99 protein-coding genes, 24 tRNA genes and 1 pseudogene are annotated in these 111,137 nt (G+C 40.3%); 57 read left to right on the top strand and 67 right to left on the bottom strand.

Features of this window, described 5'->3' with window-relative positions; all coding sequences use genetic code 11:
* Positions 1-177 precede the first annotated feature (177 nt).
* A complete protein-coding gene (locus BV375_RS25845; protein ID WP_243714053.1) occupies positions 178-3,810 on the bottom strand; it encodes an NB-ARC domain-containing protein in 3,633 nt (1,210 codons plus the stop codon).
* A gap of 537 nt (positions 3,811-4,347) precedes the next feature.
* On the opposite strand from BV375_RS25845, the gene BV375_RS25840 reads away from it, so the two are divergent.
* The 10 genes from BV375_RS25840 to BV375_RS25795 all read left to right on the top strand — a co-directional run bounded on the left by BV375_RS25840 (position 4,348) and on the right by BV375_RS25795 (position 15,153).
* On the top strand, positions 4,348-5,631 hold the full coding sequence (locus BV375_RS25840; RefSeq protein WP_086765776.1) for a condensation domain-containing protein: 1,284 nt from the start codon (positions 4,348-4,350) through the stop codon (positions 5,629-5,631).
* 141 nt (positions 5,632-5,772) lie between these two features.
* Positions 5,773-7,422, top strand: coding sequence for a nuclear transport factor 2 family protein (locus BV375_RS25835; protein ID WP_086765774.1), 1,650 nt, complete (start codon positions 5,773-5,775; stop codon positions 7,420-7,422).
* A 583-nt stretch (positions 7,423-8,005) separates the two neighbouring features.
* Entirely contained in the window at positions 8,006-8,806 is an 801-nt protein-coding gene (locus BV375_RS25830) for an STM4013/SEN3800 family hydrolase (RefSeq protein WP_086765772.1), read from the top strand.
* Positions 8,727-10,190 (top strand): STM4012 family radical SAM protein, encoded by a 1,464-nt coding sequence (locus tag BV375_RS25825; protein ID WP_243714052.1) that lies wholly within the window; start codon positions 8,727-8,729, stop codon positions 10,188-10,190. The genes BV375_RS25830 and BV375_RS25825 overlap by 80 nt, the downstream gene beginning before the upstream one ends.
* Positions 10,191-10,219: 29 nt before the next feature.
* The gene (locus tag BV375_RS25820; RefSeq protein ID WP_086765770.1) at positions 10,220-11,326 is read left to right on the top strand and encodes an ankyrin repeat domain-containing protein; all 1,107 of its coding nucleotides are present in this window, start codon (positions 10,220-10,222) and stop codon (positions 11,324-11,326) included.
* 90 nt (positions 11,327-11,416) lie between these two features.
* Positions 11,417-12,295 (top strand): STM4011 family radical SAM protein, encoded by an 879-nt coding sequence (locus BV375_RS25815; protein ID WP_086765768.1) that lies wholly within the window; start codon positions 11,417-11,419, stop codon positions 12,293-12,295.
* Positions 12,285-12,830, top strand: coding sequence for an adenylyl-sulfate kinase (gene cysC, locus BV375_RS25810; protein WP_086765766.1), 546 nt, complete (start codon positions 12,285-12,287; stop codon positions 12,828-12,830). The genes BV375_RS25815 and cysC overlap by 11 nt, the downstream gene beginning before the upstream one ends.
* Before the next feature lie 248 nt (positions 12,831-13,078).
* A complete protein-coding gene (gene bchM, locus BV375_RS25805; protein WP_086765764.1) occupies positions 13,079-13,765 on the top strand; it encodes a magnesium protoporphyrin IX methyltransferase in 687 nt (228 codons plus the stop codon).
* A 446-nt stretch (positions 13,766-14,211) separates the two neighbouring features.
* Positions 14,212-14,703 carry a hypothetical protein gene (locus BV375_RS25800; RefSeq protein ID WP_086765762.1) on the top strand — a complete coding sequence of 164 codons (492 nt, stop codon included), beginning with the start codon at positions 14,212-14,214 and terminating at the stop codon, positions 14,701-14,703.
* Positions 14,704-14,772: 69 nt separating this feature from the next.
* The gene (locus BV375_RS25795) at positions 14,773-15,153 is read left to right on the top strand and encodes a DUF423 domain-containing protein (RefSeq protein WP_086765760.1); all 381 of its coding nucleotides are present in this window, start codon (positions 14,773-14,775) and stop codon (positions 15,151-15,153) included.
* Positions 15,154-15,189: 36 nt separating this feature from the next.
* On the opposite strand, the gene BV375_RS25790 is transcribed toward BV375_RS25795, so the two are convergent.
* From BV375_RS25790 to BV375_RS25780, 3 genes are read right to left on the bottom strand one after another with little or no spacing between them, the layout of a single operon-like run.
* Positions 15,190-15,942, bottom strand: a complete 753-nt coding sequence (locus BV375_RS25790; RefSeq protein ID WP_086765758.1) for a nucleotidyltransferase domain-containing protein — start codon at positions 15,940-15,942, stop codon at positions 15,190-15,192.
* A gap of 21 nt (positions 15,943-15,963) precedes the next feature.
* A complete protein-coding gene (locus BV375_RS25785; protein ID WP_086765756.1) occupies positions 15,964-16,542 on the bottom strand; it encodes a hypothetical protein in 579 nt (192 codons plus the stop codon).
* Positions 16,533-17,390: a DUF692 domain-containing protein gene (locus BV375_RS25780; protein WP_243714051.1), complete on the bottom strand. Its 858-nt coding sequence runs from the start codon at positions 17,388-17,390 to the stop codon at positions 16,533-16,535. The genes BV375_RS25785 and BV375_RS25780 overlap by 10 nt, the downstream gene beginning before the upstream one ends.
* A gap of 30 nt (positions 17,391-17,420) precedes the next feature.
* Here BV375_RS25780 and BV375_RS25775 point away from each other — a divergent pair, with 30 nt between their 5' ends.
* Together BV375_RS25775 and BV375_RS25770 are read left to right on the top strand one after the other, a co-directional pair.
* Positions 17,421-17,825 (top strand): hypothetical protein, encoded by a 405-nt coding sequence (locus BV375_RS25775; protein WP_086765752.1) that lies wholly within the window; start codon positions 17,421-17,423, stop codon positions 17,823-17,825.
* Between the two features lie 6 nt (positions 17,826-17,831).
* A complete protein-coding gene (locus BV375_RS25770; protein WP_086765750.1) occupies positions 17,832-18,257 on the top strand; it encodes an HNH endonuclease in 426 nt (141 codons plus the stop codon).
* Between the two features lie 15 nt (positions 18,258-18,272).
* On the opposite strand, the gene BV375_RS38845 is transcribed toward BV375_RS25770, so the two are convergent.
* The 3 genes from BV375_RS38845 to BV375_RS25760 all read right to left on the bottom strand — a co-directional run bounded on the left by BV375_RS38845 (position 18,273) and on the right by BV375_RS25760 (position 20,338).
* Positions 18,273-18,404 (bottom strand): hypothetical protein, encoded by a 132-nt coding sequence (locus BV375_RS38845; protein WP_279432965.1) that lies wholly within the window; start codon positions 18,402-18,404, stop codon positions 18,273-18,275.
* Between the two features lie 11 nt (positions 18,405-18,415).
* Positions 18,416-19,366 carry a TIGR04222 domain-containing membrane protein gene (locus tag BV375_RS25765; RefSeq protein WP_086765748.1) on the bottom strand — a complete coding sequence of 317 codons (951 nt, stop codon included), beginning with the start codon at positions 19,364-19,366 and terminating at the stop codon, positions 18,416-18,418.
* Between the two features lie 192 nt (positions 19,367-19,558).
* On the bottom strand, positions 19,559-20,338 hold the full coding sequence (locus BV375_RS25760; RefSeq protein WP_086765747.1) for an ion transporter: 780 nt from the start codon (positions 20,336-20,338) through the stop codon (positions 19,559-19,561).
* 91 nt (positions 20,339-20,429) lie between these two features.
* On the opposite strand from BV375_RS25760, the gene BV375_RS25755 reads away from it, so the two are divergent.
* Positions 20,430-20,855 (top strand): nucleoside deaminase, encoded by a 426-nt coding sequence (locus BV375_RS25755; RefSeq protein WP_086765744.1) that lies wholly within the window; start codon positions 20,430-20,432, stop codon positions 20,853-20,855.
* Positions 20,856-20,914: 59 nt separating this feature from the next.
* Here the strand turns inward: BV375_RS25755 and BV375_RS25750 are convergent, their stop codons facing one another.
* Together BV375_RS25750 and BV375_RS25745 are read right to left on the bottom strand one after the other, a co-directional pair.
* Positions 20,915-21,577 carry a response regulator transcription factor gene (locus BV375_RS25750; RefSeq protein ID WP_086765743.1) on the bottom strand — a complete coding sequence of 221 codons (663 nt, stop codon included), beginning with the start codon at positions 21,575-21,577 and terminating at the stop codon, positions 20,915-20,917.
* Entirely contained in the window at positions 21,574-22,782 is a 1,209-nt protein-coding gene (locus tag BV375_RS25745) for a sensor histidine kinase (RefSeq protein WP_086765741.1), read from the bottom strand. The genes BV375_RS25750 and BV375_RS25745 overlap by 4 nt, the downstream gene beginning before the upstream one ends.
* Before the next feature lie 338 nt (positions 22,783-23,120).
* Here BV375_RS25745 and BV375_RS25740 point away from each other — a divergent pair, with 338 nt between their 5' ends.
* From BV375_RS25740 to BV375_RS25720, 5 genes are all read left to right on the top strand, one after another.
* Positions 23,121-23,690, top strand: a complete 570-nt coding sequence (locus BV375_RS25740) for a hypothetical protein (RefSeq protein WP_086765739.1) — start codon at positions 23,121-23,123, stop codon at positions 23,688-23,690.
* 266 nt (positions 23,691-23,956) lie between these two features.
* On the top strand, positions 23,957-24,478 hold the full coding sequence (locus BV375_RS25735) for a Coq4 family protein (RefSeq protein ID WP_086765737.1): 522 nt from the start codon (positions 23,957-23,959) through the stop codon (positions 24,476-24,478).
* Between the two features lie 75 nt (positions 24,479-24,553).
* Positions 24,554-24,817 carry a regulatory protein SipA gene (sipA, locus tag BV375_RS25730; RefSeq protein WP_086765734.1) on the top strand — a complete coding sequence of 88 codons (264 nt, stop codon included), beginning with the start codon at positions 24,554-24,556 and terminating at the stop codon, positions 24,815-24,817.
* Positions 24,818-24,848: 31 nt separating this feature from the next.
* Positions 24,849-25,418, top strand: a complete 570-nt coding sequence (locus BV375_RS25725; RefSeq protein WP_086765732.1) for a peroxiredoxin — start codon at positions 24,849-24,851, stop codon at positions 25,416-25,418.
* A 362-nt stretch (positions 25,419-25,780) separates the two neighbouring features.
* Positions 25,781-26,371 (top strand): 2OG-Fe(II) oxygenase, encoded by a 591-nt coding sequence (locus BV375_RS25720; protein ID WP_086765730.1) that lies wholly within the window; start codon positions 25,781-25,783, stop codon positions 26,369-26,371.
* Between the two features lie 430 nt (positions 26,372-26,801).
* Here BV375_RS25720 and BV375_RS25715 read toward each other — a convergent pair whose 3' ends face one another.
* On the bottom strand, positions 26,802-29,252 hold the full coding sequence (locus BV375_RS25715; protein ID WP_086765728.1) for an ATP-dependent Clp protease ATP-binding subunit: 2,451 nt from the start codon (positions 29,250-29,252) through the stop codon (positions 26,802-26,804).
* A gap of 291 nt (positions 29,253-29,543) precedes the next feature.
* Between BV375_RS25715 and BV375_RS25710 the strand changes: the two genes are divergently transcribed.
* Complete coding sequence (locus BV375_RS25710; RefSeq protein ID WP_086765726.1) at positions 29,544-29,840, top strand: DUF3288 family protein; 297 nt, start codon at positions 29,544-29,546, stop codon at positions 29,838-29,840.
* A 221-nt stretch (positions 29,841-30,061) separates the two neighbouring features.
* Here BV375_RS25710 and BV375_RS25705 read toward each other — a convergent pair whose 3' ends face one another.
* Entirely contained in the window at positions 30,062-32,038 is a 1,977-nt protein-coding gene (locus tag BV375_RS25705; RefSeq protein ID WP_086765724.1) for a response regulator, read from the bottom strand.
* A 1,150-nt stretch (positions 32,039-33,188) separates the two neighbouring features.
* On the opposite strand from BV375_RS25705, the gene BV375_RS25700 reads away from it, so the two are divergent.
* Positions 33,189-34,277 carry a glycosyl transferase gene (locus BV375_RS25700; protein WP_208099189.1) on the top strand — a complete coding sequence of 363 codons (1,089 nt, stop codon included), beginning with the start codon at positions 33,189-33,191 and terminating at the stop codon, positions 34,275-34,277.
* Between the two features lie 90 nt (positions 34,278-34,367).
* Here the strand turns inward: BV375_RS25700 and BV375_RS25695 are convergent.
* Together BV375_RS25695 and BV375_RS25690 are read right to left on the bottom strand one after the other, a co-directional pair.
* Positions 34,368-35,317, bottom strand: a pseudogene (locus tag BV375_RS25695) (DUF4351 domain-containing protein).
* Positions 35,318-35,471: 154 nt separating this feature from the next.
* Complete coding sequence (locus BV375_RS25690; protein ID WP_086765722.1) at positions 35,472-36,092, bottom strand: pentapeptide repeat-containing protein; 621 nt, start codon at positions 36,090-36,092, stop codon at positions 35,472-35,474.
* A gap of 148 nt (positions 36,093-36,240) precedes the next feature.
* On the opposite strand from BV375_RS25690, the gene BV375_RS25685 reads away from it, so the two are divergent.
* The 4 genes from BV375_RS25685 to BV375_RS25670 all read left to right on the top strand — a co-directional run bounded on the left by BV375_RS25685 (position 36,241) and on the right by BV375_RS25670 (position 38,960).
* Positions 36,241-36,654 carry a secondary thiamine-phosphate synthase enzyme YjbQ gene (locus BV375_RS25685; protein WP_086765720.1) on the top strand — a complete coding sequence of 138 codons (414 nt, stop codon included), beginning with the start codon at positions 36,241-36,243 and terminating at the stop codon, positions 36,652-36,654.
* 106 nt (positions 36,655-36,760) lie between these two features.
* Positions 36,761-37,549, top strand: coding sequence for a Nif3-like dinuclear metal center hexameric protein (locus BV375_RS25680; protein ID WP_086765718.1), 789 nt, complete (start codon positions 36,761-36,763; stop codon positions 37,547-37,549).
* Between the two features lie 317 nt (positions 37,550-37,866).
* A complete protein-coding gene (locus BV375_RS25675) occupies positions 37,867-38,082 on the top strand; it encodes a hypothetical protein (RefSeq protein WP_086682673.1) in 216 nt (71 codons plus the stop codon).
* A gap of 566 nt (positions 38,083-38,648) precedes the next feature.
* Positions 38,649-38,960 carry a DUF6679 family protein gene (locus BV375_RS25670; RefSeq protein ID WP_086765716.1) on the top strand — a complete coding sequence of 104 codons (312 nt, stop codon included), beginning with the start codon at positions 38,649-38,651 and terminating at the stop codon, positions 38,958-38,960.
* Between the two features lie 91 nt (positions 38,961-39,051).
* Here the strand turns inward: BV375_RS25670 and BV375_RS25665 are convergent, their stop codons facing one another.
* Positions 39,052-40,719, bottom strand: a complete 1,668-nt coding sequence (locus BV375_RS25665; protein WP_086765714.1) for an MBL fold metallo-hydrolase — start codon at positions 40,717-40,719, stop codon at positions 39,052-39,054.
* 1,240 nt (positions 40,720-41,959) lie between these two features.
* Here BV375_RS25665 and BV375_RS25655 point away from each other — a divergent pair.
* The 4 genes from BV375_RS25655 (at position 41,960) to BV375_RS25640 (ending at position 47,057) form a co-directional block, all read left to right on the top strand.
* On the top strand, positions 41,960-44,347 hold the full coding sequence (locus BV375_RS25655; protein ID WP_086765712.1) for an MASE1 domain-containing protein: 2,388 nt from the start codon (positions 41,960-41,962) through the stop codon (positions 44,345-44,347).
* Positions 44,348-44,407: 60 nt separating this feature from the next.
* Positions 44,408-45,673, top strand: a complete 1,266-nt coding sequence (locus tag BV375_RS25650; protein ID WP_086765710.1) for a response regulator — start codon at positions 44,408-44,410, stop codon at positions 45,671-45,673.
* 250 nt (positions 45,674-45,923) lie between these two features.
* On the top strand, positions 45,924-46,523 hold the full coding sequence (locus BV375_RS25645; RefSeq protein ID WP_086765708.1) for a ParA family protein: 600 nt from the start codon (positions 45,924-45,926) through the stop codon (positions 46,521-46,523).
* Positions 46,524-46,775: 252 nt separating this feature from the next.
* Positions 46,776-47,057 carry a CopG family transcriptional regulator gene (locus BV375_RS25640; protein ID WP_086765778.1) on the top strand — a complete coding sequence of 94 codons (282 nt, stop codon included), beginning with the start codon at positions 46,776-46,778 and terminating at the stop codon, positions 47,055-47,057.
* A 39-nt stretch (positions 47,058-47,096) separates the two neighbouring features.
* Here BV375_RS25640 and BV375_RS25635 read toward each other — a convergent pair whose 3' ends face one another.
* Positions 47,097-47,777, bottom strand: a complete 681-nt coding sequence (locus BV375_RS25635; protein ID WP_086765706.1) for a GerMN domain-containing protein — start codon at positions 47,775-47,777, stop codon at positions 47,097-47,099.
* A 202-nt stretch (positions 47,778-47,979) separates the two neighbouring features.
* On the opposite strand from BV375_RS25635, the gene BV375_RS25630 reads away from it, so the two are divergent.
* The 3 genes from BV375_RS25630 to BV375_RS25620 all read left to right on the top strand — a co-directional run bounded on the left by BV375_RS25630 (position 47,980) and on the right by BV375_RS25620 (position 54,060).
* Positions 47,980-49,449: an integrase gene (locus BV375_RS25630; RefSeq protein WP_086765704.1), complete on the top strand. Its 1,470-nt coding sequence runs from the start codon at positions 47,980-47,982 to the stop codon at positions 49,447-49,449.
* Positions 49,450-49,565: 116 nt separating this feature from the next.
* Positions 49,566-53,351: a PAS domain S-box protein gene (locus tag BV375_RS25625; protein ID WP_086765702.1), complete on the top strand. Its 3,786-nt coding sequence runs from the start codon at positions 49,566-49,568 to the stop codon at positions 53,349-53,351.
* A 70-nt stretch (positions 53,352-53,421) separates the two neighbouring features.
* Entirely contained in the window at positions 53,422-54,060 is a 639-nt protein-coding gene (locus tag BV375_RS25620; RefSeq protein WP_086765699.1) for a Uma2 family endonuclease, read from the top strand.
* Between the two features lie 14 nt (positions 54,061-54,074).
* Here BV375_RS25620 and BV375_RS37180 read toward each other — a convergent pair whose 3' ends face one another.
* The 4 genes from BV375_RS37180 to BV375_RS25605 all read right to left on the bottom strand — a co-directional run bounded on the left by BV375_RS37180 (position 54,075) and on the right by BV375_RS25605 (position 56,162).
* Positions 54,075-54,251 (bottom strand): hypothetical protein, encoded by a 177-nt coding sequence (locus BV375_RS37180; RefSeq protein WP_166507528.1) that lies wholly within the window; start codon positions 54,249-54,251, stop codon positions 54,075-54,077.
* Between the two features lie 409 nt (positions 54,252-54,660).
* On the bottom strand, positions 54,661-54,990 hold the full coding sequence (locus BV375_RS37770) for a hypothetical protein (protein ID WP_086765697.1): 330 nt from the start codon (positions 54,988-54,990) through the stop codon (positions 54,661-54,663).
* 139 nt (positions 54,991-55,129) lie between these two features.
* Positions 55,130-55,771 carry a caspase family protein gene (locus BV375_RS25610; RefSeq protein WP_086765695.1) on the bottom strand — a complete coding sequence of 214 codons (642 nt, stop codon included), beginning with the start codon at positions 55,769-55,771 and terminating at the stop codon, positions 55,130-55,132.
* A 1-nt stretch (position 55,772) separates the two neighbouring features.
* A complete protein-coding gene (locus tag BV375_RS25605; RefSeq protein ID WP_086765694.1) occupies positions 55,773-56,162 on the bottom strand; it encodes a hypothetical protein in 390 nt (129 codons plus the stop codon).
* Between the two features lie 475 nt (positions 56,163-56,637).
* Here BV375_RS25605 and rsmA point away from each other — a divergent pair, with 475 nt between their 5' ends.
* The 3 genes from rsmA to BV375_RS25590 are packed head-to-tail and all read left to right on the top strand — an operon-like array spanning position 56,638 to position 58,770.
* Entirely contained in the window at positions 56,638-57,450 is an 813-nt protein-coding gene (gene rsmA / locus BV375_RS25600; protein WP_086765692.1) for a 16S rRNA (adenine(1518)-N(6)/adenine(1519)-N(6))-dimethyltransferase RsmA, read from the top strand.
* Positions 57,451-57,465: 15 nt separating this feature from the next.
* On the top strand, positions 57,466-58,419 hold the full coding sequence (ispE, locus tag BV375_RS25595; protein WP_086765691.1) for a 4-(cytidine 5'-diphospho)-2-C-methyl-D-erythritol kinase: 954 nt from the start codon (positions 57,466-57,468) through the stop codon (positions 58,417-58,419).
* Between the two features lie 24 nt (positions 58,420-58,443).
* The gene (locus BV375_RS25590) at positions 58,444-58,770 is read left to right on the top strand and encodes a DUF3082 domain-containing protein (RefSeq protein ID WP_086765689.1); all 327 of its coding nucleotides are present in this window, start codon (positions 58,444-58,446) and stop codon (positions 58,768-58,770) included.
* Positions 58,771-59,037: 267 nt separating this feature from the next.
* On the opposite strand, the gene BV375_RS25585 is transcribed toward BV375_RS25590, so the two are convergent.
* The 3 genes from BV375_RS25585 to BV375_RS25575 all read right to left on the bottom strand — a co-directional run bounded on the left by BV375_RS25585 (position 59,038) and on the right by BV375_RS25575 (position 60,271).
* The gene (locus BV375_RS25585) at positions 59,038-59,445 is read right to left on the bottom strand and encodes a hypothetical protein (RefSeq protein WP_086765688.1); all 408 of its coding nucleotides are present in this window, start codon (positions 59,443-59,445) and stop codon (positions 59,038-59,040) included.
* 41 nt (positions 59,446-59,486) lie between these two features.
* The gene (locus tag BV375_RS25580; RefSeq protein WP_086765686.1) at positions 59,487-59,837 is read right to left on the bottom strand and encodes a formylmethanofuran dehydrogenase subunit E family protein; all 351 of its coding nucleotides are present in this window, start codon (positions 59,835-59,837) and stop codon (positions 59,487-59,489) included.
* A 125-nt stretch (positions 59,838-59,962) separates the two neighbouring features.
* Positions 59,963-60,271 carry a metal-sensing transcriptional repressor gene (locus BV375_RS25575; protein WP_086765684.1) on the bottom strand — a complete coding sequence of 103 codons (309 nt, stop codon included), beginning with the start codon at positions 60,269-60,271 and terminating at the stop codon, positions 59,963-59,965.
* A 448-nt stretch (positions 60,272-60,719) separates the two neighbouring features.
* Here BV375_RS25575 and BV375_RS25565 point away from each other — a divergent pair, with 448 nt between their 5' ends.
* Positions 60,720-61,259, top strand: coding sequence for a DUF2267 domain-containing protein (locus tag BV375_RS25565; protein ID WP_086765683.1), 540 nt, complete (start codon positions 60,720-60,722; stop codon positions 61,257-61,259).
* Between the two features lie 287 nt (positions 61,260-61,546).
* Here the strand turns inward: BV375_RS25565 and BV375_RS25560 are convergent, their stop codons facing one another.
* A complete protein-coding gene (locus BV375_RS25560) occupies positions 61,547-61,744 on the bottom strand; it encodes a chlorophyll a/b-binding protein (RefSeq protein ID WP_086765681.1) in 198 nt (65 codons plus the stop codon).
* A gap of 781 nt (positions 61,745-62,525) precedes the next feature.
* Here BV375_RS25560 and BV375_RS25555 point away from each other — a divergent pair.
* From BV375_RS25555 to BV375_RS25540, 4 genes are all read left to right on the top strand, one after another.
* A complete protein-coding gene (locus tag BV375_RS25555; RefSeq protein ID WP_086765679.1) occupies positions 62,526-63,311 on the top strand; it encodes an RNA ligase family protein in 786 nt (261 codons plus the stop codon).
* Between the two features lie 71 nt (positions 63,312-63,382).
* Positions 63,383-64,519: an AAA family ATPase gene (locus BV375_RS25550; RefSeq protein WP_086765677.1), complete on the top strand. Its 1,137-nt coding sequence runs from the start codon at positions 63,383-63,385 to the stop codon at positions 64,517-64,519.
* A gap of 154 nt (positions 64,520-64,673) precedes the next feature.
* A complete protein-coding gene (locus BV375_RS25545; protein ID WP_086765675.1) occupies positions 64,674-67,700 on the top strand; it encodes a poly(A) polymerase in 3,027 nt (1,008 codons plus the stop codon).
* A complete protein-coding gene (locus tag BV375_RS25540) occupies positions 67,678-68,481 on the top strand; it encodes an isopentenyl phosphate kinase (protein WP_243714049.1) in 804 nt (267 codons plus the stop codon). The genes BV375_RS25545 and BV375_RS25540 overlap by 23 nt, the downstream gene beginning before the upstream one ends.
* Positions 68,482-68,613: 132 nt before the next feature.
* On the opposite strand, the gene BV375_RS25535 is transcribed toward BV375_RS25540, so the two are convergent.
* Positions 68,614-69,219 carry a protein-S-isoprenylcysteine O-methyltransferase gene (locus tag BV375_RS25535; protein ID WP_086765671.1) on the bottom strand — a complete coding sequence of 202 codons (606 nt, stop codon included), beginning with the start codon at positions 69,217-69,219 and terminating at the stop codon, positions 68,614-68,616.
* Positions 69,220-69,414: 195 nt separating this feature from the next.
* On the opposite strand from BV375_RS25535, the gene BV375_RS25530 reads away from it, so the two are divergent.
* Both BV375_RS25530 and BV375_RS25525 read left to right on the top strand, forming a co-directional pair.
* Positions 69,415-70,239 (top strand): ATP-grasp domain-containing protein, encoded by an 825-nt coding sequence (locus tag BV375_RS25530; protein WP_086765670.1) that lies wholly within the window; start codon positions 69,415-69,417, stop codon positions 70,237-70,239.
* 211 nt (positions 70,240-70,450) lie between these two features.
* Positions 70,451-71,206, top strand: a complete 756-nt coding sequence (locus tag BV375_RS25525) for an amino acid ABC transporter ATP-binding protein (protein ID WP_086765668.1) — start codon at positions 70,451-70,453, stop codon at positions 71,204-71,206.
* 29 nt (positions 71,207-71,235) lie between these two features.
* On the opposite strand, the gene BV375_RS25520 is transcribed toward BV375_RS25525, so the two are convergent.
* The gene (locus BV375_RS25520; protein WP_086765666.1) at positions 71,236-71,436 is read right to left on the bottom strand and encodes a hypothetical protein; all 201 of its coding nucleotides are present in this window, start codon (positions 71,434-71,436) and stop codon (positions 71,236-71,238) included.
* A gap of 452 nt (positions 71,437-71,888) precedes the next feature.
* Here BV375_RS25520 and BV375_RS25515 point away from each other — a divergent pair, with 452 nt between their 5' ends.
* Positions 71,889-73,115, top strand: coding sequence for a glycosyltransferase family 4 protein (locus tag BV375_RS25515; RefSeq protein ID WP_086765665.1), 1,227 nt, complete (start codon positions 71,889-71,891; stop codon positions 73,113-73,115).
* A gap of 23 nt (positions 73,116-73,138) precedes the next feature.
* On the opposite strand, the gene BV375_RS25510 is transcribed toward BV375_RS25515, so the two are convergent.
* The 5 genes from BV375_RS25510 to BV375_RS25495 form a co-directional block, all read right to left on the bottom strand.
* Positions 73,139-73,918: an MBL fold metallo-hydrolase gene (locus BV375_RS25510; RefSeq protein ID WP_086765663.1), complete on the bottom strand. Its 780-nt coding sequence runs from the start codon at positions 73,916-73,918 to the stop codon at positions 73,139-73,141.
* Positions 73,919-73,985: 67 nt separating this feature from the next.
* Positions 73,986-74,756, bottom strand: a complete 771-nt coding sequence (locus tag BV375_RS25505; RefSeq protein ID WP_086765661.1) for a hypothetical protein — start codon at positions 74,754-74,756, stop codon at positions 73,986-73,988.
* Between the two features lie 80 nt (positions 74,757-74,836).
* Complete coding sequence (locus BV375_RS36250) at positions 74,837-75,022, bottom strand: hypothetical protein (RefSeq protein WP_143842213.1); 186 nt, start codon at positions 75,020-75,022, stop codon at positions 74,837-74,839.
* Positions 75,023-75,690: 668 nt separating this feature from the next.
* Entirely contained in the window at positions 75,691-78,465 is a 2,775-nt protein-coding gene (locus tag BV375_RS25500) for a GAF domain-containing protein (protein ID WP_086765659.1), read from the bottom strand.
* A gap of 494 nt (positions 78,466-78,959) precedes the next feature.
* Positions 78,960-79,445 (bottom strand): NADAR domain-containing protein, encoded by a 486-nt coding sequence (locus tag BV375_RS25495; RefSeq protein ID WP_086765657.1) that lies wholly within the window; start codon positions 79,443-79,445, stop codon positions 78,960-78,962.
* Between the two features lie 180 nt (positions 79,446-79,625).
* Here BV375_RS25495 and BV375_RS25490 point away from each other — a divergent pair, with 180 nt between their 5' ends.
* The 9 genes from BV375_RS25490 (at position 79,626) to BV375_RS25450 (ending at position 86,934) form a co-directional block, all read left to right on the top strand.
* Positions 79,626-80,120: a DUF2243 domain-containing protein gene (locus BV375_RS25490; RefSeq protein WP_086765656.1), complete on the top strand. Its 495-nt coding sequence runs from the start codon at positions 79,626-79,628 to the stop codon at positions 80,118-80,120.
* 231 nt (positions 80,121-80,351) lie between these two features.
* Positions 80,352-80,960: a DUF4129 domain-containing protein gene (locus BV375_RS25485; RefSeq protein ID WP_086765654.1), complete on the top strand. Its 609-nt coding sequence runs from the start codon at positions 80,352-80,354 to the stop codon at positions 80,958-80,960.
* Positions 80,961-81,299: 339 nt separating this feature from the next.
* On the top strand, positions 81,300-81,617 hold the full coding sequence (locus tag BV375_RS25480; RefSeq protein WP_086765653.1) for a DUF1778 domain-containing protein: 318 nt from the start codon (positions 81,300-81,302) through the stop codon (positions 81,615-81,617).
* Positions 81,614-82,135, top strand: coding sequence for a GNAT family N-acetyltransferase (locus tag BV375_RS25475; protein WP_086765652.1), 522 nt, complete (start codon positions 81,614-81,616; stop codon positions 82,133-82,135). The genes BV375_RS25480 and BV375_RS25475 overlap by 4 nt, the downstream gene beginning before the upstream one ends.
* A 75-nt stretch (positions 82,136-82,210) precedes the next feature.
* Positions 82,211-83,302, top strand: coding sequence for a DUF4350 domain-containing protein (locus BV375_RS25470; protein ID WP_086765650.1), 1,092 nt, complete (start codon positions 82,211-82,213; stop codon positions 83,300-83,302).
* Positions 83,303-83,362: 60 nt separating this feature from the next.
* Complete coding sequence (locus BV375_RS25465) at positions 83,363-84,313, top strand: MoxR family ATPase (protein WP_086765649.1); 951 nt, start codon at positions 83,363-83,365, stop codon at positions 84,311-84,313.
* Positions 84,314-84,349: 36 nt separating this feature from the next.
* On the top strand, positions 84,350-85,027 hold the full coding sequence (locus BV375_RS25460) for a hypothetical protein (protein WP_086765647.1): 678 nt from the start codon (positions 84,350-84,352) through the stop codon (positions 85,025-85,027).
* Positions 85,028-85,142: 115 nt separating this feature from the next.
* Positions 85,143-85,565, top strand: a complete 423-nt coding sequence (locus tag BV375_RS25455; RefSeq protein ID WP_208099188.1) for a CPBP family glutamic-type intramembrane protease — start codon at positions 85,143-85,145, stop codon at positions 85,563-85,565.
* Positions 85,566-85,611: 46 nt separating this feature from the next.
* Positions 85,612-86,934 (top strand): DUF58 domain-containing protein, encoded by a 1,323-nt coding sequence (locus BV375_RS25450; protein ID WP_086765644.1) that lies wholly within the window; start codon positions 85,612-85,614, stop codon positions 86,932-86,934.
* On the opposite strand, the gene BV375_RS25445 is transcribed toward BV375_RS25450, so the two are convergent.
* Together BV375_RS25445 and BV375_RS25440 are read right to left on the bottom strand one after the other, a co-directional pair.
* Positions 86,912-87,778 carry a DUF4114 domain-containing protein gene (locus BV375_RS25445; RefSeq protein ID WP_086765642.1) on the bottom strand — a complete coding sequence of 289 codons (867 nt, stop codon included), beginning with the start codon at positions 87,776-87,778 and terminating at the stop codon, positions 86,912-86,914. The two genes, BV375_RS25450 and BV375_RS25445, sit on opposite strands and share 23 nt — an antisense overlap.
* A gap of 548 nt (positions 87,779-88,326) precedes the next feature.
* Positions 88,327-89,283 (bottom strand): stage II sporulation protein M, encoded by a 957-nt coding sequence (locus tag BV375_RS25440; protein WP_086765640.1) that lies wholly within the window; start codon positions 89,281-89,283, stop codon positions 88,327-88,329.
* A gap of 79 nt (positions 89,284-89,362) precedes the next feature.
* Between BV375_RS25440 and BV375_RS25435 the strand changes: the two genes are divergently transcribed.
* On the top strand, positions 89,363-90,217 hold the full coding sequence (locus BV375_RS25435; RefSeq protein WP_086765639.1) for a DUF975 domain-containing protein: 855 nt from the start codon (positions 89,363-89,365) through the stop codon (positions 90,215-90,217).
* Between the two features lie 158 nt (positions 90,218-90,375).
* Positions 90,376-91,155, top strand: coding sequence for an RDD family protein (locus BV375_RS25430; protein WP_086765637.1), 780 nt, complete (start codon positions 90,376-90,378; stop codon positions 91,153-91,155).
* 86 nt (positions 91,156-91,241) lie between these two features.
* Here the strand turns inward: BV375_RS25430 and BV375_RS25425 are convergent, their stop codons facing one another.
* The 27 genes from BV375_RS25425 to BV375_RS36245 all read right to left on the bottom strand — a co-directional run bounded on the left by BV375_RS25425 (position 91,242) and on the right by BV375_RS36245 (position 96,195).
* Positions 91,242-92,036: a DUF1868 domain-containing protein gene (locus BV375_RS25425; RefSeq protein ID WP_208099187.1), complete on the bottom strand. Its 795-nt coding sequence runs from the start codon at positions 92,034-92,036 to the stop codon at positions 91,242-91,244.
* A 235-nt stretch (positions 92,037-92,271) separates the two neighbouring features.
* A tRNA-OTHER gene (locus BV375_RS37175) sits at positions 92,272-92,354 on the bottom strand.
* A gap of 87 nt (positions 92,355-92,441) precedes the next feature.
* Positions 92,442-92,515, bottom strand: a tRNA-Ala gene (locus BV375_RS25420).
* A 3-nt stretch (positions 92,516-92,518) separates the two neighbouring features.
* Positions 92,519-92,593: transfer RNA gene (locus BV375_RS25415), tRNA-Arg, on the bottom strand.
* Between the two features lie 6 nt (positions 92,594-92,599).
* A tRNA-Val gene (locus tag BV375_RS25410) sits at positions 92,600-92,674 on the bottom strand.
* A 5-nt stretch (positions 92,675-92,679) separates the two neighbouring features.
* Positions 92,680-92,751 (bottom strand) — tRNA-Gly (locus BV375_RS37170).
* A gap of 22 nt (positions 92,752-92,773) precedes the next feature.
* Positions 92,774-92,844, bottom strand: a tRNA-Gly gene (locus BV375_RS25405).
* A gap of 4 nt (positions 92,845-92,848) precedes the next feature.
* Positions 92,849-92,922 (bottom strand) — tRNA-Thr (locus BV375_RS25400).
* Positions 92,923-92,988: 66 nt separating this feature from the next.
* Positions 92,989-93,062 (bottom strand) — tRNA-Leu (locus tag BV375_RS25395).
* Between the two features lie 6 nt (positions 93,063-93,068).
* Positions 93,069-93,143 (bottom strand) — tRNA-Lys (locus BV375_RS25390).
* A gap of 7 nt (positions 93,144-93,150) precedes the next feature.
* Positions 93,151-93,225: transfer RNA gene (locus BV375_RS25385), tRNA-Lys, on the bottom strand.
* Between the two features lie 4 nt (positions 93,226-93,229).
* Positions 93,230-93,310: transfer RNA gene (locus tag BV375_RS25380), tRNA-Leu, on the bottom strand.
* A gap of 253 nt (positions 93,311-93,563) precedes the next feature.
* Positions 93,564-93,637 (bottom strand) — tRNA-Leu (locus BV375_RS25375).
* A gap of 3 nt (positions 93,638-93,640) precedes the next feature.
* Positions 93,641-93,714: transfer RNA gene (locus BV375_RS25370), tRNA-Pro, on the bottom strand.
* Position 93,715: 1 nt separating this feature from the next.
* Positions 93,716-93,796: transfer RNA gene (locus BV375_RS25365), tRNA-Leu, on the bottom strand.
* 6 nt (positions 93,797-93,802) lie between these two features.
* A tRNA-Gln gene (locus tag BV375_RS25360) sits at positions 93,803-93,878 on the bottom strand.
* Positions 93,879-93,883: 5 nt separating this feature from the next.
* Positions 93,884-93,960, bottom strand: a tRNA-Gln gene (locus tag BV375_RS25355).
* A gap of 5 nt (positions 93,961-93,965) precedes the next feature.
* Positions 93,966-94,040: transfer RNA gene (locus BV375_RS25350), tRNA-Asn, on the bottom strand.
* A 113-nt stretch (positions 94,041-94,153) separates the two neighbouring features.
* Positions 94,154-94,227: transfer RNA gene (locus BV375_RS25345), tRNA-Arg, on the bottom strand.
* 117 nt (positions 94,228-94,344) lie between these two features.
* Positions 94,345-94,426: transfer RNA gene (locus tag BV375_RS25340), tRNA-Tyr, on the bottom strand.
* A 93-nt stretch (positions 94,427-94,519) separates the two neighbouring features.
* A tRNA-Glu gene (locus BV375_RS25335) sits at positions 94,520-94,593 on the bottom strand.
* A gap of 147 nt (positions 94,594-94,740) precedes the next feature.
* Positions 94,741-94,811, bottom strand: a tRNA-Trp gene (locus BV375_RS25330).
* Positions 94,812-94,813: 2 nt separating this feature from the next.
* Positions 94,814-94,938 (bottom strand) — tRNA-Ile (locus BV375_RS37165).
* A gap of 5 nt (positions 94,939-94,943) precedes the next feature.
* Positions 94,944-95,018: transfer RNA gene (locus tag BV375_RS25325), tRNA-Cys, on the bottom strand.
* 85 nt (positions 95,019-95,103) lie between these two features.
* Positions 95,104-95,179: transfer RNA gene (locus tag BV375_RS25320), tRNA-Asp, on the bottom strand.
* 203 nt (positions 95,180-95,382) lie between these two features.
* Entirely contained in the window at positions 95,383-95,919 is a 537-nt protein-coding gene (locus BV375_RS25315; protein ID WP_086765634.1) for an HNH endonuclease, read from the bottom strand.
* A gap of 78 nt (positions 95,920-95,997) precedes the next feature.
* Positions 95,998-96,195 (bottom strand): hypothetical protein, encoded by a 198-nt coding sequence (locus BV375_RS36245; RefSeq protein WP_143842211.1) that lies wholly within the window; start codon positions 96,193-96,195, stop codon positions 95,998-96,000.
* Positions 96,196-96,421: 226 nt separating this feature from the next.
* Between BV375_RS36245 and BV375_RS25310 the strand changes: the two genes are divergently transcribed.
* Positions 96,422-97,267 carry an MBL fold metallo-hydrolase gene (locus BV375_RS25310; protein ID WP_086765632.1) on the top strand — a complete coding sequence of 282 codons (846 nt, stop codon included), beginning with the start codon at positions 96,422-96,424 and terminating at the stop codon, positions 97,265-97,267.
* Between the two features lie 59 nt (positions 97,268-97,326).
* On the opposite strand, the gene BV375_RS25305 is transcribed toward BV375_RS25310, so the two are convergent.
* Positions 97,327-98,601 (bottom strand): CCA tRNA nucleotidyltransferase, encoded by a 1,275-nt coding sequence (locus BV375_RS25305; protein ID WP_086765631.1) that lies wholly within the window; start codon positions 98,599-98,601, stop codon positions 97,327-97,329.
* 86 nt (positions 98,602-98,687) lie between these two features.
* On the opposite strand from BV375_RS25305, the gene BV375_RS25300 reads away from it, so the two are divergent.
* Positions 98,688-98,936: a Ycf34 family protein gene (locus BV375_RS25300; RefSeq protein WP_086765629.1), complete on the top strand. Its 249-nt coding sequence runs from the start codon at positions 98,688-98,690 to the stop codon at positions 98,934-98,936.
* A gap of 186 nt (positions 98,937-99,122) precedes the next feature.
* Entirely contained in the window at positions 99,123-99,779 is a 657-nt protein-coding gene (gene tsaB, locus BV375_RS25295; protein ID WP_086765627.1) for a tRNA (adenosine(37)-N6)-threonylcarbamoyltransferase complex dimerization subunit type 1 TsaB, read from the top strand.
* Positions 99,780-100,492: 713 nt separating this feature from the next.
* On the opposite strand, the gene BV375_RS25290 is transcribed toward tsaB, so the two are convergent.
* The 7 genes from BV375_RS25290 to BV375_RS25265 all read right to left on the bottom strand — a co-directional run bounded on the left by BV375_RS25290 (position 100,493) and on the right by BV375_RS25265 (position 109,677).
* Positions 100,493-102,376: a CHASE2 domain-containing protein gene (locus tag BV375_RS25290; protein WP_086765625.1), complete on the bottom strand. Its 1,884-nt coding sequence runs from the start codon at positions 102,374-102,376 to the stop codon at positions 100,493-100,495.
* A 784-nt stretch (positions 102,377-103,160) separates the two neighbouring features.
* Positions 103,161-103,838: a response regulator transcription factor gene (locus tag BV375_RS25285; protein ID WP_086765624.1), complete on the bottom strand. Its 678-nt coding sequence runs from the start codon at positions 103,836-103,838 to the stop codon at positions 103,161-103,163.
* Between the two features lie 169 nt (positions 103,839-104,007).
* Positions 104,008-104,703, bottom strand: a complete 696-nt coding sequence (locus BV375_RS25280) for a hypothetical protein (RefSeq protein WP_243714048.1) — start codon at positions 104,701-104,703, stop codon at positions 104,008-104,010.
* A gap of 274 nt (positions 104,704-104,977) precedes the next feature.
* Complete coding sequence (locus BV375_RS25275) at positions 104,978-106,384, bottom strand: HlyD family efflux transporter periplasmic adaptor subunit (RefSeq protein ID WP_086765620.1); 1,407 nt, start codon at positions 106,382-106,384, stop codon at positions 104,978-104,980.
* Positions 106,385-106,410: 26 nt separating this feature from the next.
* Positions 106,411-108,561, bottom strand: coding sequence for a peptidase domain-containing ABC transporter (locus tag BV375_RS25270; RefSeq protein ID WP_086765618.1), 2,151 nt, complete (start codon positions 108,559-108,561; stop codon positions 106,411-106,413).
* A 208-nt stretch (positions 108,562-108,769) separates the two neighbouring features.
* Positions 108,770-109,090: a hypothetical protein gene (locus BV375_RS36240; protein WP_143842209.1), complete on the bottom strand. Its 321-nt coding sequence runs from the start codon at positions 109,088-109,090 to the stop codon at positions 108,770-108,772.
* Positions 109,091-109,338: 248 nt separating this feature from the next.
* Positions 109,339-109,677: a hypothetical protein gene (locus tag BV375_RS25265; RefSeq protein ID WP_086765616.1), complete on the bottom strand. Its 339-nt coding sequence runs from the start codon at positions 109,675-109,677 to the stop codon at positions 109,339-109,341.
* A 407-nt stretch (positions 109,678-110,084) separates the two neighbouring features.
* Here BV375_RS25265 and BV375_RS25260 point away from each other — a divergent pair.
* The coding region (locus BV375_RS25260) for a transposase (protein WP_086765614.1) at positions 110,085-111,137 on the top strand (1,053 nt) is incomplete at its 3' end.

Genomic DNA, 111,137 nt, shown 5'->3' with positions numbered 1-111,137 from the left:
TCTCATTAACTCAGCACTGCTGGGTCTTTTTGGATGGCTTAGTCTAAACTCCAGTCAAGGATGGAGACAGCAATAACTTCTCACCTGACCTACACTATCACAGACCGCGGATTTACAGCCGCCCTCAAAGTTAATAGAAATCATCTTTTGGAAAGCATTGGCTATTCATAGATAAGTCTATTGTTCAATCGCTCCTAAAGCTTTCAAAGTTGCTTTTTGGGCTTCGCTTAAACCTGTAACACTAGTAATATTCATCTCTTGGTAGGGTAGGTCAGCTTTGAGGGTTTTCAAACATTCACCCCTATTCCAATCCCAAATTTTAATAGTATCATCAGCGCTACCACTAGCAACGATTTGACCATTGGTATTGAAAGCAACACAACGGATCTGATTTGTGTGACCGTGTAAGGTTACAAGGCATTGACCCGAATTAACATTCCATAGTTTGATTGTGCGGTCAGTACTGCAACTGACAAGTGTTTGATTGTCTGGGCTAAACTTAACTTGAAAAACTTGATTGGTATGCTCTTGTAGAGTTTGCAAACATTGACCTGTACCAGCATCCCACAGTTTAATGGTATGGTCAGCACTGCTACTAGCCAAAGTTTGCCCATCAGGACTGAAAGCAACTGACCAGACCCAGTTAGTATGCCCTTGCAAAACTTTCAGACATTTACCATCATGGATATTCCACAGTCTGATAGTTTTATCAAAGCTGCTACTAGCAAGAGTTTGTCCATTGGGACTAAAGGCGGTTGACCATACGAAACTTGTATGTCCCTGCAAAGTATTAATGCATCTACCGTCATCAATACTCCATATTTTAATAGTTGTGTCAAAACTACCACTGGCAAGAATCTGTTCAACAGGGCTGAAAGCAACTCCTGACACCCAACTTGTATGCCCCTGTAACGTTTTGAGACATTCACGTGTATCTAAAGCCCAGATGCGAATGGTTTGATCGCAACTGCTACTAGCAAGGGTTTGTCCATCGAGACTAAAGGCAACAGATGTTACCCAACTGGTATGCCCCTGTAATGTTTTTAGACATTCACCTGTGTTGATATCCCAAAGCCTTAAAGAATTAGTACTGCCACTAGCAAGGATTTGTTCGTTAGGACTAAAAGCAACAGACCAAATCTGATTGGCATAGCCTTGAAATGTTCTTAAAGCTTGGTTACTTTGCAAATCCCACAGTTTCACAGTGCGATCTTCGCTACCACTCGCCAGGATTTGTCCGTTGGGGTGGAAGGCAACTGACCACACCATGCTGTTGTGTTCCTGCAAAATTTTCACACATTGGCCTGTGTCAGTCTCCCAGAGTCTGACAGTTGCATCTCCACTGCCACTCGCCAGGATTTGTCCGTTGGGGTGAAAGGCGACTGACCACACCATGCTGTCGTGTCCCTGTAAAGTTTTTATACATTGACCCGTATGAGTATCCCAGAACTTAACAGTTTGGTCGTGGCTACCAGTAGCAAGGATCTTACCATCAGAATGAAAGCTAACTGCCCATACCGGACTGGTATGCCCTTCTAAAACTCTCAAAACTTGACCTGTACTGACTTGCCAAAGTCTGATAGTTTGGTCATCACTAGCACTAGCAATTGTTTGGCCATCAGGGCTAAAGGCAACTGTGCGCACTTGATGGTTATGTCCGCAGAGAATTTTCAAACATTGGCCTGTATTGACATCCCATAACCTAACTGTTAAATCGGCACTACCACTAGCAACTATCTGACCATCGCGGCTAAAGGTAACTGACGATACCATCCCCGTATGTCCATGTAAAATCCTTAAGCTTTCACCTGTTTTTACATTCCACAGCCTAACGGTGCGGTCTTCACTGGCGCTAGCGATCGTCTTGCCATCAGGACTGAAGCTAACTGACCAAATCCAAGCTTGATGTTCTTTAAGAGTTAGAAGTGGTTGACCTATCTCTGCTGTCAGTCCCTTACTACCAAGAATTTGCCAGAGGTTAATTTTCCCCGTACCATCTCCGATCGCTAAAATTTCTCCATTCGGGCTAAAGGCTACAGTTGTAGCAACGCTAAAGGCTTGAGTAAAAGTAGATTTAGCTAGATCGGAACGGGCAAAGCTGACACGATGTAAATCTATTCCTTGAAGATCCGCGTGCCAAATTGTTAGATCGGAAAAATCAGAGTTTGTTAAGTCGATTTGCAAATAACGGCAAAGATTGATCAGATTTCCGCCACCATAACCAGATAGTCTGTTTTCTGGCTGTCGTAGTAACTCTGTAATTGCTTGAAGTTGTTGTTTGAGGATGAAAGTTGAGCTAAATACTCTCTTAAATAGTTCAGCAATCGGTTGTAAAATCAGTCGAACTTGACTTGAGCGCACGTAATCTTTGACTGTTGTCTTGATTAAGGCATGGCTGAGGAATAATGAGAGGTTTTTTGTAATTAATTCGTTAACACTCTGCTCAATCAATCGGTCAGTGACGTATTCCATGACCACAGGTTGCTGAGTGTACCTACCAGATTTCTTTTCTAGAAGCGATCGCCCATTTAAAGATTCCAAACCCTCCAAAATTCTGCTTTTGGGTATCGCCCCAACAATGTCTGCTTCTAATTCGGCGATCGTTGTCCACTCGCGATTAATGGCTAACCAGTACATAATGGTTTGCTCTAATGGCGATAGCCTCTCAAACTGTCGATCCAACAGACGCCGAATACCGTTAAAAATAATAGTGTCTTGTTTTTGAAATTCACCGATGTCACCATCAAATAATTCTTGAATTGAGGTGGCAACTATCTTGATGGCTAGAGGACTGTTACCGTAGCGATCGCACAATGTCTGTTTTTGTGCTTCATTCCCCACTAATCTCTTCGCCTGCAATAAGGACTGTGCTACTTCCGGCGAACCTTCCAATTTTAGCGATCGCACTGCTAGGTCTTCACCTTCTAAAGTAGCGATTTCGCTAGGCTTTTCTCGACTGGTCAATATTAGACAACTTTGGTGTTTAGTTTCTCCGACCAAGCGCAGCAGTTCGCTATATCCCTCATAACCTGAGCGATACTGTCCAGCTGGCTGTGCATCCAAAATCGTTTCCAGATTGTCTAAAATCACCAGACAACGCTGACTACGCAAGTATTGAATTAGTATTCCTATATCCGCTTTTGTTTCCTGTTGGTGGGATAAAAACGCTATTAAATCAGTTAACAGAGTTTCTAAAAGGGGTGCGTTACGCAGACTGCGCCAGATAATCAACTCGAACTCTGCTTGCAGAAGTTGAGCTAGCTTCACGCTACAAGCACTTTTACCAATTCCACCCATACCCAAAAGTGCAACCAATCGACATTTGTCTTGCACAATCCACTGTTTGAGAGTTGTAAGTTCACTTTGGCGACCATAGAAAAATGAAACATCAACCGCTTCCCCCCAATCTTGATGCGATTTAGGTAAGTCTTGAGTTTTTATTTCTGAATTTGCAGTCCCAGAGTTAGAATCATCACTTTTTCTCATGCGTTGTTGCGACTGCAATCTTCGCTCTAATGCTGCTTGCAAGTTATTTTTGCTGACTTCCTCCCCTAGTGCTTCTGATAGCACCTTCCAAAGCTTTGGCCCAACATCACGCCTGACATAACTTTCAGAATAACCAGAACTTTGGGCAATCTCTTCGTAAGTCTGCTTTTGCAGCGAACCGACAATAATTGACGTTTCGACATCATTTAGATATCTACCAAAACGCTCAAATAAAGCAGCATTTACAACAGAGACCTTGAGTTCCAGGCTCATCTTTTTACGTTTCACTCCTACTTGGTAATCATACCTGACTTTTCCAGACATTTTTAAACTTATGAGGAGAAAACTTCTGTTCTAGTAAATTTAAATATTAGAAGAAATGAGGTGTTATTAATGGTTCAGCATTATTTTATAAATTTTCTAATTTCAAAAAATATCTGACAATAACTGACTTTTTCCTCTTGCTAATTCCAGACAATTACTGCAATGACACTTACGAATAAACAAAATATATTTATAAGCATCAAGGCGAGCAATGCGTAATTAAAAGCAAGTTGGATTAACAAAACCCATGTTTTCAAATTTATGTACAATAGCGCAACTGCCTTTATACATTTAATCTCATATCAATTCTATGTGAGGTTGCACATTAAGGCCCTCAGGCTAGAAGCCTGAATCTCTAAACTAACAAAGCTGGCAACTCAGGCTAATAATATGCATTTTCATATCGAAATGGTATCAATCAAAGTAATTCGTAATGACAATTAGTGGTAGTTTCAAGCGACCACTAATTGCAGACCGCTAAATTGAACATTTTAATTACGAATTACTAATTACTAATTATATGGAGTTTATTTACTTATGCATCGCCCTCTAAGTACAGGAGAACATAGTTTTTGGTTGTATGACCAAGTGGCACCATTACATTTTGTCGTCAGTGCACAGATAACTGGAGAATTTAGCGTTACTCAATTAGAACAGGCACTTGTTAAGCTTCAGCAACGACATCCATTACTAAGAGTTTGTATTGTTAATGATGCATCTGGACAACCCTGGTTTAAAGAAGATGCAGCTAAAATTCCTTTGCGGGTTGTACAGCGCATGGGAGAGCAAGATTGGCAACGAGTAGTTGAACAAGAACTTTCTCAACCTTTTGATTGGAATCAAGCGCCTCTATTGCGGGTGGTACTTGTCCATTCTCCTGAGGTTTCAGAAATCATTGTTACCACTCAACACTCAATTGGTGATGGTTTATCGTCTGTTTACCTGCTGCGAGATATTTTGCAAGCTGTTGGTACACCCGATAGTGAAATGCAAATTCTACCCCTGCGTCCTGGTTATGAAGAGTTAATTCTGGAGAAGGCTGACAAAATACCTAATCTGCCAAGTCCAGAAAACAATAATAATGATGCGTCACCGTCTGCTGTTAACGATTCTAAGAGTATAAAAGCAGGCAGATTGCCCGAAGATCAAACTGTTCGCTTACTGGCTTGGTCGCTGTCGTCAGAAGAAACTGCTTTACTAATCTCTCGGTGTCGTCAAGAGCAAACTTCTGTTCATGCTGCTATTTGTGCGGCTTTTCTGTTGGCGGTTTCTCAAGATAGCGGTCAAAAGTACAATCTCAAGTGTCTATCGCCTATTGATATCCGTCGCCACCTCGCACCTTTGATTGTAGAGGATTGTGGCTATTATGCTTCGGTGGGAATGACGGCACATGACATTACCCCTGATTTAACATTGTGGGATATTGCGCGATCGCTCAAATCTCAACTTCATGAGCAAATGGCACTGGATAAAATAGCCCAAAAAGTTACTGCAAGCCAAGCTTTCTTAGCTACTAATCCTAGCCCTAGCCAAGTAAAGCAAGCCTTCGATGATGGCTACAGTCATGAGGTTTTGGTTTCTAATCTTGGGCGTTTAAATATTCCTCAACAGTTTGGCAATATCAAACTCCAGGCAATTTACGGGCCTGCTGTAGCAACATACATGAAAAATGAACGCTTCATAGGAGTTGCTACGGTAGGAAACCAAATGTTTTTCACCTGCACCTATTTAGAATCAGAAATTTTATCAGCAGAAGCTGTGCAACTTCAGCAAGCCGCAATGCAACAACTCAATCACTTTAGAGTGGCCATTATTAATTGATTAAAAGACTAAAGTGCTGATTGCGATCGCACCACGACCAAAAAGGCTAAATGACTTTCAACTTGTGTTTGTGGAAATTGCCTTTGCGGATCTGATCGTCAAAGTGGAACAAATTAATTTCAGGAAAGGATAGTTTTTCTAATGAACAGCAAGCATAATCAGCAAAATGGTAAGTCAGGATTAGGACATTACCTACAAGGTGTACAACACTTCGGTCTCACAGTTTATGATTTGCCAAAATCTCTAGAATTTTACCTTGAAGTTTTGGGAGGTAAAGTTGCTATGGGTGGAAATGGATTTTACGGTGAATCTCTGCACAATTTGCTTTTTCAAAAAGAAGAAGTTGAGGCTATTGAAAAAGGGATCGATCCAAAGTCTGTAGGAGTTGCCAACATCAGAGACGGTTTAGATATGGCTTTAGATGTCAGATTTATTTCTTTTGGCAACACAGTAGTTGAAATCATTCATTTCCGAGATGCTAAATTAACATTTGCTGCACCGAATGCTTTTGAAAAAATACCTTCTTCCGTTGGTTATACAAATGCACCGCACATTTCCTTCTATGTGAAAGATGATGTAGATATTGATGTCTTTGCCCAAGAATTAGAAGCAGAATGTCAAAGAAGGGGTTTGACTGAAGTAGTTGTTAACCGCATTATTCGGGCTAAATCGGCAGAAGAAATGAAAAAACTTACCCCCAAATTTGCTAAAACAGATTTTACTGACGATTTTGAGGGGTGGGCATTATTTTACTGCAAAGGGCCTAACGGCGAACAGTTGGAGTTCAATCAAGTTACTCGGCAAGCCAAAGAAAACTTTACTAGAGCAGAGACAGAATATAACCAAGCTAATGGGACAAATTACTGGTTTTTAAATTCCCAAAAGCTAGAATCAAATACTCAGAAAGTATATGGTACATATAGCGCTTCTGTTAATGCTTTATTGGAAACGAAAAATATTATTGAAAGCAAAAATCATCAGGAAGGAAACACAATGACACTAACATACTCACAGACATCCGTGAGTACAAAATCTGAAATTATCCGGCGGATGTTTCAAGCAGGCGAATCGATGAATGTGGAAAACTTCGTCAAGTTCTACACCGAAGATGCCCACTATCAATTCAGCAACTTCCCAGTTGCTTATGGCCCGCAAGGTATTAGAGAATCTTCTGTTGATTTTCTGGCAACCGTTGCCAAGGTTTATCACCACATTAATAATATGTGGGAAGTAGGAGACACAGTTATCTGTGAAATGGATGTTACTTACATTCGCCATGATGGTAAAGTGTTTACACTTCCTTGCTGCGACACAATTGTCTTCAAAGGCGAGAAAGTCCAGGAAGTACGAATTTATATGAATATCGATCCGGTATTCGTCTTTGATAACGATAAAGCCCAGTCTAAAGCTGGTGTCTCTGATGGTTCATTGACCAAAAAACTAGAGAAAATGTATGAAGCTTTGCACGCCGAAAATTGGGAGGAATTTGTAACATTCTTCACTCCCGATTTACTTTACAAAATTGGTGCAAATGACCCCGTAATTGGACCAGAAGCCTGTCGAGATTTGTTAACTCATATATATAAAACTCTCAAACTTACAACTCACAATACACGAGGAATTTGGGAGATTGGCAATACCATTATTTTAGAAATGGATGCTAATTATATTCATAAACTAGACAAACGATTCGTTCAAGTTCCTTGCGTCGATATCTATCGTTTTAATGGCGATAAGATTTACGAATGGCGAGTTTATCCAGATGCCTCTCAGACTGGTATCCGTATTTAAAATTGCTCTGATTTTGATATAGCAGCAGAAAATAAAATCACGAACATTGTCGAGAAATGCACTGATGGTTTTCCTTTGAATCTAACCTACTTACATGGGACAACTTCAAATCAATCTTATTGAAGTAGCATTATTAACAAAACATTTGTAACTTCTCTTGCAGTTTATTTACTGAATGCCTGTTACTGTTATAGCTACTTCGGTCTATCAAGGCAGATAGATGATTTTTGTAATGTTGTGATTTATTAGCACTCATTTTTCCTCGGGGAAATTTGAGTGCTTTTACTGTCTGTGCAAACGCCCAAGAAAAAAGAGGAAGTACGGTTGCTTAAGTAACTTTACTCTCACTAACATTTTACTACTGGTAGATGCTTTCTCAGCTTACTTTTGTGCCAGTCTAGTAAGGTGTATTATATCGCACTCTTAGCACATTGAATTGTTGATGGTGCGCTACTGTGTGTATATTCCGCATTTTTAGGAATTGTAATTAAGAATCAAAAGGTAAAGCGCTATGACAGGTAATAGGCAATAGATTTGTTTGCAAATAATTTAGGACTGCTATAGAACATACTTTTTCATTGCTATGTTTAACATAAATAATATCGTCGCCAACCACGACATCCTATTGATCACCCTAGACACTCTACGCTTTGATGTCGCCAAAAACTTACTTGCACAAGGACGTACTCCTAATTTAGAAAAAGTTCTACCAAAAACAGGTTGGGAAGAACGCCATTCTCCCGGAAATTTCACTTACGCCGCACATCATGCGTTTTTTGCAGGCTTTTTACCCACACCAATAACGCCAGGAATTCACCCTCGTCTTTTTGCATTAGGCTTTGAAGGAAGTACCACCACAACTGAGCAAACTTGTGTGTTAGATAGCTCAAATATTGTTAGTGGATTAGCTGCTAAGGGATATCATACAGTTTGTATTGGGGGAGTTGGTTTTTTTAACAAACGCAATCCTTTAGGTAATGTAATTCCTGCGATGTTTACTGAAAGTTACTGGAGTCCAGAGTTAGGTGTTACTAACTCCAAATCTACAGAAAATCAGGTAAATCTTGCGCGACATATTTTAGAAAAAACGCCAAAAAATCAACGTATATTTTTATTTATAAATATTTCTGCTTTGCATCAACCAAATTACTTCTATCTTTCTGGTGCAAAGGATAAAATCGATACTATTGAATCTCACGCCGCAGCTTTGGAATACGTTGATAGTCAATTAGCTAAACTCTGGGATGCTTTACGACAAAGACATTCTACCTTTTGCATCCTGTGTTCCGACCACGGGACAACCTATGGTGAAGATGGTTACACTGGACATCGACTTAGCCATCCGGTTGTTTGGACTGTTCCCTATGCTGAGTTTATTTTATGAAAACTTACGCAGAGGCGCAGAGTTACAAATTCTTTTAAATCCTATGCTGACAATCCTAAATATCAAATCTAAAATCGCTCAGTCTCCCTATCAAGCATATGTTTATTCTTACCCCCACAAAACAGCCTACCGTCTTTTAACCCCACCTGTATATCTTCCCGAACTTTGGGCGCAGCAAGATAGACAAGCGCTCTTTCTCTACATACACATACCGTTTTGTGAAATGCGTTGTGGTTTTTGCAATTTGTTTACCACAGTCAGCCACAATGAAGATTTTATCAGTCAATATGTCCGCACTGTACAGCGACAGGCACAACGAATGAAAGCGGTGTTGGGTAATGCATCATTTGCTAGGTTGGCTATTGGTGGCGGAACTCCTACCCAATTACCCATTCAGCACTTGGAAACTATTCTCGATATTGCTGAAAATACGATGGGTGCTAGATTACAGGAAATTCCTATTTCTGTAGAAGTTTCACCAGAAACTGCAACTGAGGAGAAATTAAAGCTGTTGCGATCGCACTCTGTTGATCGTGTTAGCATTGGTGTCCAAAGTTTTATCGAGTCGGAAGTCTTAGCCACCCAGCGCCGTCAATCTACTATTCAGGTTGAAGCAACTTTGACAAGGATAAAAGAGACTGGATTTCCGACTTTAAATATTGACCTGATTTACGGTTTACCTGGTCAAACTGTAGAAACTTGGTTGCAATCAATACACACTGCTTTACGCTTTCAACCAGAAGAAATTTATCTGTATCCATTGTATGTGCGACCGTTAACAGGTTTGGGACGCACAGATCAAGAATGGGACGATATTCGTTTAGCTTGTTACCGTCAAGGGCGATCGCTATTATTATCGCAAGGATATACTCAGGTTTCTATGCGGATGTTTCAACGGGTGGAACAGAAACAAGGTAGCAATCTTTCCCCCTCTCCTGTCTACTGCTGTCAAGCTGACGGGATGGTTGGTTTAGGTTGTGGCGCACGTTCTTACACCAATACTCTGCACTATTCCAACGAGTATGCGGTGGGAGCAAAGGGAATTAGTGAGATTTTACAAGCATATATTCAAACACCTGATGAGTTATTTGAATACGCGGATTATGGCTTTCAACTAGATCCAGAAGAACAACGCCGGCGGTATATTCTGTTATCTTTACTTTCTTATGAAGGATTAAATTTGCTTGGTTATCGTCAGCGATTTAATAGTGATGTTTACGCTGATTTTCCAGAATTTTCAGAACTGGTTGCTTTGAATTTAGCGATAAGAGATGAGGATATTTTGCAGTTAACTGAATTTGGTATTGAGCGTTCTGACACTATTGGCGCGTGGTTATTTTCTGAGAAAGTTCAGGAATTAATGCAGGATTATGAGTTGAAATAGTAGATTGTTAAATTACATACAAGTTTGCAATGTTTATTAGTGGAGAAGACTTGAGTGATAAATATTTATATTGGTGGTGTTACTTCGCTATTACTTGGTTAATTCTAGGTATGCTATTAGAGATTTTAACCGATACTCGTGGACGCATACACTACGCAGCAGAAAAAGGAGACATTGAAAAAGTTAGACAACTGTTAGATAAGGGTATAGATCCGAATTTTCGTAAAATGATTCATAGCCCCACACCAATTTATTATGCAGCGACACAAGGACACAGAGAAATCGTAGAAATTTTAATTAACTATGGTGCAGATGTTAATCTAGGGATTGAGGAAGACGATGCTTTTAATCCTCTATTAGCTGCAACAATTAACCAGCATCACGATGTTATAGAAAAACTAATAGAGCATGGCGCATCTGTAGGAATCCATTTAGCAGCTTTTTATGGAAATATAGATATAATCAGAGCTTACTTATCTCAAGGAGGTAATATTCATAAAAGATGTAATTCAGGTTTATCATTACTCCATTTAGCAGCACTTAATGGTCAACGAGAGACTGTAAAATTTTTAATTGAAAATAATGCAAATAATAATGCTCAAGATAGTAAAGGTGAAACTCCAGTACGTAAGGCTATTAGGAGAAATCACTATGCTGTAGTGGAATTTATGATTGATAGAGAAGATTTTATAAATGCTAACGAAAAAAGAGCTTTACTACATTATGCAGCATTTGATAACAGTACAGAAGTTGCAAAATTTTTGATAAAAAGAGGTGCAGATGTGAACGCGCAAATAAATACAGGAACTCCTTTACATCATGCTGCTGCAAACAATAGTAGAGAAGTTGCAGAGCTTTTGATATCAAATGGTGCAGAACTTAATATTTTAGATACTTTTATGGGACAAGCACCATTGCATAGAGCAATTGAATGGGGAAATTTAGAAATAGCAGAGCTGCTTATTATTAATGGAGCAAATATCAATGAAATATCTCGTTCAGGTGAGTCTCCTCTTCACATTGCATTAAGCAAATATAATAATTTTATTTTTAATCAGATACGTCGTAATTTTTATAAAGAAATTATTTGTATGCTGCAAAAATACGGAGCCATAGACTACAACTACGGAGATTGATTTTTATGCAGTGATCTCACAATTTATTGTTTTCATTAAAAATAAAAATGTAATGTTATTAGATTGACGCTTAAAAATTGATAAATTAATATGCACCTCACCATCCTTTATCGTGGTCCTTTAATTAGTTGCAACTACGGCTGTGAATATTGCCCCTTTGCTAAACGCCAACAAACAGCCGCAGAATTAGCAATAGATAAGCAATCTTTAGAACGGTTTTTCAATTGGATTTCCCAACATCACCAACATCAATTCTCAATTCTATTTACTCCTTGGGGAGAAGCCTTAATTCATTCTTCGTATCAGCAAGCGCTTGTAAAATTAACGCATCTACCCAATGTTAATAAAGCTGCAATTCAAACTAATCTCTCTTGTCAGCTAGATTGGGTAGAGGAATGTAATAAAGATAAATTGGCACTTTGGGCTACTTTTCATTCAGAATGGGTGTCACGCGATCGCTTTTTAGTAAAATGCCTCAATTTAGATAACAAAAATGTCAAATTTAGCGTTGGTGTTGTCGGTTTTACGAAGTTTAAAGCAGAAATAGCAGCTTTACGTCAGGAGTTACCAAACCACGTTTATTTATGGATTAATGCTGTGAAGGCAGAACTTCCGAATTTATCACCACAAGACAGAGAATTTTTTCAATCTATTGACCCATTATATGAATTAAATACTCAACATTACCCTAGCTTTGGGCGTTCCTGTCGTGCTGGAGATTCAATGATTTCTGTTGATGGTGACGGTACAATGCGCCGTTGTCATTTTATTAAAGAACCAATTGGTAATATTTATAATTCTGAGTGGGAATCCGCTTTATTTGACCAACCTTGTAGTAACCAAACTTGTCACTGTCATATTGGTTACGTTCATCTTGATTATTTAGAACTGGATAAGGTCTTTGGTTCGGGAATTTTAGAAAGAATTCCTGATAACTGGGTGAATCAAAATTTTAGCAATGCAATATAAATCTCAAGGTTTAACAATTTGGCTCACAGGTTTGAGTGGCGCGGGTAAAACTACTCTTGGTAAAGCAATAGTACAAAAATTGCAAAACCAAAATCAAAAGGTTAGTCTTTTGGATGGCGACAGTCTCCGCCAAACTTTATGCAAAGGATTAGGTTTTAGCAGCAGCGATAGAGAAGAAAATATTCGCAGAATTGGTTATCTTGCTGATAGTCTAACTCGTGAAGGTAAGATTGCGATTGTTTGTGTTATCTCTCCGTACCGAAATCAACGAGAAAAACTCAAACAACAAATCATTCCTTTTATGGAAGTATACGTTAACGCTCCTTTAGCAGTATGCGAACAAAGAGACGTTAAAGGTTTATATAAAAAAGTGCTTTCTGGAGAAATTATAAATTTTACAGGTATTGATGACCCTTATGAATATCCTCTCAATCCCGATGTTGAATGTAAAACGGATTGCGAAACTATTGATGAATGTGTCAACAAAATCCTGACTAAAGCTAGAAATTTAGGCTTTATTAACCTAAGTTGCTAGTACAGAGTGCTGACAGTTGCATAGTTGATACCAATTTATGATGCCGTGAGATAGTACTTTTGCTAGGGTTTCTCAGCTAGGTGACTGAATAGCTGCAATACTTGCCGTAACTCGTTTAGTGAAGAACAAGCGATCGCATTTTAGCTTTGGACTGAGACACATTAAGAAAAATCTGTAAAAACGAGCGTACTTTGTGGTTCCCATCAATGATAATTTTAAGCATTGGGAACCCTTAGAAATCAAACTTTATGAACGCAGCCGACGATAAAACGATTGTTCGTGAGTATTTTAATTCCACAGGGTTTGACCGATGGAAGCGGATTTACGGCGATGGTGAAGTTAACAAAGTCCAGCTAGACATCCGCAACGGACATCAACAAACTGTGGATACAGTCATCGGCTGGTTAAAAGCTGATAACAATTTAGCAACCTTGTCAATCTGCGATGCTGGGTGTGGTGTAGGTAGTCTCAGCATTCCTTTGGCGACAGAAGGTGCTAAAGTCTATGCCAGCGATATTTCCGAAAAAATGGTGACAGAAGGTAAGGAAAGAGCCTTACAAACCTTAGGAAACGCTGATAATCCCACTTTTGCAGTGCAAGATTTAGAATCTTTGAATGGTAGTTACCACACTGTGATTTGCCTGGATGTTCTGATTCACTACCCTCAAGAGAAGGCAGATGAGATGATTTCTCACCTGTGTTCGTTAGCACAGTCACGGCTAATTCTCAGTTTTGCACCTAAAACCTGCGCTTTAACTTTACTCAAGAAAATTGGCAGTTTCTTTCCTGGACCGAGTAAGACAACTCGCGCTTATCTGCACCGCGAAGCTGATGTCATGAAAATTCTCGAAACTAACGGTTTTGCCGTACAACGAAAAGCGATGACTAAGACTCGCTTCTATTTTTCCCGCCTGCTGGAAGCTACACGTATGTGACCAATAATTTCATTACCTACATTTTTGTAATCGTCAAAATATCGTGCTGACCGACATCCCTCTCAGAACTGAAGTTCCGGGCTAATAACCTAAGTCCACTCAAGTGGACTGAAATATGCAGCTGAGTCTACTGAAGTAGACTTTGGCTATTAGCCTTGGAATTCCATTCCGAGGTGGGTTAGCAGCGCAGCTGGGATTGATCGGATGTGGGTAATGACAAGCCTTTAAAAGGCAGGTTTTTTATAAAAGGGTGGTTATAACTCTCATAAGAACGCAAGAATAAGCTTTTTCTCCCTTGTCTTCCTTGTCTCCTCCATCTCCTTCATCCATCTCTACCAAACTTTTATACTTTCTTCACAAAATTATTGCTAGATTTTTGCAATTAACGAAACCTAAGCCAAAGTAAGGTTAGAATCGCAAACAAGGTTCAACTCTGAGATAGAACTATGAAGACTGCTGAAAAATTAGCCGCAGGCTGGCTACTCACACTCGGATTCATGTTTTTAACGCTATCAGTCTCAGCAGGAATTGAGAAACATAATATATTGAAACCCATCCAAACGCCAATAGAAGATGAAGAATCTGTACTAGATTTTCCAAATAAAGAGTATCTTTATCTTCTCGATGCTACTGCTAGACAAGGTCTAATTTTTGGCGTTCCTACTTTAATCTTAGGAGGATGGCTAAGTTTAGGATTGTATCGACAAAGTAAGCAAGAGAAAAAGGCGATAAATCAACAAATGAACGATCGCCTGCAATCGATTTTTTATCAAATGCTACAAGAAAATAAAGGGCGAATGACTCTTGTCGGTTTTGCAATTAAATCTGAACTACCTGCAATCACCGCCAGGCAATATTTAGATGAGAAAGCTAAAGAATTCAATGCCAATTTTAAAGTGAGTGAGGATGGCGCTATATCATATCATTTTGAGATTTAACTTAAATCTCAATTAGCGTTTCATACTTCATAACTCGCTAAATTTTACACCTATTTAAGGCTAGGTCTAATGACGCAGCTTTTTTTAAGCATAGCCGCTGTTTTAGGCGGTTTATCTGTTGCCGCTGGTGCCTTTGCTTCCCATGCTTTACGGGAGAAAATCACTGAGCGATCGCTGGAAATTTTTGAGACTGGCGCTCGTTATCAAATGTACCACGCTCTAGCTCTTTTGCTAGTAGCACTACTGCTTAGTCGCACCGAGTCGCCCCCATCTACCCTAATAGCAAGTGGTTGGCTGTTTATTATTGGTATTGCTATTTTCTCAGGAAGCTTGTATGCCCTTAGCTTAACTGGTGTTAAATCTTTGGGAGCAATTGCACCATTGGGAGGCGCAGCTTTTCTAGCTGGTTGGGGTGCTTTAGCCTTTGCCGCTTGGAGTTTAAAATTTTAAAAGACTTAGGAGTTAGAACTGAAGAGTTAGCTATTTCTAACTCCTAATTCTTAGGCGTAGCAGTAACTCATGTAAAGCCGCCTTCGCTACAGGTACTTCAGGTAGTCGACTGGCTACGTAGGAATCCTGTAAGCGATCGCGCAATCGCTGATATTCTTTTTGATGAAAAGCTATATCAACATCTGATAAATAAGAATGTTCCTCACCTGCTAACTTTTGGGAAATTAAATCAGGAATATATGGTAGATTGAACACTTCATTAAGCTTGATTAAATTAGCTTCGACTACCCCTGTTTGCATTAAATAAATCCCAGTTAATAGTACTCGATAAACATAAAGTAATGGCTTGGCTCGATGTAGCTGTTCTTTTTCAAAAAGTTTCCATTGTGTTGCCGCAAAGCCCAAATAATGGTAACTATGATGACGCGTAATACAATCTTTAGCAATAACTTTTAACTCTTCATACTCTGGTAAATTTTTTAATATTAAAGGTGAATACAATTGCTCTAAAACATAGCCATTCTTTTTGAGCAGTAGCAAAAAGAACTTTTTAATATCGTGAGTTACTAAATCGATTTCTACAGAATCACGAACTTCTGAGAGTTCAATAGTTTCTGACCCAGTATTTAAACCAACTACTTCTTCTATGGGTAAAATATGTACACCACGCAAGTCATAATCAGAATCAATTGACGGAAAGCCATACAAATGAGAACCACTAATACTGGCAAATAAAAGTGGGTAAGGTTGTTGCTGAATAATGGTGTTAATAGCAGCGGGAAGATCCATATTAAGCTAAATTTAAGCAATCTAAGAATCACAACTTTCAGCCCAAAAATATATTCTGACAAAATTGGTACGCGATCGCGGTGAAAAACGCCACCAAATTGCTAGAGTTAATTGGCGTGGAATGTTTTCTCCACTTCCTAGTTTGTCAACGGGATAACGAAACCAGCACACCCGCAAGCAGCGATGAGATTCATAAGCTAACAGCCAGGTTTTTTCGTAGCGTACCAGATTGCTTACCCAATCTGGCTCTATCTCCTCTTGTTGTATGAAACTAGAAAATGCGATCGCATCTTCTCGATGTTTCTTGATACCCTGTGGTAAATGGGTTTCTGCATATCGCCAAAATAAATCATTGAAATTTTTACCTAGCACTCGTGCAGTGCGTGGTAGTAGTTCGCGCACTTCTCCCAACCGCTTCCACTTGAGAGAATTCGCAAAAATATTTACCTGCTGTGCAGAGATTGCAGATAACTGCTGTATTTCAGCTTCACTTAATCCCAACTCTGCGCCAACAGTTTGCGGGTTAGCAAGGAAACGCTGTCTGAATTCACTATTGGTGTAAATTTGCGCTAAAACTTGCTGTGTTTGTGCTAATCCCATCTATGATGACTCCTGCCAATTTGTCTTGCTTGTTGCAGTTCTCGTAGCAATTCTGCAAATAATGGCAAGTTTTCATCTCTTTCTAAAACAATCCCCTTAACTGGAACCTTAGCTAACACTTCATCCATGAGTTGCCAAACCTCGACTGGGGTTGATTGGGAATGGCTGTCAATCAATACACCATCATGCCAATGTCCACCAACAAAATGCAACTGTACTACACGTTCTGTAGGTAATTGTTGAAGAAAGTCATGCACATCATAGCCGTGATTCACAGCGTTAGTATGCAGGTTCGTCACATCTAACAACAACCCACAATCAGCACGTTCTACTACTTCCGCCAAAAACTGAGCTTCTGTCATTTCTGCACCAGGAAGCGTCACCATGTAAGTGATATTTTCCAAAATTAATGGCACATCAATGTAGCGACGCACCTCGGCTATATTGCGACAAACAACTTCCACAGCTTCCTGGGTATAAGGTAGCGGTGATAAATGTCCGATATCAACTCCACCTGCTTTGGTAAAGCAAATATGTTCGCTCCACCAAGGGGGGTTAAGCCGTTTAATTAGCGCTGCTACTTTACTTAAATAATCTCTATCCAAACCTTCAGCACTACCTAATGACAGATTGATAGCATGGGGAATTATCGGGAAATGCGCCGCAAGTATTTCTAATTCCTGCTGTTTTTGCCAAGGTGCATCTAGATAATGTTCGCAAACAATTTCCAGAAAGTCTACTTGCTGACGGTTGAGAAACAAGTCGCTTTTAAATGGTTCGCGAAAACCTAACCCCACGCCTAAAGTCGGGAGATGGGATAATATCATGTCCGGTGCAAGACTTATCATTATAGTTATCAGCTCCTTCATATATTAACTATGCCAGCCGAAACTGTTACCCTTCAAATACCAGAGGTTATTTATCAGCGATTAGTAAATACAGCTCGTGCAACTCATCGATCCCTAGAAGATGTAATACTTCGCGTCTTACAAATAGGTAGTCCCCCTGCATGGGATGACATACCATCAGAGTTTCAAGCAGAAGTTGCCGCCTTGGATAAATTAGATGATGACAGCTTGTGGCAAATAGCTCGTGCAAACAAAACAACGAATGACATGGAGCGGTACAATCTATTGCTTGAGGGCAATTCTAACGGTATTCTGAGTGAGGAGGAACGTTTAGAATTAATGACACTCCGGCATGAAATGGATATTTTTATGTTGTGCAAAGCCCAGGCAACTGTGTTACTTCGCTGGCGAGGGCATAATGTACAAACTCGGTAATAAATAGTGTCTGCATATATTCCTGAAAGTTTAAAAAATCGAATTGTTTTAGCAGAGTCTTCACGGTGTTGTTATTGTTTAACAACTGAAGCTAACAGTGGTATACCAATGACGTATGACCATATTCTACCTGTTTCTAAAAATAGAGAAACAAGTTATGAAAATCTTTGTTTAGCTTGCCGTACATGTAACGAATTTAAAGGGGATACAACCCAAGCTACCGATCCATTATTAGGAGAAAGTACGCCTCTTTTTAATCCTCGTACACAAAAATGGTCTGAACATTTTGTATGGAGTCTTGACGGCACAAGGGTTGAAGGTTTAACTGCTATTGGTAGAGCCACAGTTGCACGTTTACGAATGAATAATCCAGTTATCATTGTTGCTCGTGGACGTTGGGTTATTAGCGGTTGGCATCCACCTAATTACTGATAAGTAGGCGAGCATCTAGAAGTGAGGTACTCGCATATCTACAACTATTTTAGCGATCGCCACCACTACCAATATTGCCACGGCAGCAATTAGCAACTTAATTTTTGGCGCTGCTGTTAGCGAACTGGGAATAGGTTGATTTGACATATTTTTTCTCACTAACCGCCACAACCACCGCCGCAGCCACCACAACCACCACCGCAAGAACTACCGCCACCGCAGGAACTCCCACTACTGCAAGAACTACAGCTAGAACTACTACAAGAACCATTTGACGAGCTGCTTTGCCTGCTACTAGTTCTAGAGTATGTTGGGGGAAAGAATACTTTGTAGTATGAATCGTAGGAAGTGCCAGCTAAAGCTTCAACGCCAAATAATGCTACAACCAAGTTGTATTCAAATGCAGAAGGGATGCTAAATTTTACCTTGGTTTTCGCCTCTGCAAAGGTTTGTTGGAGTTGTTGGAGATAAGCTTGACCTCGCAGACTTAAGCGCGATCGCTTGCTCGCAAACCATAAAATACCGATAATCGATAAGACACTCATAACTATTAAAAAACCTACGTTATGGCGTCCCTTTCCTAAAGCGACGAGCAGCTTATAACTCCCTAAGCTAAAAATAATTGTTGCCGCAATCAAGCCTACTTGAATATTCGATGTTTGCCATTTTTGAGCATATAGCAGTTGCTCGTTGTCTAACTCTTCTTCGTAAATATTGCAGTATGGTTCTACTTTCTCGGCTATTGAATTGATGGATTTTATAGCTGGGGTAGAGGAAAAACTAGAAAAAACTTGCTGTTCTAGAGGCTGTAACTCAGACAGATTATTGTGATTTTGCGCTTGGCTAATTAATTGTTCGGCGATTTGTAAATAACCTCTCTGAATTAAATTCAAAATCGCTACCTTTACCACTTCTACTGTTCCCGAACGCAAGTAAGCAATTTCGTAGGGATCTGGTTCGCTGGGAATTAAGGGTAAAGGTTGGTTTTTTGTGGGATCTTGTATGAGCCACCCACAAACTAACACTGTCAAGATAATGATACTGCCATACAACAGTAGAAAATCCGGCCCGTACATATCTGCAATTGGATTATGTAGCAAGGCATCCATAAAGTTTACTCCTGTTCAGCACACCACTTGCCTTTTTAAGGAATTCAAACTTAATAATTCCCCAAATTGAAATGAACAATGTATTACTACACCATGAGTTACAACGTTTACGGAAACTATTTGCATTACAGTTATACTACACGTACCACACTATGTAAAGCTCTACTCCAATGACAAATGACAAAGGACGAATTACTTAGATAACTTCGCGCCACACCTTTTACAAAATCCTGCATCTGCATCGTGAAAAGCTAAACCGCATCCAGAACAAATTATTTCTACTTGGTTAGCAGTTTTCACCAATCGTTTAATTAAATCACCTACTTGCCAAGGAATTAGTGCAATACCTGTCAAAATCATCAATACTGTTAGTCCACGACCTAATTCTGAAGCTGGTGTCACATCACCAAAACCCACAGTTGTCATTGTGACAATCGAGAAATACAATGCATCCAAAAAAGTAGTGAAAACTTGTGGATTTACAGGATGTTCAACTTGATAAATTAAGCCTGAGTAAACAAATATAATGGCAAATAATGTAAATAATATGCGGACAAATATAACTCCATCTTCACTGCTAACACTGCCAAAGAAAAATCTTTGATCGATAACTCTAATTAATTTTAAAATCCGAAACCATCGCAGCAATCGAATAAAGCTTAGATCTACTGCTCCCAAAAAAAATGGCAAAATTGCTATTAAATCAATAATTGAATATAAGCTGAGAAAATACTTAATTTTATTTTCCGCGCTCCATAGACGCATTATGTATTCAAATACAAAAATTATAAAAATAGCAGTATCTACAATATTTAATTGGAAACGGACAGAATCAGGAATATTATAAGTTTCTGCCACAAAAATGCCTGATGACAAAAAAACTAGTCCGGCAATAGTTAAATTAATCCCTTGACCTACTGGTGTATCTAGATCTGTTAAGTAGAATTCGGCTTTTTCTCTGCTAAGTAACATAATTGACACTAGCTTTTTTTCAGTAGTTCGCAGAAATAATAATCAAAATGAGATATTCTTAACAAGTATCTTTTTCAACTTCCTAACTATTATGAACCATGAAGATTTTATGCATCTAGCACTGACAGAGGCAAAAAAAGGTGATGCTCCTTATGGTGCAGTGATTGTGAAAGATAACGAAGTAGTTGCCGTAGGTCATAATACTGTAAGACGAGATAACGATCCATCTGCTCATGCAGAAATCAATGTTACTCGTAGTTTAACAGCTAAACTTAAAAATCCTTCTTTGGAAGGTTATAGTATCTATACAACTGGCGAACCTTGTCCAATGTGTGCAACCGCTTGTATTTGGACGGGTATATCAGAAATTGTATATGGTGCTTCAATTCAAGATTTGATTTCTGTCAATCAGTCACAAATTAATATATCTTGTGAAGAGGTAATCGCTAAGTCATTTAGAAATATCAAGGTGACTAAAGGCATTTTAAAAACAGAATGCCTGAAATTGTTTAAATAACCTTATTACTTAAATAAGAATAACTTACTTTGTCTTCTACCCTGCGTAGAATAAAAAAGTTAATCAGACTCAGTTAAATAAGACAAATATGTATTAGCAAAAATTGCTGCTTGTGTGCGATCGCGTAAATTCAAGCGATTCAACATATTGGTGACATGATTCTTCACTGTACCCTCAGAGATGTAAAGTTTTTGGGCAATTTCGCGGTTACTAGCACCTTGAGCAATTAAGCTTAAAACCTCTTTTTCTCTAGGAGTAAGTTCTGCCAAACTAGGCGGTATTGGTGGTGACTGGGTTGCTTCTAAACTAGGAAATTGAGCCAAAAGTTTTTTAACTATTCCTGGACCTAGTTGAGTATAACCTTTGTCAACGGCGCGAATAGCGAAAGCTAATTCTTCTGATGGTGTATCTTTTAGTAAATAACCCATTGCACCATTTTTGAGGGCTGCTTTCACATATTCATCATCGTCAAAAGTTGTTAATACTAAAACTTTAATGCCGCTAAAACGCTTATGAATTTCTCTCGTAGCTGCAACTCCATCCATAATAGGCATTCTAATATCCATCAATACTACATTTGGTTGTAATTGTGCAACCAAATTAATTGCCATCTCACCATTTTCTGCTTCTCCCACTACTTCTAAATCTGCTTCTAGTTCTAATAATGCTCTTAATCCTTGCCGGATTAAGTTTTGGTCATCTACGAGCAATACTTTTATCATTTATTCAACCTTATTTGGGGAATATCAACTGTAATTTTACAACCATAGCCAGGAGCACTTAGAATATTAAATACACCTCCGATCGCTAGAGTGCGATCGCGCATACTTTGCAATCCAAAACCAGTAGTATTTTGTTTAAAATCAAAGCCTTTACCGTTATCCTGAATGCTTAAACGTAAACTTCTAGGAGTTTTCTCTATTTCTATTCTAACTTCTGTTGCTTGCGCATATTTGGAAATATTTGTCAATGATTCTTGAATAATTCTATAAATAGCAATTTTAAGCTCATTGGGTAAAGATTCTTCTAAATTAATGATACAAATTGGTGAAAAACCATTTGCATGTTGAAAATCTTCTAATAATCCTTGAACCGCTTGTTCTAAAGATTGCTCTTGCAAAGGATGAGAACGCATAGTAGAAATAGATTGTCGGACATCTTGTAATGCTTTAGAACCTAATTCTTTGGCTCTAACTAAAAAACTCTGAGCTTTATTTGGATTAGATTGTGAAAGTTTTAAAGCAGTTTCTAATTGTAGATTTAAGGCTGTTAACGAATGTCCTAAAGAATCATGAATTTCGCGAGCAATGCGATTACGTTCTTCTAGGGTTGCTTGATTTTCAATTCGTAGAGCATATTGACGAAGTTTCTCATTAGCAATAGCTAGTTCTTCACGACTTTGACGTTCAGATAATACTGTATTCATCAACAGTAATACAAAAATTAAACTTAACCCAAATAAGAGAGCTAGGCTCAGGGTGAAGAATTGAAAACGCTCTTGTGCTTGTGGCGATATTGGAAAGTTATGCAACCTTTGCTGTAATGTTAGTAAAAATAAAATAAATGATATAAATGTAACTACCAAACGCCCAGGTAAATTAAAAATTAAGCAACTGCGAGTTACCAAAATTATGTAAATAAAAGGAAAAAGCCTAGAGGCCCTCCCACCAACAAAGCCAGTTATTAAAATTAATAAAACTTCACTAGCAGTATAAATTATTTTAGTGATTTTATTACCTGTGGGCAGGCGCAAGCCCATTAAGCCAAAAATAATCAAACTTGCAGTTGCAATTTCTGGAAACCGACTAGAAAATTTTGGTGAGGGATATGGCATGACAGCGCTTATAGTAGCGATCGCTAGTAATATCCACTCCAAATAAAGTAGAAATCGAAAAGGATGATTCTGAAATTGAATTGGACGTTTCATATTATTTAAATTTAAATGTATTAATGACTTTTATCATAAGGAGATTGGCATATATTAAAGGTAAGTATTCTTATTTATATTTCATGATAGTTTTAAATTAAATTGCGCGGATATACTTAGTTATGTGCAATGTATTTAAAGATAAATCTAAAAAATATCCACTATGTAAGCAGTTTTATAACTCTAGTTTAATTTACATTAAATGACTAGTATTATTGCTCACAAATAAATAATGACTAAAGTCATGGGTGTATTCATGACTTTCTCCTCATGTAGTTGGTAAAGATGACTTCTTATGATGGTGACATCCAACAAGGAAAAAACACACGAGGTTATCCATGAAAGTTAAAGCATTATCACTAGTAGCTGGAGCGATCGCCTTAACTTTAGCTGCTACCCCCTTTGCAGTCAAAGCGCAATCAGGCTTTTCTTCTCATAGACTAGTTGCACAAGCCACAAATGGACAAGTTCCCCATAACCGTAAAGGGCCTTGGGCAGAATTGGGATTAACAGATACACAAAAAAGCCAAATTCAAACAATTCAACGTGATACCCGCAACCAAATTGAACAGCTTATTCTACAAAGAGTCAACTTTACTCAAGAACAAAAAGATAAGTTAAATGAATTAAAGGCACAAAGAGGTCAATGGCAGCGAGGTCAGCGCCAAGCAGGCCAACAAAGAGGTCAGGGTTCCAAGAGAGGTTTTGCTGCACTAAATCTAACTGAAGAGCAAAAAAATCAACTTAAGCAAGTAATGCAGTCATCAGAAGTTAAGCAAATCAGGCAGTCTTCACAACAAAAGATTCAAGCATTATTAACTCCCGAACAACGGACAAAACTTCAGCAATTGCGTGAAAATGCACGTGCGCGCTGGCAACAACGCCGTAACCAAGGAACAACACCTTAAAACCCCGTATTGTTGAGCAGCTTTTGCTAAATAAATAAAGCCAAATTACCACTGTCTACCGCATTTTTATTACCTTTAATTATCGGAGAATTTATTAGCAATGAATTAACTACAAATCTTGACCTTATTATTCTATTAAATATAGAGTAATTAAACATTTATAAACCCGAAAATGACTGAGCAATTATGTTCAGTCATTTTTCATAACAATAGTAATTAATCCAAATTTAGATAGAGTTAATCTACGATATTTTAAACACAAGAGTATGATGCAATCCCCCACCACAGCTTCTAATCCTGTTCCTCGCTTGCAACAGCTGTTGGATTTACTTGATCGCCAAGCTGAAGTACACGGACTAGCTGTTCCTCAAATTGTCTACATAGAGAAATTGCGAGTGCTTCCTCTGGGGACTTTTGGTAGGACCTTGGCTGACTTCTTGGAGCAAAACAACCTCAAACCCTTCACTACAGGTCCTCGCCGCAAACAACTCCACGATGGGATTCACGTGATCACAGGTTATGGTACAGACTTTATAGGGGAAGCAGAAGTTCAGGCCTTCCTATTAGGAACTAAGTTTCAACTAATTAATCTGATGCTAGGGCTAGCACTGTTACGCATCATTTACAAAAACCAACCACAGCAGCTTAATTGGGACAGACTATGGCAAGCATACCAACGAGGTTACCACTCTCACTTAGATCCAGATACTTGGCAACCAGAATTACTTTGGCACTTACCTTTGGCTGATGTACAAGCTTTATGTGGTCTAGCCAACCGTCAGAATTAAAAAAATTGGGTAGCCCCTAGCAAAAGATCGGAGTTTTGAGTTATGAGTTAATTCAAAACTCTTTGTTTTATCAAAATGTCTAAAGAATTTACTATTGGTAGTAAAGTCCGGGTTGTAGCACTACCAGCTTACGTCAAAACTGCTGAACCCATGCCTATGCTCCGTCCCCCTGATGTGATTCACCTTGGTGAAGAAGGTACAGTGATAGACCGTCGTCCTGGTGGATATTGGGGTATTCGCTTTACCAAGGGAACTTTTCTTCTTGATAGCCAATACATCGAAAGCACAGATATCCCTCCCGAATCTGAACCAGAGCCAAATAGCAACGAAGAATTGTAAACTTGTGTAAAGTTATAATTCTTATCTGCACATGATTTCTCGTCGCACTTTTTTGAGCATATTATTCGCCAGCTATGTTGCTATTTTCAGTTGGCTAAACTTTACTTCTGTTGCTGATGCACTTGGTGGTAAACTCCCAGCAATTAATCAACCTGCACCAGAGTTTACTTTGCCAACCAACACAGGTAACGGTACAATCTCCCTTTCCCAATTGCGTGGTAAGTGGGTAGTGCTTTATTTTTACCCGAAAGACTTCACCTCTGGTTGCACGATAGAAGCGCGTCGTTTTCAGCAAGATTTGCCCAAATACATCGAAAAGAATACGCAAATTATTGGTGTCAGCGCGGATGATGTTGATTCTCACGCTGAATTTTGTGATTCAGAGGGGCTAAAATTCCCTCTGTTGGCAGATACCACTGGCGCAGTGAGTAAAGCTTACGGTTCTTGGATTGGTTACGTCTCTATGCGCCACAGTTTTGTCATCGATCCAGAGGGCATTTTGCGCGAGACTTTTGTTAAAGTCAATCCTAGTGTTCACAGCACAGAAGTACTGGCGCGACTTGAGGAGTTGCAAGGCAAAAACGAGGGGAGTAATGTGTAGTAAGAATTAATTGCAGTTGATGGCGATCGCAAATGCCTAAAATTAAGATTATTACTTAGGTATTTGCGTAGACGCGTACTGCTTCGCAGAACCCGCAGGCATCGCTAAATTATCAGGAAGAATCACAATGGTTAAATCAGCCCTAAAAATTCTAACCGTTGATGAATTTATTACTCAATACGGCGATTGCGATCGCTACGAACTAATTGATATTGTTCCTTACCAATAATTTTGGCTACGGCTAGAGAAGCTGATATGAAGTGACAAATAGTTGAAAACATTGCGATGACTATTGGCAGTATTGTGATTGAAACTATGAAAAATGATGTGCGTCATTACAAAAAATGCACTCATCTTCAACCATGACCAAGAAAAATTTGCTTGGCAACGAAATTTTCACGTTGGATAATATTCTCTCACCACAAGAATGCGCTGAGTATATTACTTTAACCGAAAACATTGGTTATACAGATGCTCCGATTAATACCATCCGAGGTTTTGAAAGACGTCCCGACATCCGCAATAATCAGCGTGTCATTTTAGATGACCAAGAACGAGCTTTTGATTTATGGCAGCGAATGTCAAATCTTATACCTAATACTATTGGGCAATGGCAAGCGTTGGGGCTGAATGAGCGTTTTCGTTTCTATCGCTACGACCCAGGTCAGAGGTTTGCGCTTCATCATGATGGTTCTTATCAGCGACCTAACGGCGAGGAAAGTTTATTGACTTTCATGATTTACCTGAATGAAGGTTTTGATGGTGGTGAAACCCGTTTTCATCTTCCACGTCGATATTATGAACATTTACTTACTATCGCTGTGGTTCCAGTTACAGGTATGTCTTTGTGTTTTGTCCACGAACTAGTACATGAAGGTACTCCTGTTATCCAAGGACGAAAGTACGTTTTACGCTCAGATGTGATGTACCGTCGAATGTCGGAAGTCTATTGAACTACTCATTAGTGGGGCGATCGCAGTTGGAAGTGATTGAATTGCTGCTTGCTGGTGGTGAGTTATACCAAATTTGAAAAAAGAATGCGACAGATTGTAGGGGCACGGCACTGCCGTGACCTCTAGAATATTTATTGATGTGTCGCAAACATTATTTGATTTGGTATTAGAAGCTTTAACAAATCGACTTCATCCTATTGCCAGAACACCGATTCATTAATCCTGAATACTGAATCGGTATTCTAGAAAATAGTATTTCGTCCCCATCCAACAACTCCCTAAAAAAAACCCTGGTAGAAATACCAGGGTTTTAAAGAGCTAATACCATTTCACTTCAGTTCTATCAAAGATACTCCTCTCTCGCTCTTCTGCGGCAGGCAGGATGTGGAATGGTTCTCATATGTTACAGCAAAAGTGACACGGTATAAAATTAGCCAACATTTGCTAACAGTAACTCCCGTTTTTCTGATTTTTGGATTTGTACTTGACCATCATCGTCAACATCAGCAATGGCTGTGTCTCCACTAGCGACTTGACCGGATAGCAAAGCTTCAGCCAGAGAATCTTCTAAAAGGCGCATAATGGCGCGACGTAATGGTCTAGCACCGTAGCTGGGGTTGTAACCTTCTTGAACTACACGTTCTTTGAAGCGTTCTGTGACTTCTAAGGTAATTCCCTTCTCTGTCAAGCGACCAGCAACTTCACGTAAGAGGATGTCAGCAATTTGCTTGACTTCATCCTTAGAAAGCTGAGTGAAGACAATAATCTCATCAAGACGGTTGAGGAATTCTGGACGGAAGTAAGCTTTAAGTTCTTCATTCACCAAGTTACGGATGCGGTTGTAACTAGCATCGGCTTGGTTGTCGAAATCGAAGCCTAAACCACCGCCACCTTTTTCAATCACCTTGGAACCGATGTTAGATGTCAAGATGATCAAGGTGTTCTTGAAGTCTACTTTGCGACCTTTGGCGTCGGTAAGATGACCGTCATCTAAGAGTTGCAGCAGCATATTGAATACATCGGGGTGCGCCTTTTCGATTTCATCGAATAGCAGCACTGTGTATGGTTTGCGCCGCACGGCTTCTGTAAGTTGTCCGCCTTCGTCGTAGCCTACGTAACCAGGAGGTGAACCAATCAGCTTGGATACGGTGTGGCTTTCCATGTATTCGGACATATCTAGGCGAATCATGGCTTCTTCTGAGCCGAAGAAGTAGGCGGCTAGTGCTTTTGCCAATTCTGTCTTACCAACTCCAGTAGGACCGGAGAAGATAAAGCTGGCGATGGGTCGATTGGGGTTCTTTAACCCAACTCTGGCGCGACGGATGGCACGAGATACAGAGGTAACTGCTTGTTCTTGACCGATGAGCCGTTGATGAAGTGTGTCTTCCAGATGCAACAGTAGCTCAGATTCTGATTCTGTGAGCTTGTTGACTGGGACACCAGTCCAGGAAGCTACGATTTGAGCGATGTCTTCCTCATCTACGATGGGAGTTTTGCCTGATGTAACAGTTTGAGTCTCGGCGTGCAGTTTTGCTTGCAGTTCCAATTCTTGATCGCGTAGCTTACCAGCTGTATCAAAATTTTGGATTCTGACTGCATCTTCTTTGGCTTTGGTAACACCAGCCAATTCGCGCTTCAGTTCTTTGTTAGGAGAAATCTGAGAGTTGCGCAGACGCACGCGAGAACCTGCTTCATCAATCAAGTCTATTGCCTTATCTGGCAAGAAGCGATCGCTAATGTAGCGATCTGACAGTTGGGCAGCTGCGACTACAGCAGCATCAGAAATTGTCACTTTATGATGTTGCTCATAAGCTCCCCGCAGGCCATAGAGAATCTCGATGGTTTCGGCTACTGTGGGTTCGCCTACCATAATCGGCTGGAAACGCCGCTCTAAGGCTGCATCGCGCTCAATGTGCTGACGGTACTCATCTAAGGTGGTTGCGCCGACACACTGGAGTTCACCCCTAGCTAAGGCAGGTTTAAGGATATTGGCTGCATCTAAGCCGCCTTCTGTTCCCCCAGCACCGACTAACGTATGAATTTCGTCAATCACGAGGATGATATTGCCGACAGTGCGAATCTCATCGACGATTTTCTTGATGCGTTCTTCAAAATCTCCCCGGAAACGAGTTCCTGCGACTAGCAAGCCCATATCGAGGCTGATTACTTGCTTGTCTTGCAAAACTTCAGGAACATCTTGGTTGATTATCCGTTGCGCCAGACCTTCTGCGATCGCTGTTTTCCCAACTCCAGGTTCACCAATCAACACGGGATTGTTTTTAGTGCGGCGTCCGAGAATTTGAATGGCACGTTCAATTTCTTTATCGCGACCAACAATTGGGTCTAGCTTACCTTCTTGTGCCAGTTTACTCAGATTTCTGCCAAACTCTTCTAGACTGAGTGTTTGGGTGCGCTTTGGACCATTACCCGCAGCGTAAACTGTTGCGTTTTCACCTAAATAACGAATCACCGCAGTGCGGATGCTCTTGAGGTCAACCCCGAGATTTTGCAGTACTTTGGCGGCTACACCTTCACCAGCCTCGGTTAAACCTAAGAGTAAGTGTTCTGTATTAATGTAGTTGTGCCCCAGTCCATGAGCTTCTTTAAACGATTGCTCAAAGAGGCTTTTTACTTTAGGAGTAAAAGGAATTTCTGGTGGTACAAAGCCAGAACCCCTACCAATAATTTTTTCGACCTCGCGACGTGCGTCTTTAAGAGTAACGCCCAATTCGGTCAGCACTTTAGCAGCAACCCCAGTTCCTTCTCCCATCAGCCCGAGGAGAATTTGCTCTGTTCCTACAAAGTTGTGTCCCAGGCGACGTGCTTCCTCCTGAGCTAGCATAATTACTTTAATTGCTTCGGAAGTGAAGTGTTCAAACATAGCGGGTTCTTGCTCCCTTGCTGCTTGGCTTTGGGTGAAACATCATTCACCCTTATCTAAACTTTCATGTATTTTCTTAATGACAATGTATCTTTATTTAAAGTTCAATGACAGTAGTGAGAGCCGTAAGAGTTAAGGTGTGGTTGCCGTCGCTAACGCGCTGAGTGGAATATTGAGTAGGTGAGAAGTTGTGGATTTTACATTTACCTCTTCAGTGTTGGTTTTTGGCTTCTCTACTCTTGATCTCTCAGCTACACTTAAAACTCAGGACTCATAACTATAGGAATGACGATGGCTGAAGCATCCGGAAGTAAAGACCAACAGCATCCTCTTCACAACCGCGATCGCCCCACTATTGATATTTTACTAGCTCAAGAGGCGACAGACTACAATTTAGCAGAACTAGCTCGGCTCTTGATTCGTTATCAAGGCTTCCCTGGCGCGCGTGACATCCAACAAGATTTAAATAAAGTCTTGCAGCGTTGGGGTTTAACACAAGCACAGTTGTTTGAGAAAACTTGCCAGATCCACGATGTTGGAGGAATTTATAAAAGTCGCGGCAAAAAGGAAGAACAGGACTGGAATTAGTTACAATAATTCGTAATTCGTATTTGTAATCAGTGGTTGCCCTGTATCTCAATTAACCCATTCGTTTTAAAACCTGGAGTTTTTCGAGAGAGGATATTGTTCGGTCTTGACTTAAGTTCTGCTCTCTACCCTCATTACAAAAAACTACGATTTTCAAATTAAATATGAATTACGAATTAGTAATTCTCTGTTCAAGTCTAAATACTATGTTGCGTGTGTTTTTAACGTGAGTTTGCATAAAGCGTAACCTGTACACTTTTTAACAATTCTTGAGATGTATAGGGTTTTGGTAAAAAGGTTGTGATGCTGTTATCTAGAGTTGCAATTAATTCATGATTAGAAGTTAAACCGCTAACTACTACAATCTTAACTTCAGGATTAATTTTTTTCAGTACACGGATAGCCATTGGCCCATCCATAGATGGCATCATCATATCAATTAAGACTACACTAATCTCTACTTTATGTTTTGTATATAACGCGACTGCCTCAATTCCATCTTTAGCGACTAAAACCTTATAAGCATTTTTTTCTAAAGCAGTTTTAGTAATCTCCCGAATCGACTCTTCATCATCAACAACCAGAATCAATTCTCCATTTCCTGTGGGTAACTCATCATACCCTGTTAATATATTTTCTGTTTCAATTGTCTGTGTAGCTAATAAATAAATCTGAAATTCTGTTCCTTTCCCCACTTCGCTTACTACTTTCACAAAACCATTGTGACTTTTAACAATCCCCATGACTGTTGAAAGTCCCAGTCCTGTGCCTTGACCGACTTCTTTTGTTGTGAAAAAAGGCTCAAAAATCCGATCGATTATTTCCTTGGAAATACCCTTGCCTGTATCGGATATGGTAAGCATTACATAAGGACCAACCTGAGCATCAATATTCCTGCGAGCACATTCGCTGTCAATCCAAACATTCTTGGCAGAAATCTTCAGAATACCGCCGTCTGGCATAGCATCACGAGCATTAATACAAAGATTCAATACTACTTGGTGGAGTTGATTAGCATCACCTGAGATGTTCCAAAGGCTTTGCTTGGGAATATCGACATGTATTGCAATAGATTTAGAAAATGTCTGTTTAACAATTTGTTCAACTTCAGAAATGACATCGTTTATCTCTAATGTACTAAATTTTCCTTCGAGTCCTCGAGAAAAACACAGCACATGTTTGACTAAATCTGCTGCTCGTTTAATATTTGTTTCTAGTATTGCCAGCCATTGTTTGCTATTTTCATCTGCAAGTTTGATTTCTAAGAGTTGAACTATCATCAACATTGGTGTCAGCGCATTATTTAAGTCATGAGCAATACCGCTTGCTAGAGTTCCAATACTCTCCATACGCTGTGCTCGCAGAAACTGCGCTTCGAGTTGTTTTTTCTCTGTAATATCAGTGTTAACAATTAATATAGATTTAGGTTGTCCTGCAAAATCGGGCATCACTGTCCAACGACTAGCAACGATAATTTCTTTACCAGCTTTTGTAGTTTGATGTAAATCACCTTCCCACAAGCCACAGTTCATTAAACTTTTTTGAATGTCTTGCAGTTGAAATAATGTCTCCTGTTGATACAGCAGTTTATTAGCATTTCTTGTGAGCACTTCTTCTTGATTCCAACCATACAGACGTTCAGATCCTTGATTCCAAAATCGGATTTGATTATTCAAGTCTTGCACGATAATTGCATCTGTTGTGATATCTAATAAAGCTGCTTGTTCACGGATTTTCTGTTCTGCTTGCTTGCGTTCAGATATTTCCGCTTCCAAACACTCATTTTGCTCGGTAAGTTTTTTCGTGAGGTTTTGCAGGCGCATGTGAATTTGAATGCGAGCTAAAACCTCGTCATGTGCCAGTGGTTTAGTGATGTAATCTACTGCTCCCAAATTCAACCCTTTAACTTTATCAACCTTATCCACAAGTGCAGTTAAGAAAATTACCGGAATATTTTGAGTTGCTGAATTGCTTTTTAATCGTCGGCAAGTTTCAAAACCGTCGATTTCTGGCATCAACACGTCCAATAAAATTAAGTCTGGTGAGGCATATTCTGCCATCTCCACTGCACTTATGCCATCTTCAGCTACTAAGACTTTAAACCCTGATTCTTCTAGAAAATCGAGCAATAATTCTAAATTAGTAGGGTTATCATCAACGATTAAGATGACACTTTGGTTAGTAGCATTATCACTCATTAATACCTCTAATAAATGTTAAAAAAATGGCGAATTTATTTATTTAAAAAATTAGCAAGTTGATAGATATGGGTGGCAAATAGCATCTATTGTCAATCTCTATCTTCCACCTAGTAGCTTCGATTGACAATAGCTCGTAGATCACACCTCATTGTTACATCAACGAAGCTAGCAATCTCCTTACTAGGGAGAACTATAAGGGTTGTTGGCAGTAGTAAATCTGAAGTGGGAAGTGAATTCTTCCGCTCGTTTTCTTGATCAACCCATTCCCAGCCTAAATGCATTTTTCAGTTTTCTTAAAGATCCACTTACCGAACAGGTTTGGGTAGAAAACCGTCACAACCAACTTCCTTAGTATCTTGGCGATCGCAATCAACAACGCTAGCGGAAACAGCAATTCCTATGATCCCTTTTAAGTCTAGTATTTTCCTGAGCTATAAATAACTTCAATGCTGTCCATTACAGACATCACCAAGTTTGTGAAAACTGTGCAAAGGTGCAGAAGGGGTTAGGTAGTTTTTTATGCGTCTTGGTGTACGCAGTTAGTAACGGTTATCTAAAAAACACTCCTTTGCCCATGAACTTAAATGATGGACGGTTAATTACCACTTCCATTCCTGTTTCTTTTGTCTTACGAGTCTTTTTATGAATTTATCAAAAGAGCAAAAATACTTCTGCTATTTTTGCTTGAGCAATGCTAATGCTTGGATTTTAATGTGAAACCGGAATTTTTCTTGATGATAACCTACTTTAAACACTGGTTTTAAAAACTGTTTATAAAAGAAATATTAAATAGATTGTCTTTAGCTCATCAAACTACCTAAAAGCTTGAGGAAAGGTAATTTTGCCTTTATACACTAAAGCACAACGTTGAGTTACAACGCATTGAATTCACGCTTAAAACAATGATGACTCGTGTGCCTTGCTCATCCTACTCTGAGTAGAGTGACTGACTAATCAACGCGATCGCAAGGCTTCTATCTCCTCAGTATCAGCAAGACAGCCTTTGAGTTGTGGAGTTTTCACTTCAGCCATCACAGGCCCTCGTCACTTTTTAAAATCATTACTCAAAGTTGCCAGAACCCGGTAAATTGATTGTGGCTTGCAGATGTATTCCCTCTTAGCTGTTGCTATTCAGATAAATTCTATGATAGAACGCCCCATTTTATACATAGCTATTACTAACCACGGTTTTGGTCATGCTAGCCGCATGGCATCGGTTGCCGCAACTATTCAAAAGTTGTGTCCAGAAGTCTTGTTAATTATGGTGACTACTGCGCCAAGGTGGTTACTTGAGTGTTATGTTGAAGGCGATTTTATCCATCGTCCTAGGGCATTTGATTTAGGTGTAGTGCAAGCAGATAGCTTGACAATGGATAAAACAGCTACTTTAGCAAAGTTATTGGAAATTAAGAAAAATCAGCATTCTTTAATTGCTTCGGAAGTCAATTTTATCCGTCAAAATCGTGTCCATCTGATTTTGGCTGATATTCCCTTTCTTGCTTCCTTAATTGCCAAAGCTGCCAATATCCCCAACTGGTCGATCAGTAACTTCGGCTGGGATTTTATCTATCGAGATTGGGGTGGGGAATTTTTGGAAGTTGCTGACTGGATTAGTGATTGTTATTCCAAATGCGATCGCCTGTATCGTCTTCCTTTCCACGAACCGATGTCAGCTTTCACCAATATTATAGATGTGGGCTTAACAGGTGGTTCGCCCCGCTACGCTGTTGATGATTTGCGTGCAAGTTGGGGTATTAGTGCACCCCTAGAAAAAACGATTCTGCTGACTTTCGGTGGCTTGGGTTTGCAGCAGATTCCCTACGATAACCTGCGCCATTTCCCCGATTGGCAATTCATCGTTTTCGATCCATCTGCCCCAGATTTACCTAATTTAGTTCAAATTACTGACCGCAAATACCGCCCTGTAGATTTCATGCCGATTTGTGGGCGAGTTATCTCTAAACCTGGTTATGGTACTTTTGCGGAAGCTATCCGTTTACAAGCACCTATTGTTACTGCTACCCGTGAGGGCTTTGCAGAAGCAGCTTTTTTAATCAAAGGGTTGACTAATTATAATCAGCACCAAATTCTCAGCCCATCTGAGTTTTTTCAAGGTGATTGGGATTTTCTGCATCAACCTCTCCAGCAACCAAAGATATCTCAACCAATTGCGAAAGATGGAAATGAAGCGATCGCAGCTGATGTGATCAAATATTTTCAAGTTAACTCAATTTAGGAGCAATGAGCGATGTCTTACGACAAGCCGCTTTGCGTCTACGCACTTAATCAGAGGCTACAGCTAAAACATTCCCATAACCGATAAATGCTAACTTGGAGGATTTGCTTCCAACCAGCTAAGTAAATCCTCTAGTCCTGTAAAATCTAACAAAGCCTCGCCAAGCGCTTCTAATTGCACTAAGGGAAGGGCTTGAATGCGTTCTTGAGCTTCTTCAGGTAACTCTCCCACCCGTTTTTTTACTTGTCGAAGCACGAGACTTTGCTCACCTTCTTGTTTTCCCCGTTCGTAGCCAATACGTTCACCAGTTGTGACATAACTCATAGTACGCTCCTGCTCAAACTGTTTAAATTCTTCCCAAAATTCCGCTTCCAATGCTTTTGGTAAAATCATAACCCAATCAATAAATCGGTAGAGGTTACGAATATCTCTTTCTTGCAGTCCTTGTTCGTATAATCGACGGATTAAGCTAAATTTCCAAGTTTTGCGTTCTTCTGCTTTTTTATTCGTCTGCTGCGTCTTTAAATGTGCCATGACAACCGTTGCAAATGGGTTATCGCTAGCTTCTAACTCTTGCCAACGGTTTTGATAATCGAGCAGTTTGGCAGTGCCAAATTCAAAATTTAGCCTGGTATCGGGATAATTGTAATTGTATTGATTTGGTCGCCAATTTGGGTCGGCATCGCATAAAATCGCCAAGCTAATGGCTGGTTTAGCAAATTTGTCAAATATTCGCAGGTTGTAAGAAAACATTCTTTCTGCGAAGTTATCTTCAGGTTTTGCTTGAATTTCTACATGAATTAACAGCCATATTTCTTCTCCTTGAATTTGCCAAACTTTGACTAATTTATCTGCGTATCTTCTTCCTTGTTCAGCATCACGGGCTATTTGCTGAAATTCCTTATCAAGAAATTCATGGGGAAGTTCCCAATTAATTAATCTGGCTGTTTCTGGAAAAAATGCATCGCTTGGGGAAAGTATGCTTCTAATATTTCTTTCCAGGGTGAATCATTATCGGCTCTTTCTAATTCCTCAGTCATGTGGTTTTGGAATTTGGCATTTATTCGATGGATATAGTAAAGAATACTCCAGCGTCGATTATTGCCACAGCAAAGACGATTTACTTTCAAGAATACTAGGCGATCGCATCTCTAAATTACGTATACTCAAATTATGAGCCAGGAGCGATCGCACTCAAACACAATTGTCATCTCTGAAGGTACCATCAGGCATAAGCGTATTACAGAGAATAGCTACACTCAGATCAACCCCAGCCAAATTGGCGTAAGTTAGGTTAGCGTCTCGCAATTTGGTGTTTCTCAAATCAGCTCCGATTAAATTAGCTCCAGTCAAATTAGCCCTAGCCAAATTGGCACTTTCCAAGTTGGCATTTCTCAAGTCTGCATCTACCAAGCTAGCATTTGCCAGGTCGGCGCTTTCCAAGTTAGCACTTCTCAAGTCGGCATTTACCAAGCTAGCGCCTCCGAGAGCGGTGCGAATCATCTCAGATCTTCTCAAATCAGCACCAATCAAAATAGCTCCCTCGAAGTTGGATTCAGACAAAATAGCCTTGCTGAGATTGGCTCCACTCAAATTAGCTTCCATAAACCCACAGTCCGCAATTCCAGCACTCTGGAAATTGGCGTTGCTCAAATTGGAACGCTCACAATAGACAAGCAAGTAAGCACCACTAAGATTGATTCCTTGGAGGTCAAATCCAATAAGCTCACCACTGAGATTGGCTCCACTAAAATCTCTTTCCCCAGCAGTATAATGTCTGAGCAAGTCTTCAGCAGTAATCCTCTCCTTTTCCATACCTCAACTCCAACATCAAGCAACACATATCAGCCACCGAATCTTTGGCAACCCAGTTATTCAACAGACCACCTCTTGCCAAGTTGTGTGATATATTCTCAATCAGCAAGCGAGTTCTAACGCTCAGTGGACTTTTAACTCATTCCAGATGACTCATTACCAAAAGCTACTCAGAGTTTCCACTACTGGCAAATCTTTTCAAAATATCACCTCAAAAATTGAAGCGATTGTTGCTGAGTCGGGGGTGGAAACTGGACTGTGTACTCTATTTTTGCGCCACACTTCAGCTAGTTTGGTGATTCAAGAAAATGCTGATCCTGATGTACTGGTGGATTTGGCTAATTTTATGGCGAAACTTGTACCGGAATCAGGCAAGTATATTCATGATGCGGAAGGCCCTGATGATATGCCAGCACATATCCGTTCCGCCCTTACCCACACTTCCGAACATATCCCGATTAATCGCGGTCACTTGGTTTTGGGTACTTGGCAAGGTATTTATGTTTGGGAGCATCGTCAGCGCAGTCATGTCAGAGAGTTAGTTGTGCATATCTCTGGATAGAATTTCTCAAAAGTTGGCTAATCGTTAAATATTACTTAAGGCACAGTTTTCTGTAGCCTTAATTGGGCATAAAATAATTAGCCTGCTGGGTAGCTGCTGAAATTTAATGAAAATTGCTGACTTAATTACATGGTTTGAAGAATGGGCAAATCCTGCTTGGTCTGAAAGTTGGGATAATTGTGGGTGGCAGGTTGAGCCGGGAATTTTACAAGAATCTGCTAGGGTTTTGGTGTGTTTAACGCCGACTTTAGCGGTAATGCAAGAAGCGATCGCCTGTAATGCTAACCTGATTTTTGCCCATCATCCCCTAATATTTAACCCTCTCAAATCCCTCCGCAGTGGTGAAGCGATCGCGGATATGGTACGGTTAGCTTTTCTCCACAATATCGGGATTTACAGCGCCCATACCAATTTTGACCAAGTACAGGATGGGACTGCTGATGTTTTGGCTCAGATTTTAGAACTGAAGGAAGCTACTCCTATAGTTCCTACCCAAAATGGATTAGGATATGGTCGGGTTGGGATATTACAGCCTTTGATGACATTAAAGGAATTATTGGCGGTAATCCACACCCGCCTTGCTCCTTCAAATTTGATTGTGTCACCAACTGCTGATTTACACCAAGAAATTTCTAAAGTGGCAGTTTTAGGCGGTTCTGGTGCTAGTTATATTTCGGCGGTAGTGAAAACTGGTGCTACTGCTTATCTCACTTCTGATTGTAAGTTCCATCAGTTCCAAGAAAGCCGCGATCGCGGTTTGATTTTGATTGATGCCGGACATTACGCTACCGAACGCCCTGCTTGCGATCGCTTGGTGCAAAAATTACGGTCTTTAAATCTAGATTGGGTGCAATTGAGCGATCGAGATGAGGATTTCCGTCAGGTTTTGCCTTAATTGTGTGTATATTATTATTCCTAAGTAAAATTGAAAATGCCAATTTTTTTGCGGCATTTACTTAAAATTAGTGTATATTTAACTATCATATATTGATGTGTAGCTTCTACTCTTGGTTTGAAAATTGTGGATTATTTATTTCCTAAGTATATTAAAATATCGACAATTCAAGAGTCAGATAGTATAAAGGTTCCTATGATGGAGATCACAAAATAATGTAATTATAATCACAATCGCTCGCTGTTTTATATCAGTTTGTAAAATGAGAAATTATTTCATACTGGAGGTAACAAATTGCTAACTAAGCCCTAATCAAAATGATTCGCACAATTGTTGAATCTGCTTTCCAAACTGGATGTCTTAGTGTTGAATCTGAGGGTCTGCTCCATCAAGTTTTAGCGACGAAATGTTATCAGTCAGATGATTTGCTAGCCTTAGCCGCGCTTTCCGATGCGGTTCGTGCAGGTCAAATTAAACGAGAAGCATCCTCGAAACTAATCATGGAATTTCCCCTAGGGAACAAATCTTGCTGATACCCTGACAATAATTGACTTTGGCGTTGCATAGTTGCTCCTAAACGGGACGTGTCACATCAGTCAAAACACCCTAAACTCAAAACTCTTGAGATGTTGTTGTCTAAAACCATTCAGGACAGCCAGAGAATGAGTTAAGATCAAATACATAGGGGTAAAAGTACAGCCGAGTTCCCGGACTTCCCAGCAATGCCAATGACTACAAGTAGGCAACTCAAACAACCGCAATCAATGCTTGTTTCGGAGTATCTATTATTACATAATGGTAGGAAGAACTCACCAGCAAGGATTAACCTAGTTAGGATAAATCCCGAATTGTATGACTTCTATGAAGAATACATTCGCTGAAGGAACCTGAAGAAGTTTTAGTTTCACCAACGTAGTAACTATAAAGTGATGACCCAACATTTCCAAAGATTCTGACAACTACACGCAAGTCTTTGGTTTGGGTCAAAATACTAGTTACACGTAACTGTAAAACTGGCTTCTTAAGGGTATTATGCACTGGGGTAAAACCCAGATTTTGAAAGGTTTAACTACGTTGTTTAAAAAGGCAGAAGCAGTACATGCTACACCGCAAGATTTATCAATTGTGTTGCGATGGGCGGGAGGTATGTGTTTTCTTGCGGGACCAGCAACGCTGGATTGAACGCGCCCGCATCATTGATATAGAGGGAGATTTAGTGACCCTACGCTATGAAACAGAAGAAGAGGATGAAGTTTGTTCTTGGGAAGAAATGGTTCGGCTCGAAAGCATTGGTGCTGTAACCCAAAAGCTAGCCTCAGTGCCACGCGGTAATGTAGAACCTCTCATGACCGAAGACTGTCCGGAGGCTGAACGTATCCGCAACCGTTACACTGACTCAAATCCTGAATAAATCAAAATAGTCGAGAGTCAAGAGTCCAGGGTCAATATTTCTACTCTGGACTCTTAACTTTTTTGTCATTTGTCTGTGTTTCCCTCATTCCCTATTCACTATCAATTAAACGTTCATAGGCAGGACAGTAACCCTCAAGAGTTACCTTGAAGTTGTACAAGGGGGAATTTGGGTTCCAACATCGCTGACCTCGTTGATGTCGGCAGGTTCCGCAGCATTCAACATCAGTCAATGTATAGCGATCGCTACTTTGATTGAGTAATTCTCGTTGCGATAAACCCCGTAATACTATTTCTTCACCCTGCCAACGGGCTTCGATTAAACCTGTATCAGCAAAAGATCGCCAGCGAGGATCAGCTGTAATTGCATCTGGGATGGTAATTGTGATTACAGTTCCCAACTCTGTCAGTTCGCCTTCATAATTAGTTTCTGGCGCAGCTGGTTGTATAAATGTGTCGCCAATAGGCAGTTCTACCAACATCCCAGCAGAAGGTGAATGCAAATGGTAGCGGTTTTGTAACTCTTCTAAGGCAGTCAGATCTGCCAAGTAGGAAGGGGAACCGTGAACAAAAATGACGTGCTGGGGTCGCAAATTATGAATTAGCTGGGTAGTACCCGGACCATCACTATGTTGGGCGAGGAGATAGCCTTCAATGGTCGTGGGTGCTGAATATTGTTTTTTAACTTTTATATCTATTTTTTCTGGGAGGAGAATTAGCCAAGGACCTGTTTCGCTTTGGCAGTATTGGCTCAAATCAGCTGTAGAGTCAGTGAGGACAATACAGGGGGACTTGCCAATATTGGCACGATGTTCTGCTTGCAAACGCCGCACGCGGGGACGTACCCTTTCGTCCCAAAATAAAGGTTGATGACGAGCGAAGTTTTGTACTGATGGGGGAAGATGGGCCAGTAGTTCCAAATAAGCATCGCAGCCGATAGCTACAGCACCATCAACCCAAATATCCAAATCTCTACCTGTGAAGTGGTGATGGCTGCGTAAAAGCATCAGTAATTCTTGACCCAAACCTAAAGCAGGTGTGGGAAGCAGTACAGAACAGCGATCGGCGATCGCCCGATGAATTCGCTCTGCGAGTTGATTTTCTTGGTTACGGCGGTGAGGATGGCGCGATGTCCCATAAGTACCTTCAATAACTAGGGCATCTAACTCTAATCCCCGTAATTCTTCTAAACGCAAGCCTTCTACCAGCCGGGAATTAGATAAGAAAAAGTCACCTGTATACAGTAGTTTGTAAGAACGCCGTGGAGTAGTGTAGGTAAGTAGAATTGCCACAGCCCCTGGTAGATGCCCTGCGGGAAACAACTCTGCTACCAGTCCCTCTTGAAATTCCACAGGCGATCGCAGCGGTAATGCTTGACAAAATTGGGGATTTTTCTGTGGGTCTTGGTCTAACCAGTTTAATGACAGTAACTTGCTGGTTACCTCGCTGGCGTATATCGCTAAATGAGGAAAAGCCTTATGCAGTGATAGCAATCCTCTAGCGTGATCTGGGTGGGCGTGACTGATCAAAACTAAATCTATTGGTAAGGGAGAATTTCGTTGGCGTGCCGATTGTTTTAGCTCCTTCACCAGCGATGAAATATCTCCCATACCACAATCAAGTAAAATGCGGTACGGGCCCATCCGTACTAATAAACATACGCCCTCATCATTATGCTGGACACTATAAGGCAAACATTCTAATTCGCTAGTTGCCTCATCAGCATCAATACGAGAGGACGATGAAAGATTATCTCTCATTTTCTCCTCCCCTCAAACCTCATTGTCATGGAAATATCCCAAAAGCCAAAAACTGTCGGTATTTTGGTTTTGTGACCCAGGGGTAAGTTTCATTTTGCGCCCCTTCACCCTGAAAATGCGGATTTTTGATGGGGGAGGACACCTCCGCCGAACCCGCTCTGGTTCGGAAAATTTGGGTAACGAGAAGCCCTCAAACTAGGGGCTAAGGGAGTTTTCCTCTTGCCTGTTTTCCTTTCCGAAGTTCTGAGGGTCAGAAGTCGACCTTAAGACCTCTTTCAATGTGCAGAGCCATTGCCATGATAGTTATCTGAGTCATAAAATCCGTTTTTTGTGCCAAAAAATAAGCACGAAATCGTAAATATGACTGTTAATCCCACTAAAATCAGCTTTACATCCATTTGGGTTGCTGCCCTTTACTAAAAGACTTTCATAATATTAATAGGGCGCTTCGGCATCAAGGCTGAAACACTAGAAAATCTTTACTATGCTTAGGTTGATTGGCCAATAGGTAAATTTACTATCATAAGTTCTGATTGTAGACTTTTTTGGCTGACCTGTCTATCTATCTGTATAGCATTCTTGGCATCAAGGTGCACATCAACCGTGATTGCTCGAAGATTGGTGTTTAGGCTTTTTGGCAATAATTACCCAGTTCGTCAATTGATGAACTGACTCATTTTCTATTTGGAATACATATTTTATTCCGGATTTTTATTTAATTTTCCTATATTCAAATTATTGAATTAAAGAGCGTCCAAGGTGAGAACTAGAGTTTATTAAAAAGGAAACGCTCCTCAGATAAGCTGCTGACGACAAGCTCTTTGGGTACTCTTCTGCGTAGAGGTACGAGTTCGCCTTTAGAGTACACAGCCGTCTACCGAGAAAGTTCTAAGTTCTAAATGTCGTTTAATTCATCAATTTTTCACTATAAAAAAGCCTTACTTAGTTGTCGCTAATAATTTGGTACTCGCAGTTTAGCTAGATAACTTTAAAAAATATTTAATTTGGGTATATACCGAGATTTATCTAGTATGTACTGCTGAGTTTTATTCAGTAGTTTTGGCAATAATATTGCGAAAAATGAATTCAGTAACAATTGGTATTTCTTTGAGTAGATATTTCTGAGATTTTCTATTAGTAAATATCCATATGTCAATGCTTAATGCCTATTTGGGAACTATAAGCTTGATAACCTTCTCTGAAAGTTACTGCCCTTCATTTATCTGCACGGAGGCAAGAAATGCAGCAGACGACAATCAAGCAAAAATTCTTAGTTAAACTCGATCGTCCTTTTTTGATAGCCGCGCTAGTTATTCCTATTGTTCACCTCTGTCTTGGATATCTAGGTTTATCCATGACATTCGTCAATGGTGCATCAGTATTTTGGCCTTCACTTGGAGTGTTTTTAGCGGCAATGCTACTGGTAGGATATCGTGTCTGGCCGATATTATTTGTGAGTGATTTTATTGTTAGCTATATTCTTTTTTTCAAAAACAATTTTTTAATTAGTAGTATCATTCCTGCCGTTAATCTCATCACACCTGTTGTTGCAACTTTTTTGATTCATCGCTTGATCAAACGCCGCAATTTTTTAGAGCGATCGCAAGATGTCTTTAAATTTATCATCCTAACCATACCCAGTCCTCTGATCAGTTCCATACTGGCTGCATTGACGCTTTGTGTCAGTGGTATTACACCTTGGGCAGCATTTAATGATGTGTGTCGAACCTGGCTGGCGTCAGATAGCACGGGTATTTTGGTCGTTACACCTCTATTGTTGGCTTGGTGCCAAAAATCTCTAAAAAGCTTTGAACGGCGGCAATTTACAGAGTTTATCTTTGTCTTGCTCTTAGTGATGGCAATCGATCACGTAGCTTTCTCCGGAGGATATCCGATTGAATACATGATCATTCCCCCGCTGATTTGGTCGGCAGTACGGTTTAAAGCGCGGGAATCTACTCTCCTTGTACTGATTGTCTCTGCGATCGCAGTTTTTGGAACTGTTCGCGGCTTTGGTTCCTTTGCCAAACAAGCCTCGCCCAATGAATCACTCATCCTACTGCAATCATTCATTTGTGTGATCGCTATTACTACATTTGTCCTATCGGCGATGACTCACGAAAACCAAAGGGCAGAAACAAAACTCCGACAAGCTAATGATGAACTAGAGCGACGAGTTGAAGAACGAACGACTGAACTCCAAGAGGCGAAAAATGTTGCCGAAGTTGCCAATCAAGCTAAAAGTGAATTTCTCGCCAACATGAGCCACGAGTTACGCACGCCTCTCAACGGTATCCTGGGCTATACGCAAATCCTCCAACGGACTGAACCCCTGACAGAAAAAGGGCTTAAAGGAATTGAAATCATCTATCAATGCGGCTCTCATTTGTTGACTCTAATTAACGATGTGCTCGATCTGTCTAAAATCGAAGCCCGCAAAATGGAGCTGCGTCCGGTTGATTTCCATTTCCCTTCATTTCTGCAAGGAGTCGTGGAAATCTGCCGCATCAAAGCTGAGCAAAAAGTGATTGCCTTTCACTATCAACCTGACGTTCAACTTCCTATTGGAATTCATGCGGACGAGAAACGACTGCGGCAAGTTTTAATTAATCTCCTAGGAAACGCAATCAAGTTTACAGATAACGGGGGAGTGACATTAAAAGTAAATGTCATGAGTCAAGAAAAACAACAAACGACTCAATTTAAAATTCGTTTTCTTGTGGAGGATACAGGAGTTGGGATGACATCAGAGCAATTACAGAAAATTTTTCTGCCCTTTGAACAAGTTGGAGACTTCAAGCGACAGGCGGAAGGTACTGGATTAGGATTAGCCATCAGTCAACAAATCGTCCGCCTCATGGATAGTGCTTTGCAAGTTCAAAGTCAATTAGCTAAGGGGAGTATTTTTTGGTTTGATGTGGATGTGCCAGAAGCCAAAGGATGGGCAATGGCTTCTAGAGAAATGCCACAGGGAACGATCGCAGGTTATCAGGGTAAAAAACGCATCATCTTGGTAGTAGACGACAAGTGGGAAAATCGTTCGGTAATCGTCAATTTGTTGGAACCGATTGGATTTGAGTTGATGGAAGCTAGTGATGGACAGGAGGGAATTGAGCGAACTGTTGCCACTCTACCAGACTTAATTATTACCGATCTACTCATGCCCGTAATGGATGGTTTTACCCTAATTCAGCAGGTGAAGCAATCTACTCAGTTGAAAGATGTGGCGATTATTGCTTCCTCAGCAAGTGTGTTTGAAAGCGATCAAAATCAGAGTTTAGAGGCTGGGGCAAATGCTTTTTTACCCAAACCTATTGCGGCTGAAACTCTGTTGGAATTACTCAAAGTTCACCTAAATCTCGAATGGGTGTATACAGCAAAATCACAAATCGATGCAAATAGTCCTGAAACAAATGATATTTATTTACCTCCTATTAATGTATTGAATTGCTTGTATGAATTTGCGAAACAGGGCGATGTCGATGGTGTGGTGAATGAAGTGAACAACTTGAAAGCGAGCGATCCTGTCTATTTTAGCTTTGCTCAACAAGTAATTCAGCTTGCCGAAAATTTCCAACTTAAAAAACTGCGAGAGCTATTAAATCAATGGATGAATCAGGCTAACTAAATTTTGCATTCTTGGTTTTTGAATTTATTTGATAAATAACAATATTTATAATTTAAACCGATGAAAGACTCTGATTTTGTTTTGATTGTTGATGACAATTCAACTAATTTGTCAGTGCTATCACAAGCTTTAAAAGGTGCAGGTTTTGCGGTTCGAGTTGCCGAAGATGGCGAAAGTGCGATTGAATTGGTGCAGCATAAACCACCTGCTCTGATTCTTTTAGATGTACAAATGCCTGGAATCGATGGGTTTGAGACGTGCCAGAAACTCAAAGCCGATCCCTTAACGCAAACAATCCCGATCATTTTTATGACAGCGCTGACGGATACTGAAAATAAGGTGAAAGGATTCTCGTTAGGTGCCGTTGATTACATTCCTAAACCTTTTGAACAAGCAGAAGTAATTGCTAGAGTGCGATCACATTTACAACTCAAGCAACTAAGCGATCGCTTAGAACAGCGAGTAGCAGAACGAACAGCGGAGTTAGCCAAGGCACAAGTGCAACTGGTACAGCAAGAAAAGCTCTCAATGCTCGGTCAACTAATGGCAGGGGTTGCCCATGAAATGAATAATCCCATTAGCTGCATCATCAGTAATACGATTCCGGCTAAAGAGTATGTTGCCGATATCACTAACATCCTACAATTATGTCAGCAATATTACGACCGATTGCCAGAAGCTATTCAAGAGGCGATCGCTCAAACAGATCTGGAGTTCATTCTCGAAGATTTGCCAAACCTCCTCAATTCTATGCAGTTAAGCACGGAGCGCATCAAAGAGATTTCTGTGTCGCTGCGAAACTTTGCCCGCACCGATACAGCTGTCAAGCTTGAAGTTGATATTCATCAAGGACTGGACAGTACTCTGTTAATTTTGCGACACCGCCTGAAAAGTTTGGGACAGCGACCGGAAATTAAAGTTATCAGACAATACTCTCGTTTACCAAAGGTTGAATGCTATCCGGGACAACTCAATCAAGTGTTTATGAATATCATGGCTAATGCCATTGATGCGTTAGAAGAAGCTTGGCAACAGGGAAAGCGAGTAGACAATTCCCTTTTCATCGAGGTTTCTACGGAAATGCTAGAGCCGGATTTTGTCATCATTCGGATTGCAGATAATGGCCTTGGGATGTCAGACGAGGTGAGACAGCGGATTTTTGACTGTATGTTCACTACGAAGGAACTTGGTAAGGGTACTGGATTGGGATTAGCGATCGCTCATCAAATTGTCGTGGAAAAGCATGGTGGGGCGATTAAGGTTAATTCCACACTCAATCAAGGAACTGAATTTACGATTTTATTGCCTGTGAAAGAGGAAGTGTGAAGGTCGTTTAAATTACAAACTAAACTGTTTAGTTTATTACTTAGTGTATTTTTTCTTGATTGCTCTATAACTTACTGAAAAAACTACGTATATTAACTATTTGTATTTTAAGCATATGTATACTTAATATTTGATTATAAAACATCTAGATATTTAGACATTTAAATTTGTAGATGTTTAGATATTTACTAAATGTCCAGATGTTTAGATATAGAGTAGAATCTTGGGATTATTTGCTTGTAAATCCAAAATGATTATTACTGTGGCGGCGTTTAAGGGGGGTGTTGGCAAATCAACTACAGCGCTACACCTTGCTACATATCTTCAGAACACAGCTGATACACTGCTAGTGGACGGCGACCTCAACCGTAGTGCTTTGGATTGGTCTAACCGAGGTTGTTTACCATTCAAAGTTGCTGATGAAAAGCAAGGAATAGTTCTGGCAAAACTCTACGAACATATTGTGATTGATACGCCAGCTAGACCAGATCCAGATGAACTAAAAACGATTGCTCAGGGATGCGATTTGCTAGTAATACCTACTACTCCTGATGCGATCGCTTTAGCTGCAACAATGCAAATGGTGGAAGCACTTAAGCAATTTAAGACTAATTATCGTATTTTGTTAACTCTGATTCCGCCAAATCCTAATAAAGCAGGAGAAGATGCTAGAGCAGCTTTGTTAAAAGCAGGTTTACCTGTATTTAAATCTGGAATTCGACGGTTGGCTGTATTCCAACGAGCCGCTTTAGAAGGAGTACCAGTCAATGCTGTCAAAGATTCTTACGCCCAAATTGCATGGCGCTGTTACGCTGAGGCTGGAAAAGAAATCTTAGAAAATTCAAAATGAAAACATAATCATGTTTAGACTCAATCTTTCGTTGTAAATTAATAATTTTGTAGTAGGGTGGGCATTGCTCACCAATTAAACCTTGTCCATTTTGAAACCTGGAGTAGTGCGGGACGAAAAGCCCGCCACGAAGAGCAGAGAGCAAGATGCTCCCACTACTTTTAAAGCTATGGTTCTCAAAATAGATGTGGTTTAAATCTGTCTTTTCTATAACTGCTAATTGTCTATAAATTCAATATGGAGAAGTTTACTTTGAATAACAAGAAAAAAACTAGCCGTTTTGATGACCTAATTGATGCTGCTCGCAGTCGTCAACAACGAGACAACCCACAGCCAACTGAAGCTCTACCTACTTCCCTCAGCAAAAGTACCGATCCAGAATATATTCGTACAACTATCTATCTGCCTAAGCAATTGCATCGAAAACTTAAAGCAACAGCTGCTTCTCAGGAGCGACAAATGAGCGACATCATGACAGAATTGGTTGAGCAATGGCTTTTGACTAATACACAGGGTAAAGATGGAAATAGTTAGCTTGGTCATTGATTATTTAAGGCAAATAAACATAATTAACTAAAGCACTATTTCCTGACCTCGCTCAGTAAAGCGCACATCTTTGATTTTCCATTGAGAATTACTCGTCAATGTTTTACGGAGACTACCAAATAGGGCAAACTGTTCACAACTAGAAAGAGAAGCTAATTGCCGTTTCGAGTTAGGAGCTACTCGTAAATCAACGGTAGCAACCCCATTTTTAACGTTAACTCGATAACTCGATAAGTTAAAGTCGCCTGAATCCCTTTGCTCTAAAATTTTACTCACCGCACCGTTTACAGGTTCATCTGCCGATACTGGAACTTTTTGGGCAATCAGTTGTTGACATTGAGCGTCACTTGTGTATAGGGTGACATTGGTAGTTTTGCCAGCGCCAACTTGAGAAGTTGTAGCAGGTGCACTTGCTGTAGGAGATTTTTTGGGTGAGGATGACTTTGTGGCAGGTGTAGTTTCTCTAGGGGATGCTTGAGGCGAGGGTGTCTCAATAGCGTCTGATTTAGCCCTCAGTTGAGCCATACTAGGGCTTTGGCTGGGGGATGGGGATGATGCACTGTTAGATGTTGTCGTTGGCGCTGGTGCGTCGCTAATAGTATCCTGACGAGAGGTGGGGTTAGAACTACAGCTGCTGATAGTAGTAGCGATCGCCACAACAATAAAGGGTAAGAGATATCTTCTAGTTATGTTCATCATGTTACTCATCGCTTTGGAGTTGTTGGGTTGTTCTATTAATTACACTGTTTTTGGTAACTATCCCGTATAAAACTGTCAATTTTGAGTCAGTCTATCCAGCCTTAACTACGGACTTTGCAAAGCTTTACTTTCGGGCTGTGATTGGCTATCTTCAAAACCATCACAGCACTTCACTCTATGCCATTGAATTTAGAAATAGCCAAAAAAGCTTATGTCTAGCAATGAATCCAGTAACTACGACCTCCGTAATGCTGAATGGGATGGTGTTGGAATTGACCAATGGGAGCCATCCAAATGGAAACAATGGAAAGCCAAATCTTCCGCATCATACGAAGGTGTGAAGATAGAGCGCGAATATCTCAGGATAAAACATGCTATTAGACAAGCTAACTCGGCATTAAGTTTGGAGAGAGTGAAGGTAAAACTTAAGCTAACTAGTGCTAAAACTATTGGTTTACAAGGGACTTTTCCCTGTAAACCTGGTGATGTAGGAAAAAATGGTAGTCCAAGTAAGCAGTATACCATTTCGTTTGGGTTTGCTGCTAATGATGTAGGTGTAAAAACAGCAGTAGTAAAAGCACGAGAATTAGATTTGTTATTGATGACAAAACAATTCCGGTGGACACCAGAGTTACTAGGAAAACAAGCTCAAAAAATATTTTTTCCAGAGCAGGAAAATTCTACCAAACTCATCAGTGAATGGATTGAAGATTATCAGCGGGAGTTTTGGAAAACTCATGAGCAGAACAGACAAGGCATACGTACTTGGGAAACTCATTATATAAGGCATTTGAAAAAACTACCTCAAGATGTACCAATGTCTTTATATGCTATAGAAAAAGCATTAGAAAGAACTAAACCTAATACATCTGGGCGGTTTTTCTTAGTATGGCAACTAAAAAAGTTTTGCGAATTTTGCGGTATTAATGGCTTAAAAACAATTGATGCTTATGCCACTCCTAAGCCTTATCCAACAATTCGCAAAGTCCCATCAGATGCAGAAATTATCCAAAGTTTTACTAAAATTGGGCTGCCTTTATCAGCATATGCTAGTAAAGATAATTTGACACAACCTGAACAATGGCAATGGGCATATGGGATGTTAGCCACGTATGGCTTAAGGCCTCATGAATTATTTGCTGTAGATATAGAAGCTTTTACTAATCCCCAAAATACTTTTCATGTAGTAAACCTAAATCCTAGTTTGACAGATGGGACTAAAACTGGTGAACGCAGTTGTGGGATTCCGCCATTACATCCCCATTGGGTGGAATTGTTTGATTTAAAAAATGTGAAATTTCCCTACAATGAAGGGAAACTAAGTAATAAAACGGCAAAACTTTATATCAGATTTAGAGTTACTAATCTGGGTTTTAGACCTTATGAATTACGTCATGCTTATGCCATCCGTGGGCATCGACTGCAAGTTCCCATTAAAACGATGGCCGATTACATGGGACATACAGTGCAAGAACATACCAAGACATATCAAAGATGGATGAACGAAGATGCAAATTTAGCAATTTATCGAGAAGTTGTAATTCACAGACAAGGTACAACCAAGGAAGCATTGAAAGCAAGAATCAGTGAATTGGAAGCTGAAACTCAGGCTCTGAAGGCTGAAAATGCCACACTCAAAGCATTACTCATTCAGCATCAATTGGGTGAGATGCTGTCTTAAAACTAGACAATGGGAATGAGATTTTAATGCTAGGCATAATGTTGTTTGCTTAATTAAATTGGGAACAATAAATGTTGAAGTTGCCTTTATTTTCCTAGCTGGCAAGTAACAAAACTATGGCTTGCAATCTCATCTCTGTAGATAAAAATACTTACGAATCTCTTCAACAAGAGCTGATAGAACTTCGTCAGATAGTGGAGTCTAATCGCTGCTTAAATAGCCTACAGCAGATGCGCTTGTTTATAGAATACACACCAGCTGCGATCGCTGTATTTGACCGTCAGATGTGCTACCTCGCAGCTAGTCGGCGCTGGCGAGAAGATTATAGCTTGAGCGATGAGGATATTATTGGTCGCTCTCATTATGAAATATTCCCTGAGATTCCCCAGCATTGGCGAGAAATTCACCAACGTTGTTTAGCAGGTGCTATTGAGAAATCCGCAGAAGATGCCTTTACTCGCGCAAACGGGACAACCGAATGGTTGAAGTGGGAGATACATCCTTGGTACGAAGACTCTGGTATAGTTGGTGGCATCATCATCGTTACCGAAGCGATAACTAATCGCAAACAGGCAGAAATAGCATTAATCAACAGCGAAAAGCTGTTAAGGGATATTGCCGCTAACGTACCAGGCGCAATTTTTCAGTTCACCAACCGTAATGATGTTTGGAGAGTTGATTATATCAGCGACTTTATCTGGGAACTGGCAGGAATTACGGCAGCAGATATGATACAGGACTTCAATAGCTTTGTTGCTCGCGTGCATCCAGAAGACATTGAAGACTATGTTGCCTCGGTAGTAGAGGTTTTGAAAAATTCCATTCCTTGGCACTATGAAGGACGGTTGATTAAACCTAACGGAGAAATTGTGTGGTGGCAAGGAGACTCAACTCCTATGCGAAACGACCAAGGAGAAATTATCTTCTGTGGTGTACTATTGAACATCACTGACCGCAAGCAGATAGAAGAAGAACTCAAACAACTCAATGAAGAATTAGAAGCCAGAATTGAGGAACGTACAGCAGATCTGCGCCGTAGCGAAGCCAGGTTGCAACGATTAGCAGATAATGTACCAGGGATGCTTTATGAATTTCGGCTGACACCTGATGGCACAATTTCTTTTCCTTATGCTTCTTCGAGATCTAGAGAAATTCTGGGATTAGAGCCAGAACAAATAACAGAAGATGCCTCGTTAGTATTTAGCCTTGTTCACCCTGATGATCTTGTAGAAGTGCAACAAGCAACTGCTCGCTCCGCCCAAACTCTACAAAACTATGAAAGCGAATGGCGGATGATCACTTCCTCCGGTCAGCAGAAATGGCTTAAGGCATTCTCCCGACCAGAGCGCCAGCCAGAAGGAGAAATTCTCTGGTATGGTTGCTTATTTGATATTAGCGATGTCTACGACGAGCTACGCCAACGCCAACAAGTACAGCAACAACTGCAAGAGCAGGCACAGTTTTTGCAAAGCATTTGGGAAGGTGTAGACTATGGCATTTTTGTTTTAGATGTTTTAGATAATGGCGCAGAGTTTCGTTACGTTAAATTCAATCCAGCCATGCTCAGAAATAGTCCAATTCCCCTTGAACCTTTCTTGGGAAAAACAATGGCAGAGGCCCTACCTGCTGAGATGGCACATTACTATCGCCAACACTACCGTGAATGCATCAATTTGGGCAAGAGTATATTCTATGAGGAGTTTTTCTATGCTCATGAACAGGAAACTTGGTGGCTATTAAATATCACACCTCTTTTAGATAGCACCTCACGAATTTCTCAGTTGGTTGTAACGGCGACTGACATCACAGAACGCAAGCAAGCTGAACAAGAACGGCAAAGATTTGTTTCTCTGATTGAAAACAGCAGTGACTTCATTGGTTTTGCCAGCTTAGAAGGAAAACCAATGTTTATTAATGAAGCTGGACTCAAGCTAATTGGTATTGATAATTTAGCAGCAGTAGAAAACTTCAGGATTATTGATTGCATCTTACCAGAAGACAGAGAATATATGCGGCAGCACATTTTACCTGCTGTTATAGAACGTGGTTTATGGCAGGGAGAATATCGTTTCCGACACTTTCAAACTGAAGCACCAATCCCAGTTGACTTCAATATGTTCATGATTAAGAGTCCTGATACTGGTGAGCCTTTGTGTTTGGCAACGATTACTCGTGATATTAGCGAACGCAAACAAGCAGCAGATCAATTGCAAGAACAAGAGCAGTTCTTACGTAGTATTTATGATGGTGTTGATCAACTCATATTTGTGGTTAACGTTCTGGAAAATGGTGAACTTCGGTTTGCTGGCTGGAATTCACCTACAGAAAAAGCAACAGGATTTAGTAACGCACAGGTGATAGGTAAGACTCCAGAGGAGGTGTTTGGTACTGTTCAAGGTGCAGCAATTAATCAACGATATCAAAGCTGCATAGATCAAGGTTTTGCTATCAAATACGAAGAGTGCCTAAGCTTTTATGGTAAAGAAACTTGGTGGTTTACCACAATCAATCTTTTGAGAAATAGCGAAGGTCGAATTTATCGACTTGTGGGAACAACGTTTAATATTACTGAGCGTAAACACGCAGAAGAAGCGCTCCAAGCTAGTCAACACTTCATTCAACGCATTGCCGATTCCTCTCCTAATATCCTCTACATCTTCGATTTAGAAGAACAACGCAATGTTTACGCAAATAAAGAAATTGTCACTCTTCTCGGTTACTCTAATGCAGAAATTAACCAGATGGGAGAACATCTGATTCCCACTATTATGCATCCAGATGATTGGGAAACAGTCAAATGTCACTATGAAAAATTTCTTACCGCCAAAGATGGTGATATTTTTGAGTTTGAATTTCGAGTAAGACAAGCCAATGGCGAGTGGTGCTGGCTCTACAGTCGAGAAACGCCTTTCAACCGCACTGATGGCGGAAATATCAAGCAAATTTTGGGTGTATCAACTGACATTACTGAACGCAAACAAGCGGAAATTCAATTACAACAACAAGCGCAAAACTTGGAAGCAACCCTGCGCGAACTACAACGCACCCAAACTCAACTGATCCACAGTGAAAAAATGTCCTCAATAGGTAATATGGTTGCAGGTGTTGCCCATGAAATTAACAATCCAGTCAATTTCATTCACGGTAATCTGATTCCTGCCAGTGAATACACTAAAGACTTGTTACGACTGGTAGAACTCTATCAACAACACTACCCCGATCCTCCAGAAGAAATTCAACTAGAAATTGCAGATATTGACCTTGAATTTCTCAAAGAAGACCTAGTAAAACTTCTCCAATCTATGCGCATAGGTACTCAACGCATTCGTGAAATCGTTTTATCACTCCGCAATTTCTCACGTTTGGATGAAGCTGAATTTAAGCAGGTAGATATCCATGAAGGCCTTGATAGTACTTTGATGATTTTACATAACCGTCTGAAAGCTAAACCAGATCATCCAGAAATTTTGGTAATTAAAGAATATGCTAAACTTCCCCTGATTGATTGCTACCCCGGTCAATTAAATCAGGTGTTTATGAATATTTTAAGTAATGCTATCGATGCTTTAGAAGAGTCATTAGTAAATAACTTTGAGCAAATGACAAATCCACAGATTCGCATTTGTACAGAAGTTATCAATAGGAATCGCGTAGCTATCCGAATTTCAGATAACGGTAAGGGAATCCCTCTAGCAATCCGATCTAAATTATTTGACCCTTTCTTTACTACCAAAGATGTGGGTAAAGGAACTGGATTAGGGTTATCAATTAGTTACCAAATTGTAGTAGATAAACATAGCGGTAAATTATCTTGTAACTCGATACCAGAACAAGGTGCAGAATTTGTAATTGAGATTCCTGTTACTCAGATCAAAGTCAGTGAAACGGCGCGATCGCAATAATGCTTCTGACATGAGATACAATATGATTGAGTTGGTACTAGTTAGGTGAACTGTAGAAGCGAGGCAAGTTATGTTACTTAAACTCAACCAACTAATTGTACCTGTCGGTCATCAGTTATTGATTAAAAATATATCCTGGTCGGCATACAAAAATATTTTGGCAGAATTGGGTGAAAATCGCAGTTCTCGCATATCTTACAGTCAAGGAATGTTAGAAATCATGGCTCCATTACCAGAGCATGAGGTAAGCAAAAAAATTATTGGAAATTTGGTAGAAATCTTACTAGAAGAACTCGATATAGAATTTTGGAGTTTAGGTTCTACTACTTTTGACCAAGAAAAAATGGATGCTGGGGTAGAACCTGATGATTGTTTCTACATTCAAAATGAAGCGGCTGTTCGCGGTAAGGATAGAATTGATTTAAGTGTTGACCCGCCTCCAGATTTGGCAATTGAAATTGATATTACCTCTCGCACTCGGTTTAATAATTATGAAGTATTAGGTGTGCCGGAATTATGGCGTTGGAAGGGAAATAGGCTAGAAATTAACATTTTGATTAATGGTAAATATGTAGCATCTACAGCTAGTGCTATTTTTCCTAATTTACCTATTTATCAAGTTATTCCTGAATACTTAATGCAGAGTAAAACTGAGGGGAGAAATGCGACGATGAGAGCCTTTCGTGCTTGGATAAGAGAGCAGATGTAATTGTTGATTTTTGGTTATGATGCCATTCTCTTTTTTATTTCCTCTATTAATTGTTCTGTAGTCTTGACTACTATACGTCCTGGTTTGGCTCTAACAATTTCCAAATAGTGCTGAAATGCATCTTCATCGTCAGGGTGTGCAATTACGTATTTTCTTAGTTCGACTTCGCTAAGACTTAAATAGTCGCTCATTGTATTATTTTCTCTCCATTACTCAGAATTTCAATTTGGATAGATTCACCTATCAAAATCACGATTCGGTTGCTTCTTTCATCAAATCTCACCAGGGTTATGTCACGGAATAAATTGCTAGTGCGAACGCAAAAATCAAAAAATGCTTCGAGTTGCTCGACGCTAGGTTTCATTAATTATTGTTCACTTTTCTTTTTTACTAATATTAAAAGTTTCGCTTTTTCTGCCTTTGTTCCTCTACACCCCCGTTTTTCATAGGTTGATTTTTACCAAGTTCGCTATAAATTTAGTTTAGCGATTTTAAATCCGTTGTGGGTAAGGTTTTCAGCACAGTGTGTTCTGAGAAAAAGATTGAGAAAATCACCTGTTTTTGAAAAAAATGTTGGTAACGCATTTTTCAAACCAAGAGCTACGGCGGCTTTGAAGTTGGGCGATCGCATTTTCTTTCAATTATATGATTCTGTTGTAGCTTATTTCCGGTTGGATACGAAGTCAAATCTAGTATCTGTACCATGTCCAAAGTGACACCATTCCCCAAGTCTTCAACAAAGTATTTCGCCTCACCCTTACTGGGGTTAGCGGGTTTTCCCTTTGCATCCACCGTAACTACATCAAATGGAAAACTTTGTAAGCGATTTTGCGAGGTGGGAAACTGGGTAACAGAACTGGCTGGTGTTGTAGGTTGTTTACCTGTACTGGGTGTTGATGGTTGAGAATTGTCTTTTGAACCAAATAACAAACGTCCTCCAACAATGACGGAACCAACCCCAGCCCCTACTAACCCAACAATTTGAATGAAACGCCGTCGCGGTAAGATCAGCGATGGTAGCTGTGGTGATGTAGATTTTGTAGATGTTCCCTTCCTAGAAATCTGAGTATTAGATTACAGTGGCGCATTGACCTTGAATTCCTAACCCTTCCAGTAGCGCAGTGGTAAAAGCACCTTGTTGTAACGCCTCAATTTCATAAGAATATTCCTGGGGACTACAAGAAAAAATGCTGATAACTCCTTGTTGACGCGCTTGTTCGGCGGTTTGTCGTTCAATTCCTTCGCCACCTTTTTGAGCAAGACTGCGACAAGCGTCTAAAATCAAGACAACGTTATCAGCACCACAGCGACGCAAGCGTTCTGTGACAAAGTTAATCGCAATTGCGGTGTTTTCAATATCCTCTGGATCGCCATCGCAGGGCATGAGATAATCGCGGTCATTGTGGCGTATGCCATGACCACTAAAGAAGAACCAAAAGTTATCTCCTGCACCTAAGAAGAAAATTTCAAATAAATGGCGCAAGATTCGCAGTAAGTTAGTGCGGTTTGGGCGAGTCGATTTTCCCGCAATATCAGGGGAGTCATCACTGAAAAAGTATATGCGCTCAAACCCTGCTTCATTGTGGAGAAACTCCTGTATTAACTGTGCATCCCGCTGGGCATATTTTAGCGGTTGCAGAAAATCATATCGGTTAATGCCGATCGCGTTCCCGTTTCGGGTTGCCGAAGGCATCGCCCAATTTTTCACCATCTCATTTTGCTTCTTGTCGTTTGAAGGTCAGCTTAATTGCTCCTTTACCGCTAGCTTTAGCACCACTGCCAATTAACTTTACTTCGCCTTCACCGCTAATTTCTACTGAGAGTTCAATTTCTTCTAGCTGCATTCCGGAGTTAACTTTAGCTTGCTGTTCTGCACGGCTGAATAAGCGTCCTACTACTTGCAGAAAGTGAGACATTTCTTGCTCTAATTTTTGGGCGCTAACTCTCACTGCATCTCCAGCCCCTTTACTACTCGTAGTTTCTCTTGTTTCTTCTCTCCAGTCACCTCCTCTAGTAATACCGCCTTTTGTACCGTCAGGAATGGAAATTTGAGGGGTGTCATCGGTGACAATCCAAATGCTATCTGAAGGTGTTTCTGGCATGGTGGGTTAAGTGTTTATCTCAGATTTTCTAAAAATACCATACATATATACAGCGGTATCAAGGGTGATTTCGGTAAAAGTTTTTTCTCACGCAGAGCCGCAAAGGCGCAGAGAGGAATGAGAAATTAAATCCAAAAATCTTGGCGTTACTCTGCGCTACCTTCGCGTCCCTCTGCGTTTAAAAATTCTCTTAATTAATATCAAGTTATAATAAGCGATCGCCTAAATTTCACTTTATTCACATCTTCATAGAAAATGGTTAAAGTCTGATTTTCTGGCATCTTATGGCGAATGTAAGTCTATCAAAACCCGCGCTGCCAGGTTTCCATATTTAGACAGTTACAAACACATTTAGACGCAAAAGTCAATAGCCAAACCAGGAAAATGAGACAAAAAAGGGTAGTAAAAAGTAAGAAAAAAATAAGAAATGGATTTTTTGTTAAACGCTAGAAAGTATATAGAGAGGGAAAAATAGATGGTGCGACCGCGCAAGGTCTTTGCTCAGCATTGGCTCAAAAGTGAGAAGGCTCTAGACGCAATTGTGAAGGCGGCGGAGTGTCAAGGGAGCGATCGCCTTCTGGAGATTGGCCCGGGAACGGGTATTCTAACTCGTCGTTTATTACCTTTAGTGGAATCGTTAGTTGCTGTAGAAATCGACCGCGATTTGTGTGCATTATTGGCAAAGCAATTAGGTAAAAGAGAAAATTTTCTCTTGCTGCAAGGAGACTTTTTGACTTTAGATTTACCAGGAAATTTGGCAGCATTTCCTAATTTCCAAAACCAAAATAAAGTAGTTGCTAATATCCCCTATAACATTACAGGGCCGATAATCGAAAAACTCTTAGGTACGATTGCTAATCCCAATCCTCAACCATTTGATTCAATAGTATTATTAGTGCAAAAAGAAGTAGCAGAAAGGTTGTATGCTAAACCGAGTTCCAAAACTTTTGGAGCGTTGAGTGTTAGGGTGCAATATCTGGCAGAATGTGAGTTAATTTGTACAGTCCCAGCAAGTGCATTTCATCCAGCACCAAAAGTCGATTCAGCAGTAGTTAGGTTGCGTCCTCGACAGATAGAAACACCAGCAATTGATCCGCGAAAATTGGAGAATTTGGTGAAGCTAGGATTTGGGGCGAAGCGAAAAATGTTACGAAATAATTTACAACCAGTAGTAGAACGCGATCGCCTGACCCACTTACTGGAACAATTAGAGATAAATCCCCAAGTACGCGCTGAAGACCTCAGCGTATTCCAATGGGTGACTCTAGCCAATCAATTAACAGACTGACTGCTGATAAATTTTATGCGTTCTTACACCTTAATTGCGCCTGCTAAAATTAACTTGTATCTGGAAATCATTGGCGATCGCCCGGATGGATTTCATGAGTTAGCGATGATACTGCAAAGTATCGAACTCGCAGACCAGATTAGCGTGCGTTCTCTTAGCACAGAAAATATTCGCGTCCACAGCCAACACCCACAAGTACCTACAGATAAAAGTAATCTGGCATACCGCGCAGCTGAACTCATGGTGAAGGAATTTCCCGATACCTTTGCCAAGTATGGTGGTGTAGAAATTACCATCGACAAGCATATTCCGGTAGCAGCTGGGTTGGCTGGAGGTTCAACAAACGCCGCAGCAGTGTTGGTAGGGATAGATTTACTCTGGAATTTGGGGTTAACTCAAACAGAACTCGAAGAATTAGGAGCAATCTTAGGTTCAGACGTACCCTTTTGTATCGCAGGTGGAACGGTGATTGCTACAGGTAGAGGCGAGCAACTTTCTCCTCTACCGAGTTTGGACAATATATATATAGTATTGGCGAAATATCGGAGCTTAGAAGTTTCCACTGCTTGGGCGTACAAAACTTATCGGCAGCAGTTTGGTAATACATATATAAAAGATAATGCCGACTTAATTGCTCGTGCTAACGCAGTTCACTCCGGGCCGATAGTGAAAGCGATCGCTAATAAAGATGCAGCAGACATCGCTCAAAAATTGCATAACGATCTAGAGCGTGTAGTCTTACCAGAGTATTCCCAAGTTCTGCAACTGCGAGAATTGTTTGCATCACAAGAAGGTGTTTTAGGAACGATGATGTCTGGTTCCGGGCCAACAGTTTTTGCTTTGGTTGAATCGCAACAGCAAGCAGAAGTAGTAAAGCAACAAATAAGAGCTGCTCTTCCTGACGAAGATCTAGAATTGTTTGTGACGCGAACAGCTACACATGGAATTAAAATCGCATCCTCAGTTTAAGTAAAATCCAAAATCCAAAATTGTATGACCGATCCAAATTCACTTCCTCAACCAGATGCTCAAGCACAGGTACAAACCAGTCCGTTACGCTGTGTAACCGGAGCAATTATTTCCGGAGGATTAGGATACGCTCTATATTCGCTGATGATTGCGATCGCCACAAGTTTTGCGAACAAACCCATCCATTCAGATAATCAATTAGTGGTTAGACTAACCTCTGCTGTTCGGACATTGGTAGTCGGCTTAGTCGCCTTGGGTTCTGGAATATTTGCTTTAGTCGCCGTTGGTTTGTTGGCTTTGGCTGTGCAACTACTGGTGCAAAAGTTCAAAAAAAATCCAGAGTCCAATTAAAGCCAGATTTATCCGCGTGGTCTTCATACCAACTTGCAATCAAAAGACTGCAACTTAGTATCAATTTTGAATTTTGCGAAAAGTTGCGTGCGGTGAGTCCAGTCCTGTTCGGCGAAGCCGTTCCCAAAGGGTAGGCGGGTTTCCCACCGTAGGGAACTGGCGCTCGCGTAGCGTATCCGAAGGATTCACCCGAAGGGGGGTTCCCCCCGTTGAGCAACGCCAGTTGCTTCAAGTCGGGGAACCCGCCTAACGCACTGCCTCAACTTTTCAAGACGAATTTTGAATTCCCTTGAGGGGTTGATGTTGCATCAATTTCCTCACATCCTCAACAGGTAATCCTAACTCTTGGCTAATTGCGGCTTCCAGTTGAGTTAAGTCTGTGACGAAAAATTCAAATTGTAATTCCTTGACCACTGGGGAATCTGTCTTAACTTTCACTCTGGAAATACCTAGACGCTTGTTGATTTCTGGTTGGATTGAAAGTACAGTTCTGTTAGGCTGCTTCGTCAATTGAGTATCAACCTTTAGATATCTTATTGTTTGGTGAGAGCGAGTTAACATCGCATCCATCAAAAACCCGCATCCCAACCAAAAGGCTAATCCCAACAGAGGTAAAGGCAACCAAAACTCTAATCCCAGAGAATGCAAGATTTTAAACCATCGGGATTGGAGCATAATTTTATCAATAAGTAGTCATGCAAAATTAAATATACTATCTACCATGAATTCCCAAAGTTACTTACGTCGCTTTTAGAGGGTATGACCTGTAGTGAGATTTGCCCTGGTGTGGCAACTGTAGCAATCATAATGCCATCCACAACGCAAGGATAAGGCGCATTAGCACCATCAAAATAAGTAACGTCCAATTTGCGCGGTTTAGTATTAAGATGCTTCATTGCATCTAATCCTATACGAATTCCTAAAGCAATATAACTACCAAAACCTCCATGTATGCGCTTTCCTAGAGTAACCCATTCGTCTGGCGTTTGGGCTTTTACTGGTACAAACGGAACTAAAATAGACAAATAAATGAGTAAAGATATAAATCGCTCAAGTTTTTTATGCATCACTATACTTTGCCAAAATAACTACTTAAAATCGTAATTAAGTTAAATAAATAAACTCTAACGCTCAAACCATTTTGCTAATAGCAACTAACGAGCAATAACTTCACTGTGTAACCAACCTAAATCTAAGTTAAAAAGCGATCCAATACCGTCTTTAATGCTTCAATCTCAGTTTTAACATCTCCTTGTTGAGTAGTTCGAGCAACGGATTCCTTGAGATATTCATCTAAAATGATTCGACCAACTTGCTGAACTGCTCCTCGGACAGCAGCTATTTGAATCAATACATCTGGACAAGGACGACTATTCTCAACCATATTCTTGACACCCCGAATATGCCCTTCAATACGGGACAATCGCTTCATTAAATCCTTAACAGATGCTTCACTGTAACTATGCTGAAGATTGGATAAGTTTTCTTGATGAGAATTCATATAGCTATTTGTAGTACTTGATAGGTTTGGATATTTATCAGTGAAAATTTACTAGTAGCTTGAAATTTAAATTAATATTAAAAACTTTTGATAGTAGCAAGTACCTATTTGAATAACGATTGAATTTGGCTGATTCAAACAAATTCAAGCTCTTTAAGATGAACTGACAGGTGCATGTTCCAGCTGACAGTAAGGGCGGCTATAGGATAATGGTGACTCTAACGCGTGCCTAAGCAAGAACTCTGGGTTGCTCATTACCTGCTCAGTTGCGCCATCATATACAACTTGACCTTGACTGAGCACAACTTATCTTAATTAATTTGCTAAATCTATCACTTTTGAATAGATGGCATCTCGGACTTTTGGACGATCCCAAGCATTCTTGATTTGTGCGACCTTACATAGGTAAGCATAAAGACTCAATATTAAGGAGTACAAGGGAAAAACAATGCCCGATCAAACATTTAGAAGAAACATTCCAGAAGTTGACCCAACGGAAATTGAGGATTCTCGAACTGCGATCGCTGATGAACATCGCTCGTTCTTGGAAAAAGTGATGGTCAAAGCCGGATTTGCAGATTTGTATGATGCAAGAGACTTTACCGAAGTAGTGTTTCGGGTTATGCGTGACTTAATGACGACCGAAGCCAGCGATCGCGTAGAGGCAGAATTGCATACAGAGGCTGTACCTACTGATGAGAAAGCACTCCAGTTCGAGGTAGCAGATCTTTGGAAAGATACCAATCCGATAGTAGGATTATTGAGCCGGGTTCGTCCACCTTGGCAAGGCCCTGGCATCTTCAAGATAGATTCTGATCGCTTTTTGTTCCGAGTTGCAAATGAAGGTGGAAAGCCAGCAACAGTTGACCGAGAGCAAGCGGTTAAAGCGGTATTTTCTGCCACTAAAGACGAACTTTCTCAAGAACGGATTGAGGAAATTGCTAGTTGGCTACCCGATCATGTGCGTGAACTCTGGGAGCAAGCTTAATTAAAAATCAGAAAATAAGTTAAGTCTGTTTGCGAGTGATTATCACAAACAGGCTTTTACATAACTGAAATTGCTAAATTACAACTATTAATTTCAAGTCAGTCAAAAAAATTAAAAGGCCGCTCTTGCTCTAATATCTTTAACTATTCAGTAGATAATCCTTGATTTTTTCCAACTATATTTGTTCAACTGTTATTGTGATTTTGAAATAATAAACTAAAAATTAACAGTCGCCCTAGAAGGGCGATACTTATTCTTACTTAACTAAGATCGATTTTGAGCGATAATTAATTGTTGGAAACAAGGTGAAGCACATCTCGCAAGACACTGTAGCCTTTAAGATCCCAAATTAAATAAGCAATAAAACCGATCATAGCTAAACGACCGTTCCAAAGTTCGGCTTGAGGAGTAACACCAATATCCCCCGCATTACGGTCTTTGCCATTGTATGCAGTTTCAGTTGCGTCACTAGGATAAAGCCCCATTGTTAATTTCCTTTAATAATCTGTTTACATGCTTTATGTTACTTAGTTAATTTTGGCTCGCTATCTGTCTGTAGTTTCAAAGTACAAGCAACTCTAAAGTATGAGATTATGGGAGAAATTAAAAGTTTATTTTTTACATAAATCAGTCTATAAGCTAGTAAATAAAATTTCTAAAGTCAGAATTATAAAAATTAATTAATAATCCTTCTAAAGAGTTAAATGTTTTTGATAAAACTCTTTCTTGGGAAAGATATAAATGTTAAATTTTTATTATTAGATTTAATTGTTATAAGAGAATATGAAAGCTTTTATTTGTTAATTTCAATATAAAAATTGATTTTTAAAGATAAGAATGATAATTTAAATGTACTTGTTAATATTGAGTTAAACGATCACTCTGCTTGAGCAGAAGTGGTCTTTTTCTTCTAAAAAATATTCTGAAATTACTTTGTGAAAACTTACTAAGTTAATCTATATATTTTGTTTTTTATACAAATTCCCAATTGTAATGTCGCATACTCTATTAACCGTCTCTTCTATCCACCGGAGTGTCATTTTTAAAGTTTTTTGAGTATCTGCTCTCGTGCTTCCGGAAACATTGCCTCAGCTTGTGAAGTATATGTATTATAAAAGTAATACCTTGGAAAACTACGGTAAAAGCATATGTAGTCCCTCGTCTCAATCAAATTCAGTTCAATGACGAATGCTAGCAACCCTCTGTTGCTTGTTCGTTTCAGTTCGTCGCGAAATTATTTGATTGCAGCCACCAAGGTATAAAGTCATGGAACAAATTTATAAATATCCGCGTACCCATCACATTGAGGGTTCGAGGTTGCAACCTGGGGATGAAGACCTCGATAGTATTCCCTTTGATGCAATCAAACAACAGTACGTAGTCGTTGAAGAAAAAGTTGATGGTGCAAATGCTGCAATTAGTTTTGCGGCTGATGGTCAAATTCGACTGCAAAGCCGGGGACACTATTTAACAGGTGGAGTGCGAGAAAAGCATTTCAACTTGTTCAAACAGTGGGCAAATACTCACGCCTTAGCATTTTGGCAAGTATTGGGAAGTCGCTATATTCTCTTTGGAGAATGGCTGTATGCCAAGCACACAGTATTTTATGATGCCTTACCCCACTACTTTCTAGAATACGACGTGCTGGATTTAGAAAAGCAAGTATTTCTTAGCACCAAAAGCCGTCAGCAGTTACTAGCGGGATTACCTTTAGTTTCCGTACCCGTGCTGTTTTCTGGCAAACTCCAATCTTATCAACAACTGCTGGGATTGCTGGGTGAATCTCATTATCAAACCCCTGCATATCTGCAACGTTTCCGCGAAATTTGTCAGGAAAAAGGACTCGATGTTGAGCGTTCCCTCAAACAAACTGACCAAAGTTCCTTGATGGAAGGTTTATACATCAAAGTCGAACCAGAAGATACGGTAGCTGCGCGTTATAAATACGTGCGTTCGAGCTTTTTAACTACCATCCAACAATCCGATGGGCATTGGCTAAATCGTCCGATTATACCTAATATTCTGTGTTCCGATGCGGATTTGTTTGGGTAGTAGTCATTGGTCATTTGTCATGGGGCAAGAAGGCAATAGGCAATACTCCCCACACTCCCCCTACAAAATTTATGAATTCCTCTGTGCAATCTTGGTCTTTTCCTTATTGTCCAAGCGAAACCGATTGGTCGATCAATTGGTCAGCATTAGAAGCAGAATTTGATTGGCTGCGATCGCTTGCTGATTGTCCTCAAGATCCGCGTTACCATGCGGAAGGGAATGTTCTCGTTCATACAAAATTAGTATGTGAGGCATTAGTAGCTTTACCCCAATGGCGAGCATTAGCTGCTAAAGAGCGATCGCTTTTGTTTGCGGCGGCTTTACTGCATGATGTCGCCAAACCTGCGGCGACTGAAATAGCAGCAGATGGTGCCATCTCCTCGAAAGGTCACGTACTCCAAGGTGCAAAAATGGCACAGCAAATTCTTTGGGATTTGCAAGTGCCATTTAAAGAGCGAGAGGCGATCGCATCTTTGGTTAAATACGGTAGTCTACCCCTGTGGTTTTGGGACAAACCCAACCCCGAACGCGCAGTTATCAAAGCCAGTCAAATTATCCGTTGCGATATGCTGAGTTTGCTAGCAGAAGCAGATGTCAAAGGACGTTATTGTGATGACCAAGCACAATTAATCGAACGTATCGAATTTTTTCGCGAATTTTGTCAGGAAAATCACTGCTTTCACCAACCGCGAATATTCCCATCGGCGCATAGTCGGTTTGTGTATTTTCAAAAAGAAAATGGCAACCCAGACTATGAAGCTTATGATGATACCCGCTTTCAGGTAGTAATGATGTCGGGATTACCGGGTGCAGGAAAAGACACTTGGATTCAAGAAAATATACCAGACTGGGAAGTAATTTCCCTAGATAAACTGCGGCAGACAATGGGTATCGAGCCAGAAGATGACCAAGGCGTAGTAGCAAATGCAGCTAAAGCCTTAGCCAAAGAATATATGCGAGATGGAAAATCCTTTGTCTGGAATGCAACTAACCTCAGCCACCAATTGCGGGGAATGCTGGTAAGGCTATTTGCTAGCTATCAAGCCAGCATTCGCATAGTTTACTTAGAAACATCTTGGCCAGAACTGTTACGGAGAAATTGCGATCGCCCTGCCAAAGTTCCAGAGAAAGTACTTTTGCGGATGAAACATCGTCTTGAAGTGCCTAATATTACCGAAGCTCAGGCAGTAGATTGGCTGGTGCATTAAATAAGGCAGAGTCGATACATGGTTTGTAGTTGCGCTTTAGCGCTATAGACGCAGAGCGGCTTCCCGCAGGGTAGCGCAACTACGAGCCAAATCCAAAGATTTTACTTTTCGTTATATAGCTTGGTTTTTTCTCGTGATTCAGGAAGAAAGGAAGATGTCAAAATCAGAAAAGAAAAAAATGGCAACCAGCCGCGAAGTTTATGATCGCATTATCTGGGATGTGCGTCTTGATAGCAGCGCTTTTGTTGTCGGTTATCAAGAACGTCTTTCATCTACAGGAATGCGAGAAAAACCTCTAGCACAATGGGCGACAGATGGGGATATTCCTTGGCATCGCATCCGCTATATCCGTTGTGGAGATGTGGTTGTTTGGGATCGAGAACAGCATTTGGATTTGATTTCCAGTGGAGAGTTACCTGCTGCGGCGTGGAAAACTCAGACTACAGAGAATGGCGAGGAGAAAGTTATCACTGTGTTAGATAGCACAGCGATATTTAATCCGCGACCCGTTTATAAATACGATATCCAAGGTTGGCAACCAGATTTACAACTAGCGGCAGCCGTCAATTTAGAAACTTTGACGATCGCTAGTTTTAATGTACTTTGTAACCTTTACGAACAGGAGAAAATTCAAACTGAAAAACGACTACCAGCAATTGTTGAGTATCTATGTCAATGTAACGCTGATATTATCGCTATCCAAGAAGCGACGCCAGATTTAGTAAAGTTGCTTTTATTACAAGAATGGATACGTAATTATTATATCTCAGAATCAAGCGCAGCCGAAACAGTGCAACCTTACGGTAATTTATTATTGTCGCGTCTACCTTTTACACTAGTTGAGCATCAGTTTTCTGGGCACAAGCGTGTATTGGTGGGGACTTGTGAAATTAATGGTCAATTATTGCACATTGCAGTCGTGCATTTAACAAGCGATCGCGCTCAAAATGCTGTAGAAAAACGCAAGCATCAGCTGGCTACGATAGTTGCATATCTCCAGTCACAACCAGGAAGCAGCTTGATAGTTGGTGATTTCAATACTCGAGGTAACGAACAAGAAGAGATATTAACGGGCGCTGGGTTTGTTGATATCTGGCAACAACTACATCCCTACACAGCAGGTTATACATTTGACCCGCAACGCAATCCGTTAGCAGCGTTGATGAGTTTACAAGGACTACCAGCTAGGCTCGATCGCATCTTACTACAAAGTCAAAACAATGATTGGCAACCGAAGTTAATTGACTTGTTCGCTTGTGAACCGATAGCAGGTACAGAGGAGAAAATTTATCCATCTGACCATTTTGGTATTCGTGCAGTTCTCGAATCAACAAGACAGGGAGAAACAGAGACGTGGCAACGCGGAGAGAAGGGTGTGTTTCTCAATCCGAGTGATGTGGAATCGTCTCCTCTATCTACAGTGCGCCCAGTTTATCAAAGCGCTGTAGTTGTGATTCCACCAGACAATGTTTTACCTGCTATCCAAACCATCCGTCAGCGTTATGATGCCAGAGTTGAGCGTTGGATGGCTCACATTAATTTACTCTACGGCTTTCTGCCAGAATCTTATTTTGCTGAGGCGGTGGAAATGATTGCGCCTGCACTTGCTCAACTGCAACCATTTCAAATTACATTAACTGACTTCCAAACGTTTACGCACCGCAAAAGTTCTACAGCTTGGTTGTGTCCTGTCGCCCAACCAGAAACCGCATTGCATGAGTTACAGATGGTACTTCAAAGCCTGTTTCCTCAATGTGATGAACAAAGTAGCAAAACAAAAGCAGGTTTTACACCCCACCTCAGCGTCGGACAATTCCCCAGTCCGGAAGCAGCCTTTGCTGAATTACCACAATGGCATCCAGTTAGTTTTATAGTTGACTCTATCGCCTTAATTAGCCGTCGAGGTGATGAGCCATTTGAGGTGAGACATATTGTGTATTTGGGAGGAAGAGGAGTCACGCATTCTTCCAAAGAATTGGGAGAGTTGGTTAACCAATTGGAACCTGAACTAACTCCAGCACAGCAATTACAGCGTGAAACTGTGTTAGAAGTTGTGACTCAAGCTTGTGCAGAATGTTTGGGTTTTCAACCATCACTACAGTTATTAGGTTCGGCGCGTCTTGGCGTACAAAGTCCCGAAAGCGATTTGGATGCTGTGTGTGTGATTCCAACTTATCTATCTGGGGAAGCGTTTCTGGTTAGCGTCCAACAACGCTTGCAAGGATTGTGCCACGCTCAACTAGCATTAGATGCACGAGTACCAGTACTGCGTTTGCAATTAGAAGGAATATCCCTAGATTTGCTTTACGCACGAGCGGAAAACTGTCAATTGGAGATGAAAACTCCGCAAAACCTTGACCCAATTAGCTTAAAAGCTATTATCGGTTGTTGGGAAGCAGATGTAATTACAGAGGTAGTTGGTAACTATGTATCTCTAGATACTTTCCGGCAGCTATTGCGAGCAGTACGCGCATGGGCTAAAGCCAGAGATATTTACAGCAATGCTTGGGGTTTCCTTGGTGGCTTCTCCTGGGCGTTACTTTGCGCTTGGAGTTGTAAATTTTACCAAAAATCAGAAACCAGCATAGAGAAATTACTGGCTAATTTTTTCCAACTTTTGCACAATCATGATTGGCAGCAGGCGATCGCTCTTACAGATGCAGGTAGACAATATAAGGTACAATCACCAACAGACTGGCTACCTGTAGTCACATCAATAGACCCATGTCAGAATACTGCTCGTAATGTCACCCGTTCTACCGCACAGATACTCTGTCATGAATTTGCTAGAGGTGCAACACTGACTAAGCAAATTTTAGCTGGTGCAGAGAAATGGTCATCTTTATTTGAGCCAATAGACTTACAGCAAGAATCAAAAATTTTCTTGATATTAAAGGTGAGTAATCAAGATAATCATGAGCTAGAAAAATGCTGCGGTATTTTAGAAGGTTACATCATTGGCTTAATTATTCAGCTTGAGCAACTAGATATATTTGTGCGTCCTTGGACAGGTATTCAGAAAATGGAGAATACTGCTCGTTTAGTTCTGGGCTTGAATCTTCCTCCTGATTTTCATAATAATACCATAGAGCAGGTAGCGAAAAATTTTGTATCACAGTTGAATTTTCAAAATAGTAGTTTTGAGGTAACTATCTCCCATGATGGATCTGGCATTAATTAAGCTAGGAGGGTCTTTAATTACTGATAAGGATAAACCTTATACTGCTCGACCCGAAATAATGCAACAATTGGTTGTGGAAGTAACTCAGATTGTAAATCAAAATCCTAATCTAAAATTAATTATTGGCAACGGTGCTGGCTCGTTCGGTCATCAGTCAGCGAAAAAATACAATACCATTGAGGGCTTTAAATCTGATGTCGATAAACTGGGTTTTTGTTTAGTTCACCAAGATGCTTTAGATCTAAATTTTCTGTTGGCGAAGATTTTTCTGCAAGCGGGTTTGCCAGTAATTAGCCTACCACCTATAACTATGGCAGTTACTCAAGATAAAAAGCTAATCAAAATTGACTTTTCAGCTATAGAAAACAGTCTAGAAGCTGGTTTGATTCCTTTAGTATTTGGTGATGTGATTTTAGATAAAGTAATTGGTGGCACAATCCTCTCTACAGACACTTTATTAGCAGAATTAGCTAAACATTTCCACAAAAAAGAAAAGTTTCAAACTCGGCTAATAAATGCTGGTAACTATCCAGGTGTATATGACCAGAAAGGGCAATTAATATCTAATATTACTCAAGCTAACTATCCCCAAATAAAAGCTTTTTTGGGTGGAAGTAAATCTATAGATGTTACTGGTGGTATGTCCAGAAAAGTTGAAGAATTTATGTCTATATCTCATTTAGGAATTGATTGCTGGATAATTGATGGTAATATCCCAGGCAATTTGGCTAATGCTGTTTTGGGCAAGTCGGCTCTAGGCACGCTGATTAGAGCATCATGAAAAGATAAATTAAGCATCCTTTAGCGGTTGATTTTGGTGATTAAAATTCGGCATTGTGCCTTTAGATCTTCAAAAATTAAGCTGAAGAATTCACTGGACTACTCAGATATATCACTTGTTAGACATAATTTTTCAGCTTAATGGTGTTGCTCTTAGAGTAAATTTTGGTATCACTCGCCCCGTACAAGACATATAATTTCGATACTTCTCCCCAAACGTATCAAGCATCATCTGCTCTTCTTGATAAACTCGCAGAAAATACATCGGTAGAAACGATAATATATTGAATAATCCATAAATCCAATTATGTAGAAGCAAAGCTTGGGCTATTCCCCAAAGCAAAAAAGATGCATACATTGGGTGGCGAATATAGCGGTACACTCCAGTATCAATCAGTGAGTGATGCTCATGAATTTCTAGTGAGGCTGACCAATTCAAACCCAAGTCTGCATGGGAACGCCAAAACAGCCAAATAGCAGTGACAAAAACAGCCGTACCAATCCAACCAGTCCAATCAGGTAGATTATATGCAGCAAACTCTAGCCAAGGTGTAAAAATACCAATTAGAGGTAGGATAAATATGCCTATAAATGCTAAAAACAGCAGCACTTTTTCCTGAGTGGTTTTACGAGATTCAGTAATTTTTTTCTGCGATACTTGCTGCTTGAAGTAAAGGCGAATTGTATATATAGCAATAAAGCAGATGAGAAAGACCAATTTTCTAGTAATTTCAGACATTTCTTGACCTTCTGTTATCCAAATATCAGAATTTCTGTAAATACATTCATTCAAGTATTATACAAATAACTAAATTACCAGCCCAAAGGATTATCGTACTAATTGCCAATTACGTATATTTTCAATACAAGTAGGGTGGGCATTGCCCACCTATCGAGGTTGTAGTTATAGAGAATCAAGTTACACCAGATAATTATGAAAAAAGTTAATTGGCTAATTGAAAGATATATATCTGATGTTGATGAAGAATTTGTAGAAGAATTGCGAAGACAAGGATACTTTTGGAAAGAGACAAGCTATCTCAGATTTCACCCGGGAGATGCAAAAGAATATTTTCCAGAGCATGAGTGTGTTTTATTTAGAGGAACCCTAAATTTAGGTCGGAATATTTTGCGAACCTCTTGGATTCCGGGAGCTTATATGGATGAAAAGAATTTGCGTTGCACTACCTATTATACTTACTTTGGTCGATATTTGCTGAATAACAAATATTTCATTCTCTCTTTAGGTGAACTAATTCGTAGAAGAAAAGAAATTCTTGACTATTTTGAGTCTGATGGCAATTTATTTATCAGACCTGATAGCAATATGAAATCGTTTCGCGCTGGAGTGTTTAATCTTAATGTCTTAAATACTATACAATCTTTAGGAAGTGAACTGCAAAGAGATGAGACAACTTTATTACTAGTCAGTAACAAACGTCCAATTACTAAAGAGTGGAGATTTTTCGTTTACCAAAATCAAGCAATTACTGGTTCACTATATCTAGTTGGAGAAGAGAGAAGAGATGAAATAATCAAGGGAGGCTATTTAGAAAACTATTTAAATAACATATTAAAAACAGTAAATTGGTATCCAGAATCTTTGTACACTGTAGACATCTGCGAATCAGAAGGTGAGCTTCACATACTAGAGCTTGGTTCCTTTAGCTGTAGTGGAGAGTATGGATGTGACTTGAGTTTGCTTGTAGAATTTGGTGCAAAAGCAGCGTTAGAAGACTACGAAGCTATAAACGGTTAACTTGACTGCAACTGCGATCGCCACTCCACGAATAACCCTCAGGCTACTTTCCCCACTGTTTGAAAAACGCTATCAAACAGAATCCAGCTATATAATTAATTTTTTCCCTTCTGTCCTCTGTACTGATTCTGCGTTTTAGTAGTAGCTCTGCAAGCAGCTTACGTCTAAGTTAAAAATATTACAATAGACTAGAGAGTAGTTAATATTGATAATGAACAACTCTATCCCCGCCATTATTTTTGACAATATCGAAAAAAGCTTTGGCTCCCTGAAAGTCCTTAAAGGAATCACTGGTGAAATCAACCGGGGAGAAGTGGTTGCAGTGATTGGTTCTTCTGGTTGTGGTAAAAGCACTCTACTTAGATGCTTTAACCGCTTAGAAAGCATTAATTATGGGCGTTTAGTAGTCAACGGTATCGACTTATCCCAACCTGTTATCAACTATAGTTACTTGCGGCAACTACGAACACAAGTAGGCATGGTTTTTCAGCAATTCAATCTGTTTCCTCATCTGAGTGTGCTGGAAAATCTGACGCTGGCTCCGCGTAAAGTATTGGGAAAAACACCGAGAGAAAGTGCTCAATTGGCAGGATTATATCTAGAAAAAGTTGGTCTTTTTGACAAAGCATCTGCTTATCCAGAACAACTGTCTGGGGGACAGAAACAACGGGTAGCGATCGCCCGCAGTTTATGTATGAATCCGCAGATTATGCTGTTTGATGAACCCACCAGCGCTTTAGATCCGGAACTGGTTGGCGAAGTTCTACAAGTCATGCAGCAACTAGCGGCAGAGGGTATGACAATGGTAGTAGTCACCCATGAAATGCAATTTGCTCGGGAAGTCGCACATCGGGTGATATTTTTAGATCAAGGTCTTGTGTTAGAACAAGGTGCTGCTCATGAAGTTCTGACACATCCCCAAAGCGATCGCCTGCGTACTTTCCTCAGCCGCCTCAAGGGTGTTTAAAAATTGCCAAAGCTTTGAATTTTTAATTTTTAAAGGTATTCGCGCAAGAATTCAAAAGGATCATCTCCCCAAAATGGTTCAGGTATCATCAACATCAGACTGCTGTTGATATCGGCTTCAATTTCATCGCTATCTTCCCTATCAAAAAGTTCGGTCATAACCTTCCAGTCACGTTCTTCAAGGGAAGTAATCGATGGGGCATATATCTGTAGCTTTCCTGGATAATTCACGCGCTAAATTAGAGTTGACGCCGCAAACAATTAGTCTAGAAATTGATAAACAATCATATTCTAACTTGGAGATTACACTGTAGCAGAAATAATAGTAATTCTCACATAATTAATAAACACACAGCAAATTGAGCTAGATGGAATTATGGTATAACTCCCTATGAAGGCATCAAAAATATTATTAATTTAGGGAATTTTACTATAGCAATCATATCTAAATTGTGAGAATTAGCTTTTCAACTTAGGCAAAGAGTATGGTAAATCTCTAGGATGTGTTTTCCAACTAAAACCATAATCTACTAAGTCTAATCACCAAAAATCAGCCCAGGAAAGCAGATTATTTATTCACCTTGACAGGGCTACCATCACAAAATATAAGCGATCGCATGTTTTTATTTAGGATATAACAAGTTTGAAAACATACCTGATCCCCAGCTTCTAGCTTTAACTGTATGCGAGTTCTTTTTCTCCATAACAATTTTCCAGCCCAGTACCGCCACGTAGCTTTAAAACTAGCGCAAGATCCAAACAACCTGGTTGTATTCGCCACTAAAAATCGAGAAGTCACTCTACCTGGTATCCATAAGGCTATTTTTGAACCAAGCCGCGATCCTCACCCTACAACCCATCATTACGTCCGGCCATTAGAAGGTGCAGTTTTGCATGGTCAAGCAGTATATAAGCTGACTGAGCAACTCAAAGCAAGAGGCTTTGTACCCGATGTAATTTGCGGTCATTCTGGTTGGGGACCAACTTTATTTGTTAAGGATGCATTCCCAGATACACCACTAATCTGTTATTTTGAATGGTTTTATCATGCTCATGGCTCAGACGCAGATTTTGACCCCACAGAGCCACTAACTATTGATGATGTAGCGCGTATCCGGTTAAAAAATGCACCGATATTACTAGATTTATATACTTGCGATCGCGGTCTATCACCAACGAATTGGCAAAAATCCCAGTTTCCCCCAGAATTTCAAGGTAAGATTTCCGTGCTGCACGATGGAGTTGATACAGAATTTTTTCAACCTCATCCAAAAGCTAAACTTGTACTGCCTAATCTCGACCTCTCTGGTGTGGATGAAATTGTCACCTATGTAGCTAGGGGTATGGAGCCATATCGCGGTTTTCCTCAGTTCATTGAAGCCATTGCTTATGTACAAGAGCGAAGACCAAATTGCCATGTAGTAATTGTTGGCGCAGATAGAGTTTGCTACGGCAAATCCTTACCAGAAGGTAGTACCTACAAAGATCTGATGCTGAAAAAAGTCCCCCTCGATTTATCACGGGTTCACTTTACTGGGACTTTACCCTACGGGCAATATCTGCAAGTAATTCAAGCATCATCTGTACATGTCTATTTAACCAGACCGTTTGTCCTTTCTTGGTCGATGATTGAGGCCATGTCTACAGGATGCTTAGTATTAGGTTCTGATACTGCACCGGTGACCGAGATTATTCAAGATGGCGAAAACGGTTTGCTAGTCGATTTCTTCTCACCGCAGAAAATTGCTGACCGCATTGATGAAGTCTTAGACCACCCAACGCGGATGGAGCAAATTCGCTTAAATGCGCGAAAAATTGTGCTAGAGCGTTACGCCTTAGCTGATTTACTACCTAAACATATTCAACTGCTCAAGGATGCGGCGAATAAGACCACTGTGGAAGCCAAATGACCTCCCAGTGAATTGAGAAAAACTCAGATGGCTAATGCTCGCTTGTTTAATTGCAGTTCAATGCGATCGCCTGGTAATGGTTCAATTACTTGTGTGGTGAGATTATTCTTTGCTAGCGACAAACGAAATTCTTCAACACTACCCACAGCCTGGAGAAATTTGTTGATCAATCCTTCAAATATGACATCTCCTCCCGCTGCGGTAGGCAGCATTACTTGTGGTTGTAACCACTTTGCCACTTCTAAAGCACTGTCTGTTCCTTTAATAATTGGTCCCACTAAAGGTAGTGCCAAGTCAATCAGGGGTGTAATTACCACATCAACTGGTGCAGCCTGCTTAATTTGGGGGTCATGAGTTCCGTGAGGCTCATAGTACAAGGTTAAACCACTCTCCAACTCTTTGAGAAGATAACCATTTTCTACTAGATTTGGACCAATTAGGGAACCGGGAGTAGCCTTGATTTCTACTTGATGATTGAATCTGAAAGTTTCACCGTGAGTAAGCGCTGTGACAGAGGTGTAACCCAACTTCTGCACTACTTTTGCGGCACTCAAAGAAGCCACAACTGGAATTTTACGATCGAGCTGCTGAAGTGTTGGTGGATGAGCATGGTCTTCCAAACCTTGAGACAGCAGAATCAGGTCAATATTCTCTGGTATTGGCCGTTCTTGCGGTCGAGTACCTTTAAATAGCCAATCTAAATTGCTGAAGGTTAATTTACCAACTAGCCAAGGGTCAAGTAGTATGCGTTTGCCACCAATTTCAAGCAACCAACTATTGCTGTCTAACCAAGTTAAATGCATAGCACAGTGAAGATAACACCTGCCTTATATTATGAATTGCTTTTCAATTCTTAACAGAGGATGAGTTTCAAAAAAACAACTTAAACCTTGCTAGCTGGGCTTTAATTGCTCCTGTAAGGATTTTATTCAGTTCTTTACTGTCTTGGAATTGGAGAATTTGCTGCTTTGGTAAATCAAAAGGAAAGTCTCCTTCTAAGTCTGGGCGTTGCATTTGCGCTAGTAAAATTTGTTCTGATCGCTTACTTTGGATGGCATAGCCCATTTCAATACAGACATTGGGACTAGGAATCAATTGCGTAGTTTCTTTGCCATTAATGCTAGCGATCGCTGTGGTGTCTGCAATAAACAATAAACTCTTACGGATTTTTCGCAGAATACCTACAGAAAGCCGTAAAGGACCATTGCTAGGACGGTATGATTCTACTAATGCTAGGGGAAGGCGCGATCGCGAGTTCAAAGTTTCTAAACTTTTTTGCACCCCTTCTCGCAAAGCATCACTCGCTGCGGCATACTCAGTTTGATAGCATAAAAAAATTGTTGGGTCTAATTGAGCTAAAATCGCCTGCTTAGTGAAATAAATTTCATGGCTAATCAAGTCAATATTAGCTACGCAATAGCCACCACTACCTTCAATATAAAATTCAATATTTTCCCCTTCCAGATAGCGCCCAAACCAAGTCGATTTCTTTACCTCATCACTGTCTTCTAAAAAGTCTGCTCTTAGTCCCGATCTCAGTAGACTTTTTTTACTCAGACGAATGTCTGGCTGACGTTTTTCCAGTTCGGGAATCGGCTCATAATCTTGAATGTACCATGCTCTGAGCGCAATAATTGACATAAGGCGCTATTTCAACTGTCTTTTGCTATTCAACTTCGTACAAGCTTATACCAATTTTGCTTCAGGTAGTCAAAAGTCAATCATGAGAAGGCAGAGGGTAGAGGAGCCACTGCGGTGGACGAGTTCCCCGGCATAAAGGAGCCAGCGCGTTGGACAGACAGCGCCGTGGGCGGGTTTCCCGACTTGAAGCGACTGGCGTGAACTGGTGTACGAGCGTCACCTCTAGGGTCTTGGTGGTTTCCCCAAAGAGGAACTGCCGTCGGCATAAAGGAGCCAGCGCCGTCGCTGAAGAGAAACCCAATTGCTCTGAATCCTGTAGCTGAGAGCAGCAAAAATATAATCTATTTCTTCTGCCTCCTGCCTCCTGGCTTCTTAAACAAAACAACACCCAAACCTCTACTCCCTGAATACTTTCCTCTGATTGTTTATCCTAGCCAGGGATGTACTAAATTCCATCACTTTCATAATCAAGCAATGAAAACTAGTTACAGCGCCCCCTGATGTTTAGTATTTGAGGAAATATCAGTTTTCGCGTTGGGTGTTGCTGTTTTTTGGTGAGACAGACGTAAAATCAAACAGCGTATACCTCTAACTTAATTTCAAATGCAGCTGTTATATCTGCCAGGGAAGCTTATTAGCTTCAATTATTAGATTAGCACCTGAGAATTGTTAGAGTCTTTTTTGCTAATAAACTTTACTTTTGCTATTGATAAATATTGTCGAAATATGAAGTAATTTTTTACAAATCGCTTAAATAATCTCATGCAAATTTTTATCTCACTGAGCCATTGCTCATTTATTGCTTAAGTTTTAAAAATTAGTTTTAACCAGAACGGTGTGGAAAAACAAAACTATGTTAAGAAAAATCAAATAGGCTTAAACCCTCTTCCCTCCTGCCTCCTGCCTCATCCCAACGATAAATATTCACGCCGACCTACTTAACCTGCCATCTCTCAGAGGATGGAAGTAAAGAATTGATATATTGATTATTGACTTTGCATTGTGGGTTAAGGGCTATCTCCATCCAGAACTCTGTACCCTTGCCAACTTCAGAGACACAGTCAATAATTCCACCATGTTTTTCAACAATAATCTGGTAGCTGATAGCTAGCCCCAGTCCTGTACCCTTGCCTACAGGCTTAGTTGTAAAAAACGGGTCAAAAATCCGCCGTTTTACCTCTTCTGTCATTCCCGGCCCATTGTCGGCAATACGAATAAGCACAAAGGAATTATCTGCTGAGACTCTAGTTGAAATACATATTGAAGGAATAAAGGATTGATTATTGCCTGCGTGCATTTCCAAAGCATCAAGAGCATTGCTGAGAATATTCATGAATACTTGATTCATTTGTCCGGCATAACATCTGACTAAGGGTAAGTCACCATAGTCTTTGACTACCTTCACACCAGGGAAATTGACGGTGGTTTTCAGGCGGTGTTGTAAAATTAGTAAAGTGCTGTCAATGCCTTCATGTAGGTCAACAGGTTTATGTTCCGCCTCATCCAAGCGAGAAAAATTGCGTAAAGATTGGACTATTGAGCAGATCCGATCGGCTCCAACTTGCATAGAAGAAATAATTTTTGGTAAGTCTTCTGCCACAAACTCCACATCAATTGCTTTTTCTAACGAGCGAATTTCGCTATCAGGTTGGGAATAGTGCGACTGGTAGAGGCGTAAAAGTTTTAGTAGTTGTTCGGTGTAGTCATTGGCGTAAGATAGATTACCGTAGATAAAGTTAACGGGATTGTTAATTTCGTGTGCTACCCCTGCAACTAACTGTCCCAAACTAGACATTTTTTCGTTTTGAATCAATTGTGTTTGTGTTTGTCGCAGTTCATATAAAGTCCGCTCTAACTGTTGAGCTTTAGCCTTGGCCTGATTTTCCGCAGTATGGCTTTGTTCATAGAGTTGTGCTTGCTGAATAGCGATCGCTGCTTGATCCGCTAGCTGTTGCATTAACTCAATTTCGCCATCTTGCCAATTTCGCGGAGCATCACATTGATGAGCAATTAGTAATCCCCATAGTTGCGTACCCATGTTGATGGGGATAATTAAGTTAGCTTGCACTTGTAAATTCTGCAAAAACTCTCGATGGCAATCACTCAAAGTAGCTGTAGATACATCGTTAATTGCCCGCACTCTGCCCTGAATGTAAAGACGAGCATATTCATCAGGAAAGCATCTTGGCGGTGCTTTAATTCCTAAAACTGAAGGATAGCTGCCATTGATCTCTTCTACAATCACCTGACCATCAGATTCATCAGATATTTTGTAAATTAAAACTCGGTCAGAATTTAGCAAGGGACGGACTTCCTGCACAATAGTTTGCAGGGTAATTTTTAAGTCTAATGTACTGCGTATTTGCTCAGTAATTTGCTTAATGACCTTGGTAAACAGTAATGATTTTTCTAATTCACCAGTTTGCTCCTGCATCCGCTGTTCTAGGTTGGTATTGAGTACCTGTACCTGTTGGTACATTTGCTGCTGCTGAATTGCCATTGAGAAGTGATAACCCAAGGCTTGCCCTAGAACAATATCTTCAAGTTTCCATTCAGGTGCTTGTCCTTTTTTCTGCTCTCGCCAAACATCAAAGGAAAGCTGGGGTTGTCTTTGTCGTTGGTTCTGATCGCAGCGTCCAGCCCATAAGATTTCGGTATCAAATTCTGGACGAAAAATACTGAAAACACCAAGAAAACAGTTGCGATAATATAGGGGAATTATCAAAATTCCCCGAATCTTAGTTGGTTGAAACCCCACCGCTAAAACTCGCAAATGTGTTTCTTTGTAAAGGTCGGGAATTGCTAAAACTTGACCTTGTTTGCACTCAGCCATCCAGTTTTGCCACACAGGATGCTGTTCAATAACAATGCTTTTTGACTCGTAGGGTAATTGCGGTTGTTCACCCCAGGTATAGAGTTCTCTACTCTGCTCAATGTAAAGTCTGCCACCTGTACCACCAAAAGCAGTAATAGTTGATTCTAAGGCTGCTTGGAATTGGATTGTCGGCAGTTGATTCAATAGGATGGCGATTTGGTTAATTAAGGCTTGTTGTTGTCGCTGGGAACGGGTTTCCGAGAGAAGATTGCTTTGAGCGATCGCAATTTCTACCTGATCGGTAATTTGTTGTAATAATTTCAGTTCCCAGGGCAAAATACTTCGTGGTTGGCTGTGGTGCGATACTAACAATCCCCACAGTTCTGGCTTCGCTGATTCCTCTTTCAGATCGCGATGTAAAATTGGCACTACCAACGAAGACTGTACTCCCAATGCCGTTAAGTATTGAATATGACATGGGTCTACTTGTCGATAGTGGATATTCTCTGTGTCTATGGGTTCGTTGGTTTCTGGTAAACACAGTGGCGATAACCCAATTTTGCCATTAGCTACATCCACAATTGCCCTTTGTCGGGCTGCGATAAACATCTCTCTTGACTGCTGGGGGATATCATTTGCCGGAAAGTGCAACCCCAATAGAGATGGCAACCGCTGCTCATGAATAGACTCGGCAATCACTTCACCGCTATCATCACTATCAAACCGATAAACCATCACTCGGTCTGTACCCAAAAATGAACGCACCTCGGCAACAGTAGCTGTTAATATTTCTGGGAGTTCAAGCGATCGCCTAATCTGGTTGGTCATTCTGTGCAGTAAACCCTCTGGATCAAAGGTTTGCTGCAAACCACTTGGTTGATCGGTAAATGCCATTAGTTATATAAACTAAATTAATGTATAAAAAATAACCTTCAACTTTTCCTTAATTAAAGTTGTTCGCTGAATTTGATATAACCTCTTTGCAGAAATTTCTCCTTGTCAGGGAGATATTTAAAACCCTAACTTGGCTTTACTCTTCTCTTTCTTCGGAGAAAGAGGAAGACTGCATGGAAAAGGTCTATCGAACTCATGCTTACCTGAACTTCCTACGGAAAACTCTGAAGTTTCAAAGCTAAATGCTTAAGAAAAAGTTAATTATTAAACAATTAATTTTATAACCTTAAATCTTGAGATGTATACGGTAATATTATGCAAATTAAAAAATTTCACAATTTTTTCTATAATTAGTATAAAGCTTTACATTAAATCTAAAATTTTATTTTCTAACAAATAATTAAATATCACGAACGCTATAGAGTTAAAGCCTATTTAATCAGGGGAATAACTACATTCCCCTCTGGCTGTAAATTACTAAGTTTAGAATGTAATTAATGCTGCAAGTATTTTTCGGCAATTGCTGTTACAGATAATAACTTGCGGATTTCTTCACGTACACTCATCAGAACTTTACCAAGATGGTTTTGACCAGTTTTATTTGCACCACAGCCCCAGAAATAATCTTTTGGGGAGTTTTCCACTAAAATTTCATTGCCTGTAGATAGGAGAATATCTCGAATCTCAGCATGAGTGAGAAACTTTTTAAGTACAGCTTCTTGCATTACTTGAGTTTTGACAAATTCCCAGTCTGCACGGATTTGGCGAGTACTACAACGGCCTAAAGCAGCAGCCTCTTCTGGCGTTTGAGCGTTATGGATCGCGGGTATAATTACCGCATCTATGCTGCCAACAAACTTTTGTGCTTGGTAATAATGCTCAACCGTTGGCCAGTAAGTACCTTGGATTTGAATTCCGTGAGGAGAAAAGTTAGAAAAACAGCCATAAGGCTGCCAAACCTTGTAAAAGTAAATAGTCATTTGAAAATGCTCTTGAATATCAACTTATATCATGCCTGTATATGGTAATTAGCGTCTTCAAGGACTCCCTAACAGGAAATTGTCCACTTTAAATAGAACGCTAGCATTTGCCTCAAGACAGAAGATATTGCTCGCCAAAAAATTCTATGGTGGTAAAAATGCCTGTCTATGAGGTTGAGTATGGAGGCTAAAAGTGAGAGCATTAACCGACCTACACCGCTAATTACTGCTGGAATTTTCCTTGGTTTAGGTCTAGGAGGGTTTATCGATGGCATTGTGCTGCATCAAATTCTCCAATGGCATCATATGTTAAGTAATGTTAGACCGCTAACCAGCACCTCAAATATAGATTTGAACATGGTATGGGACGGGTTATTTCATGCCTTAGATTGGGTGCTGACTGTGGTGGGAATAGCCTTGTTATGGCGGGCTGGCGGGCGTGATGATGTTCCTTGGTCATCACAAACTTTTATCGGGTCTATACTTCTCGGTTTTGGATTGTTCAACGTAGTTGAAGGGCTAATCGATCACCAAATTCTCGGTATCCATCATGTAAAACCAGGGCCAAATCAGTTAGCTTGGGATTTGGGATTTCTCATCTTTGGTGCGCTACTTGTTGTCGTTGGTTGGCTCATGATAAAAAGTAGCAAATACAAAATAGTCAAAGGTCAATAAGCTGTTACGCATTTAAATTGTATATTTCGCGATCAGGTTGTCAAGAGTCCAGTGTCCAGAGTCAAATACTAGCTTGGACTTTGAACTTTTGACCCTGGACAGCCCTAACAGAAGAATATATGATTTAGGCGCTTATCAGCTTAGTCATTTGTCATTAGTTAAAAGGCAATAGGCAAGAATCATCAGTTATTTCCTCCTTGTCCCTCTTTCCGCATCTCCCTATCATCTTCTATGCCCACAGACACCTTTGAAAAAACAAGCTGGGATTGGCAGATTTCTCAGTTACAACAGCAAGTTGGAGAATGGATAGAGTATCAGTTTTCCCGCTTGGAATCAGCGTTACCAGGATTACCGCCCCGTTGGGCAATAAGTCCTTGGCTAGGTGAATTGCTGAAGTTATTGTTTTGGCTTGTACTAGGTGTATTCGTGGTTTGGTTGCTGTGGTTATTGTGGCGAGAATTCAGTCCTTATGTGTATTCTTGGATGAATAGAAGAGGCAATCATACTCCAACTGGCAAAACAACGATTACCAGTGAGTTATCCGTTACTTTGTGGTTGGCGCGATCGCAAGAATTTTACCGTCAGGGTAATTACCGAGAAGCTTGCCGTTGTTTATATCAAGCAATATTGCAGCACTTGCATGATACTGGCGTTGTTCGCCACCAACCCAGCCGCACTGATGGCGAATATTTGCAATTTCTGCGATCGTCTGTAACGCCCATCCAGCCCTATGAAACTTTAATTACTACTCACGAACAATTATGTTTTGGCGATGCTGAGATTTTGCCCGAAAATTATGAGCATTGCCAGCAGGCGTATCGAGAAATTGCAGGGGAGTAGATTTCTTTCAAGGGTAGGTTTTTTAAATCTCGGAAATAATTCTCTATTGTCTAATTGACAGAAATTTTCAAAATATTCTACTAGCGCGACGAAAAATTCCAGTATTTCTACGTAAGTTTACTAAAACTTTACAGATCAAAATCTACCTTGAAATGCAATTTGGCATCTCGGTTCAATGCCAATTAGAACTTAATCCAGGTGAAAAGGGAGTAGGGTTGGGGAGTGGGAATGAGGGGGACAAGGAAGCAGAGGAGAAATAACTAATGACAAATGACCTTTACGTAGTACGTCTTATAGCCGTACTCTAATAGATAGAGAGCAAAAAAAGAGTCACTCATTATGCCCAATAGGCAGAATTCGGAAAGAGCAGAACAAAGACGTAGCAAACCGGAGCGTCTGGAAGCACGCCTTACTAGCGAGCAAAAGGAATTGTTGCAGCGGGCGGCAGATTTGGAAGGCAGAACTCTCACCGATTTTGTGGTGAGTCATGCTCAAGAAGCCGCATTACGAACGATTGAAGAACACACCATCATCAAACTTAGTCGGGAAGATAGTCTGGCGTTTATCAATTCTCTCCTCAATCCTCCTGAAATTCAGCCTGATGAACCACTGGTGCGAGCTATACGCCGTTATAAGGAAAGTATGGGGATAACGTGAGTATCCCGGCTTTTGCGTATACCATTGAGTTGTTGAACTCCCAGCATAATCGGGCAGATTTCCAAAGTGGAATCGAAGCCCTTAATCGTTATTTACGAGAACAGGCAAGTCAGGATTTGCGGCGTTATGTAGCAACACCGTTTGTGCTGTATGATATCGACGCAGACCGGATAGCAGGCTACTACACACTAGCAGCCACATCAATTCAAGTAGAAGACTTGCCGACAGCAATAAGAGCGAGGCTGCCGAAGTATCCGCTTGTGCCAGCAACATTGCTAGGTCGGCTTGCTATTGATGAACGCTATCAGAGGCAAGGGTTAGGGGCATTCTTGCTTGTAGATGCGCTGCGGCGCAGCCTGATGAGTGAAATCGCATCAATAGCGGTAGTAGTAGATGCAAAAGATGATCGGGCGCGGGCTTTTTATGAACATCATGGATTTGCACCGCTTCCTGGGCAGCTGCGACGGCTGTACCTGCCGATGGCGATTGTTGCCCGACAGTTCAGTTCGGACGTATAAATAATCTTGGCTAGCAGTTCTTTACTGGATTACTATCTACAATATCCATAAATTCAGTATAAAGCTGTACATTAAATGAAGCGTTCAAACCGCTTGGCTTGGCTGGGAGCGATCGCTCTGGCGGTCATCATTTTAGTAAGCTTGATAGCGGCTCCCAAAAACACCACAATCAGTAATGGTTCCACCTATAACCGTGCTGCGGATGGCTATGGTGCTTGGTATGCTTTTATGCAAGAGCAAGGAACTTCAATCAAGCGCTGGCAAAAGCCTTGGGATGATATCAAAGCACAGAAAAGCCCAGTTACCTTGCTACAAGTGAACAGCAATCTCAATCCACCAGTTGTAAATCCAGAAAAACGCGCATGGATAGAAAAAGGTAATAACTTGGTAATTTTGGGCGTGCGTTACCAAACAACGGCAGCAGACTTTAACACTATGCAAAAATCGCCCTTTGGCGATGTTAAGATTGCTACAGGCAGACGCTACCAGAAAGCTAATAAAGAAGAAGTTTCTTTAGGCGATCGCTTTGGTGCTGTAGTTTGGCAGGAAAAGTATGGCAAAGGAAAAGTTATTTTTTCGACAACTCCCTATTTAGCAGCCAATGCTTATCAAGATTATTTAAGTAATTTTAAATTTCTTGCAGATTTAGTCAGCAAACAAAATAACGCCATCTTTGTTGATGAATACATTCATGGCTATAAAGATGCTGATGTGCGAAAAAAAGAAGGTAAAGACGACTTATTTAGTTATTTTGCTCATCAACCCTTAATTGCGGCTTTATTGCAGATAGCTGTCTTGCTACTAGTCCTAATTTGGGCGAAAAATCGCCGCTTTGGTAAACCACTAGCTTTAGAGACACCTGTTTTAGATAACAGCGAAGCATATATCCAAGCTTTGGCAGGAGTCTTACAAAAAGCTGAATGCAGCGATTTTGTTGTAGAGATGGTAGGTAAAGAAGAACAACTACAACTACAAAAGGCTTTAGGATTAGGTGAAATTTTACTAGAACCCCAAGCTTTGATTGATATCTGGGTTGAGAAAACAGGTAGTAATTCTGTTGAACTAGCTACACTTTTAAAGCGGCGATCGCAAAAACGACCTATGAGTGAACGAGAACTGTTAAGCTGGTTGGGGCAATGGCGAACTATAAAAAAAATCCCAAATTAAGTTTTTGAGATTTTCGATCTCGCTAATTTGCGACTTTGCGTAAATATTTTGTAACCCAATATGAGCGAAATCCATTCTATTTTAATTCGTCTTGGGAAAGGGCTTAACCAAATAATTGTAGGACAATCCAGCCTTGTACAACAGCTACTAGTAGCTCTGCTAGCAGGTGGGCACATAATTTTAGAAGGAGTACCAGGAACTGGTAAAACACTTTTAGTAAAAGTGTTGGCACAATTAATTAAAGCAGAGTTTCGCCGGATTCAATTAACACCAGATGTATTACCATCAGATATTACTGGTACAAATATTTTTGATTTGAATAGTCGCAGTTTTACTTTAAAAAAAGGTCCAGTTTTTACTGAAGTATTACTAGCAGATGAAATTAACCGCACTCCCCCTAAAACACAAGCGGCTCTGTTAGAAGCAATGGAAGAAATGCAGGTAACTCTAGATGGTGAAAGTTTGCCCTTGCCAGAATTATTTTGGGTAATTGCCACACAAAATCCTCTAGAATTTGAGGGCACTTATCCCTTACCAGAAGCGCAACTAGATAGGTTTTTATTCAAATTAGCCGTAGATTATCCCGATCAAGCTGCGGAAAAGCAAATGTTACTCAATCGTCAGGCAGGTTTTGCTGCGCGACGTGGGGATATTGATCGTCTCAAACCCATAGCAACAGTAAACGAAATTTTGCAGGCGCGGCAAGCAGTCAAAGAAGTTAAGGTATCTGAAGCAATTATTGATTATCTTCTCGCGTTGGTAAAAACATCACGCCAACATCCCGAATTAGCTTTGGGTGCATCGCCACGCGCAGCTGGTGCTTGGTTGCAGACATCTCAAGCAGCTGCATGGTTAGCAGGAAGGAATTTTGTGACGCCAGATGATATTAAAGCCGTTGCATCGCCATTGCTGCGTCATCGCCTAATTCTCAAACCAGAAGCAATGCTGGATGGTTTACAAATTGATGCAGTAATTGCGTCGGTAATCAATCAAGTTTCAGTTCCTCGATGAAGGATGAGGATAAATAAGTAAATACAAGACAGCCTTATGAATGAAAGAAAACTACAGAATCGGCGTTATCTAATTTTGATTTCTGGAGCTATTGTGAGTATTTTAATTATTTTAACTATTGTTTTAATTACCAGACAAAAAACTGCTCAAAATCAAGCTGTAAATCAATGTATTTCTTCACCCTTACCAGCACCTTCGCCATTAAGAGTGCCATCCCCTAAGCCATCGCCTTTTTTAGGAAGTAATTATCCTGTAAATAAAGAAACTTTAGAAAACTTGAAACGCGATATTTGTAAAAATCTTATTGGGAAATATGAAGCTTCCAGTAATTTAAATTGGTACTGGAATCTGCTCATCTTGTTTGGAACTTTAATGACAACTTTAATTGTTTCAGTAATAGATGATGTCAAAATCAGAGCTTTTTTAGGAGGTTTTGCTGCTAGTTTAGTCTCTATTCGATCTGTAATTCCAGTGGATCGATGGTCTACTTTTCATCAAAGTTTAGCAGCTGATGGTCGAGCTTTGCTAATTAGGCTCAATTATAGCGTCACTGAACCTGCTGAATTTCAAGAGGTTGTTAGGCAATATGAAAAGGCAATTTTACGCGCAGGTGAAGAATCGCCTCTTGTCAGTCCTAGCTCAAATTTAAATGTTAGTCCAAACCCCTCAAATACTGAATTAAGTCCCCAGCCAAATGCGAAACAATCTGAATAGGTTACTCAATTTAAAGATAATACATCGTCTGAAGAAAGCAATAACAACAATTCCTGCTCCTAGTTTTTGGTTGAACACAGTAGTAAGATTATTATTATTTTATACAGTAATTTCTTTGCCATTTGGTCTATATCTGGGGTTTCTAAAGTTTGGTTTTGGGCAATTTAAAATAGAAGAAAGTATTAAAATTTTAGCAATTTGCTTATTTACACCAGCAATCACAGAGGAGTTATTTTTTCGAGTTTTACTACTGCCTCATGTCACAGAAGATGTTTCAAGAAATAAAAAATGGCTGTGGGGAGGTATAAGTTTAGTAATTTTTATCGTTTACCATCCTCTAAATGCTTTAACAGCATATCCCGCTGGATTCCCAACATTTATGAATCCAGTTTTCTTATTACAGGCAGCATTTTTAGGAATTGTTTGTACTATTGCTTATTTCCAAAGTGGCTCTCTATGGCCCTCAGTTGTGATGCATTGGGTAATTGTAGTAGTCTGGCTACTATTCTTTGGTGGCTATGAAAAACTAAATACATAAAAATATAAAATTTATAGAAATAAAATTATTCTTAATACTTTGAACAATGGTTCCAGCAAATAGAGTCTATTTATTATTAGTTATCGGAATTGCGATCGCCCCGATTTTAGCCATGTTTTTCGGTATTCCGGCAAGCATTGCGATCGCACTTTTATTTGATACCCTCATCTTCGCATTGATGATTGTCGATGGTTTGCGGGTGAGACGCGATCGCGTGCAAATTACTCGCGAAATCCCATCGAGATTGTCTATTGGTCGAGATAACCCAGTTGTACTAACGGTAAAATCGGGGAATGCCAATGCTGCCATTCAAATCCGTGACTACTACCCCACAGGCTTTGGTGTTTCTACATCGAAACTAAGTACTACTGTAGCGATGAACAGTACTCAGAAATTGACATATACAGTTCACCCAACACAGCGAGGAGAATTTTCTTGGGGAAAAATTCAGGTGCGACAGATGGGTTTATGGGAATTAGCTTGGGATGATTGGCAGATTCCTCAAAATCAGGAAGTGAAAGTTTATCCAGATTTAGTAGGGTTGCGATCGCTTTCAATTCGTTTAGCACTACAATCATCTGGATCGATCCGTCAACGCCGCATGGGTATTGGTACAGAGTTTGCCGAACTGCGTAACTATCGCACTGGTGATGATTTACGCTTGATTGATTGGAAAGCTACTGCCCGTCGAGTCGGGGCCTATGGCAATACAGCACCATTGGTAAGGGTTTTAGAACCAGAACAAGAGCAAACTTTGGTGATTTTGCTCGATCGCGGAAGGTTAATGACAGCAAAAGTGCAGGGATTGCAGCGATTTGACTGGGGGTTAAATGCAACTTTGTCCTTAGCTTTAGCAGGATTACACCGAGGCGATCGCGTCGGAGTCGGTGTATTTGACCGCCAAATGCATACATGGATTCCTCCCGAACGCGGTCAAAATCATCTTACGCAATTAATTGATCGGCTGACTCCCATTCAACCAGTATTGCTGGAATCTGATTATTTAGGAGCAGTAACCAATTTTGTCCAGCAGCAAAGTCGCCGGGCACTAGTAGTATTAATTACCGACATAGTTGATGTCACCGCCTCCACCGAACTCCTCGCCGCCCTTTCTCGACTAGTGCCCCGTTACCTGCCATTTTGCGTCACACTCCGAGATCCACAAGTTGATCGTCGAGCATATACCTTTACTGAAGATGTGACAAATACTTATGTCCGGGCAGTAGCTTTAGATTTATTAGCACAGCGACAAGTTGCATTTGCCCAATTAAAACAAAAAGGAGTGTTGGTGCTTGATGCACCAGCACATCAAATTACAGATCATTTGGTTGAACGATATTTGCAACTCAAAGCGCGGAATCAACTTTAACAACTGAAACCTTACGGCGACGACGAGTTGTAAAAAAGCCTAGTGCACCAATACCAAATAATGCCATAGTTGCAGAAGGTTCTGGTACAGGAGTAATACCAGCAACATAACGGGCGTTGTCTTTACCAATATCGATGGCGAACACTGTATCGTTATAGTCTTTGTCACCACCTCCCCATAAGTCTTCAAAACCGAATACGAGGAAGTCTTTATAGTAATAAGCAACAGCGTGCTGCAAACCATCTGGGTTTAAAGCTGTATTTAAACTCCAAACACCTGCGACTGTATTTCCATTTTTATCTGTACCAGAGATACCACCATTAATATCATTGGCACGCAACAAGAAGTCCAATTTCGTACCAGCACTCATGGAGCCTATATTCGCCCAGTCACCCACGTTCAAAGGTTTGTCAGGTGCAACTTTATTTGCTAACGGGTCATTGGGATTTGGACAAAATTTACTAAAATTGGCGATTGTATCTGTCGTACTACAAGAAGTATCACCAAAGATTTTACCTGAAGCTACTGTAGAGCCAGTCGCAGTAAAATCTAGGCGGTTGCGATATCCTCCAGCTGTTTCGCCGATAAAGAAGACGTTTACATCATGAGCAAATTTAAGTTCTAATTTAGAAAGATCTACTTGTTTTGCCTGAATTGTTTCAGGACTTAAAGTGTTACCTTCTTCACCAACAAAAGCTCGAAAATCTTGGATGATATTTTTGAATTCATCTGGAGCTTGGTCTCGACTTTTGATATCAAACGCACTTGCAGAAGCATTCCCAGATAAAATACTACCTCCTAAAGTAACAGCAGCAAGGAAAGTAGTAAAAAGTTTATTTCTCATAAATTTTTGAGGACTGTAGCTAACTAGAAAGTTTTTACATAATTAATTCATATTTGAAATTTTATGAGTTTGTCCAGCTTATGTTCAAAGATTCATTGTTATTTTGTAATTCAATTCATACATTAGTATTTTTTCGATCGTCTAAGTATTATTACAATTTATAGAAGAATATATGTTGCTTAATTTTTATTGTGGTTAATCCTGAAGTTATCAATTTCTTTAATTAAAAATTAAATATTTATATAATATAATTTTTATTAATGTCAAGTTACTGTCAATAGTATTATTTTCTTCTTAGGTATTCACAGAGCGCTTTTGAATCCCAACAATACTAAATTTGGCAATTTGGAATAACTCTTTTCCACTCAGCCTGATACAGTACTTTTACGTAAGTGATAGTTTACTTGATAAGTTCTCTGAGTTGAATTAATTTAAAACAGCTATCACTGCTTCATGTTTGTAATAAATAGGATCTCAACTTTTATTTGCAAGCTTATCTGAACTGTATTGCTCGATAAAACAATTCCTAATTTAGGCTAAGTAATAGCCTAAAAGGAGTGCTTGCGCCTACAGTACACAACCAAAAGTACAAATAATCCCATACCAGCAAGATACTTGAAAGGGTCTGGAATACTGGGATTAGGAGAGAAAAAACCTTCGATAGTACCAGCAAGTATCAACATTGGCACAATCCCAAATACTAACTGCACCGCCTGGGAACCATGAAATTTCAGTGCATCACGACGACGGTATTCACCAGGAAATAATATTGCTTTTGCTAATAATAATCCTGCACCACCAGCAAAAAAGATAGCAGGTAATTCTAGGGAACCATGCGGAAACACAAATGCCCAAAACGGATAGGCAAGATGATTTTGACCTACCAAAGTGCCAATAGCACCAATCAATAAACCATTAAATAACATTAAATATGTTGTGTATGCTCCAGCTGTCATCCCACCAGCAACAGCCCCAAAAGAAACTGACAAATTATTAATCATAATACTGCTGGATGCTAGAGGTTCAATGCCGACAATTGATCCCATCCACAATTTATGATCATCTCGCACTCGTGAAATCAAGCTTTCGGGTACAATCAGCGACATAAAGCTTGGATCTTGCCAGGTGTACCACCAAGCAACTAATGCCCCCAACAAGAATAAGGATGTAGCAGCAGCGATGTATGCGAATGTTTGCTGTACTACAGCTGGTAACCCCCATCTGTAGAATTCCACCACAGCTTGCCATTCTTGTCGACGTGAACCTTGATAAATCTGCGTATAGGCGCGAGTTGTTAAAGATTGTAAACTGTGTATCAAAGTATTGCCAACTTTTTGAGTACGGGCACGTGCCAGATCTGCTGCCACTGAACGATATAAACTCGCTAATTCGCGAATTTCCAATGCCCGCAGTGACTTTAATCCTTTTTTTTCTGCCTGCCGTAACAGGGTATCCAAACGCTGCCAATTTATTTCCCGTCGTGCTATCCAACGTTGAATATTCATAAATTTTGGGAGGATTGGGTTGAGTGTACTTTAAGATAGCCTCAATTCATCTCCGTACTCGCAAGGAAAATTTAACATCATGTCTGGTGATTTTGGTTCTCCCAGCCCCATGCAACCCCTTAGTGTTGGAAATGTCGTGAGTGCAGGAATACGATTGTATCGTTCTCACCTTAAGGAATACTTTTTACTGGCTCTGAGAGCTTATCTTTGGATACTAGTTCCAGTGTATGGGTGGGCAAAGTTTTATGCCTTGACAGCACTGATTTCTCGCTTAGCTTTTGGAGATTTGGTCGATCAACCAGAAAGCATTGCTGCTGGTGAACGTTATGTCAATTCACGATTATGGCAGTTTTTACTGACGATGCTGTTAATGTTAATTGTAGGTATGGGAGTTATCTTTGGTGTTGGGTTTGTATTTGTCTTAGTTGGAGTTTTAGCGGCTGTAGTAGTGGGTGGGATAGGTCAACAAGCAAATCCTGCTGCTACTGTGCTTGTTGGTTTAATCACTTTTATTTTAGGTGTGGCAGCATTTGTGGCGGTTTTATGGCTGTTGACACGTTTTTATTTAGTGGAGGTGCCGCTTGCGATTGAAGATAATGTTGATGCCACCTCAACCATCGGTCGTAGCTGGGAGTTAACTCAAGGTTACGTGTGGCGGATTTTGTTGATCGGGTTTGTGGCTTTTTTAATCGCAATACCCATTCAAATTTTGGTTCAAATTCTAATCACTATTATTCAGTTAATCTTCACACCTTTGATGCAACAGGGTTCTAGTTTTGCGGCTGTGCTGTTTTTCTTATTGGTCTTGGGTTTAAGTTTTGCTAGTGGGGCTGTTATTGCTCCATTTTGGCAAACAATCAAAGCTGTTATTTACTATGACCTGCGGAGTCGTCGTGAAGGCTTAGGTTTGAAGTTACGCGATCGCGAAATTTAAATTCTAGTACTGCTGAAGTCAAGGGTGAAAACACAAGGGGTATCTTTCATTAGTCATTTATTACTTGTTTTCCTGCCCTTGTCCTTTTTTTATAGATTTTGGATTGATGAATGTAGTTGATTATAACCGTTTTCTAATGAGCGAATTTGAATTAGTTTATGCACCTTTTTAATCGTGTTAAATTCCGTACCCCAGAAAGTGTAGAGCTAGAATTTACCCTTGCAGGAATTGGTAATCGCGCTTGGGCTTTGATAATTGATTATCACATTTTAGCCCTAATTTTAGTGGGATTTTATATTATTTTTTGGGTCATTTTAGTACAACTGTCAGATTTTTGGGTAACAGTTTTCGGCTCGACTTTAGCTTTGTGGATGATGGCGATCGCATTCCTCATCACGTTTGCAATTTATGCAGGTTATTTCGTATTTTTTGAAACTCTATGGCAAGGGCAAACCTTTGGTAAACGCTTTGCTAAAATTCGCGTTGTAAGAGATGATGGCAGACCAATTGGATTACAACAAGCTGCTTTACGTGGTCTGTTACGTCCCATTGACGAGTTTTTGTTTATCGGCGCTTTTTTAATTATGTTGGGTCGTCAAGAAAAGCGCTTAGGTGATTTTGCAGCAGGTACAATTGTCATTCAAGACCAAATACCCATTGGTTCAGCAACTTTAACTATCTCAGAACAAGCAAAGTCACTCCATGAGGAACTGAGCCGAATTGCTGATTTATCACCATTGTTACCAGACGATTTTGCAGTAATCCGAGAATATTTACAAAGGCGTAGTGGAATGTCAGCTAGGGCAAGAGCCTCACTATCATCAAAGTTAGCCCAACAGATTCAAGCTATTGTTAACTTAGAGCAAATACCTGCTGGTGTTGCATCTGATGTATTTTTAGAAGCTATTTATCTGGCTTATAAACAGACAGAATATTAAATATGAAGTCTAAATGATTAAAGAATTTATGCTAAATCAATAGTCAAAAGTCTAGAGGATGATGACTCATGACTATTGATTAATGACTATTGACTAAAAACTAAACTCGGCCAGTCGCTCTGACGATAATAGCGTGTCATGTCGTCAAATTTTCTTAGTTCAATGCGATCTACTAAAAATCCTGGTGAATCTAGCGGCCATTGTTGATTCACTTCAGAAAGCATATTACTAAGATTTGTACGGTCTAGTTCGGGTGAAATTTCTCCAAAATAACCTAAGGTAATGTGGGCAGTGAAGTGATAATGCTGTTCAATACCCAAAGCCATTAACTGAGGATTTTGATAAACAATGCGGCGAAATTTAATCACCTGTTCGTAGGAACTTTCATCCTGCGGTACTAAACAAACTCCTATAGCTCTTGGCATGACTATCAATCCCAGTACTTGCCAATGTATAGGTTGATTATCGGTTGCGATCGCTTTTTGATAGTCCTGAAATATTTCAGCCAAGCAAGAACGTAATTGCTGTTCAAATTCGGGGTTTTTCTCGCAGACGTCACGGTAAGCACTATCCCAAATCAAGTCTGCTAACGTCAAATGAAAGCTAGTATCTGGTACAGGCACAATCAAATCACTGTTGGCAGATAACTGCAACAATTGTTGTTGATAACTTTGTAACTGGGTATATAAAGCAGAGTTTTCTGTTGCTTCTACCGCAGGTGGAGTAATTAGCGAGTAGCCGGGAAATGGTACTGCTTGCCTCAACCCAGAATCTGGCTGAAATTTAGAAGACTCCTGAATATGCTGGACTTGGGATCTGTAAGCTTCTGGTAGCATCATTCGTGCTACCCGATTCAAGTAAGTTTGATAATTGTCGTCCAATCTCGTTGGCCTCGCGCTCTCACTGGATAGATTTTAGCTGAATAGGCGGGAAGCCTCGCACTCCTTCTGTAAGGGTGATCTGATAAATGAGAGTTTGTGAAATTTATCTTATCAAACAGACTTTACCAAAAACTGAGAGAAAGCGATCGCATTTGGTAATCCACCAGGGAGGTACTGCCCCTCCTATATCTGTGTTATCAGCACAGCGCCTCACTTTTCGGCTTCTGGTGGAAGGCGGAAGATGGAGGAATCGAACCCCTAGGTATTACCCTACCCCGGTTTTCAAGACCGGTTGCCGACCATTCAGCGGCATCTTCCATTCAGGGGTGTCTGAGGAGGCTTGAACTCCCTAATGACTGGTTCCACAAACCAGCGCCGCGACCACTTTGGCTTCAGACACCACAGTGGAGCCAAGGGGATTTGAACCCCTAACCTTCCGCTTGCAAGGCGGATGCTCTAGCCAGTTGAGCTATGGTCCCATTTGGCAGGAGTGGTAGGAGTCGAACCTACATTGGTCGATTTAGAAGATCGATGCCTATCCATTAGGCTACACTCCCATAAATTGGTAGCCCTGACAGGATTTGAACCTGTGGTCCTCTGTTTGTAGGACAGTTGCTCCACCATTGAGCTACAGGGCTACGAGAGCGAGTGATGGGATTTGAACCCATGCGCTGAGTGTGGCGCACTCAGATGCTAGCCACTACATCACACCCGCATTTAAGAACCTTGAGGTTCAGAGCGATCGACGAGACTCGAACTCGTACCGTGAGTTTGGAAGACTCTGATGCTGCCTTTACACCACGATCGCATTAAGCTGGTAACAGGAATTGAACCTGCAACCTACTGATTACAAGTCAGTTGCTCTGCCAGATTGAGCTACACCAGCATTTGTGGATCTGAAAGTAGAAATTGTAGTCATCCAAAAGAGCGACTACCCTTTCCATTTCAGCCATACCCCTGACTGGATTTGAACCAGCAACTTCCAAATTTTAAGTTTGGCACCTCTTCCAATTGGGTTACAGGGGCATAATTTGGTGGGCGCTACAGGAATTGAACCTGTTTGAGCCTGATTAAGAATCAGGAGCATAACCATTCTGCCAAACGCCCTAGTATTTGGTGGGTCGCCCAGGGGTTGAACCTGGATAAGTCTGCTTAAAAGGCAGCTGCATATCCGCTCTGCCAACGACCCAATTTGGTACTCCCGACAGGATTTGAACCTGTAACAAGAAACTCAGCGCTCAACTGAGTGCGTCTACCTATTCCGCCACGGGAGCTTGAATTGATCGATGTTCAGCCCAGTAACCCCTAAAAGGTTTCTCAATCCCGTAAGTTTTACACCATTTTTCTATGTCTACAGTGCAGTTGGCTGCAAATAAATGCGTTAGAACAGTGTTCGCTAATCCACTGCCTGATTTAGGCTTCTTTGTTTAAAATTTCGTTTCTTTTCATTCCTCCAGTTTCTAATACACGCTAAAAAACTAATCTAATGTCTGTCACTCAGCGAAAGCAGTACAAACAAAGATTCAGTACCCCTGACAGGAGTCGAACCTGCAAAACACTCGGTCTAAACGAGCGACGGTTTCCAATTACGTCACAGGGGCATATCGGGATGGCAGGATTTGAACCTGCAACCTTCAGCTCCCAAAGCTGCCGCGCTACCAAGTTGCGCCACATCCCGTTGGTACTCCTGACGGGAGTCGAACCCGTACAAAATAGACTGTTTTTGAGACAGCCGCCTCTTCCAATTGGGCTACAGGAGTATAATTTGGCTGCCCTGCCAGGGTTTGAACCTGGAATCTCCTCGTTCAAAGCGAGGGATGTTGCCAGTTACACCACAGGGCAATAATTGGTTGCCGAGGTTGGGGTCGAACCAACTTCTCCGTGATTCAGAGTCACAGCGACTTTCCAAATCGTCCACTCGGCAATGAATGGCTGCCCCAGTAGGACTCGAACCTACAACAAAGCGGTTAACAGCCGCTTGCTCTGCCATTGAGCTATGGGGCAATGTGCCAGTCCCCCAGATCCGGATTGAACGGATGACCTCCTGTTCTTCTCCTATCGGAGACGCTACGCGAACAGACAGGCGCTACTACCAACTGAGCTACCAGGGGATAAGGCGAGAACGGAGGGACTTGAACCCCCACTCTTCAGGTTCGTAATCTGAGATGTTATCCAGTTACACCACGTTCTCATAAGGCGGAGAGAGAGGGAGTTGTAGGCGAAGCCTTCCCGAAGGGTACACACAGTGGACTTGCATCCACGACTGTTTAGCAAACAGCTTGCCCTGCCGATAGCAATCTCTCCATGATGGGTCGGGCTGGAATTGAACCAGCAACGCTGAACGCGGCGGTTTTACAGACCGTTGCCCACACCAGTAGGCGAGCCAACCCATATATTTGTGACTAATGACTTAAGATTTCTGGGTGAAATAAAGGAATGGAGAGACCAGTTTGACTGCTCTCTGCCATCCCAACTCAAGTCAGCAGTGCCGACGGGAATTGAACCCGCAATCTCCTGCTTGAAAGACAGGTGGCTTTACCAATTTGCCTACGGCACCAAGAGTGAAATTTCTACTACATACAAGTTTGAGAAGCTGTTTTTTCAGCCCCCAGGTTTGGCGGAGGCTGTAGGAGTCGAACCTACTCTGATTGAGAAAATCAGATGACCAGTTTGTAAGCTTCTGATGTTAGGGCACGTAGTAGAACGCACAGACAAGGATTTGAACCCTGACTAAAGGTTTTGGAGACCCTGGTGCTGCCGTTACACCATCTGTGCATTGGTCGCAGCGGTAGGAGTTGTAGACGCGGAGCGGCTTCCCGTTCGACGAAGTCGTTCCCGAAGGGTAGGGTACCCACATATCCTCGGTTATGAGCCGAGTACCTTGCCGTTAGGTGACGCTGCAACGTTTGGAGTCCGAGGTGGGAATTGAACCCACGATGATTGATTTTGCAGACCAACGCCTTACCACTTGGCTACTCGGACATTTTTGGGAGCCTTGACGGGGGTTGCACCCGCTTCGCTCTGACTGAGAATCAGAGCGACTTTTCTATTCGTCCACAAGGCTACACGGGGATGATGGGATTTGAACCCACGTTCTTTCGCTCGACAGGCGACTGCTTTAAACCGGACTAAGCTACACCCCCACGTTGGGTGGCAATTATTCAGTTTTCATGGTTCAGAGGTGTTAGCGCTGTGCCTTTTGTTGAGGCGCTTTTGCTTCACTACATATATACTACATTTATACTACAAAGATGTCAAGGGCATACTACAATTTTTTTTTAGAAATGAGAGGGCGGTGTTATTTAATCGCTGTATTGCCCTCTCTGGCTGGGTTTAAGGGAGTGAATTACTCATTCTCAGTTAGGCGTTGTGCGTTCCAGAACTGTTCGGCAAATGCAACTGCTGGGTGAATTGGCGCTTTGGGTTTGGTTTTCAGAACCATTCCTGCTTCATGTGGAAGGCGATCGCTCTTAGTTGAGTTGCACTTGTCACACGCTGTTACAACGTTGTCCCAGGTATGCTGTCCACCTTTAGAACGAGGAATCACGTGGTCGAGGGTGAGACGTTTGGTACTACCGCAGTATTGGCAGGTATGGTTGTCACGCTTGAGTACTTCACGACGGTTTACAGGCGGTACTTTCCAATGACGTTCGGGATTGCCAACAGTTAGACGGATATGTTCGGGAACTTGTAGTACGATGCTAGGAGAGCGAACTTCCCAAAGCTTTGTGCTGCTGAACTCCAAAGACTCTGCCTGACCTGTAACTAAAAGCACAACAGCACGTTTAATGTTGATGCGTGCTAAGGGTAGGTAGTTCTTGGAGAAAACTACCACCGAATTTTGTAATATGTGTGGTTCCTGAGTTTGTGGTTGAGCTTGCATACCTTAATTCACTCCTCAAAAAACAACCCCCACCTCTGATTACCAGAAGCGGGGGTTAAGTAGTTGATACTTCTTGCTTTATATTGGTGCCAGAGAACACTTGCACCTCCCGCTATAGATAAGTCGATCTGGATTCAGCCATCCAGCGATCGCAGATTTCCCGCCGTCAAACTCATATGTTTCCTCAAATACACGCAGTGCGATCGCACTGCTCGAACCCTTGCTGGGTCGGCAATGTATCGCATTACGTAAGGTTGAGGACAATCTGAGTTTCATCGAATTTTTGTAGTATGTGTAATCTGATAAGTTAATAATACAGTTGTAGTATAGATTTGTCTACTTTTCAAGAGTATTGAGGCACTGAATAATACATCTCTAGAATGATGAATGCTCAAAGATACTGGGCTGAACTAGTAGTCAAACATGAGGGAATTAGTTGTATTCAAATTGCACCTATTCCCACAGAAATGTTGAATGCGTTCACTCAATAAAGAAGTGTGTGATGGACGAAGCTAGAAAACTTGTCCTGCCTACAGACAGTAGCACGCCAGATTTTGAAACTGGTGAAATCTTATTTATTGGTACTGCAACTGTACTTTTGCGTTATGCAGGATTCACGATTCTCACCGACCCGAATTTTCTGCATAAAGGGGAGCATGTACATCTGCATTATGGTATCCGTTCGGCTCGTAGAACTAATCCAGCAATAGAATTAACTGAGTTGCCGCAACTGGATTTAATTGTGCTGTCGCATATGCATGAGGATCATTTTGACCGTGTAGTAGAGCAAAAACTCGATAAAAACTTGCCAATTGTCACGACTCCTCATGCTGCAACTAAGCTACAACAAAAAGGATTTCAGGCAACGCAGGCGCTTGATACTTGGGAAACATTAACTGTTGCCAAGGGCGATACTTTACTCAAGATTAGTGCTATGCCAGGCAGGCATGGCCCTGGTGTTATTAATGCCTTACTTCCGCCTGTTATGGGAAGTATGCTAGAGTTCCAGAATTCTATGGGCGAGACTAAGTATCGGCTTTATATTACTGGCGATACACTTTTGTACGAACAGTTACAAGAAATTCCCCAACGGTATCCTGACATCGATCTAGCGTTACTACATTTAGGAGGAACAAGGGTGTTTGGTGTACTCCTGACTATGGACGCTATGCAAGGGGTAGAGGCAATCAAAATTATTGCTCCCGATCTGGCAATACCCATTCACTACAACGATTACACGGTTTTTAAGTCACCGCTGGAAGATTTTATGAAAGCAGTGACAGCAGCAGGAATAGAAAGTCAAGTCAGATACTTAAGTCATGGAGAAACTTATAAATTCACTGTTTAACGATCTCTGCTGGTAATCCATTACACGCCTAGCTAGGGCATTAATCACTATTGACTCTTTCAAGGAGCTTCAAGTAAGCTTTCTGCAAATGCGATCGCCTCTTGTGGCGTTGAGATTTTTCCTTCTGCTTGAGCTATGGCAATTTCTGTAAGCAGTTTGCCAATTAATGGTGAAGGCGGCACTTTTAATGCTATAATGATTTCCTTCCCACTCACAATTTGAGAGGGATGAGCGACCAGATCATCAGGGTTCAGGTAGCGGCCGATCAAAGGTGCGTAAACCTTAAGTAGTTTATCGCCAGGCATCGCCTCTACCAGATTATCACAAGCTAAGGCCAACGCTACAGCAGTACTAAATCCAGTGCCTGCTTCCTGAAAGAGAAAATATTGTTCTCTCAAAGACATATTTGTTACTTTTAGCCGAGGGATCAGTCCCAAGGCTGTGGTAACAGATTGAATTTCAGCACGGCTGTATGTTAGTTGCATTAGCTCTATTTCGGCAGTTTCGGGATCGGGGTGGACGAGACAGGCAAGTTTGGCAATACCTAAGCGAGTTGTTTTGATGGTATCGCGGATGTATTCTTGCAGTTCCACCCCCAGAGGCTGCCAATTTTGGGCGATGAAGGCGGCGGCTGTATCAACTGCTGCTAGTTTTTGAAAGCTTTCAGGTGTAGCGTTTTTCCAGAAAGGTGCAAGAACACCATCTTCCCAAGCAGTGGCGATCGCAGAAGTACCTTCAGGAATTGCCAACAAATAGCCGATTTCTACTCTGACTCTTTCTGCGGCTACTGTTGTGATGTGTGGTGCTAAAGAACGAATCGTTTCTTGGGTAGCTGGCTCAATCGTAAAACCAAGTTGGGCGGCTTGGCGATAGGCTCGCAATAACCGTAAAGGATCGTCTTCTAAGTTGGCAGGTGAGATCATGCGCAAAACACGCTGTTGTAAGTCAGCCAAGCCTTGCAGAGGATCGATGATTTCTTGGGTATGGGGATCGTAAGCGATCGCATTGACTGTAAAATCCCGTCTGTGCAAATCGGTTTCTAAACTAGCTCCTTCTTGTTGGGCAATATCAACTGTGGCATTGGGAAAGACTACACGGGCAATTTGCCGTTGAGGATCGAGTAAGACAAAACCCGCTTGATAATGTTGAGCGATCGCTCTTGCTACTTTAACTGCATCCCTTGGAATTACAAAATCTAAATCTAGGTATTCACGACTTCTATCCAAAAAGGCATCTCGCACTGCACCACCTACCATATATGCAGGTTGTGGCAATAATGCCAGACTAAAGGGCCAAGTTTCAGGAGCTAAGGTAGAAGAAACTGAAGGATGCATTGTAATAAAAATCAACCCAGCAACTAATGAATATAAGTTTGCCTTAAGCTAGATTAACAATAAAGGTTCCTGGAGTTGGTTCTATTATGTGTATTTGCGTGAACTGCCACTATGTAGACCGCTGTTTAACCTATCATGCCGTAGAAACGCAGCATCAACAGCCCCACTTGACTGAAACACCCAATTTTGACCCGAATGAACCTTCGATCAATGTCAATATCCGCACTAAAGGAGAAATCATTGAGATGGAATGGGATGTAGTCGGTTGTCTCAGCTTTAAGCAAGAAACTGGTAAGTGGGCAAAGTTGCGTCCAGGTGAATTAGTTCCAACCTAACGTTATGAGTTATCAATGTTGCAAGGCGGGTGATTTGGAAAAACAAGATACCCGACTTTTTTGAAAAGTCGGGTATCTGAAATTGACAATTTTGGCTAATCAGATAGGTTGGCTATAGTTATGAGTTATTGACTTTTAAATACTCTTTTTTTAAAGTTATAAGGCTCATCAATATTTGAATTAATTTTGACTACTGAACTCCAAAATCTTGCAGTTACACAATATGGTTTGGCACTGCACACCACAACGCCGGAATTAGGTTTAGCTATTAATAACTTTGCAGGGGATTCTCGCTCTCAAGTATGGAATTTAGGGCGCGATTTGTCTAGTCTGGTACATCAATACTTAATTGAATTTATTCAGCCACAAACTTGGTCAGATATAGCATTTCTGGCGGTCGCTAAAGGGCCTGGTGGTTTTACAGGAACGCGAATTGGGGTCGTTCTGGCTCGTACTTTGGGGCAACAGTTAGAGATTCCTGTATTTGCGGTTTCCACCTTAGCCGCCGTCGCTTGGTCAGAAGTAGTCCAAAGCCAAAAGACAGATGCGATCGCTATTCAAATGCCAGCCCAACGTGGTCAAGTTTTTGGTGCGATTTATCAACCTAGCCCTGATGGTTTAGGACTCACAGCTTTATTGGCAGATACTGTGTTTACGCCAGAAGCATGGCAGGAAACTCTAGCGAAATCGCAGACAACTTACCAATTAATTGAAGCAAAATCTGCGTTAGCCGCAACGGTAACAAGTATTTTGGAACTAGCTTATCTAGACTGGCAACAAGGCAAGCGTCCTCTTTGGTCTGAAGCTTTACCTTACTATGGACAGCATCCTGTAGAAGCTTGATCCAGTATGGGGATATGCTACGGAAACGCCCGCCGTAGGATGCCCGTTCGCGTAGCGTCTCCTTTAGGAGAAGGGCTGTAGGACAAACGCAATAACAACTGTTCAACCAGACATAATACAGCGCAGTTGAAATAGTGAAGTACAGTTCATAGTCCACAAACCTAAGCATCAAGCCTGTTTTACCTCACACCTGATGAGTCTGAATAACCACTTGGGTGTTTTTGTTCGTGTGGTGATTGATATCCAGCTAGTTTAGCCATAGTCAACCCTAATGTCATAATCAAAACACAAGTTATAAAAAACTCGATATTAAAAAATTGGTGCAAAAACCACTTCATGTAAGCCACCATTGTTTTTGCCTCCGGCATTGCACTGGCAAAATTAGCAAAAGAATTCTTACAAAATATGTATTAATACAATTCAGGTAATAAAATTGATTACCTGCATAAAACCTTTGATTATCAAAGGTTACTAAGGCTTATCTGAATTGTATTTATAAGTAGTAGGCACCCAAAAATTAGTTTAAAAATCGCTATCTAGTTAGTTAAAATAATAGTTATTGTATTTATTTAAAGCATCTATCATTAGATATAGCATCTATTATAATTCATAAATAAAATATTGATTTTTTAAGGGATAAATTAGTAAACATTTATTGTATTTACTGTAATTAAAGCTGAAGTGACAAATTATATTTACAGTAATTTATATAATTAAGACAGCCAAAACTTTGGCACAGGCCAGGATAGCTCACAAAGAGTACCTCTTGGATAAAGGGAAACTCGCCGAAATTTCCCCTTAAGTTGTCGAGCCAAATTTCTAAATTGTTGTGTTCCTCTACCTTCTCTATATAAACTGATAGCTAATGCATCATCTACAATGCTCAGAGTCTGCCAGCCTTCAAATAAAGAACAGGTAACTTCTAAGCGTGTGACACCTGTTGCGTGTTTGCCAACATTACATAAAGCTTCTTCTAGAAATCGGCAAAGTCCTCGCTTATGTTCAATACTTAAATACCGCTCATCTATTGGTTCAAATGTACGGATTTTTACTCTAAGAGTTTTAAAGCAGGGAAAGTCTCGCTCTAAGGTATAGCTGTAAACTTGATAAAGAATTTCATGAACAGGGTCTTGTAAATTAATTACTAGGCCTTTTCCTAGATATAGGCTACTATCTTGATTTATAGGTTCTCGTTGCAAAAATTCATAAATTCCCCGGAGATCCTGATTCAATTTTTCCAGTTCTTTTTGAACCTCTGACAGTAATTTGTCTGTAGGTAAGTTATGGTCACGAACCAACTTCAAAGCTTTAGCAAGAGTTTGTAGAGGTCCATTGTGAATTGTTTCAAATGTCAGTTCCATCATGGAATGACGAGCAGTTATTCCAGAGCGTAAAGCTTGTTCATATTGATATAAAGCTGTAAGTCCTAAAGCATTTAAAGTATAAATAATTATTGCTGGTATGATTGGAATCCACCAACCCCAAGTTAAAAGTAAATAACTAACTAAAACTAGAATAAAGCTAACAAGACTAATAGCTAAAAGATTGATTAAAGGAAATTTAGTTAGCCTAGCATTAGCAATTCCCAAAAAACCCCAAGTCACAATCCAGATATATTCCCATTCCTCTGGCCAAGTATTTAAGAATGGTCGAGAATTCAAAACTGCACTGATAATTTGGCTAACAGCATGGGCATGAATTTCTACTCCATAAACTTGGCCTGGTGGTGCAAATTTGGCAGATGGAATCGCGGAAGTAGTGGTAAAGTCTTTAGCACTAGGGGCAGTCATCCCAATAATCACAATGCGATCGCGTATCCAATCTGGTGGAACTTTTCCTGCTTTGACATCCTCAAGAGTAATTGTTCTAAATCGTTCTCCACCACTGCGAAAATTGAATAGTATCTGAAACCCACCTGCATCGGTTCGTACATATCCTCCAGAGTTATTGAAGATGCGAGGTAGTTCAGTATTACCGACTTTGATAACTTCGCGATCACCAGTCCCATTTTCTAAATTAATACCTTGAGGAGCTAAATAAGCCTCTGCCAAAAGAACAGACAAGGCAAATTTGTATCCTTGATGTGTTGTGATTCTTAATAAACTGCGTCTTAACTTACCATCAACATCCGGAATTTGATCTACAAAACCTACTTGTTCAGTGGGTAAATCTGGTGGTGGCTTAACTGTCTCAGGTAATACTTTTTCAATACCAATTAAATTTTTACTATTCTTAAATATGTTTTCCAATTCTGAGTGTCCAGGTTCAACTGGTATATCCCTAACAACATCAAGGCCAATAACTCTAGGCGCGTAAGCTTGTAACTTTCTTAGTAGTTCCGCCATCTCCTTATCTGGTACAGGATACCCTACACGATGGATATCATCTTCATTAATCCCTACAATCAGAATTCGTTCATCTATATTCTCTGCAAGACGCAGACGGAGAAAAGTATCAAAAACTAGCCATTCTAAAGATTGCATTGAACCAGTAAGACGAGCAATAATCACCAGACAAAGAACTACAATGCCTGGTAATACACCTACACGCCAGATGGCCAGTTCTGATGTGATTCTTTTCCAAAGTCCAGGCTGCATAAGCTGATTTCCTAGTCTTTAGGGTTGTGTTGCACAAACTGCTTGGAAGCAAATTCCCTGTATAAACTGGAGTGCCCTATACATCTATCTGTACTCAAAATGCTCTAAATCCTTACGCTACCGACATTAAAGCAATTGTAAGTTTATACACCTAACCATATCTAATGTAGGCATCTCCATTGCACAATTTAGAACACGCTCTGAGCCTTAATATCTCAGGCGATCGCAAACTGGCAGAATAACCAAATTATAGATACAGGGTTTTCTTAACAATCTGTCAAAGTCAGATATTAAATGGTTTTTAGAGTTATGTAGTACAGTTGTCCGAGAACGTCAGTATCAATCAAAACTAGCTATATCATCCCAAGATTTCAGCAACAAAGTTAAGCTTCAGGTTTCTCTACCTAATGCCAAATTGCAAAATGTTGGCGACAGAGCGATTCATAAAACCCAGACACAGACAGCGATTTTCAATCCAAAACCTATCTTGAATAGTTTACTCTAGTCGAGGAACCCGTCAAACGTACTGGCTCAACTTTTCGCAAAATCCAAAATAGTGTGAGATGTTTCTATAACTAAAAAATAGGTTATAACCTTAAGGAACTTGTGAGGATATATAGTAATATTACTTAATTTTATTTTTTACTATGTGGTGTTTTTTGAGCAAGCAATATCCACTTTCCTCTTCTTTCACATCAAGCCTCTAAGCGAAGTCATTAGTTCATAGATTGCCCACAACCCAAGGAGTGAAGGACACTTGCTACACGCAGTTTCTCATGACTACTTAATCAATCAATCCCTCGGCTCTAGCTTGCATTTCCGTTTGAATACGGATATTTTTACCTTCTTCAGGATAAACATCTAAAGCGTCTTGGAGTTTACTCCAATAATGACGCACCATGCGTTCAGATATACACATTCTTTCAGCAATTGCCTTATCTTGTAATCCTTCTTCAAATGCTAGAGTCAACACTCTGAGCCATTCTGGTTTGACTTCTAATCCAGAATGGATACTTTTAATGTCTTTCGTATGAGTCAATCCTTGCAATGCCCAATCAACTCTAGTCAACATTTCCTGAGTGGAAAGACTTTTATCTGCAACTGTAAAGCCGCCTTTATGGCTATCGATATCAGGCCTAATGCGTACAAGTGTTCTTACATGAGCGCTTTGAACAACAATATTTAGATGAGGATAATGTTTCATCAAATTTTTGAGAAGTTGAAGACCCGTATCAGGACGTGCCATCAATCCAGGCTGTTCTGGAATTGAAAGATCCATAACCACGAGATCTGGCTGCAAGTTTATCACTTGATCTATAGCCTGCTTAGCATTTATAGCAGTGATAAATTCAGCCCCAGGATATTTTTTTCGCAACACATCAACTGTGCCGCCTAAAACTGATTCATGGTCATCAATCACCAGAATTGTTAGCAACTGCTTTTCTACTAAAGCTTGTTTCATTATTCCCACCTCAATCAGAAGACTCTATTTTTAAAATATGAATTTTTTTAACCTTAAAATCTAACTATCTATAAAATTTTATATTAATGAACTATCTTATTCATTATTAGAATAGTTAATTATTACTTATAGAAAATTAGAATTAACTATAATTGCTTATCAACCCTCCTCACCAACGGAAATCCCAAGCCACTCTAAGGTTTTTAGTACGACGGAAGCATTTACCTGATGTTAAAAAGCAAAAACTGTCGCAAAGATATTGTAATTCTGGGAGAGTAGAGTAAGTAATCAGTGTAGACAAATCAGGGTAAGTAATTTCTATCTTTAAATTACTAAGATTTTTCTCCTGTTTTAAATATATATGAATTGATATTGGCATTATTAGCTCCGGTAAGGTCATTGTTAATAACTCTTCTACAGTTATTAAAACTATTAGACTGTGTTTAGCTGTCTCATTGCGCCACTCAACTGGCATATCGATATGGAAATATAGGTGAGGATTAGATGTATGCCAGGGTTCTAATAAGCATCCAATGGCTAAAGGCAAACTATATTGAAGATGAAATGGAAATAAGCGATCGCTTAAGCTAACCAAAGATTGATGAAAATAATCAATCTTTTGAAGGAAATCTTGCGTTTTATTGATTGATAAATTAATATTATCTGTTGACAAAATATCTAGATTGCGACGAATACTAAAGGAGTCTTGCAACAAATCGTCTCGAATTTTCTCTGCTTCTACGAAGAGTTTGATTGACTGCCTATAAGACCACCACTGCAATGCTTGTTGAATTCTATGATAAAAAAACAGAAACCAGACAAGAGTGAGGGTGTAGACAATTAAGAGTATAATTTGTGTACACAATTTCCGGCTCACAAGATAAATTTATGGTCGTTAGACTACTAGCATAAAAGCAAAATACCAACAATAACATCTTATATTTGTGCCAAATAAAATGTTTAACCAATACAAGATAATTGTTGAATTGTGCCATTTTGATTACCCAAAAATGCATAATTTTGATAGCTAAAATGATATATTACTTGCTGTTGTTTTTCTTCATATTAAGATGCTCCCTAGTAAACCTAGAAAGTTAGATTCAACATAAAATTACTAAACTTTACATAACTAATTTTAGTTACAAATCAGTTATTAATCTTGCTTTTCTCAGCATAAATCGCAGTGCTGTCTCTTCTTTAGAAATAATGTCGGCTTTAGCATCCATACCTGATTGGATGTGACATTGATGATTGTCATTTCCAAATGCCGTGCTTTCCGGTTGGATGTTTACTTCAAAATAACTAGCAGATGGAGTAGTAGTTGCTATTGCTGCACCTGTATTGTTACTTTGAGGTATTATGACATCTGGAGAGATTGCATTAACAACACCTTTAAGAGTACCATAATCAGGATAGGCGCAGGCATCAACGCGCAATTGCACTTTTTGTCCAACTGCAACATTTTTAATTTCAGCAGTTGGAATTACAGCCTTAATTACTAAAGGCGCATCCTGGGGAACAATCTCAGCAATAGGTTCGCTAGTACGTACTACTTGACCAGGATTTCGCAAATTGAGCTTGAGAATAATCCCGTCACTAGTAGCACGAATAATGCTACTTCTTAATTGATTTTCAATTTGTTGAATTTCTTTTACAGATTGGCTGAATTGATTTTGCATATCAATTCGGTGTTGCATTAAAGCTTGCTTTTCTTTTTCTAATGTAGCAATAGTTGCTTCGCCTCTAGCAGTTTCTTGGGCAATACGTTCTTGAGCAATAACCACTGTTGCTTTAGTTGGATTGACCGCAGCTTTGGCTGATTGAACTTTGGCTTTAGCAATATCAATACTTCTTTTTTCACCTTCTATTGTTGATTTTATCTGCTCAACAATTAGCTTTTTTTCTTCATATTCACGCCGACCAATAGCTCCACTATTTGCAAGTTGCTCATAGCGATCGCGATCTAATTTAGCAAAGTCTAAATCGGCATAAGCTTTTTGCAGATCGGCATAAGCTTTTTGGAGATTGGCTGCTGCTGCTTGGAATTCGCTTTGCGAGTTAATTTGGCGTTCTTCGTAGTCTCTCTGGTTGCGTGCTAAATCTGATTGAGCAGAAGAAACGGTTTTCTCTATTACTCTTTTCTCGGCGATAATTTGAGTATCTAAAGAGTTGATTTGCGCATCAATTTGAACTAATTGCAATCTACCTTGTTGGAGATTTCCTAGTAGTTGACTCTTTTTGATGCGCAATTGTTCAACATCAAGGTAAGCTATTACATCTCCCTGTTTAACAATCTGATTTTCTTTAACTAGGATGTTTTTAACAATTCCTTCCATTTTTGGCTGGACTAATCGAATATCACCAATAGGACGGACAGTTGCAGCAGCTTTAACTGTAACGTTGTATTTCACCCATGAAGAGAGGCCAATAGCAGAACCGACAGTCCCCACAAGAAACATTCCTGCTAAGGATGTCCAAGCACTTACAGGAGGAATAAAATCTTCTTGAACTTCCGGTAGGATTTTCTGATTATGGGTATAGAGCATATCCCCTCCCCTCTGAAAAATTAATATTAAGGAATTAAAAAATCTAAATGGTCTCCTGGCTTGGTTCGCAAATCCTCCAATGATCCTTGAAGTTTCAATTTGCCGTTTTCCAAAAATACGACCCAATCAGCTCGATTAATTACTTTGGGACGGTGAGTAATTAAAATTGTGGTTTTACCTTGGCGATGCTTAAACAATTGTTCCAGAACTTGCGCTTCACTGACTGGATCAAGTCCACCAGTGGATTCATCCAAAATTAAAACTGGCGGTTCTGTAACAATCGCGCGGGCGATCGCTAATCTTTGACGTTGCCCTCCAGATATATTTGCGCCAAATTCTCCTAAAATAGTCTGATATTTGTCAGGTAGTTTACTAATAAACTCATCAGCACCAGCAATTTGGCAGGCTCTGACAATCTGCTCAAAGCTAATATGCGGTGTTCCTAAACGAAAGTTTTCTACAATAGAACGATTCCAAAAGTGAGCATCTTGGGGAACTAGCACTACCTGTTGACGCAAACAATCTAGAGCAAGATCTTGTATGTTATATATTCCAATTTGGATATTACCAGATTGTAGTGGATATAATCCAGCAATTAGTTTAGCAATTGTGCTTTTACCACAACCAGATTTACCAATGAGAGCAACAACTTGACCGCCAGGAATTGTTAACGAAAAATTGTCTAATAGGTCAAGACGACCAGCATAATGGAAGCCAACATTGCTACAAATAATATCAGCATCACCTGGAATATAAACTAAAGGCTTTTTCCCATCGCCTTCATTCTCTGGTGTAGCATCGATAACTTCTGTTAGTCGTTGTGTGGCGGTTTTAGCACGTGTAAATTCTTCAACAAAACTAATAACAGTACCAATTAAACCAAGATAATTGGCATTCATTGAGTTAAATGCCATTAGTTGCCCAATACTTAAGTGTTCAACGGGTTTAATTACCAAGTTACCGCCAAACCAGAGCAAAATAACAGCACCAATAGCAGAAATAAACCCTGAAAAAGTATTATTAATAATCCCAATCTGCATGGTGCGAAATGTGAGATTACCAAGACGACCGAATCGACTTTTTAATTCATCCCAAAATTGCGGAGCAGAGGCAGTGGTTTTTAAAGTAAGTGCGCCTTTAAATGTTTCTACTAAAAGACCTTGTGTTTCTGCTTCTGTGACTAATAGTTCCCGAGTTTTTCGCTGTAAAGTCGGCTGGAATATAATCGTAGATAGAGTCATCACTACAGAAATAAAGAATGCTACTACAGTTAATTTCCAGCTATAGAAAATCATGAAGCCCAAAGAAACCAGCGCAATAAAAAATCGGCTAGGTAAACTAATAACTACTTGAGCAACTAATTGATTAATTTGTTCAATATCTTGGAGGCGGCTAACTATTTCTCCACTGCGACGAGATTCATAATAACTTAAAGGTAATCGGAGGATTTGCCGCCCAAATTCCATAACTAGCCCTAATTGTAGGCGTTGAGCAAAATTAGCAATTAAATTAGATTGTACAAATGCCAGGCTACTAGAAATAAAATTCATCACTACGACAGAAATAGCCACAGTAGTGAGTAAATTTGTATCACCTCGAACTAGTACATCGTCTGTGAGTATTTGTAGTAAAAATGGAGAAGCTAAAGACAGCAAGCCCAAGATTAAATTAATAGGTAAAGCTTGTGCTAGGATTGCACGATAATTCCAGACACGCTTAAAGAAGCGCCAAAAGCCACCAATTTGATCGTCCTTTTGGGCAAAAAACCTCACCGGATCGGGTTCCAGTAAAAGCATCAACCAATCTGTCCAACCTTCTGCTAAATCTTTTTTAGACAGATGACGCATACCTACAGCCGGATCGGCAATTAAACATTTTTTGCCTTTCTTACCGTATAAAACAACCCAATGATTTCCTTTCCAGTGAATAATTGCCGGTAAGGGCGCTTCATGCATTCGATCGAGGAGTTCGGGTGAAGTTTTGACTGGACGAGTATTAAAGCCCAATGTTTCTGCTCCTCGCCTCAACCCTAATAAAGTAGTGCCAAATTGTCCAGTACCTACAGCTTCCCGGATATGGCTTAGAGTAAAATTATGTCCATAATATTTAGCGATCGCTGCCAGGCAAGCAGCCCCACAATCTTCTTCACTATGCTGTTTAACAAATTGAGATTTCATGAACAAAAAACTCTAGAGAATGGCCGCTACAAACCTAAAAGTATTGTTAAATTATTGGCAGATTATTCAAATTAGTTAAATTAGCTATATGAGGCTTATTGGATTTTTGTGAGGCTAGATACACCTTTATTACTTCTTCTCTGCCTCTTGTCTTTACAAGTGGTTCAGAAATCAAATTAGATTGCTACAAATTCCAGCTATGAAATTACTAAGAATTCATAAACACGAATAAAAAACGTAATAAGCTATTCAAACTGCTATTTTTACTCCTATTCCTGCTACCGCCGAAGAAAGACGGGTTCAGTCCGATGGTAAGTTGTGAGAGTGTATAGCTACTATCTGAACTGACAGAAATGTTATTACCGCCATCTGAATAATTCACTTTATTATTGGCTAAAGAAACTATTTTTGTCATCTGCAAATAAAAAGCAAAGTTGGAAGACGACAATCCACCAGATGCAGCCTCCTGCTCTGGCGCAGATATTTCTGTAAATAATTCTGGGCTTTGAAGTTTTATGTCGTTAGACACGGTCTTTCCTGTCTGATTAATCTATGCGTTGGAAATGGTAAAGCACCCTATGGCTAAGTAGTTAGGGACGATCAAATAACTCGTAAAAACACATTATGTAAGTTAACTCTGGGCTACCAAATGTAAACCATCAAAAGTCACGCTTGAGTTGTGATAGTGATGCCAGATTTGATCTCACACATCTTTAGCCCTCATAAAGAGGACTAAAGATGTGTTTTTGTCTAAGCTTGAATTCTGCTTATTTCAAATTAAACAGTAATTCCAGCCAACAAACTAGATAAAGACTCTAAGGTTATAGTTCTAGAAGCACCACCAAAGGTGAAAGTTGAACCAGCCGGAGTATTAGTGGATGCTACTGGTCCGAGGACTGCGATATCTGATGTCTTCAAAGTAGCGAGCTGTGCTAAAGCACCAACAATTCCGCCACTAACTAGTTCTTGTTCTTCAACAGTTACTTCAACAAATAATTGGTCAGACATGATTGGAATCTCCTGGATTTTATGAGTTTCGCGAGTTGCTTGCCACTTGTTGGCTGCTTCTCTCCTCGCTTGATTAATACGATATAAGGAAGTACCCAGGTGAGTCATTCTCATTTTCTGCAAACTTAATTACCAAAGTTAGAAAATCTTATTGCAGAAATACGTAAGTGTAACTACCGAAAACTACATAAAATAATTACACTATATTTTACTAAATCTTATCAATAAACTGAAAAAAATTTTTGTTAGCTTTAAAAAAATCTTTTATATATGTGGCATGAAAAAGCAGACATACAAGAGTTTATCAAAAAAATATAGAAAATTATTACTGCCTTTAAGAAAAATATTTTAAATATGATATTAAATTACTTGCGTTAAATTTAATACTTGTTTCTGTAGAGAATAGACGTTTTCTAAAGCTTGTCACATATCTTTAAGTTATCCCTCTTCTGTCACTTTCCGGGTATTCTGAATAAAAGAATAAAAAAAGAAAATCCTGAAAGGTAAGTGGGGCAATGGATGTAGAGTTACAAATCCTGAAACATTTGGCAAGAGATGCCCACCCAACAGTCGCCATCATAGATGAATATTGTGCAGAGTATAAAGACTTATTTAAGGAAGTAAGAAATTATGAGTGTTTCAAATATTTACACTTAGGAATCATATCAACAATAAAAAGGAAATCATTACCAGAGATAGCAAAGGTAGTAAGTATAAACTCAGCCCAATCATTGCATCATTTTCTGGCTAATTCAGATTGGTCAGTAGAGGAATTAAAACAACGAAGATTAAATAAACTTAAGCAAATATTGAATGGTCAGACGATTACAGTAGTAATAGATGAAACTGGAGATAGAAAAAAAGGTAAAAAGACTGATTATGTGGCGAGACAATACTTAGGAAGTGTGGGAAAAGTTGATAATGGAATAGTTTCAGTCAATGCTTATGGAGTTTACTCTAATATAACCTTTCCATTAATGGTAAAAGTGTTTAAACCAAAAGGGACTCTGAAAGAGGGAGATAAATATAAAACTAAAATAGAGTTAGCGTCAGAAATAATTACAGAGTTAATTGAAGAGGGGTTTAATATCGAACTGATACTGGCAGATAGTTTATATGGTGAGCAGCGCGTTGGGCGGCTTTGCCGACTAGAAGCGACTGCGAACCCGAAGGGTGAAAGTAGCCAATTTATCAGAAAACTGGAAGAGTATAACTTAGCTTATGTGGTAGCAATTAGAAGTAATCATGGAGTCTGGTTGCCAGCAGGGCAAAGTGTTAGAGCCAACAAGTGGTGTAAATTTGAAAGAACATTTAGTAATCAGAAATCGGAGACTAGATACATTAGGGAAATAATTTATGGTAAAAAAAGAGCCATAACTTACTGGGAAATAACTACTGACCCAGAAACTATGCCGGAAAACTCTACCTCCTTCGTGATGACGAATCTTCAAGGTAATCTCAAAAAAACTTTAGGCGACTTATATGGATTAAGAACGTGGGTAGAATATGGTTCTCGACAGTGTAAACAAGAACTAGGCTGGACAGATTATAGGTTCACAAATTTTCAA

The organism is Nostoc sp. 106C (assembly GCF_002154725.1).
GTDB lineage: Bacteria > Cyanobacteriota > Cyanobacteriia > Cyanobacteriales > Nostocaceae > Aulosira.
The sequence above is the reverse complement of the archived record's forward strand: the minus strand, read 5'-3'. Positions and strand labels throughout refer to the sequence as shown.

Excerpts from the sequence above, each read along its gene's own strand:
- BV375_RS25845 (WP_243714053.1), bottom strand. The coding sequence starts at position 3,810 with ATGTCTGGAAAAGTCAGGTATGATTACCAAGTAGGAGTGAAACGTAAA.
- BV375_RS25840 (WP_086765776.1), top strand. The coding sequence starts at position 4,348 with ATGCATCGCCCTCTAAGTACAGGAGAACATAGTTTTTGGTTGTATGAC.
- BV375_RS25835 (WP_086765774.1), top strand. The coding sequence starts at position 5,773 with ATGAACAGCAAGCATAATCAGCAAAATGGTAAGTCAGGATTAGGACAT.
- BV375_RS25830 (WP_086765772.1), top strand. The coding sequence starts at position 8,006 with ATGTTTAACATAAATAATATCGTCGCCAACCACGACATCCTATTGATC.
- BV375_RS25825 (WP_243714052.1), top strand. The coding sequence starts at position 8,727 with ATGGTGAAGATGGTTACACTGGACATCGACTTAGCCATCCGGTTGTTT.
- BV375_RS25820 (WP_086765770.1), top strand. The coding sequence starts at position 10,220 with ATGTTTATTAGTGGAGAAGACTTGAGTGATAAATATTTATATTGGTGG.
- BV375_RS25815 (WP_086765768.1), top strand. The coding sequence starts at position 11,417 with ATGCACCTCACCATCCTTTATCGTGGTCCTTTAATTAGTTGCAACTAC.
- cysC (WP_086765766.1), top strand. The coding sequence starts at position 12,285 with ATGCAATATAAATCTCAAGGTTTAACAATTTGGCTCACAGGTTTGAGT.
- bchM (WP_086765764.1), top strand. The coding sequence starts at position 13,079 with ATGAACGCAGCCGACGATAAAACGATTGTTCGTGAGTATTTTAATTCC.
- BV375_RS25800 (WP_086765762.1), top strand. The coding sequence starts at position 14,212 with ATGAAGACTGCTGAAAAATTAGCCGCAGGCTGGCTACTCACACTCGGA.
- BV375_RS25795 (WP_086765760.1), top strand. The coding sequence starts at position 14,773 with ATGACGCAGCTTTTTTTAAGCATAGCCGCTGTTTTAGGCGGTTTATCT.
- BV375_RS25790 (WP_086765758.1), bottom strand. The coding sequence starts at position 15,942 with ATGGATCTTCCCGCTGCTATTAACACCATTATTCAGCAACAACCTTAC.
- BV375_RS25785 (WP_086765756.1), bottom strand. The coding sequence starts at position 16,542 with ATGGGATTAGCACAAACACAGCAAGTTTTAGCGCAAATTTACACCAAT.
- BV375_RS25780 (WP_243714051.1), bottom strand. The coding sequence starts at position 17,390 with ATGATAAGTCTTGCACCGGACATGATATTATCCCATCTCCCGACTTTA.
- BV375_RS25775 (WP_086765752.1), top strand. The coding sequence starts at position 17,421 with ATGCCAGCCGAAACTGTTACCCTTCAAATACCAGAGGTTATTTATCAG.
- BV375_RS38845 (WP_279432965.1), bottom strand. The coding sequence starts at position 18,404 with ATGTCAAATCAACCTATTCCCAGTTCGCTAACAGCAGCGCCAAAAATT.
- BV375_RS25765 (WP_086765748.1), bottom strand. The coding sequence starts at position 19,366 with ATGGATGCCTTGCTACATAATCCAATTGCAGATATGTACGGGCCGGAT.
- BV375_RS25760 (WP_086765747.1), bottom strand. The coding sequence starts at position 20,338 with ATGTTACTTAGCAGAGAAAAAGCCGAATTCTACTTAACAGATCTAGAT.
- BV375_RS25755 (WP_086765744.1), top strand. The coding sequence starts at position 20,430 with ATGAACCATGAAGATTTTATGCATCTAGCACTGACAGAGGCAAAAAAA.
- BV375_RS25750 (WP_086765743.1), bottom strand. The coding sequence starts at position 21,577 with ATGATAAAAGTATTGCTCGTAGATGACCAAAACTTAATCCGGCAAGGA.
- BV375_RS25745 (WP_086765741.1), bottom strand. The coding sequence starts at position 22,782 with ATGAAACGTCCAATTCAATTTCAGAATCATCCTTTTCGATTTCTACTT.
- BV375_RS25740 (WP_086765739.1), top strand. The coding sequence starts at position 23,121 with ATGAAAGTTAAAGCATTATCACTAGTAGCTGGAGCGATCGCCTTAACT.
- BV375_RS25735 (WP_086765737.1), top strand. The coding sequence starts at position 23,957 with ATGATGCAATCCCCCACCACAGCTTCTAATCCTGTTCCTCGCTTGCAA.
- sipA (WP_086765734.1), top strand. The coding sequence starts at position 24,554 with ATGTCTAAAGAATTTACTATTGGTAGTAAAGTCCGGGTTGTAGCACTA.
- BV375_RS25725 (WP_086765732.1), top strand. The coding sequence starts at position 24,849 with ATGATTTCTCGTCGCACTTTTTTGAGCATATTATTCGCCAGCTATGTT.
- BV375_RS25720 (WP_086765730.1), top strand. The coding sequence starts at position 25,781 with ATGACCAAGAAAAATTTGCTTGGCAACGAAATTTTCACGTTGGATAAT.
- BV375_RS25715 (WP_086765728.1), bottom strand. The coding sequence starts at position 29,252 with ATGTTTGAACACTTCACTTCCGAAGCAATTAAAGTAATTATGCTAGCT.
- BV375_RS25710 (WP_086765726.1), top strand. The coding sequence starts at position 29,544 with ATGGCTGAAGCATCCGGAAGTAAAGACCAACAGCATCCTCTTCACAAC.
- BV375_RS25705 (WP_086765724.1), bottom strand. The coding sequence starts at position 32,038 with ATGAGTGATAATGCTACTAACCAAAGTGTCATCTTAATCGTTGATGAT.
- BV375_RS25690 (WP_086765722.1), bottom strand. The coding sequence starts at position 36,092 with ATGGAAAAGGAGAGGATTACTGCTGAAGACTTGCTCAGACATTATACT.
- BV375_RS25685 (WP_086765720.1), top strand. The coding sequence starts at position 36,241 with ATGACTCATTACCAAAAGCTACTCAGAGTTTCCACTACTGGCAAATCT.
- BV375_RS25680 (WP_086765718.1), top strand. The coding sequence starts at position 36,761 with ATGAAAATTGCTGACTTAATTACATGGTTTGAAGAATGGGCAAATCCT.
- BV375_RS25675 (WP_086682673.1), top strand. The coding sequence starts at position 37,867 with ATGATTCGCACAATTGTTGAATCTGCTTTCCAAACTGGATGTCTTAGT.
- BV375_RS25670 (WP_086765716.1), top strand. The coding sequence starts at position 38,649 with ATGCTACACCGCAAGATTTATCAATTGTGTTGCGATGGGCGGGAGGTA.
- BV375_RS25665 (WP_086765714.1), bottom strand. The coding sequence starts at position 40,719 with ATGAGAGATAATCTTTCATCGTCCTCTCGTATTGATGCTGATGAGGCA.
- BV375_RS25655 (WP_086765712.1), top strand. The coding sequence starts at position 41,960 with ATGCAGCAGACGACAATCAAGCAAAAATTCTTAGTTAAACTCGATCGT.
- BV375_RS25650 (WP_086765710.1), top strand. The coding sequence starts at position 44,408 with ATGAAAGACTCTGATTTTGTTTTGATTGTTGATGACAATTCAACTAAT.
- BV375_RS25645 (WP_086765708.1), top strand. The coding sequence starts at position 45,924 with ATGATTATTACTGTGGCGGCGTTTAAGGGGGGTGTTGGCAAATCAACT.
- BV375_RS25635 (WP_086765706.1), bottom strand. The coding sequence starts at position 47,777 with ATGAGTAACATGATGAACATAACTAGAAGATATCTCTTACCCTTTATT.
- BV375_RS25630 (WP_086765704.1), top strand. The coding sequence starts at position 47,980 with ATGTCTAGCAATGAATCCAGTAACTACGACCTCCGTAATGCTGAATGG.
- BV375_RS25625 (WP_086765702.1), top strand. The coding sequence starts at position 49,566 with ATGGCTTGCAATCTCATCTCTGTAGATAAAAATACTTACGAATCTCTT.
- BV375_RS25620 (WP_086765699.1), top strand. The coding sequence starts at position 53,422 with ATGTTACTTAAACTCAACCAACTAATTGTACCTGTCGGTCATCAGTTA.
- BV375_RS37180 (WP_166507528.1), bottom strand. The coding sequence starts at position 54,251 with ATGAGCGACTATTTAAGTCTTAGCGAAGTCGAACTAAGAAAATACGTA.
- BV375_RS25610 (WP_086765695.1), bottom strand. The coding sequence starts at position 55,771 with ATGGTGAAAAATTGGGCGATGCCTTCGGCAACCCGAAACGGGAACGCG.
- BV375_RS25605 (WP_086765694.1), bottom strand. The coding sequence starts at position 56,162 with ATGCCAGAAACACCTTCAGATAGCATTTGGATTGTCACCGATGACACC.
- rsmA (WP_086765692.1), top strand. The coding sequence starts at position 56,638 with ATGGTGCGACCGCGCAAGGTCTTTGCTCAGCATTGGCTCAAAAGTGAG.
- ispE (WP_086765691.1), top strand. The coding sequence starts at position 57,466 with ATGCGTTCTTACACCTTAATTGCGCCTGCTAAAATTAACTTGTATCTG.
- BV375_RS25590 (WP_086765689.1), top strand. The coding sequence starts at position 58,444 with ATGACCGATCCAAATTCACTTCCTCAACCAGATGCTCAAGCACAGGTA.
- BV375_RS25585 (WP_086765688.1), bottom strand. The coding sequence starts at position 59,445 with ATGCTCCAATCCCGATGGTTTAAAATCTTGCATTCTCTGGGATTAGAG.
- BV375_RS25580 (WP_086765686.1), bottom strand. The coding sequence starts at position 59,837 with ATGCATAAAAAACTTGAGCGATTTATATCTTTACTCATTTATTTGTCT.
- BV375_RS25575 (WP_086765684.1), bottom strand. The coding sequence starts at position 60,271 with ATGAATTCTCATCAAGAAAACTTATCCAATCTTCAGCATAGTTACAGT.
- BV375_RS25565 (WP_086765683.1), top strand. The coding sequence starts at position 60,720 with ATGCCCGATCAAACATTTAGAAGAAACATTCCAGAAGTTGACCCAACG.
- BV375_RS25560 (WP_086765681.1), bottom strand. The coding sequence starts at position 61,744 with ATGGGGCTTTATCCTAGTGACGCAACTGAAACTGCATACAATGGCAAA.
- BV375_RS25555 (WP_086765679.1), top strand. The coding sequence starts at position 62,526 with ATGGAACAAATTTATAAATATCCGCGTACCCATCACATTGAGGGTTCG.
- BV375_RS25550 (WP_086765677.1), top strand. The coding sequence starts at position 63,383 with ATGAATTCCTCTGTGCAATCTTGGTCTTTTCCTTATTGTCCAAGCGAA.
- BV375_RS25545 (WP_086765675.1), top strand. The coding sequence starts at position 64,674 with ATGTCAAAATCAGAAAAGAAAAAAATGGCAACCAGCCGCGAAGTTTAT.
- BV375_RS25540 (WP_243714049.1), top strand. The coding sequence starts at position 67,678 with ATGATGGATCTGGCATTAATTAAGCTAGGAGGGTCTTTAATTACTGAT.
- BV375_RS25535 (WP_086765671.1), bottom strand. The coding sequence starts at position 69,219 with ATGTCTGAAATTACTAGAAAATTGGTCTTTCTCATCTGCTTTATTGCT.
- BV375_RS25530 (WP_086765670.1), top strand. The coding sequence starts at position 69,415 with ATGAAAAAAGTTAATTGGCTAATTGAAAGATATATATCTGATGTTGAT.
- BV375_RS25525 (WP_086765668.1), top strand. The coding sequence starts at position 70,451 with ATGAACAACTCTATCCCCGCCATTATTTTTGACAATATCGAAAAAAGC.
- BV375_RS25515 (WP_086765665.1), top strand. The coding sequence starts at position 71,889 with ATGCGAGTTCTTTTTCTCCATAACAATTTTCCAGCCCAGTACCGCCAC.
- BV375_RS25510 (WP_086765663.1), bottom strand. The coding sequence starts at position 73,918 with ATGCATTTAACTTGGTTAGACAGCAATAGTTGGTTGCTTGAAATTGGT.
- BV375_RS25505 (WP_086765661.1), bottom strand. The coding sequence starts at position 74,756 with ATGTCAATTATTGCGCTCAGAGCATGGTACATTCAAGATTATGAGCCG.
- BV375_RS36250 (WP_143842213.1), bottom strand. The coding sequence starts at position 75,022 with ATGCCGACGGCAGTTCCTCTTTGGGGAAACCACCAAGACCCTAGAGGT.
- BV375_RS25500 (WP_086765659.1), bottom strand. The coding sequence starts at position 78,465 with ATGGCATTTACCGATCAACCAAGTGGTTTGCAGCAAACCTTTGATCCA.
- BV375_RS25495 (WP_086765657.1), bottom strand. The coding sequence starts at position 79,445 with ATGACTATTTACTTTTACAAGGTTTGGCAGCCTTATGGCTGTTTTTCT.
- BV375_RS25490 (WP_086765656.1), top strand. The coding sequence starts at position 79,626 with ATGGAGGCTAAAAGTGAGAGCATTAACCGACCTACACCGCTAATTACT.
- BV375_RS25485 (WP_086765654.1), top strand. The coding sequence starts at position 80,352 with ATGCCCACAGACACCTTTGAAAAAACAAGCTGGGATTGGCAGATTTCT.
- BV375_RS25480 (WP_086765653.1), top strand. The coding sequence starts at position 81,300 with ATGCCCAATAGGCAGAATTCGGAAAGAGCAGAACAAAGACGTAGCAAA.
- BV375_RS25470 (WP_086765650.1), top strand. The coding sequence starts at position 82,211 with ATGAAGCGTTCAAACCGCTTGGCTTGGCTGGGAGCGATCGCTCTGGCG.
- BV375_RS25465 (WP_086765649.1), top strand. The coding sequence starts at position 83,363 with ATGAGCGAAATCCATTCTATTTTAATTCGTCTTGGGAAAGGGCTTAAC.
- BV375_RS25460 (WP_086765647.1), top strand. The coding sequence starts at position 84,350 with ATGAATGAAAGAAAACTACAGAATCGGCGTTATCTAATTTTGATTTCT.
- BV375_RS25450 (WP_086765644.1), top strand. The coding sequence starts at position 85,612 with ATGGTTCCAGCAAATAGAGTCTATTTATTATTAGTTATCGGAATTGCG.
- BV375_RS25445 (WP_086765642.1), bottom strand. The coding sequence starts at position 87,778 with ATGAGAAATAAACTTTTTACTACTTTCCTTGCTGCTGTTACTTTAGGA.
- BV375_RS25440 (WP_086765640.1), bottom strand. The coding sequence starts at position 89,283 with ATGAATATTCAACGTTGGATAGCACGACGGGAAATAAATTGGCAGCGT.
- BV375_RS25435 (WP_086765639.1), top strand. The coding sequence starts at position 89,363 with ATGTCTGGTGATTTTGGTTCTCCCAGCCCCATGCAACCCCTTAGTGTT.
- BV375_RS25430 (WP_086765637.1), top strand. The coding sequence starts at position 90,376 with ATGCACCTTTTTAATCGTGTTAAATTCCGTACCCCAGAAAGTGTAGAG.
- BV375_RS25315 (WP_086765634.1), bottom strand. The coding sequence starts at position 95,919 with ATGCAAGCTCAACCACAAACTCAGGAACCACACATATTACAAAATTCG.
- BV375_RS36245 (WP_143842211.1), bottom strand. The coding sequence starts at position 96,195 with ATGAAACTCAGATTGTCCTCAACCTTACGTAATGCGATACATTGCCGA.
- BV375_RS25310 (WP_086765632.1), top strand. The coding sequence starts at position 96,422 with ATGGACGAAGCTAGAAAACTTGTCCTGCCTACAGACAGTAGCACGCCA.
- BV375_RS25305 (WP_086765631.1), bottom strand. The coding sequence starts at position 98,601 with ATGCATCCTTCAGTTTCTTCTACCTTAGCTCCTGAAACTTGGCCCTTT.
- BV375_RS25300 (WP_086765629.1), top strand. The coding sequence starts at position 98,688 with ATGTGTATTTGCGTGAACTGCCACTATGTAGACCGCTGTTTAACCTAT.
- BV375_RS25290 (WP_086765625.1), bottom strand. The coding sequence starts at position 102,376 with ATGCAGCCTGGACTTTGGAAAAGAATCACATCAGAACTGGCCATCTGG.
- BV375_RS25285 (WP_086765624.1), bottom strand. The coding sequence starts at position 103,838 with ATGAAACAAGCTTTAGTAGAAAAGCAGTTGCTAACAATTCTGGTGATT.
- BV375_RS25275 (WP_086765620.1), bottom strand. The coding sequence starts at position 106,384 with ATGCTCTATACCCATAATCAGAAAATCCTACCGGAAGTTCAAGAAGAT.
- BV375_RS25270 (WP_086765618.1), bottom strand. The coding sequence starts at position 108,561 with ATGAAATCTCAATTTGTTAAACAGCATAGTGAAGAAGATTGTGGGGCT.
- BV375_RS25265 (WP_086765616.1), bottom strand. The coding sequence starts at position 109,677 with ATGACTCACCTGGGTACTTCCTTATATCGTATTAATCAAGCGAGGAGA.